Source organism: Streptomyces sp. NPDC091682, assembly GCF_044756625.1.
GTDB lineage: Bacteria > Actinomycetota > Actinomycetes > Streptomycetales > Streptomycetaceae > Streptomyces.
In genome coordinates this window covers 113,881-227,717 of record NZ_JBIVTH010000003.1, presented here as the reverse complement: position 1 = coordinate 227,717, position 113,837 = coordinate 113,881, and the positions used below count along the sequence as shown (strand labels likewise).

General features: G+C 71.7%; 103 protein-coding genes and 2 pseudogenes (2 of these 105 only partly in view). 66 read left to right on the top strand and 39 right to left on the bottom strand.

The window, feature by feature from the left end; all coding sequences use genetic code 11:
* The 3 genes from cbiE to ACIQK6_RS09065 all read right to left on the bottom strand — a co-directional run.
* On the bottom strand, positions 1-293 hold the 5' end (the start) of the coding sequence (gene cbiE, locus ACIQK6_RS09075) for a precorrin-6y C5,15-methyltransferase (decarboxylating) subunit CbiE (RefSeq protein ID WP_402694672.1). Its footprint begins 961 nt before the window's first position; only the first 293 of its 1,254 coding nucleotides appear in the window; the start codon lies at positions 291-293; its stop codon lies off the left edge, out of view.
* A 518-nt stretch (positions 294-811) separates the two neighbouring features.
* Entirely contained in the window at positions 812-1,414 is a 603-nt protein-coding gene (locus ACIQK6_RS09070; RefSeq protein ID WP_329097984.1) for a TetR/AcrR family transcriptional regulator, read from the bottom strand.
* 94 nt (positions 1,415-1,508) lie between these two features.
* Complete coding sequence (locus ACIQK6_RS09065; protein ID WP_329097982.1) at positions 1,509-2,477, bottom strand: trypsin-like peptidase domain-containing protein; 969 nt, start codon at positions 2,475-2,477, stop codon at positions 1,509-1,511.
* Positions 2,478-2,704: 227 nt separating this feature from the next.
* Between ACIQK6_RS09065 and ACIQK6_RS09060 the strand changes: the two genes are divergently transcribed.
* Genes ACIQK6_RS09060 through ACIQK6_RS09045 form a run of 4 tightly spaced genes read left to right on the top strand, consistent with a single transcriptional unit; the run spans position 2,705 to position 10,806 of the window.
* Positions 2,705-3,994, top strand: a complete 1,290-nt coding sequence (locus ACIQK6_RS09060) for a hypothetical protein (RefSeq protein ID WP_329097980.1) — start codon at positions 2,705-2,707, stop codon at positions 3,992-3,994.
* A complete protein-coding gene (locus tag ACIQK6_RS09055) occupies positions 3,991-6,102 on the top strand; it encodes a hypothetical protein (RefSeq protein WP_402694594.1) in 2,112 nt (703 codons plus the stop codon). Before ACIQK6_RS09060 ends, ACIQK6_RS09055 begins: the two co-directional genes overlap by 4 nt.
* 31 nt (positions 6,103-6,133) lie before the next feature.
* Positions 6,134-7,231, top strand: a complete 1,098-nt coding sequence (locus ACIQK6_RS09050; RefSeq protein ID WP_402694593.1) for an AAA family ATPase — start codon at positions 6,134-6,136, stop codon at positions 7,229-7,231.
* Entirely contained in the window at positions 7,228-10,806 is a 3,579-nt protein-coding gene (locus tag ACIQK6_RS09045; RefSeq protein ID WP_402694592.1) for an SAV_2336 N-terminal domain-related protein, read from the top strand. Before ACIQK6_RS09050 ends, ACIQK6_RS09045 begins: the two co-directional genes overlap by 4 nt.
* 23 nt (positions 10,807-10,829) lie before the next feature.
* Here the strand turns inward: ACIQK6_RS09045 and ACIQK6_RS09040 are convergent, their stop codons facing one another.
* Complete coding sequence (locus ACIQK6_RS09040) at positions 10,830-11,717, bottom strand: ion transporter (RefSeq protein WP_329097973.1); 888 nt, start codon at positions 11,715-11,717, stop codon at positions 10,830-10,832.
* A 317-nt stretch (positions 11,718-12,034) separates the two neighbouring features.
* Here ACIQK6_RS09040 and ACIQK6_RS09035 point away from each other — a divergent pair, with 317 nt between their 5' ends.
* From ACIQK6_RS09035 to ACIQK6_RS08995, 9 genes are all read left to right on the top strand, one after another.
* The gene (locus ACIQK6_RS09035) at positions 12,035-12,634 is read left to right on the top strand and encodes an acyltransferase (protein WP_329097971.1); all 600 of its coding nucleotides are present in this window, start codon (positions 12,035-12,037) and stop codon (positions 12,632-12,634) included.
* 431 nt (positions 12,635-13,065) lie between these two features.
* Positions 13,066-14,235 (top strand): hypothetical protein, encoded by a 1,170-nt coding sequence (locus ACIQK6_RS09030; protein ID WP_329097969.1) that lies wholly within the window; start codon positions 13,066-13,068, stop codon positions 14,233-14,235.
* Positions 14,232-15,026: a WecB/TagA/CpsF family glycosyltransferase gene (locus ACIQK6_RS09025; protein ID WP_402694591.1), complete on the top strand. Its 795-nt coding sequence runs from the start codon at positions 14,232-14,234 to the stop codon at positions 15,024-15,026. The genes ACIQK6_RS09030 and ACIQK6_RS09025 overlap by 4 nt, the downstream gene beginning before the upstream one ends.
* Complete coding sequence (locus tag ACIQK6_RS09020) at positions 15,026-16,282, top strand: nucleotide sugar dehydrogenase (RefSeq protein WP_329097965.1); 1,257 nt, start codon at positions 15,026-15,028, stop codon at positions 16,280-16,282. The genes ACIQK6_RS09025 and ACIQK6_RS09020 overlap by 1 nt, the downstream gene beginning before the upstream one ends.
* Before the next feature lie 4 nt (positions 16,283-16,286).
* The gene (gene wecB, locus ACIQK6_RS09015; protein ID WP_329097963.1) at positions 16,287-17,429 is read left to right on the top strand and encodes a non-hydrolyzing UDP-N-acetylglucosamine 2-epimerase; all 1,143 of its coding nucleotides are present in this window, start codon (positions 16,287-16,289) and stop codon (positions 17,427-17,429) included.
* Between the two features lie 22 nt (positions 17,430-17,451).
* The gene (locus tag ACIQK6_RS09010) at positions 17,452-18,198 is read left to right on the top strand and encodes a chain length determinant protein (protein WP_329097961.1); all 747 of its coding nucleotides are present in this window, start codon (positions 17,452-17,454) and stop codon (positions 18,196-18,198) included.
* On the top strand, positions 18,195-19,649 hold the full coding sequence (locus ACIQK6_RS09005) for an oligosaccharide flippase family protein (protein ID WP_402694590.1): 1,455 nt from the start codon (positions 18,195-18,197) through the stop codon (positions 19,647-19,649). The genes ACIQK6_RS09010 and ACIQK6_RS09005 overlap by 4 nt, the downstream gene beginning before the upstream one ends.
* 6 nt (positions 19,650-19,655) lie before the next feature.
* Positions 19,656-20,729 (top strand): hypothetical protein, encoded by a 1,074-nt coding sequence (locus ACIQK6_RS09000; RefSeq protein ID WP_329097957.1) that lies wholly within the window; start codon positions 19,656-19,658, stop codon positions 20,727-20,729.
* 22 nt (positions 20,730-20,751) lie between these two features.
* Complete coding sequence (locus tag ACIQK6_RS08995; RefSeq protein WP_402694589.1) at positions 20,752-21,561, top strand: glycosyltransferase family 2 protein; 810 nt, start codon at positions 20,752-20,754, stop codon at positions 21,559-21,561.
* Here ACIQK6_RS08995 and ACIQK6_RS08990 read toward each other — a convergent pair.
* Positions 21,558-22,025 (bottom strand): cupin domain-containing protein, encoded by a 468-nt coding sequence (locus ACIQK6_RS08990; RefSeq protein ID WP_402694588.1) that lies wholly within the window; start codon positions 22,023-22,025, stop codon positions 21,558-21,560. The two genes, ACIQK6_RS08995 and ACIQK6_RS08990, sit on opposite strands and share 4 nt — an antisense overlap.
* A 55-nt stretch (positions 22,026-22,080) precedes the next feature.
* A complete protein-coding gene (locus ACIQK6_RS08985; protein WP_402694587.1) occupies positions 22,081-23,232 on the bottom strand; it encodes an amidohydrolase family protein in 1,152 nt (383 codons plus the stop codon).
* Between the two features lie 181 nt (positions 23,233-23,413).
* Here ACIQK6_RS08985 and ACIQK6_RS08980 point away from each other — a divergent pair, with 181 nt between their 5' ends.
* Entirely contained in the window at positions 23,414-24,337 is a 924-nt protein-coding gene (locus tag ACIQK6_RS08980) for a sigma-70 family RNA polymerase sigma factor (RefSeq protein ID WP_329097948.1), read from the top strand.
* A 15-nt stretch (positions 24,338-24,352) separates the two neighbouring features.
* Here ACIQK6_RS08980 and ACIQK6_RS08975 read toward each other — a convergent pair whose 3' ends face one another.
* Positions 24,353-25,324, bottom strand: coding sequence for a glycosyltransferase family 2 protein (locus ACIQK6_RS08975; protein ID WP_329097946.1), 972 nt, complete (start codon positions 25,322-25,324; stop codon positions 24,353-24,355).
* On the bottom strand, positions 25,270-27,285 hold the full coding sequence (locus tag ACIQK6_RS08970; protein WP_402694586.1) for an O-antigen ligase family protein: 2,016 nt from the start codon (positions 27,283-27,285) through the stop codon (positions 25,270-25,272). Before ACIQK6_RS08970 ends, ACIQK6_RS08975 begins: the two co-directional genes overlap by 55 nt.
* An 80-nt stretch (positions 27,286-27,365) precedes the next feature.
* On the opposite strand from ACIQK6_RS08970, the gene ACIQK6_RS08965 reads away from it, so the two are divergent.
* On the top strand, positions 27,366-28,070 hold the full coding sequence (locus ACIQK6_RS08965; RefSeq protein WP_329097942.1) for a Wzz/FepE/Etk N-terminal domain-containing protein: 705 nt from the start codon (positions 27,366-27,368) through the stop codon (positions 28,068-28,070).
* A gap of 17 nt (positions 28,071-28,087) precedes the next feature.
* Here the strand turns inward: ACIQK6_RS08965 and ACIQK6_RS08960 are convergent, their stop codons facing one another.
* From ACIQK6_RS08960 to ACIQK6_RS08930, 7 genes are read right to left on the bottom strand one after another with little or no spacing between them, the layout of a single operon-like run.
* Positions 28,088-29,137 (bottom strand): glycosyltransferase, encoded by a 1,050-nt coding sequence (locus tag ACIQK6_RS08960; RefSeq protein WP_329097940.1) that lies wholly within the window; start codon positions 29,135-29,137, stop codon positions 28,088-28,090.
* A complete protein-coding gene (locus tag ACIQK6_RS08955) occupies positions 29,134-32,433 on the bottom strand; it encodes a DUF4082 domain-containing protein (protein ID WP_402694585.1) in 3,300 nt (1,099 codons plus the stop codon). The genes ACIQK6_RS08960 and ACIQK6_RS08955 overlap by 4 nt, the downstream gene beginning before the upstream one ends.
* Before the next feature lie 30 nt (positions 32,434-32,463).
* On the bottom strand, positions 32,464-33,579 hold the full coding sequence (locus ACIQK6_RS08950; RefSeq protein ID WP_329097936.1) for a DegT/DnrJ/EryC1/StrS family aminotransferase: 1,116 nt from the start codon (positions 33,577-33,579) through the stop codon (positions 32,464-32,466).
* Complete coding sequence (locus ACIQK6_RS08945) at positions 33,576-34,349, bottom strand: NeuD/PglB/VioB family sugar acetyltransferase (RefSeq protein WP_329097934.1); 774 nt, start codon at positions 34,347-34,349, stop codon at positions 33,576-33,578. The genes ACIQK6_RS08950 and ACIQK6_RS08945 overlap by 4 nt, the downstream gene beginning before the upstream one ends.
* Positions 34,346-35,500, bottom strand: coding sequence for a DegT/DnrJ/EryC1/StrS family aminotransferase (locus tag ACIQK6_RS08940; protein ID WP_329097932.1), 1,155 nt, complete (start codon positions 35,498-35,500; stop codon positions 34,346-34,348). Before ACIQK6_RS08940 ends, ACIQK6_RS08945 begins: the two co-directional genes overlap by 4 nt.
* Positions 35,497-36,492 (bottom strand): NAD-dependent epimerase/dehydratase family protein, encoded by a 996-nt coding sequence (locus ACIQK6_RS08935; RefSeq protein WP_329097931.1) that lies wholly within the window; start codon positions 36,490-36,492, stop codon positions 35,497-35,499. The genes ACIQK6_RS08940 and ACIQK6_RS08935 overlap by 4 nt, the downstream gene beginning before the upstream one ends.
* 58 nt (positions 36,493-36,550) lie before the next feature.
* Positions 36,551-37,660, bottom strand: a complete 1,110-nt coding sequence (locus ACIQK6_RS08930) for a Gfo/Idh/MocA family oxidoreductase (protein WP_329097929.1) — start codon at positions 37,658-37,660, stop codon at positions 36,551-36,553.
* Positions 37,661-38,033: 373 nt separating this feature from the next.
* On the opposite strand from ACIQK6_RS08930, the gene ACIQK6_RS08925 reads away from it, so the two are divergent.
* The 3 genes from ACIQK6_RS08925 to ACIQK6_RS08915 all read left to right on the top strand — a co-directional run bounded on the left by ACIQK6_RS08925 (position 38,034) and on the right by ACIQK6_RS08915 (position 41,520).
* Complete coding sequence (locus ACIQK6_RS08925) at positions 38,034-38,918, top strand: glycosyltransferase family A protein (RefSeq protein ID WP_329097927.1); 885 nt, start codon at positions 38,034-38,036, stop codon at positions 38,916-38,918.
* 128 nt (positions 38,919-39,046) lie between these two features.
* A complete protein-coding gene (locus ACIQK6_RS08920) occupies positions 39,047-40,504 on the top strand; it encodes an MFS transporter (protein ID WP_329097926.1) in 1,458 nt (485 codons plus the stop codon).
* A gap of 2 nt (positions 40,505-40,506) precedes the next feature.
* Entirely contained in the window at positions 40,507-41,520 is a 1,014-nt protein-coding gene (locus ACIQK6_RS08915) for a TolB family protein (RefSeq protein ID WP_402694671.1), read from the top strand.
* Between the two features lie 16 nt (positions 41,521-41,536).
* Here the strand turns inward: ACIQK6_RS08915 and ACIQK6_RS08910 are convergent, their stop codons facing one another.
* Positions 41,537-42,397, bottom strand: a complete 861-nt coding sequence (locus tag ACIQK6_RS08910) for an alpha/beta fold hydrolase (protein ID WP_329097922.1) — start codon at positions 42,395-42,397, stop codon at positions 41,537-41,539.
* 133 nt (positions 42,398-42,530) lie between these two features.
* On the opposite strand from ACIQK6_RS08910, the gene ACIQK6_RS08905 reads away from it, so the two are divergent.
* Positions 42,531-42,959 carry a hypothetical protein gene (locus ACIQK6_RS08905; protein ID WP_329097920.1) on the top strand — a complete coding sequence of 143 codons (429 nt, stop codon included), beginning with the start codon at positions 42,531-42,533 and terminating at the stop codon, positions 42,957-42,959.
* Between the two features lie 161 nt (positions 42,960-43,120).
* Here ACIQK6_RS08905 and ACIQK6_RS08900 read toward each other — a convergent pair whose 3' ends face one another.
* The 4 genes and pseudogenes from ACIQK6_RS08900 to ACIQK6_RS08885 form a co-directional block, all read right to left on the bottom strand.
* On the bottom strand, positions 43,121-43,417 hold the full coding sequence (locus tag ACIQK6_RS08900) for a DUF6087 family protein (protein WP_329097917.1): 297 nt from the start codon (positions 43,415-43,417) through the stop codon (positions 43,121-43,123).
* Between the two features lie 26 nt (positions 43,418-43,443).
* Positions 43,444-44,090: pseudogene (locus tag ACIQK6_RS08895) on the bottom strand (methyltransferase); the annotation flags it as partial.
* A gap of 109 nt (positions 44,091-44,199) precedes the next feature.
* A complete protein-coding gene (locus tag ACIQK6_RS08890; RefSeq protein WP_402694682.1) occupies positions 44,200-44,352 on the bottom strand; it encodes a hypothetical protein in 153 nt (50 codons plus the stop codon).
* Positions 44,353-45,092: 740 nt separating this feature from the next.
* The gene (locus ACIQK6_RS08885) at positions 45,093-45,509 is read right to left on the bottom strand and encodes an ATP-binding protein (RefSeq protein ID WP_329107529.1); all 417 of its coding nucleotides are present in this window, start codon (positions 45,507-45,509) and stop codon (positions 45,093-45,095) included.
* Between the two features lie 247 nt (positions 45,510-45,756).
* Between ACIQK6_RS08885 and ACIQK6_RS08880 the strand changes: the two genes are divergently transcribed.
* Together ACIQK6_RS08880 and ACIQK6_RS08875 are read left to right on the top strand one after the other, a co-directional pair.
* Positions 45,757-47,007 (top strand): XRE family transcriptional regulator, encoded by a 1,251-nt coding sequence (locus tag ACIQK6_RS08880; protein ID WP_402694584.1) that lies wholly within the window; start codon positions 45,757-45,759, stop codon positions 47,005-47,007.
* On the top strand, positions 46,998-47,519 hold the full coding sequence (locus ACIQK6_RS08875) for a GNAT family N-acetyltransferase (protein ID WP_329097913.1): 522 nt from the start codon (positions 46,998-47,000) through the stop codon (positions 47,517-47,519). Before ACIQK6_RS08880 ends, ACIQK6_RS08875 begins: the two co-directional genes overlap by 10 nt.
* Before the next feature lie 205 nt (positions 47,520-47,724).
* Here the strand turns inward: ACIQK6_RS08875 and ACIQK6_RS08870 are convergent, their stop codons facing one another.
* Positions 47,725-48,024, bottom strand: a complete 300-nt coding sequence (locus tag ACIQK6_RS08870; RefSeq protein WP_402694583.1) for a hypothetical protein — start codon at positions 48,022-48,024, stop codon at positions 47,725-47,727.
* A gap of 201 nt (positions 48,025-48,225) precedes the next feature.
* Here ACIQK6_RS08870 and ACIQK6_RS08865 point away from each other — a divergent pair, with 201 nt between their 5' ends.
* The 17 genes from ACIQK6_RS08865 (at position 48,226) to ACIQK6_RS08785 (ending at position 64,569) form a co-directional block, all read left to right on the top strand.
* Positions 48,226-48,597, top strand: coding sequence for a hypothetical protein (locus tag ACIQK6_RS08865; RefSeq protein ID WP_329097909.1), 372 nt, complete (start codon positions 48,226-48,228; stop codon positions 48,595-48,597).
* A gap of 187 nt (positions 48,598-48,784) precedes the next feature.
* A complete protein-coding gene (locus ACIQK6_RS08860) occupies positions 48,785-50,527 on the top strand; it encodes a hydrogenase maturation protein (RefSeq protein WP_329097907.1) in 1,743 nt (580 codons plus the stop codon).
* Positions 50,528-50,598: 71 nt separating this feature from the next.
* Complete coding sequence (locus ACIQK6_RS08855) at positions 50,599-51,663, top strand: hydrogenase expression protein HypE (RefSeq protein ID WP_329097905.1); 1,065 nt, start codon at positions 50,599-50,601, stop codon at positions 51,661-51,663.
* A 73-nt stretch (positions 51,664-51,736) separates the two neighbouring features.
* The gene (locus ACIQK6_RS08850; protein WP_329097903.1) at positions 51,737-53,521 is read left to right on the top strand and encodes a nickel-dependent hydrogenase large subunit; all 1,785 of its coding nucleotides are present in this window, start codon (positions 51,737-51,739) and stop codon (positions 53,519-53,521) included.
* A complete protein-coding gene (locus ACIQK6_RS08845) occupies positions 53,518-54,051 on the top strand; it encodes a hypothetical protein (RefSeq protein WP_329097901.1) in 534 nt (177 codons plus the stop codon). The genes ACIQK6_RS08850 and ACIQK6_RS08845 overlap by 4 nt, the downstream gene beginning before the upstream one ends.
* A complete protein-coding gene (locus tag ACIQK6_RS08840) occupies positions 54,048-54,770 on the top strand; it encodes a DUF5947 family protein (protein WP_402694582.1) in 723 nt (240 codons plus the stop codon). Before ACIQK6_RS08845 ends, ACIQK6_RS08840 begins: the two co-directional genes overlap by 4 nt.
* Positions 54,767-55,462: a DUF6084 family protein gene (locus ACIQK6_RS08835; protein WP_402694581.1), complete on the top strand. Its 696-nt coding sequence runs from the start codon at positions 54,767-54,769 to the stop codon at positions 55,460-55,462. Before ACIQK6_RS08840 ends, ACIQK6_RS08835 begins: the two co-directional genes overlap by 4 nt.
* A complete protein-coding gene (locus tag ACIQK6_RS08830; RefSeq protein ID WP_402694580.1) occupies positions 55,459-56,901 on the top strand; it encodes a hypothetical protein in 1,443 nt (480 codons plus the stop codon). The genes ACIQK6_RS08835 and ACIQK6_RS08830 overlap by 4 nt, the downstream gene beginning before the upstream one ends.
* Positions 56,898-57,443: a hydrogenase maturation protease gene (locus tag ACIQK6_RS08825; RefSeq protein ID WP_329097894.1), complete on the top strand. Its 546-nt coding sequence runs from the start codon at positions 56,898-56,900 to the stop codon at positions 57,441-57,443. The genes ACIQK6_RS08830 and ACIQK6_RS08825 overlap by 4 nt, the downstream gene beginning before the upstream one ends.
* Positions 57,440-57,544, top strand: coding sequence for a DUF6893 family small protein (locus ACIQK6_RS08820; protein ID WP_402694579.1), 105 nt, complete (start codon positions 57,440-57,442; stop codon positions 57,542-57,544). The genes ACIQK6_RS08825 and ACIQK6_RS08820 overlap by 4 nt, the downstream gene beginning before the upstream one ends.
* Before the next feature lie 182 nt (positions 57,545-57,726).
* Positions 57,727-58,122 carry a hydrogenase maturation nickel metallochaperone HypA gene (locus tag ACIQK6_RS08815; RefSeq protein WP_329097891.1) on the top strand — a complete coding sequence of 132 codons (396 nt, stop codon included), beginning with the start codon at positions 57,727-57,729 and terminating at the stop codon, positions 58,120-58,122.
* Positions 58,123-58,125: 3 nt separating this feature from the next.
* Positions 58,126-59,043 (top strand): hydrogenase nickel incorporation protein HypB, encoded by a 918-nt coding sequence (gene hypB, locus ACIQK6_RS08810; protein ID WP_402694578.1) that lies wholly within the window; start codon positions 58,126-58,128, stop codon positions 59,041-59,043.
* Positions 59,043-61,367, top strand: coding sequence for a carbamoyltransferase HypF (gene hypF, locus ACIQK6_RS08805; protein ID WP_402694577.1), 2,325 nt, complete (start codon positions 59,043-59,045; stop codon positions 61,365-61,367). Before hypB ends, hypF begins: the two co-directional genes overlap by 1 nt.
* A 34-nt stretch (positions 61,368-61,401) precedes the next feature.
* Positions 61,402-61,761 carry a HypC/HybG/HupF family hydrogenase formation chaperone gene (locus ACIQK6_RS08800; RefSeq protein ID WP_329097884.1) on the top strand — a complete coding sequence of 120 codons (360 nt, stop codon included), beginning with the start codon at positions 61,402-61,404 and terminating at the stop codon, positions 61,759-61,761.
* Positions 61,758-62,927, top strand: a complete 1,170-nt coding sequence (gene hypD, locus ACIQK6_RS08795) for a hydrogenase formation protein HypD (RefSeq protein WP_329097882.1) — start codon at positions 61,758-61,760, stop codon at positions 62,925-62,927. The genes ACIQK6_RS08800 and hypD overlap by 4 nt, the downstream gene beginning before the upstream one ends.
* A complete protein-coding gene (hypE, locus tag ACIQK6_RS08790) occupies positions 62,920-63,981 on the top strand; it encodes a hydrogenase expression/formation protein HypE (RefSeq protein ID WP_329097880.1) in 1,062 nt (353 codons plus the stop codon). Before hypD ends, hypE begins: the two co-directional genes overlap by 8 nt.
* 297 nt (positions 63,982-64,278) lie before the next feature.
* Positions 64,279-64,569 carry a hypothetical protein gene (locus ACIQK6_RS08785; protein ID WP_329097878.1) on the top strand — a complete coding sequence of 97 codons (291 nt, stop codon included), beginning with the start codon at positions 64,279-64,281 and terminating at the stop codon, positions 64,567-64,569.
* Positions 64,570-64,581: 12 nt separating this feature from the next.
* On the opposite strand, the gene ACIQK6_RS08780 is transcribed toward ACIQK6_RS08785, so the two are convergent.
* Both ACIQK6_RS08780 and ACIQK6_RS08775 read right to left on the bottom strand, forming a co-directional pair.
* Positions 64,582-65,838 (bottom strand): cation:proton antiporter, encoded by a 1,257-nt coding sequence (locus tag ACIQK6_RS08780; protein WP_329097876.1) that lies wholly within the window; start codon positions 65,836-65,838, stop codon positions 64,582-64,584.
* A gap of 6 nt (positions 65,839-65,844) precedes the next feature.
* Positions 65,845-66,315 (bottom strand): TrkA C-terminal domain-containing protein, encoded by a 471-nt coding sequence (locus ACIQK6_RS08775; protein WP_329097875.1) that lies wholly within the window; start codon positions 66,313-66,315, stop codon positions 65,845-65,847.
* Between the two features lie 290 nt (positions 66,316-66,605).
* Here ACIQK6_RS08775 and ACIQK6_RS08770 point away from each other — a divergent pair, with 290 nt between their 5' ends.
* The 5 genes from ACIQK6_RS08770 (at position 66,606) to ACIQK6_RS08750 (ending at position 71,582) form a co-directional block, all read left to right on the top strand.
* Positions 66,606-67,580: a histidine kinase gene (locus tag ACIQK6_RS08770; RefSeq protein ID WP_402694576.1), complete on the top strand. Its 975-nt coding sequence runs from the start codon at positions 66,606-66,608 to the stop codon at positions 67,578-67,580.
* Entirely contained in the window at positions 67,577-68,242 is a 666-nt protein-coding gene (locus ACIQK6_RS08765) for a response regulator transcription factor (protein ID WP_329097871.1), read from the top strand. The genes ACIQK6_RS08770 and ACIQK6_RS08765 overlap by 4 nt, the downstream gene beginning before the upstream one ends.
* Positions 68,243-68,375: 133 nt before the next feature.
* Complete coding sequence (locus tag ACIQK6_RS08760) at positions 68,376-69,272, top strand: peptidoglycan DD-metalloendopeptidase family protein (RefSeq protein ID WP_402694575.1); 897 nt, start codon at positions 68,376-68,378, stop codon at positions 69,270-69,272.
* A gap of 82 nt (positions 69,273-69,354) precedes the next feature.
* Positions 69,355-70,221: an FHA domain-containing protein gene (locus ACIQK6_RS08755; protein WP_402694574.1), complete on the top strand. Its 867-nt coding sequence runs from the start codon at positions 69,355-69,357 to the stop codon at positions 70,219-70,221.
* A complete protein-coding gene (locus tag ACIQK6_RS08750; protein ID WP_329107528.1) occupies positions 70,218-71,582 on the top strand; it encodes a serine/threonine-protein kinase in 1,365 nt (454 codons plus the stop codon). Before ACIQK6_RS08755 ends, ACIQK6_RS08750 begins: the two co-directional genes overlap by 4 nt.
* A gap of 118 nt (positions 71,583-71,700) precedes the next feature.
* Here the strand turns inward: ACIQK6_RS08750 and ACIQK6_RS08745 are convergent, their stop codons facing one another.
* Positions 71,701-72,522: a DUF2399 domain-containing protein gene (locus tag ACIQK6_RS08745; protein WP_402694573.1), complete on the bottom strand. Its 822-nt coding sequence runs from the start codon at positions 72,520-72,522 to the stop codon at positions 71,701-71,703.
* A gap of 655 nt (positions 72,523-73,177) precedes the next feature.
* On the opposite strand from ACIQK6_RS08745, the gene ACIQK6_RS08740 reads away from it, so the two are divergent.
* The 5 genes from ACIQK6_RS08740 to ACIQK6_RS08720 all read left to right on the top strand — a co-directional run bounded on the left by ACIQK6_RS08740 (position 73,178) and on the right by ACIQK6_RS08720 (position 79,199).
* On the top strand, positions 73,178-74,422 hold the full coding sequence (locus ACIQK6_RS08740) for a multiprotein-bridging factor 1 family protein (protein ID WP_402694572.1): 1,245 nt from the start codon (positions 73,178-73,180) through the stop codon (positions 74,420-74,422).
* A 287-nt stretch (positions 74,423-74,709) separates the two neighbouring features.
* A complete protein-coding gene (locus ACIQK6_RS08735) occupies positions 74,710-75,504 on the top strand; it encodes a toll/interleukin-1 receptor domain-containing protein (RefSeq protein WP_402694571.1) in 795 nt (264 codons plus the stop codon).
* The gene (locus ACIQK6_RS08730; RefSeq protein ID WP_402694570.1) at positions 75,501-77,495 is read left to right on the top strand and encodes a hypothetical protein; all 1,995 of its coding nucleotides are present in this window, start codon (positions 75,501-75,503) and stop codon (positions 77,493-77,495) included. Before ACIQK6_RS08735 ends, ACIQK6_RS08730 begins: the two co-directional genes overlap by 4 nt.
* On the top strand, positions 77,492-78,832 hold the full coding sequence (locus tag ACIQK6_RS08725; protein WP_402694569.1) for a hypothetical protein: 1,341 nt from the start codon (positions 77,492-77,494) through the stop codon (positions 78,830-78,832). The genes ACIQK6_RS08730 and ACIQK6_RS08725 overlap by 4 nt, the downstream gene beginning before the upstream one ends.
* On the top strand, positions 78,795-79,199 hold the full coding sequence (locus ACIQK6_RS08720; protein ID WP_402694568.1) for an amidohydrolase family protein: 405 nt from the start codon (positions 78,795-78,797) through the stop codon (positions 79,197-79,199). Before ACIQK6_RS08725 ends, ACIQK6_RS08720 begins: the two co-directional genes overlap by 38 nt.
* Before the next feature lie 122 nt (positions 79,200-79,321).
* Here ACIQK6_RS08720 and ACIQK6_RS08715 read toward each other — a convergent pair whose 3' ends face one another.
* Together ACIQK6_RS08715 and ACIQK6_RS08710 are read right to left on the bottom strand one after the other, a co-directional pair.
* Positions 79,322-79,918: an NADPH-dependent F420 reductase gene (locus ACIQK6_RS08715; RefSeq protein WP_402694567.1), complete on the bottom strand. Its 597-nt coding sequence runs from the start codon at positions 79,916-79,918 to the stop codon at positions 79,322-79,324.
* Between the two features lie 44 nt (positions 79,919-79,962).
* Positions 79,963-80,766, bottom strand: a complete 804-nt coding sequence (locus ACIQK6_RS08710; RefSeq protein ID WP_402694566.1) for a 3'(2'),5'-bisphosphate nucleotidase CysQ — start codon at positions 80,764-80,766, stop codon at positions 79,963-79,965.
* 140 nt (positions 80,767-80,906) lie between these two features.
* On the opposite strand from ACIQK6_RS08710, the gene ACIQK6_RS08705 reads away from it, so the two are divergent.
* Complete coding sequence (locus tag ACIQK6_RS08705) at positions 80,907-81,812, top strand: LysR family transcriptional regulator (protein ID WP_329097847.1); 906 nt, start codon at positions 80,907-80,909, stop codon at positions 81,810-81,812.
* 101 nt (positions 81,813-81,913) lie between these two features.
* Here the strand turns inward: ACIQK6_RS08705 and ACIQK6_RS08700 are convergent, their stop codons facing one another.
* A complete protein-coding gene (locus ACIQK6_RS08700; RefSeq protein WP_329097845.1) occupies positions 81,914-83,155 on the bottom strand; it encodes an erythromycin esterase family protein in 1,242 nt (413 codons plus the stop codon).
* Between the two features lie 339 nt (positions 83,156-83,494).
* Between ACIQK6_RS08700 and ACIQK6_RS08695 the strand changes: the two genes are divergently transcribed.
* The 5 genes and pseudogenes from ACIQK6_RS08695 (at position 83,495) to ACIQK6_RS08675 (ending at position 89,223) form a co-directional block, all read left to right on the top strand.
* Complete coding sequence (locus tag ACIQK6_RS08695) at positions 83,495-84,610, top strand: winged helix DNA-binding domain-containing protein (RefSeq protein WP_402694565.1); 1,116 nt, start codon at positions 83,495-83,497, stop codon at positions 84,608-84,610.
* 188 nt (positions 84,611-84,798) lie between these two features.
* Positions 84,799-86,490, top strand: coding sequence for an AMP-binding protein (locus tag ACIQK6_RS08690; RefSeq protein WP_402694564.1), 1,692 nt, complete (start codon positions 84,799-84,801; stop codon positions 86,488-86,490).
* A gap of 215 nt (positions 86,491-86,705) precedes the next feature.
* Positions 86,706-87,485: pseudogene (locus ACIQK6_RS08685) on the top strand (ISL3 family transposase); the annotation flags it as partial.
* Positions 87,486-88,158: 673 nt separating this feature from the next.
* The gene (locus tag ACIQK6_RS08680; RefSeq protein ID WP_329107525.1) at positions 88,159-88,368 is read left to right on the top strand and encodes a hypothetical protein; all 210 of its coding nucleotides are present in this window, start codon (positions 88,159-88,161) and stop codon (positions 88,366-88,368) included.
* Positions 88,369-88,584: 216 nt separating this feature from the next.
* Entirely contained in the window at positions 88,585-89,223 is a 639-nt protein-coding gene (locus tag ACIQK6_RS08675; protein ID WP_329097841.1) for an HAD-IA family hydrolase, read from the top strand.
* A gap of 329 nt (positions 89,224-89,552) precedes the next feature.
* Here ACIQK6_RS08675 and ACIQK6_RS08670 read toward each other — a convergent pair whose 3' ends face one another.
* Together ACIQK6_RS08670 and ACIQK6_RS08665 are read right to left on the bottom strand one after the other, a co-directional pair.
* Positions 89,553-90,041 (bottom strand): glutathione peroxidase, encoded by a 489-nt coding sequence (locus ACIQK6_RS08670; RefSeq protein ID WP_327382458.1) that lies wholly within the window; start codon positions 90,039-90,041, stop codon positions 89,553-89,555.
* A gap of 88 nt (positions 90,042-90,129) precedes the next feature.
* On the bottom strand, positions 90,130-90,939 hold the full coding sequence (locus ACIQK6_RS08665; protein ID WP_329097839.1) for a hypothetical protein: 810 nt from the start codon (positions 90,937-90,939) through the stop codon (positions 90,130-90,132).
* A gap of 267 nt (positions 90,940-91,206) precedes the next feature.
* Between ACIQK6_RS08665 and gcl the strand changes: the two genes are divergently transcribed.
* A complete protein-coding gene (gene gcl, locus ACIQK6_RS08660; protein ID WP_329097837.1) occupies positions 91,207-92,994 on the top strand; it encodes a glyoxylate carboligase in 1,788 nt (595 codons plus the stop codon).
* Between the two features lie 94 nt (positions 92,995-93,088).
* Here gcl and ACIQK6_RS08655 read toward each other — a convergent pair whose 3' ends face one another.
* The gene (locus tag ACIQK6_RS08655; RefSeq protein ID WP_329097835.1) at positions 93,089-94,204 is read right to left on the bottom strand and encodes an SAM-dependent methyltransferase; all 1,116 of its coding nucleotides are present in this window, start codon (positions 94,202-94,204) and stop codon (positions 93,089-93,091) included.
* A 160-nt stretch (positions 94,205-94,364) separates the two neighbouring features.
* On the opposite strand from ACIQK6_RS08655, the gene ACIQK6_RS08650 reads away from it, so the two are divergent.
* Positions 94,365-95,870 carry an amino acid permease gene (locus ACIQK6_RS08650; RefSeq protein ID WP_329097833.1) on the top strand — a complete coding sequence of 502 codons (1,506 nt, stop codon included), beginning with the start codon at positions 94,365-94,367 and terminating at the stop codon, positions 95,868-95,870.
* A 52-nt stretch (positions 95,871-95,922) separates the two neighbouring features.
* The gene (locus tag ACIQK6_RS08645; RefSeq protein ID WP_329097831.1) at positions 95,923-96,402 is read left to right on the top strand and encodes a hypothetical protein; all 480 of its coding nucleotides are present in this window, start codon (positions 95,923-95,925) and stop codon (positions 96,400-96,402) included.
* Between the two features lie 440 nt (positions 96,403-96,842).
* On the opposite strand, the gene ACIQK6_RS08640 is transcribed toward ACIQK6_RS08645, so the two are convergent.
* The 3 genes from ACIQK6_RS08640 to ACIQK6_RS08630 all read right to left on the bottom strand — a co-directional run bounded on the left by ACIQK6_RS08640 (position 96,843) and on the right by ACIQK6_RS08630 (position 100,310).
* Positions 96,843-98,300, bottom strand: coding sequence for a catalase (locus ACIQK6_RS08640; protein WP_402694563.1), 1,458 nt, complete (start codon positions 98,298-98,300; stop codon positions 96,843-96,845).
* A gap of 210 nt (positions 98,301-98,510) precedes the next feature.
* Positions 98,511-99,401, bottom strand: a complete 891-nt coding sequence (locus ACIQK6_RS08635) for a 2-hydroxy-3-oxopropionate reductase (RefSeq protein ID WP_329097827.1) — start codon at positions 99,399-99,401, stop codon at positions 98,511-98,513.
* Positions 99,402-99,476: 75 nt separating this feature from the next.
* On the bottom strand, positions 99,477-100,310 hold the full coding sequence (locus ACIQK6_RS08630) for a TIM barrel protein (RefSeq protein ID WP_030008880.1): 834 nt from the start codon (positions 100,308-100,310) through the stop codon (positions 99,477-99,479).
* Positions 100,311-100,490: 180 nt separating this feature from the next.
* On the opposite strand from ACIQK6_RS08630, the gene ACIQK6_RS08625 reads away from it, so the two are divergent.
* From ACIQK6_RS08625 to ACIQK6_RS08595, 7 genes are all read left to right on the top strand, one after another.
* Positions 100,491-100,742 (top strand): thiamine-binding protein, encoded by a 252-nt coding sequence (locus ACIQK6_RS08625; protein ID WP_329097824.1) that lies wholly within the window; start codon positions 100,491-100,493, stop codon positions 100,740-100,742.
* On the top strand, positions 100,739-101,137 hold the full coding sequence (locus ACIQK6_RS08620) for a helix-turn-helix domain-containing protein (protein WP_329097822.1): 399 nt from the start codon (positions 100,739-100,741) through the stop codon (positions 101,135-101,137). Before ACIQK6_RS08625 ends, ACIQK6_RS08620 begins: the two co-directional genes overlap by 4 nt.
* A gap of 154 nt (positions 101,138-101,291) precedes the next feature.
* Positions 101,292-101,813 carry a 2-oxo-4-hydroxy-4-carboxy-5-ureidoimidazoline decarboxylase gene (gene uraD / locus ACIQK6_RS08615; RefSeq protein ID WP_329097821.1) on the top strand — a complete coding sequence of 174 codons (522 nt, stop codon included), beginning with the start codon at positions 101,292-101,294 and terminating at the stop codon, positions 101,811-101,813.
* Between the two features lie 2 nt (positions 101,814-101,815).
* A complete protein-coding gene (gene uraH, locus ACIQK6_RS08610; protein WP_327382449.1) occupies positions 101,816-102,205 on the top strand; it encodes a hydroxyisourate hydrolase in 390 nt (129 codons plus the stop codon).
* A gap of 1 nt (position 102,206) precedes the next feature.
* A complete protein-coding gene (gene pucL, locus ACIQK6_RS08605) occupies positions 102,207-103,130 on the top strand; it encodes a factor-independent urate hydroxylase (RefSeq protein WP_266606280.1) in 924 nt (307 codons plus the stop codon).
* Positions 103,131-103,318: 188 nt separating this feature from the next.
* Complete coding sequence (locus tag ACIQK6_RS08600) at positions 103,319-104,722, top strand: 8-oxoguanine deaminase (protein WP_329097818.1); 1,404 nt, start codon at positions 103,319-103,321, stop codon at positions 104,720-104,722.
* Positions 104,723-105,087: 365 nt separating this feature from the next.
* Complete coding sequence (locus ACIQK6_RS08595; protein WP_329097816.1) at positions 105,088-106,485, top strand: nucleobase:cation symporter-2 family protein; 1,398 nt, start codon at positions 105,088-105,090, stop codon at positions 106,483-106,485.
* Positions 106,486-106,704: 219 nt separating this feature from the next.
* Here the strand turns inward: ACIQK6_RS08595 and ACIQK6_RS08590 are convergent, their stop codons facing one another.
* Positions 106,705-107,676 (bottom strand): MTH938/NDUFAF3 family protein, encoded by a 972-nt coding sequence (locus tag ACIQK6_RS08590; RefSeq protein WP_329097814.1) that lies wholly within the window; start codon positions 107,674-107,676, stop codon positions 106,705-106,707.
* Positions 107,677-107,805: 129 nt separating this feature from the next.
* Here ACIQK6_RS08590 and ACIQK6_RS08585 point away from each other — a divergent pair, with 129 nt between their 5' ends.
* A complete protein-coding gene (locus ACIQK6_RS08585) occupies positions 107,806-108,198 on the top strand; it encodes a VOC family protein (protein WP_329097812.1) in 393 nt (130 codons plus the stop codon).
* On the opposite strand, the gene ACIQK6_RS08580 is transcribed toward ACIQK6_RS08585, so the two are convergent.
* The 5 genes from ACIQK6_RS08580 to ACIQK6_RS08560 form a co-directional block, all read right to left on the bottom strand.
* On the bottom strand, positions 108,176-108,652 hold the full coding sequence (locus tag ACIQK6_RS08580) for an SRPBCC family protein (RefSeq protein WP_329097810.1): 477 nt from the start codon (positions 108,650-108,652) through the stop codon (positions 108,176-108,178). The two genes, ACIQK6_RS08585 and ACIQK6_RS08580, sit on opposite strands and share 23 nt — an antisense overlap.
* A gap of 216 nt (positions 108,653-108,868) precedes the next feature.
* Positions 108,869-110,146 carry a GDSL-type esterase/lipase family protein gene (locus ACIQK6_RS08575; protein ID WP_329107523.1) on the bottom strand — a complete coding sequence of 426 codons (1,278 nt, stop codon included), beginning with the start codon at positions 110,144-110,146 and terminating at the stop codon, positions 108,869-108,871.
* A gap of 189 nt (positions 110,147-110,335) precedes the next feature.
* Positions 110,336-111,955 carry a malate synthase A gene (aceB, locus tag ACIQK6_RS08570; RefSeq protein ID WP_329097808.1) on the bottom strand — a complete coding sequence of 540 codons (1,620 nt, stop codon included), beginning with the start codon at positions 111,953-111,955 and terminating at the stop codon, positions 110,336-110,338.
* A 252-nt stretch (positions 111,956-112,207) separates the two neighbouring features.
* The gene (locus ACIQK6_RS08565) at positions 112,208-112,837 is read right to left on the bottom strand and encodes an NTP transferase domain-containing protein (RefSeq protein WP_402694562.1); all 630 of its coding nucleotides are present in this window, start codon (positions 112,835-112,837) and stop codon (positions 112,208-112,210) included.
* On the bottom strand, positions 112,804-112,986 hold the full coding sequence (locus tag ACIQK6_RS08560; RefSeq protein ID WP_329097804.1) for a hypothetical protein: 183 nt from the start codon (positions 112,984-112,986) through the stop codon (positions 112,804-112,806). Before ACIQK6_RS08560 ends, ACIQK6_RS08565 begins: the two co-directional genes overlap by 34 nt.
* An 88-nt stretch (positions 112,987-113,074) precedes the next feature.
* Between ACIQK6_RS08560 and ACIQK6_RS08555 the strand changes: the two genes are divergently transcribed.
* Positions 113,075-113,837 carry the 5' portion of a PLP-dependent aminotransferase family protein gene (locus ACIQK6_RS08555; RefSeq protein ID WP_402694561.1) on the top strand. Its footprint extends 725 nt past the window's final position, so the window shows 763 of its 1,488 coding nt (coding positions 1-763); the start codon lies at positions 113,075-113,077; its stop codon lies off the right edge, out of view.

Below are 113,837 nucleotides of genomic sequence, written 5' to 3'. Positions count from 1 at the left end.
AGGGACTGTGGTCCGAGCTCCTCGGCGAGGGCGCGACCGATCCCGTAGAACATCGGATCACCGCTGGCCAGCACCGCGATCCGGCGGCCGGCGTGCTCGGCCATCAGCTTCGGTACGGCGGGCCGCAGCGGGCTCGGCCAGGCCACCCGGGCACCGGCGCACTCGGCGGTCGGCAGCAGGTCCAGCTGGCGCGGCCCGCCGATCAGGACCTCGGCCGAGGACAGTGCGGCGCGGCCGGCGGCACTGAGCCCGGCCCAGCCGTCCGCGCCGAGGCCGACGACCGTCACGGGCATGGGGGGCGGCGGGGAGCTCACGGCGCGGTTCCTCGGGGACGGGATGGGGAAAGAGAGCGGACCCGCAGCCTACTGGCCTGCGGATCCGCGGCCCGCGCCGCCCCGGCCTCCTCCACTCCCTCACGCCTCCACTCCGGCTCCTCCACTCCGGCGCCTCGAAGCGGGAGGGCCCCACCCGCAACCCGCGGGTGGCCGCGATCGGCCGTGCGGTCCTCGCCCGGCCCCGGAGAAGCTCACGGGGGTCTCGTACGCCGCACTGCCGCGCTGAGCGGATCGCGCGGGCTCCCGGGAGCGAGTCCGCCCGCCCCCCGGGTCGCCTCCGGGCGCCCCGGCGCGGACCTGCCCCGAGCGCCCCCCGCACAGCAGAATCTGCGGCATGAACGACGACGAGCCGGACAACCACCCACGCATCCGCGGCCGCCACGACCGCATCGGCCGCCATGACCGCATCGACCGCACCGACCGGCACGGCCGGCACGACCGGCCCGCCGGGGGACCGGGCCGGGCCGGCCGGGATCTCAGACGGGCTCGGGGCGCAGGCAGCGCCAGATGTGGTCCGGGAGGTAGCGGGCGGCTTCCGCGAGGTCGATCTCGTAGGTGCTGGACAGCCAGCGCCGGGCGGCCTCCGCGAGCGGGCCCATGACCAGCACCTCGACCACGGGTGCCGGGAGCGGGGCGATCTCACCGCGCTCCATGCGCACCCCCAGCCAGCGCATGATGGGCCCGAACTTCTCCGCCTTGGCCGCGCCGACCTCCTCGGCGTGGGCCACCAGATATCCGGAATAGGCGGAGGCGTGCAGGAACAGCGCCACGTCCCGGTGTTCCTGGGTGAACGTCAGATAGGCCGTCACCCACGCGCGCACCCCGGTGCGGGCCGTGCGGCACCGGGTGAGGGCGGCGACCATGGCGTCGCACAGCTGGTCCATGCACCGGATGTAGAGGGCGGCGGCAAGCCCGTCGAAGCTGCCGAAGTGGTGGTAGAGGCTGCCGAGGCTGACCCCGCTGGCCGAGACGACCGCGGTCACGGTGAAACCCTGCTGGCCGGACTCGGCGAACACCCGCAGGGCCGTGGTCAGGAGCAGGTCGACGGTGGCCTCGCCCCGCTGTTGCTTAGGAGACATGGTGCGGTCCCGTCGGTGTGCGGCCAGATGTCCGAAATCCGTGCCGGCGAGCGTAGCAACTCCGCTGGACCTGCGAACCGGTCGGACATCGGGGTCAGGACGTGGTGGAACGCTCGTACAGGGCACGGACGCCGTCGCCGAAGCGGACGCTGTACGAGGTCTCCTCGTCCCCGCCGCCGTCCCGGCCGCCGATCACCCCGATCAGGGTGCTGCGGCCGGTCGTCACCGGGCCGCCGCTGGTGCCGTTGGGCACGTCCGCGCAGTCCAGGCGCACCTGCGTCGGCCCGGCCAGGACGGCGGTGTTCCGGCACTCCAGCGGCTGCTCGGCGTAGTTCGGGTAGCCCATGAGCCGCGCGGGCGCCGGTAGTTCGGTCCCGAAATCCATGGTCAGGGCCCCCGTGACGTCCTCCAACCGCTGCCCCGGATAGCCGGGCCGGCGCAGCCGGACCAAGGCGACGTCGTGGTCGGGGTCCTGGTCCTGCGTCCACCGCGGGTCCACGTCGATCCGGGTCGGCACCCAGATGCCGTACGGGGCCACGCCGTCCCGGTAGCCGGGCGCGAAGGCGAGGTTGGTGCGGAAGCCGCCGCCGTACACGCAGTGCGCGGCGGTGGCGATGAGGTCGCCCCGCGGGGAGTGGACCACGACGGCCGAGCAGTGGTGGTCGGGGTCGCCGTCGCCGCCGGGGGAGAAGAGCGCGCCCACGGCGGGTTCGGCCGGGGAGGGCCGGGCCTCCAGGGGATCGGAGGGCTGCCACCCGGCGTAGCGCCAGTCCGCCCCGCCGCCGCCCTCGCCGAAGGCCTTGCCGTCCGTCGGCGCCTCCGTCGCCTCCCGCACGATCCCGTCCAACACCGAGGCCGCCGTCTTGTCGGCGCGTTCGGGGTCCTGCTGGTAGACGCCTTGCGGCGCATCGCCGTCCGCGCGGTTCGCGGTGATGCCGCGCAGCTCCCAGGCGACGTAGCCGACGCCCGCGAGGACCACGGTGCACAGGAGGCCGACGACCACGGAGCCCCGCGGGGCGGCCCGGCCCCGCTTCCGTTCCCGCTCGTCAACCTTGCCGACCATGTGGTACTCCCGCCCCAGACGCCTTCAGACTCTTCGTTCGATGGGGGAGCGGCGGCCCGGGTTCCGGTGGGCGGACGTGTCCGTGCTCACAGCCCCCCGCCCCCGATGCCCCCGCCGGCGGCCCCCGTCCGCCCGCGCACGCCGAACTCGACGTTCCATGGCCCCTGTTACCCCCGCCGAGCTATGGTGCCGGGCGGGGGACGACTGCGCGAGGGGGCCGGGCTGCGATGCGTTTTCTCTTTGTCCACGGTACGGGGGTGCGGCGCGAGCGCCACGACAGGCTGTTCGCCCAGGTACGGGAGCGGCTGACCGCCAGATTCCCCGGAGCGGCAGTCGAATCCTGCTACTGGGGAGACCGGTTCGGCGCGACCCTCGGTGCGGGCGGCGCTTCGGTGCCGGGACTGCCCCCAGGTCCGCAGGGCGCACCCGACCCCGCGGACGCGGAGACCGCCGAGTGGGCGCTGCTGCTCGCCGACCCGCTGTGCGAGCTGCGCGTCCTGGCCGAGGCGGGCTGGGCGGGCCCCGACGACCGGGGTGACATCGACGACGAGGGCGCGGGGTACGACGAGGACGCCGGGTACGGCGACGCCTTCGCGATGCCCGGCGTACGGGCTCCCGGAGCCCGGGTGCTCGCCCTGCTCGACGGCTTACCGCCCGCACCGCCCCCGACCGGGGACGAGCTCGGCGCCCTGCTGCGCGGCACCGGCCTCGCCGCGGGCTTCGCCGCCGCCCTGGACGCCACCGCCGGTTCCGCCGAAGCGGCCCGGGCCGCGGCCCGCGCCGCCGACGAGCCGCAGGCCCGCGAGCTGGCCACCGCCCTCGCCCGGGCCGTGACCGCCGCCGCCCTCGCCGCCGCCACCGACGAGGCCGACTGCACCGGCGCCGAACGCGACCGCCTCGTCGAGCTGCTCACCACCCGCCTCGGCGGCGACGGCCGGGTTCCCGGTGCCCGCGCGGCCGCCGTCCTCGGCCGGCTCGCCCTGCGACTCACCACCCAGCCCCTCCTCGACGCCCGGCGCGGCTCCCTCACCGTCGGCGCCACCCCCGTCCTCGGCGACATCCTGCGCTACCAGTCCCGCGGCCACGAGCTGCGGGACTTCCTGCACGCCCGGATCACCGCCGACCCGGGGCCGACCGTACTCATCGGCCACAGCCTCGGCGGGATCGCCCTGGTGGACCTGCTCACCCTCGCCGCCGCCCGCGGCGAGGCCGTCCCCGGGGCCGAGCTGCTGGTCACCGTCGGCTCCCAGGCCCCGTTCCTCTACGAACTGGGCGCGCTCACCGCACTCGAACCCGGCGCGAAGCTCCCCTACGGCTTCCCGCGCTGGCTCAACGTCTACGACCGGCACGACGTGCTCGCCTACCTCGCCGCACCCGTCTTCCCCGGGGACGCGCGCGTCACCGACCACGAGGTCCGCAGCCGCCAGCCGTTCCCGGCCTGCCACAGCGCCTACTGGAAACAGGACTCCCTCTACGAGCGGATCGAACAGGCGGTGACCGAGGCGGAGATCGGGTGACTCCCGCCGACTTCCTGCCCCCGGCACTCGGACCGCAGCGCACCTTCGCGCTCGTCGCCGGGGTCGAGCGCTACGACATCAGCCACCGCTGGAACCTGCGCGGTCCGGCCCGCGACGCCCTTCGCTTCGCCCGGTGGCTGACCGGACCCGCCGAAGTGCCCCCCGGCAACGTCCGGCTGCTGCTCTCCCCGATCGACGAACCGGGCGACCTCGACTGGACGGACTCCCCGGCGATGACCGCCCTGCGCACGGCCTACCGGCCGGCGACCGAGGAGAACGTGAAATCGGCGCTCCTCGACGAACTCCCGCAGTGCGACGGCGACCTGCTCTGGATCTTCTGGGCCGGACACGGCTACCTCGGGCCGCGCCAGGAGCTCATGCTGCCCTGCGCCGACGCCCGCCCCAGCCAGATCAGACACCTCAACCTCGACTCCGCACTGCGCTGGTGGCGCACCGACCTCGTCAAAGCGCGCCGCTTCCCGCTCCAGGCCGCACTCGTGGACTCCTGCCGGGTCGACGCGCCCCGCGACACCCGGTGGAACTTCGGCAACACCGACTACGGGGGCGGGAGTTCGGTACCGGGCCGGCGTCAGTTCCGGCTCTACGCCTCCCGCGAGGGCGAGGTCGCACAGAACGACCCCGAACGCGGCGCCGGCCGGTTCACCGAGGCCCTGCTCGGCGAACTCGACGGACGGTCCGTACGGGAGAGCGTCAGCGGACTGCCCGGCACCGCCGTCAGCATCCACCGCACCTTCCAGGAGCTGCGCGAGCGCGGCGAGGGCTGGCAGCTGCCGCAGTTCATCGTCGACCGGGACTGGGACGCCTGCTCCTTCCTCGACGACGACCTGGCCCGGGCCGCACCACCCCGGGCCGCCAAGCTCGACCAGGCGGCCTGGGACGGGCTCGGCGAGCTCTTCGAGGGCTGCGAGCTGCCGCGCTGCGCCCACGAGGCCTACGCCTGGGCGTTCAAGGCGGCCGGCTGCACCACCCCGGCGCACGGAGGTCTGCCGGGGGACGGCCTGCTGGAGGTGGTCCAGGACCTGGACGAGCGGCAGGGCGGGCGCGGCGGGATGCCGCTGGCGGTGCCCTTCGTACGGTTCCTCGCGGACCGGGCCGCCGCCGCGGGCGACGCGCGCTGGGCGGCCGGCCTCGGGGACTGGGTGCGGGCCACCCGCGAGCGCCTCGCCCTGCCGGTGCTGCCCCCGCCGCCGCCCCCGGCCCGCAGGACGGTCGTGCACGTCCGGCTGGAGGCGCCGCCGGGCGGGGAGCCCGGATTCCTGGCCCGGATGTGGCTGCGGGGCGAACGGGCCCGGCACATATGGGAGTCGGAGGGGGCGCCGGTCGCCCTGGACGAGGTGCGGGAGCAGCTCGTACGGCAACTCGCCCTCATCGGAAGCGCCTCGGAGGCCGGCGGCGAGGACGACGGCGAGACCGTGAGCGGGGCCGGGACCGGGGCCGGGGCCGGGGCCGGACGGCAGGCGTACGCCGCGGTGGACCGCATCGAGTTCCACGTGCCGTACGAGCTGCTCGACGCCGACTTCGACCAGTGGCCGGTGCCCCGCGGCCCGGCCGGCCGGCGCCGCGCCCTCGGCCTGCTCCACCAGGTGGTGGTGCGCTGCCCGCAGGAGCGTGCGGACACCCGGGCCGAGTGGCACGGCACCTGGCGCTGGCTGCACGCCCAGGGCGGCCGGCACCCCGACGCCGTACGGGTCGTCGTGGACGAGGAGGTCACCGACGCCCTCGGGATGGAGCTGGCTGCGCAGCCGCCGCCCGCCTGCGTCCTCGCGCACACCACGGCCGCCCCGCACGCCGGGCTGCTGGAGGCCGTGCTCGAAGGCGGGCTCCCAGTGGCCGTGTGGCGGCGCGGGGGCGGCCGGCCCGCGCCCGCACTCCTCGACCTGCTGGCCCCGGCCGGGCCGGACGGCCGCCCCGATCCCGGCGCACTGGACGTACTGGCCCTGCCCGCACGCGTGCGGGAGGTGCGCCGGGCGGCCGCCGGTGCCGCCGCGGGAGCCGCACGCGCCCACCAACCATCCGCAGGGGAAGACCAGTTGGTGCTCCTGTGGGACGATCCCGACGACATGCCGGGCCTCCGGTCCCTGGCCTGACCCCGACCACCGACCGACGGCGGAACCGAAGATGGAGGCAGAGGCAGTGGTGAAGGACTGGTGGCTGTACCACGGGACCGGCGAGGGCGCGGACCGGCGCGCCCGCCTCGAGGCCGGATTCCCACCACCCTGGCGGGACTTCACCGGCGCCCCCGACCCCGGATACGCGCCGCCCGGATGCACGGGAGCGGCCTGGGAGCGGACCTGGCGGCGCGGCGAGGGCTACGTGCCCGACGAGCCGGAGAAGGACGTCGTCAACACGGCGCTGCACCTGCGCAGGCCGCTGCTCGTCACCGGGAAACCGGGCGTCGGCAAGTCCACGCTCGCCTACAGCATCGCCTCCGACCTGAACCTGGGGCCCGTACTGCACTGGCCGATCACCAGCCGGACCGTGCTGCGGGACGGGCTGTACCTGTACGACGCCATCGGCCGCCTCCAGGAGGCCGGGCTGGAACAGATGCGCACACCGGGCGCGCGGCCCGCCGGGGCCGTACCCGCGCCCGTGCCCGCGCCGGACACCTCCCCCGCCCCGTCCGCCCCCTCGATCTCCCGCTACCTGCGCCTCGGCCCCCTCGGTACCGCCCTGCTCCCGCAGGACCGCCCCCGCGTGCTGCTCGTCGACGAGATCGACAAGAGCGACATCGACCTCCCCGGCGACCTCCTCACCGTCTTCGAGGACGGCGGCTTCCTGATCCCCGAACTCGCCCGCCTCGCCCAGGAGGACCCCACCGTCACGATCGGCACCGACGACGACCCCGACGCGGTCGTACGGATCACCCAGGGCCGCGTCCAGTGCCGCTACTTCCCCGTCGTCGTCCTCACCAGCAACGGCGAACGCGACTTCCCGCCCGCCTTCCTGCGCCGCTGCGTCCGCCTCCACCTGCAACCGCCCGGACCGGACAAGCTCGCCCGGATCGTGCGCCGCCGGCTCGGCGTCGACATCGCATCCGGCGAGGAGTACCAGGACCTCGTCCGGGCCTTCCTCGACCGCGGCGAGGACGGCGACCTGGCCACCGACCAGCTCCTCAACGCCATCCAGCTCCGCCTCGCCGGCGCCTGGTCCGCGCCCGCGGACCGCGAACGCTTCCTCGCCACCGTCATGCAGCACCTGACCGGGCCCACGGCGTGATCGAGCAGCTGCTCGCGGCCCTCGCCGACGGCGCCGACGGCAGCGCCCCGAGCACCGGCATCGGGGCGGAGGAGCTCGCCGACATCCTGTGGCTGGCGGCCCGGGTCGACGCGGGCCGCACGGCACGCCCGCCCGCAGCACCCGGCGCCGACCCGCCGGGCGAGCCGCCACCCCCGCCCGACCCGTCGCCCGAGCCCGGAGCGGCACCCGGGCCCGGCACCTCCGCCGGCGGCGAACCGGCCGTCCAGCTCTTCCCGGCCGCCCGGCGCGACCCCACCGGGAAACCGGACGACGACGGCGCCCGGCGCCGGGGCTCACCCCTGCGGCTGCCGCGGGCCGCCTCCCTCGACGACCCGCTCGCCCTGATGCGCTCGCTGCGGCCCGTCGGGAGACGCTCCATCGGCGGCCCCGGGGAGGAACTCGACGAGCAGCTCACCGTGGAACGCAGCATCGAGCGGATGGTGACGACCCCGGTCCTGCGCCCCGCCGAGAGCCGCTGGCTGGACCTGGCCCTCGTCGTCGACACCCACCGCTCCATGCTGCTCTGGGCGGACCACGTGGACGAGCTCCGCCGCGTCCTGACCCGCAGCGGGGTCTTCCGCGACGTGCGCACCTGGCAGCTGACCGGTACCGGCCCCGGCGCCACCCCGATGGTCACCCGCGGCCACGGCGGCCCGCCCCGCAACCCCCTGGAACTGGCCGACCCGGCGGGCCGCCGGCTGATCCTCGTACTCTCCGACACCGTCGCGGGCGGCTGGCGCGAGGCCCCGGTGCAGGACGTGCTCCGGCACTGGTGCGCGCACAACGCCGTCGCCGTACTGAACGTCCTGCCCGAACGGCTCTGGACGCGCGGCGCCGTCCGCCCCGTCCCCTTCGCCGTCCGCGCCGACCGGCCGGCCGCCGCCACCCGCTCCTGGCAGCGGATCCCGGCCGCCCGCCGCGCCCGCGCCCGCGCCGGAACCCGCCGCACCGCGGTCCCGGCCGTCGTCCCCGTGGTCGGTGTCGCCTCCGGCAGCCTGGCCCGGCTTGTGCGGGTGGTCTCCGGGGACGGCCGGTGGCGGCGCCTCGCCTGCCTGCGACTGGACCCGGAACCCGCCGCCACGGGCGCCCCGGACGATCCCGCCCCCGGCGGCCGCAGCGCCCTGGAGGTGGTGGAGGACTTCCGGGCGAGCGCCTCGCCGACGGCCCAGCAGCTCGCCGCCCACCTGGCCGCCGTACCGCTCACCCTGCCGGTGATGACCCTGGTCCGGCGCTCCCTGCTGCGCGACTCGGAGCACGGCCACCTCGCGGAGGTCGCCCTCGGCGGGCTCTTCGAAGCCTGGGAGGACGAACAGGACCCCGCAGAGGTGGAGTTCGAGTTCCTCCCCGGCGTACGGGAGGCGCTGCTCGGCGGGCAGCTGCGCGGGGAGGTGGCCGCCATACGGGAGCTGGTCCGGCGCCGCGTGTGGGAGTTCGTGTCCCGCAACCGGCGCACCGGCCCGGACTTCTCCGCGACCCGCGTCACCACGGGCCGGGAGGGCGTGCGCCGGGTGGCCGAAGGGGCCCTGCCGTTCGCGGCGCGGCCACCGCGGGAACCGGGCCTGGCCGACCGGGTCGTACGGGTCCGCCACGACGGGATGCCCGAGCCGCAGGAGGTCGGCACCCTGCTGACCCCGCGCCTCGTCCTCACGGTGGGGGACGCGGTGCCCCCCGCCGGCTCGGTGGCCTGGGTGCGGCCCGGCGACCGGGAGATCCCCTGCCGGGCGGTGTGGTGGGACGACGCGGCGCCCCGGATGCTGCTGCTCCAGGCCGACGAGGACCTGACGGATCCGGCGGTCGGCGCCGAGCCGCTGCCCTGGCTGCCCGCGGACCACCATCTGGCCCGGGTCCGCATCGACGGCCGCACGGACCAGGGGGACCCGGTCTCCCTGACGGGCGAGGTCCTGCCGCACGGCGGTGACCTCAACGGCGAGGTCGTCCGGCTGTCCGCGGAGCCGGAGGGCTGGACGCACTACCGCGGCGGCCCCGTCTCCCGGGGCGGCGCGCTGGTCGGCGTCGTCCACACGGTTTCGCCCAACCGACTGGTGTTCCTGCTGACCGACGCCCTGATGGAACAGGAGGGCTTCCGAGCGGCGCTGGAGGGTTCCGCACGGGCACGGGACACGGAGACCGGGGTGTGCCTGGCGGTGCTGCCCGGTGCCGACGGCGTGGTCCCGACCGGGAGTTCGGCGACGGCGGAGACGCACGCGATGCTCGCCGAGCTCATGGCGGACACCGGCGTCAGCGGGCGGCTGACCGGCGGCGAGGAGGACGCACCGCTGCTCGTCACGTTCGCCGCGCCGGGCGCCCACGCCAAGGCGGGCCGGCTCCTGCTCGAACTGCCCGGAGCCATGACCCGGTACGGATTCCGGCGCATGGACGGCATGCACCCCCCGCTCGGCGCGGCCGTGGGCGTGGGCACGGACGAGAGCACCCGACTGGTCCGGCACCCCGCGATCGCGGACCTGTTGGGACGGACGGTGCGCCCGGGGGCGCTCGTCCTCGCGCTCTCCCACCGTCTGTACGAGGAACTCGCTGACGTGCTCGGCTCGCCGGCCCGGATCGCGCTGCACCGGGTGGGCGGCGCCGACGAGGGCTGGGTCTGTTCCGACGACCACGCACCCGCCAGTGCGCTCGGGCAGGTGCTGACGGAGGCGGACGGGCTCCTGGACGAGGGCGTCGGCTGGCCGACCTGTGGGCTCCAGGCCTCACCGGCCGACCCGCGGGCCTGCATCGGCATCCGGCTGCCGGGCCACGAGCGCTGCCTCGCCCATCTGGAGATCGAGGACCAGGAGGGCTACCTCGGAACGCTGTCCCCTGGAGCGCCGGTGGACCTCCGGGGCACCACCTTCGACCACGGCCTGCTGCCGCGCCTCCTCATGGCGCTGCAGCCGGGCGTTCCGGGGCCCGCCGCACTGGGGCTGGCGGACTTCGACCGGGCACGCTTCGTGGACGGCTGGAACCGGCCGGACATCGAGTTCTGGGACCGCGCGTCCTTCGTCCGGGCCTCCTTCGAGGGCCGGGCCGGTTTCGCCGGAGTCACCTTCGCCGGCCCGGTCTCCCTCGACGGCGCGGTCTTCGAGCGCGTCGGTGACTTCGACCGGTGCCGCTTCCACCGCACCGCCACGTTCCGCCGGGCGCTCTTCCACGCTTCGGCGGGATTCAACAATGCGGCGTTCCTCGGTGACGTCTCCTTCGCCCGGGCCGTGCTGGCGGCGTCCGCGGACCTGAACGGAGTACGGGTGGCGGGGACCGCGGACTTCTCCCGCACCTTCTTCGGCGGCCTTGCCATGCTGAACGAGGCGGGCTTCGCCGGGGCGGTCTCCTTCGCGTCCGCGGAGTGGGAGGGCGGGCTGCTGTCCAACAGGGCGGTCTTCGAAGCGCCGGTGGACTTCGCGAGGGCGAGCTTCCGGGGCCGGGTCCGCCTCGACGGCGTGCTCTTCGAGGCGGACTCGCTCGTCGGCCAGTTCCCGTTCGTGGCGCCGCCGGACGGCTGGACCTCGGTCCGGCGCCCGGACGGTACGTGGGACGTCCGGCTGCTCGACGCCGAGGCGTAGCCGGTGATGCGGCCGCCGGGCCCTCACGGCCCGGTGTGCGAGGCCTCCAGCTGCCGTTTCGGCCGGTCGGTCGCCACCGGCAGGCTCGCCTCGATCTCGTCCAGGGCCCGGCGGGCGGTGGCGATCCGTGCCCGGACGTCGGGATCCGCGCCCGGCGCCGGGGCGCGGTTCGCCTCGGCCTCCATCTCGCGTGCCTCGTCCAGCGAGTTGAGGACGACGCCGATCAGCACGTTCACCAGCACGAAGGAGGCGAGCAGCGCGTAGGAGGCGTAGTAGATGATGCTCAGCCGGGAGATCTGCAGACCCGCGCGGACGGCGTCCGTGAGGCCGTCGAGGGTGGTCAGCAGGAAGAGCGTGAGCATCGCGCGGCCCACCGAGCCGTAGTGCCCGGGGTCCGACTTCGCGAAGCACACCCAGCCGACCATGGCGTACACGTACAGGACCAGCGCGCCGACGAACAGGAAGCTGGCGGTGCCCGGCAGGCTGCGGCCGACCGCGATCAGCAGGATGCGCAGGTGGGGCAGGAAGCGGGCGGTGCGCAGGACCCGGGCCAGGCGCAGCAGCCGCAGCAGGGTGGTGTTCTCCCGGACGAGCGGGACGAAGGCGGAGGCCACGACCGCGAGGTCGAAGAGGTTCCACGGGTCACGGAAGAATGCTTTCGGCCGGTCGGCGCAGGCGCCCACGCGCAGCAGCATCTCCAGGGTGAACAGGGCCAGGCAGCAGTTCTCCGCGCCCTGCAGTAGGAGCCGGTGCTCCGCGGCGAGACCGCTGTACGTCTCCACCCCCATCAGCGCGGCGTTGAAGAGGATCGCGCAGAAGACGACCATCCCGAAGGCGGGGGCCTCCGTGGCCACCCGGCATCGGGCTGCCAGCTTCATCCGACCGCGTCCGGCCGGCCTCGGGTCTGTCATCGTGCTCCTCGTGCTCTCGTCTGCGCCGCGGGCGAAACGGCGGGCCACCCCACTAACGCCGCAAGCCCGATCGGGTTTCACCCCCTTTACGCCCTCCGATGCACCCGGGCGTGAGCGGGAGCGCGGTTCCGCTCCCGTGCGCCGCCCGTGCCCCCACGCCCCGGGCCCGGGTCAAGTGCGTTGCGTGAACAGTCGGTTGATCTGCGGGTGGGGCGACCCGTCGGCGCATATGCTCGGCTCGTACACCCGCACTGCGTACACCCGTACACCGTGCACCCGTGCTTCCGCATGCCTCGCAGCCGTAAGGGGACCGCGCCGTGAGTGTCCGTATCCAACCCTCCTCCCAGGTCGACGAGAGCGCCGAGCTCGGTGAGGGGACAACGATCTGGGATCTGGCGCAGATCCGCGAGGAGGCCCGGCTCGGGCGCGGGTGCATCGTGGGGCGCGGGGCGTACGTGGGGCCGGGCGTACGGATCGGCGACCACGTGAAGCTGCAGAACTACGCACTCGTCTACGAGCCCGCGGTCCTCGGCGACGGGGTCTTCATCGGCCCCGCGGCCGTGCTCACCAACGACTTCTACCCGCGCGCGGTCGACCCCGACGGCACGATCAAGCGGGGAGGCGACTGGGAGGCCGCCGGGGTCGTGGTCGCCGAGGGGGCCTCGCTCGGGGCCCGCTCGGTGTGCGTGGCCGGGGTGCGCGTCGGGCGCTGGGCGCTCGTCGCGGCCGGCGCCGTGGTGTCCAAGGACGTCCCGGACTTCGCGCTCGTCGCGGGCGTACCGGCCCGCCGGATCGGCTGGGTGGGCCGGGCCGGGGTCCGGCTGGTGGAGCGCGAGGGGGAGCCGGGCGCCTGGGAGTGTCCGCGCACCGGAGCGCTGCACGACGAGAAGGACGGCACGCTCACCGAGCGAACCTGACGGAATGTCGGCAATTTAGGGCACCGGCATTTCGTCAAAACCACAATCAATGAACATCCGTGGGCATAACGTGTCCCTGCACACGGGATCTGAGCAGGCAACAGGCCATGTTCAGTGGGGGGTTGTGTACGACGAGGGCACCGGGGCAGGGCCAGGTCGGCGCGGGCACACCTGCGCCTGCTGACACTGCCGATCACGCGTGTCCCGGTCCGAGGCATCGCTGGGGGGATCCAGACGCCGGCCTTCGGACGGTTCGTGCCGTCGGCGTGACCGCCGACGGCACGGACGCCGTCATGCGCAGTCCCCCTCCACGGAGTGACGACCGCCAGGTCCGTCCGAGGAGAACGAACAGAGGGGGTAGGTGTGTTGGAGCCGTACAGCTCGGACATACGGGGTGCGGGGAGCACCAGGGGAATCGGGGTGGGGACCCGATGAACACCACACGATTAGGAGCACTGGCCCACGAGGATCCGTCGCTGCACGCCCTCGCCGAGCGGCTGCTCGCGCTGGCCGAAGCGGGGCTTCCGGCGATGTACCTGCCGGACGCCGAGACCTTCGTCTTCACCCGGGCAGGGGTCATCTCGCCCGAGGGGACTCCCGTCCTCGAGCAGCGGGGAACGAGCACCCGGTACGCGGCGATCACCGCGCTGGGAGCCCGCTTCCTGCCCGAGGACCGGCAGCGCGCGCTGTTCGGCGGGCGCACCGCTGAGGAGTTCACGGGCGTGCTCGTCGAGCGGCTGCCCGGGGTGGCGAACCTCGGCGACGCGGCGCTCATCGCCTGGGCCGCCGCGGAGACCGGCCATCCCAAACTGGCCGACGCGCTCGACCGGGTGGCCGAGCTGGACGTAACCGGCCGGCCGCAGTACACCGTCGAGGCGGCCTGGGTGCTCTCCGCACTCGCGGCCGCGCGCGCCGTGGTGGACGTGGAGGAGCGCCTCGCGGCGGCCCGCGTACGGCTGCTGGCGGCCAGGGTCGGCGACAGCCCGCTCTTCCCGCACGCCACCGAGCCCGGGCTGGTCCCCGGCTACCGGTCCCACGTGGCCTGTTTCGCCGACCAGACGTATCCGCTGCAGGCGCTGGCCCGGCTGCACGCGAGCGGCGACGACCCGGAGGCCCTCGCGGCCGCCGACGCCTGCGCCGCCCGCATCTGCGCACTGCAGGGCGACGGCGGACAGTGGTGGTGGCACTACGACGCCCGCGACGGCCGACTGGTGGAGGGCTACCCGGTCTACAGCGTGCACCAGCACGCGATGGCCCCGACCGCACTGTTCGACCTGGCCGAGGCGGGCGGCACCGACTTCGGCCCGGCGATTCGCCGCGGGCTGCGCTGGATGACCGACGTGCCCGAAATCGCCGATCCCACCGGGAACCCGCGGGAGTCGATGATCCGCGAGGACTTCGGCGTCACCTGGCGCAAGGTCTACCGGGGCGACCCGAAGAAGGCCGTCCGGGCCGCCCGCGGGCTCACCACCCGGGTGGCGCCGCAGGCACGGCTCGCGCCGCTCGACCGGATCTTCCGCCCCGGCGCGGTCGACCGCGAGTGCCGCCCGTACGAGTTCGGCTGGATGCTCTTCGCCTGGCTCGGAGGGCCCCAAAGATGACACGACGAGAGTCCCTCTTCGGGGTCCCGCTCGACCCGCTGACCATGGACGAGACCGTGCAGCGCTGCCTGGACGCGGTGCGGCGCGGAGAACAGATCGAGATCGGCATGGTCAACGCGGCCAAGCTGGTCAACATGCGGCGCGACCCCCTCCTCGCCGAGGCGGTCGCCGGCTGCGACCTGGTCCTGGCCGACGGCCAGGCAGTGGTCTGGGCCGGCCGGGTGCTGGGCGTCCGGCTGCCAGAACGGGTCGCGGGAATCGACCTGTTCATGCGGTTGCTGGCCGCCGCCGAGGTGGCGGACATCCCCGTCTACCTGCTCGGGGCCCAGGAGGACGTGCTGGAGATGATGCTCGGGCAGATCTCCGAGCGCTTCCCGAAGCTGCGGGTGGCCGGCAGCCGCAACGGCTACTTCGGCGACGACGACCAGGAGGCGATCGCCGACGCCATCGCCGAGAGCGAGGCGCGACTGCTGTTCCTCGGCATGACCTCGCCCAAGAAGGAGATCTTCACCGCCGGCTACGGCAAGCGCACCGGCGCGCACGTCGTCCACGGCGTCGGCGGCTCCTTCGACATCCTCGCCGGCATCACCAAGCGGGCCCCCCTGGTCTGGCAGCGGATGGGACTCGAATGGTTCTACCGCACCCTCCAGGAGCCGCGCCGTCTGGGCAAGCGCTACCTCACCACCAATGCGGCTTTCCTCCTCATGACGGTCCGGGAACTCATCCACCGCACACCGTCTGCCGGTTCCGCTTCCGCTTCCGCTTCCGCTTCCGCGAACAGGAGTTACTGATGCGCGTCGTCGTCGTGGGACAGGGATACGTCGGACTGCCCCTGGCCATCCGTGCCGCCGAGGTCGGACACCAGGTGATCGGGTACGACGTGGACACCCGGCGGGTCAAGAGCCTCGCCGCCGGTGAGTCGTACGTGGAGGACGTCTCCTCCGAACGGCTGGCCCGCGCGCTGGCGCGCGGCACCTACCGACCCAGCGAACTGGCCCGGGACTGCGGCGGCTTCGACGTCGCCGTCGTCACGGTCCCGACCCCCTTACAGGACGGAGCCCCGGACCTCCGCTACATCGAGGAGTCGGCGCACACCCTGGCCCGCTTCCTGCGCCCGGGTGCCACCGTCATCTTGGAGTCCACCACCTACCCGGGCACCACCGAAGAACTGTTCGCACCCATCCTGGAGGACGGCTCCGGGCTCACCGCGGGCGCCGACTTCCACCTGGGCTACAGCCCCGAGCGCATCGACCCCGGCAACACCGTCTGGGGCTTCCAGCAGACCCCCAAGGTGGTCTCCGGCGTCGACGCCCGCTCCCTGAAGGCCGTCGAGGCCTTCTACGGGGACCTCGTCGACACCACCGTGCCGGTGCGCTCCCCCAAGGAGGCCGAGCTGGCCAAACTGCTGGAGAACACCTTCCGCCACGTGAACATCGCCCTCGTCAACGAGATCGCGATGTTCGCCCGCCACCTGGACATCGACGTCTGGCAGGCCATCGAGGCGGCGTCCAGCAAGCCCTTCGGCTTCATGAAGTTCACCCCCGGCCCGGGCGTCGGCGGACACTGCCTGCCGATCGACCCCTCGTACCTCAACTGGCGGGTGCAGCGCGAACTCGGCCAGAACTTCCGCTTCGTCGAGCTCGCCAACGACATCAACAACCACATGCCCGAGTACGTGACGCGCCGCGTGATCGACGCGCTCAACTCCAAGCGGCGCTCCGTCAACGGCTCCAAGGTCCTGCTGCTGGGGCTCGCCTACAAGAAGAACACCGGCGACGCCCGGGAGTCGCCCTCCGTCCGCATCGCGAAGCTGCTCCTCGACATGGGCGCCAAGGTCCGCGCGGCCGACCCCCACGTGGTGGAGAGCATCAAGGTCGACGCCCGCCTCGTCCGGGTCGAGCCGACCCGCAAGGAGCTGGCGGCCGCCGACGTGGTGGTCCTGCTCACCGACCACGACGCCTTCGACTACCAGATGGTCACCGAGCACGCCTCGTACGTCCTCGACTGCCGCAACCGGGTCTCCGGACCCACCGTGGAGGTGCTCTGACCCCGTGACCAGGATCGTCTGCGTGGCCGGTGCCCGGCCCAACTACATGAAGATCAAACCGGTGATGGACGCACTGGAGCGCCGCGGCGCCGAGGTGATCCTCGTCCACACCGGGCAGCACTACGACGAGTCGATGAACGACGTGTTCTTCCGCGACCTCGGCATCCGCCCGCCCGACCGCTACCTGGGCGCCGGATCCGGCAGCCACGCCCAGCAGACCGGGCGGGTGATGGCCGCCTTCGAGCCGCTGATCGACGAACTCGCCCCGGACGCCGTCGTGGTGGTCGGGGACATCAACTCCACCCTCGCCTGCGCCCTCGTCACCGCGAAGGCCGGCCCCCTGCTGGCCCACGTGGAGGCCGGGCTGCGCAGCCGTGACTGGAGCATGCCCGAGGAGGTCAACCGGGTCGCCACCGACCGGCTCAGCGACTACCTGCTGGCTCCCTCGCCCGACGCCGCCGTGAACCTGCGGGCGGAGGGCTACCGGGAGGACCAGATCCACGTCGTCGGCAACGTCATGATCGACACCCTCCTCGCCAACCTGGAGCGGGCCCGCCAGTCGGACGTCCTGGACCGGTACGGACTCACCCGCGGCGGATACGGCCTGGTCACCCTGCACCGGCCGGCCAACGTGGACGACCCCGGGGCGCTGCGCGGCCTGCTGAAGGCCCTGGGAGAGATCGCCGACCGCTGTCCGCTGCTGCTGCCCGTGCACCCGCGGGCCGCCGAGCGGTTGGCCGAACTGGGCGTGCCCGGCGGCATCCGACTGGTCCCGCCCGCCGGATACCTCGACTTCATCGCCCTGCAGGACTCCGCCCGCCTGGTGCTCACCGACTCCGGGGGCATCCAGGAGGAGACCACCGCCCTGGGGGTGCCCTGCGTGACCCTGCGGGAGAACACCGAACGCCCCATCACCGTCGAGGAGGGCACCAACGTACTGGCGGGCACGGACCCGGAGCGCATCACGGCCACCGTGGGCCGGGTCCTCGACGATCCGCCCGCACCGCGCTGCCCCGAACTCTGGGACGGCCGGGCGAGCGAGCGCATCGCCGCGGTCCTGCTTGACGGACCGCCCGCGCACACCCGGCCGCGCCCCACCGACCTCGTGTCGGGCGGGGCGGCCACCGATCCGCAGCACGTGCTGTAAACGCAATTCGAAGGGGAAGACCATGGATCTCGCGGAGATCTGGCGGGTCATGCGCAGACGCTGGTACGTGCTGCTGCCCGGACTGCTGATCACGGCGGCGCTCACCGCCGCCGTGTACCTGCTGGTCCCGGTGGAGTACCGGTCGCAGAGCACGGTGACCCTGCTGAACTCGAAGAAGGCCACGGTGGCCTTCGACGGCAACCCCTTCCTGAGCACCCAGGCCTCGCTCACCGGCATGGCCGACGGCCTGGCCCGCAACCTCAACTCCGACGACGCCAAGGCCGACCTCAAGTCCCTCGGCGTCACCGGAGTGCACGAGGCGAAGATCGCCGACAACGCGCTCGGCCCCTACATGTGGCTGAGCGTCGTCGGAACCGACCGGGCCGCCGTGCTGAAGTCGGACGAGATCCTCACCAAGTACGCCGAGAAGCGGCTGCTGGAGTTCCAGACCCAGCAGTCGGTGACCCCCGACGCCATGATCCGGATGGCCACGATCGTGCCCCCCCAGAAGCCGGAGGCACAGACCAAGGCCAGGCTCCAGTTCCTGGTCATGGCGGGCGCGCTGGGCTTCGTACTCAGTCTGGTGGCCACCTTCTTCGTGGAGGCGCGAAAGCGCCGGGCGGCGACGTCCGGCAAGCACCGCCCCGCCCCGGGCGAGGGCGGGTCACCGGCCGAATCCGACGCCGCTGACCCTACGGCCACCCTGCGCATGACCGTCGCCCACCCGGCCGGCTCCGCCGCCGGCTCCCGTACGGCCGGATCGCCGTGACCGGCCCCGCGACGGACACCGAGAGCACCACCCCGGCGGCGGCGCCCTCGCTGGGGCGCAAGGTCGGCTCCGCCGCCAAGTGGAGCCTGATCAACACCGTGGTCATGCGCCTCGGCAACTTCGCCACCGGCATCGTCCTGGCCCGCTTCTTCCTCGGACCCGAGGCCTGGGGCGTGTACGGGATCGCCCAAACGGTCCTGCTGGTCCTCCTCTCCGCCAACGAACTCGGCGTCTCGCTGGCGATCGTGCGCTGGGAGGGCGACCCCCGCCGCTTCGCCCCGACCGTCCTCACCCTCAGCGCCGCCTCCAGCTGCCTGCTGTACGCCGTGCTGTTCGCGGTCGCCCCCGCGGTGGCCAGGGTGCTCGGCTCGCCCGAGGCCTCCGGCGTCCTACGGGTCATGTGCCTGTGCGTGGTCCTCGACGGACTCTCCCAGGTCCCCGCCGGCTTCCTCACCAGGGAGTTCGCGCAGGGCCGGCGCATGGCCGTCGACGGTCTCAACTTCGTCCTCAGCACCGCGGTGACCCTGTTGCTCGCCGTCGACGGCTGGGGCGCCATGAGCTTCGCCTGGGGATCCGTGGTGGGCAACGTGGCCGCACTCATCGGCTGCTGCCTCGCCGCGCCCGGCACCCTGAAGTTCGGCTGGGACCGGGAACAGGCCCGGGCCCTGCTCCGGTTCGGACTGCCGCTCGCCGGGGCCAGCATGCTCGCCCTCGGCGTGGTCAACGTCGACACCATGGTCGTGGGCTCGGCGCTGGACCCGCTCGCCCTGGGCTTCTACGTGCTCGCCTTCAACATCTCCGGCTGGCCCGTGCGCATCATCTCGGAAGCGGCCCGCCGCGTCTCCTTCGCGGGCTTCTCCCGGCTGGCCGACTCGCCGCAGGCACTGGCCGCCGGATTCGCCCGCGCCCTCGGCGTCGTGATGGCCGGCACCGTCCCGATCTGCGTCCTGCTCGCCGCGCTCGCCGCCCCCGTCGTGGAGCTCGTCTACGGCGAACGCTGGCTGCCGGCAGCCAGCGCCCTGCCCTGGCTGATGGCGCTCGGCATGGTTCGCATCGGCTGCGAACTCGCCTACGACTGCCTGGTCGCCATCGGCCGGCGCAGCTCGCTCATCGGCGTCCAGGCACTCTGGCTGGTCATCCTGATCCCGGCCCTCGTGATCGGCGCCCGCACCGGCGGGATCGTCGGAGTGGCCCAGGGCCACGTTCTGGTCGCCGGGGTCGTCGTGGTCCCGGTGTTCCTCCTCGCCCTGCACCGCGGGGGCATCCGCGTGGGCACCGTCGCCCGGGCCTGCGCCTGGCCGCTGCTCGGCGGCGCGGTGATGGCCGCCGTGCTCCTCCTCCTGGAGCGGTACCTGGGCGACGGCGTGCTCGCGCTCCTGGCGACCGGAGCCGCCGGCGCCCTGTGCTACGTCCTGTGCGTCCTGCCGGGCCGCGCCTTACTCAAAGGGTAGACAGCTGTGACACAGCACCGAAGGCGCCTGACGGCGTGGCTGCTCGCCTCAGTGGTGCTCGCCGTCGTCCTCACTCTCTACAAGGCCGACAGCACCGCGGTGACCGAGCACGCGGCGGCGCCCGGCGCCACCGAGCCCGTCACCCCCTCCACCACGGACCCACCGGCCGCCTCCGCCTCGCCGCCCACCTCCTCGGCCCCGCCCTCCCCGACCGTCCCGCAGGAAACGGGCGAACCGTCGCCCACCGCCCCCACGCCCGCCTGCACCTCGCCCGGCACCTGCGGGTTCCCCGACGCGCGCAGCACCGGACCGCGGATCGAGCTGGAGCGGCACGACACCGGGAACATGTCCGTCAAGGAGCACGGCACGGTCATCAAGGGCTGGGACATCCGCGGCTCCCTCGACATCTACGCCAACGACGTCACCGTCATCGACAGCAAGATCACCTCGACCAACTGGTGGGGCATCAACCTGCGCCCCGGCTTCAGCGGACTGAAGGTCCTGCACACCACGATCACCGCCGTACCCGGCAAGGGCCCCGACAACGGAGGCGTCAACTACGCGGTCTCCAACATGGGCGGCAGCTCGATCGAGGTCGGCTGGTGCGACATCTCGGTGTTCGGCAACGCCCTGTCCATGGGCCAGGGCGACCTGCACGACAACTACGTCCACGACATCGTCGCGTTCCGCAACCAGGGCGGCGAATGGCAGCACACCGACGCCGTCATCAGCGGCGGCGGCAACAAGGGTCGGCTGACCATCCGCCGGAACACCCTACTCAACCCCACCGCGGTGGACCGCGGCGCCACCGCGGCGGTCGGCCTGTTCGCCGACACCGGAGTGGTCTCCTCCGTCGTCGTCGACGGCAACTGGCTGGCCGGGGGAGCGTACGCCCTCTACGGCGGCGGCCCGGGTGCCACCGGCATCCAGGTCACGAACAACGTCTTCTCCACCCAGTACCACCCGGCCGCCGGGGCCTACGGCGCCGCCACCGCCTGGAACGCGGGCGGCGCGGGCAACGTGTGGAAGGGCAACCGCATGTCCGACGGAAGACCCGTCGAACCCCCACCCGCTTCCTGACCACCGAGAGGACCGACCGGACATGATGCGCCGGATCGCACGCGCCCCCTGGGAACTGCTCAAAGGGACCTTCGGCTGGCTGGTGCTCTTCGAAGCCAGGAACAAGGTCCTGCTGGCTCCTTCCGCCCTGCGGCTGCGCCGTTTCGAGGACGCCGAGACCCACCGCCTGGCCGCCGACCTGGGCGAGCCCCCGGCCGCCCTGGTCGCCACCGTCATCCCCACCCACCGGCGCCCCGAGGCGCTGCACGCGGCGGTCCGTTCCGCGCTCGGCCAGACGGTCACCGACCAGGTGGTCATCGTCGTCGACGACGGCGCGGGCCTACCCGAACTACCCTCCGACCCAAGGCTGTTCGCGGTCTCCCTGGCCCGCAACACGGCCACCGCCGGAGTCGTGCGCAACGTGGGGATCCGGCTGACCAGGTCGCGCTACGTGGCCTTCCTCGACGACGACAACCTCTGGGAGCCCGACCACCTGGAGCAGGCACTGGCCACGCTGGAGGCGCCCGACGGACCCGACGGCGTCTACACCGCACTGCGCAGGGTGCTGCCCGACGGCACCGACCGGGACGTCCTCTCGGTGCCCTTCGACCGCCGCCGCGCCGCCCACGAGGCCTTCCTGGACACCAACGCCTTCGTGGCGCGGCGCACCCGGTCCCTGCACTTCAGCCGGCTGCGCCGCACCCCCGAGGTACTGCCCCGCGAGGACTGGGAGCTGATCCGCCGCTACGCCCGCCGCCACGAGGTGCGCCACCTGCCCCGGGCGACGGTCCGCTACCTGGTCAACCCGGACAGCTTCTGGACCAGTTGGGACGGAGCCGCCCCGGCCCCCTAGCCGGTCGGCTCCTCGTACGTGATGCCGTGCCGCCGGGCGATCCGGTTCAGCCGGGCCGGATCCATCCGGCCGTCGACCGTGAGCTGCGGACCGGCTTCGATCATGTCCTCGACGAAGCACTCCCAGCCGCCCGGCGAGGAGATCTGCAGCACCCGCGGCGGCCCGCCCGGACCGGGACGCAGCGCGTGCGGCACACCGCGGGGGAGCAGGACGAACTGTCCGGCGGTCAGGGTGTGGCAGCGGCCCCCGGTGTCGACGAGGAGCTCGCCTTCGAGCACGTACACGCTCTCGTCCGCCACGTGGTGGGTGTGGGGCGGGATCTCCCGCGCCAGCACCACTTCGAGCAGGGAGAAGCGTCCTTCGGTGTCCCCCGTGGTCGCCTTCACCGAGAAGGCGGGCGGCAGCGGGATCCGGCCCGTACGGGCCTCTCCCGCAGAGAGGAGGACGAAGCGTTCACGGGACACGGGTGTGGTCCTTTCCTGGAAGGGCGGGGGACGACGGGGGCGCGCGGGTTCGGGCTCAGCGGGCCTGCCGCCGTCCGCGGCGCCAGACGTCGACGATCGCGCCGAGGGCCGAGACCTCCCGGGTCGGGTCGCCCTCCACGAGCAGCAGGTCCGCGCGCAGGCCCGGGGCGATCCGGCCCCGGTCGGTCAGGCCGGAGTGCCGGGCCGGCAGGGTGGTCGCCGCGGTCAGCGCCTCCGCCGGGCGCAGGCCGCCGTCCCGCGTGAGCAACTCCAGTTCGCGGTGGAGCCCCGAGCCGTGGGCGGGCGTGAAGGGGGTGGCGTCGGTGCCGGCGAGGAGCGGGACGCCCGCCCCGCGCAGCGCGCGGAGCGCGCCGACGGCGGCCGGGTAGCGGCCGGGTGGCACGCAGGCCGGCGCGCCGGAGCCCTGGGCATCGACCGCCTCGAAGTACGCGAGCGTGGACACGACGAACACACCCTGGTCGCGGACGCGCCGGGCAAGGCGTCCGGAAGCCGGGTCCTGCGGGTCGAGGTCGGCCCACACGTGGGCGAGCCCGTCCACCCCCGCGTCGAGCGCGGTGACCACGTCGGCGGCGGTGACCGCGTGCGCGACGACCGGGAGCCCGGCCGCGTGGGCGGCCGCGGTCAGGGCCCCCGCGACCGCCGGGGTCATGACGGGGAGGCCGGTACCGTGCATCGTCCCGTCGTCGATGACGAGCTTGAGGAAGTCGCTGCCCTCGGCGAGCCGCGCCTTCACGAAGTCCGGGGCCCGCTCCGGATCGGTCACGAAGTCGAGCCCCGTCACGTCCTCCGGGTCGAGCAGGGTGCCGGTCAGCGCGGCGAGCAGCTGGGTCGGGTGTCCGCCGGGTGCGGTCGCCAGCAAGCCCGCGCTGCGCAGATCGGCCACGTCGTCCCGCTCGGCCGCGAGTCGCCGGTGCCGGGCGAGCGGGCGCGGCAGGCAGAACATGTCGATTTCGGTCGTGACCCCGTGGCGCAGGGCCTCGGCGAGACTGCCGTCGAAGACGTGGGTGTGCGCGTCGATCAGCCCCGGCAGCAGGGTCCGCCCCCGGCCGTCGACCTCGACGTCGGCGGCCCCGGCCGTCCCGGGGGCGCAGACCGCCGCGACGAGGTCGTCCTCCAGGAACACGTCCTGGACACCGGTACCGCGTTCACCGTCGAAGACGCGGACGCCGTGGATCCGTGTACGCATGAAAGGTCCTCCTCCTGCGTGCCGGGGAGGCCCTTCCTCCCCGGACGCCACCACAGAGGGCGCACCCGGCTCCGGCTGTGACATCGCGGCAGGCCGTCGTGACGCGGCTCACATGCGGACCGCCCCGTGTCACTCTTCCGGCGCGGCGGACCTCTTCGGTCACGGCAGACAAGGAGGACGCATGACCGCCGTGCCACCGCACCACCCGACCGACTCCGTCACCGACCGCTTCCTCGGCCACCGCGAACTGCTCTTCTCGGTGGTCTACAACATGCTGGGCAGCGTTACCGACACCGAGGACGCGCTCCAGGACGTCTGGCTGGCCTGGTCCGCCCGGCACCGCAAGCCCGACGCGGAGCCCGTCGAGAACGCCCGTGCGTACCTCGTACGGATCGCCGTGAACCAGGCGCTCGCCCGGCGGGCCGAAATGAGCCGCCGTCAAGAGACGTACGTGGGCACGTGGCTGCCGGAGCCGCTGACGGCCGCCGACGACCACGGCGCGGAAGGGGTCGAGCGGGCGGAGGCGCTGTCGATGGCGCTGCTCGTCGTCCTGGAGACGCTGTCCCCGCTGGAGCGCGCCGTGTTCGTCCTGCACGAGGCCTTCGGCTTCGCGCACCCGGAGATCGCGCGGATCCTGGACCGCTCGCCGACGGCCGTCCGCCAACTCGCCACCCGGGCCCGCCGTCACGTCCACGCCCGCCGGCCCCGGCACCGGCCCGAAGCGGACCTGCACGCCCGGGTCACCGAGCGCTTCGCCGTGGCCGCGCTCGGCGGGGACCTGCGCACGCTCCTCGAACTCCTCGCACCCGAGGTGACGCTCTGGACCGACGGCGGGGGCAAGGGCCCCGCGGTCAGTCTCCACCCCGTCCACGGCCGCGCCGCCGTCGCCGCCGTGTTCATGGCCGTGGCCCGCGCCCTACCGGCGGCGGGCGTCGACCTCCGCTACCGCCGGGTGGCCGGCGACCCCGGCGCGCTCGTCTTCGCGGACGGCAGTCCGCTCGCCGTCGTCGTGGTGGAGCTGACCCCCGAAGGGGACCGGATCTCCGATGTCTTCTCGGTTACGAACCCCGACAAGCTCACCGGAATCCGGCCACCAGCCCCCTGAAGCGCCCCGGAGGCGTCACGGCCCTGGCGTGGCCCGTAGCGCGGACGGGCTGGCCAGGGCCTTCGCGGCCGCCAGGCTCGCGGGCCGGCCGAGCACCGCGCGGGAGGTCTCCCGCAGCAGCACGGCCGCCCGGAACGCGGCGGTCGCCACCGCCCCGTTCCGGCGCCCGTAGAGCCGGACCCGGTTGAGCGTCAGCAGGGTCCACAGCCGGGGCGACACCTGCGAGTCCCCGCCCAGATGGGTGGCCGTGGCCGCGGGCTCCAACCGGGTGACGAAGCCGAGGTCGCCGGCCCGCAGGCAGTACTCGGTCTCCTCCGAGTACAGGAAGAAGGACTCGTCCCAGTCCCCGCACGCCCGAAGGCACTCCCCGGACAGGGCCATCAGCGCGCCCGTCGCCCAGTCCGCGACCGTCGCCCGCTCGTACGCGGCCGGATCGGTGACCATCTCGCTCCAGCGCGGGAACCGCCCGGCCCGCCGGTTGCCCAGCACCGCCTCGCCGAGAGCCCGGGTCACCCGCGACTCCCGGCGCAGCGAGAGCAGCAACGTACGGCCGTCCTCCTCGTACAGCAGCGGGACGCTGATCCCGACCCGGCCGCCACCGGGGGCCCCGGTGCCCAGCGCGTCCACCAGGACCTTGGCGCAGCCCCGCCTCATCCGGACGTCCGGATTGCAGACCAGGGCCGCCCGGAAGCCGCCCTCCCAGGCGGCCGCGGCCGCCAGGGCGGCGTTCACCCCGGCCGCGTAGCCGGCGTTGCGACCGGTCTGGACGACCGTTGCGTCCGGCGCGAGGGAACGGATCAGCTCCACCGTGCCGTCGGCCGAGTCGTTGTCGGCGACGACCAGGCGCCAGTCGAGCCCGGCCATGCCCTCGGGCAGCGAGGCGAGGAACTCCGGGAGCACCCCGGCGCTGTTCCAGGTGACGACGAGGACCGCTACCGGGCCGGCACCCGGCTCCGGTCGGCGGGAGGCTGGCTGGCTGAACTGCATGGGGACTCCACGGTTGCGGGCTCCGGCGCAGCGCGCCGGATGAACCCGAGGTAGCTGCCTCCGGCGGCGATCGTCAGGAAGAACACCCCGGCGAACATCGGGAAGCTGAGGGCGTCGAAGGTGGCGGCGATCACGAGGGAGACCAGGGCGGAAGCGAAGAACGCCTGCCCCAGCTCCCGGTCGGACTCGGTGCGGGCCAGCCGGCGGATGGCACCGCCCTGGTGGATGCCGGTGAACAGCAGGACCAGGAGCGCGATCAGCCCCACGAGGCCCATCTCCGCCAGGGTGAGCATGTACTGGTTGTCGGTGAAGAAGAACAGTTCGGGCAGGAAGGTGCCGAAACCCCGTCCGAACAGCGGCCGTTCCGTCAGGTAGGGGACGATCGCGCTGTACTTGACGGTACGGGCCTGGGTGCTGCTGTCGGAGTTCGACACGAACGAGGCGAAGAGCGCCGTGATGGTGCCGATCAGCCCAGGGATGATCACCTTGAAGCAGGCGACCGAGCCCATCAGCAGACCGATCGCGGCCCACCGCCGCTCCGGCTTCCAGCGCAGCACCATCACGAGGATCACGATGAGCGCCCCGATGATGGAGGTCCGCGACACCGTCAGCGGCAGGGCGCCGCCCATCAGCACCACCGGCGCCCAGCGCCGCCAGGCGCGCAGGTGCCGGCGTACCGGGTCGAAGGCCTGCTGCACCGCGAAGGGCAGCATGATGGCGAGCATCCCGCCGAACTCCAGGGGCTGCGCCGTCGTGGACCGCGGCCGTGTGAAGGAACCCCGGTCCAGGGTGGTGATCTGGGCGACGCTGGACTGCAGTCCCGGGATGCTGATGCTGTCGGCGACGTTCGTCGCGGTGAAGAAGTCGTAGAAGCCGATGGCGGCCACCACCGCTCCCATCACCACGGCCCGGCGCAGCAGCACGTCCAGGCGCTCCCGGTCCTGGATCCCCGCGGAGACCAGCACCACCAGGGACACCCAGACCAGCAGCCCGATCAGCCCGCGGTCCGCCGCCAGGACCTCCTTGTGCGAGCTGCCGCGCATCGCGTTCGCGAGGTACGAGCCCAGCACCGAGAAGGCCAGCAGGCACATCACCACCCGCGGCAGCCGGGTGCCCGGGGCGGGCCGGATCCGGCCGGTGATCCAGGCCGCCAGGTACCAGAACAGGCACAGCAGTGCGAACACGTTGGCCGGGGTGCCCACTCCGCCCATGCCCGGCAGGGTCAGGTTCGAGGGGATGAAGAAGGCCAGCGCCAGGTAGCAGCTCAGCAGGGCCGTCGCGTCCAGCTGCCGGCCCCACGGCTTGCGGCGCCCGCGGCCCCGGGCCGGAGCGGCCCCGGCCGCGCGCCTGCGCCGCAGCGCCGCCAGCAGGCTGTCGGTCAGGAAGGAGAAGGTGAAGGCGGACGTGGTGCCCAGGATGACGACGCCCAGCACCTGCTGGTAGCGGCTCTTCATCTGCGGCACCGGGGTCTGCGGGAGCACCACGGGCGCCGTCTGCACCATGTACGCGGGCTTCACCTTGGCCGCCGCCTGGAGCGCGTTGAGCGTCTCCCCGGCGAAGGCCGTCAGCTTGTTGGTCTCCTCCAGCACGTTCGCCCGGTCGGTACCCGTGACGGTCAGCGTGAGCATCGGCCCCGAGGTGTTCGCGGCGAACCCGACCGTGTAGGGATCGGTCACCCCGATGCCCTGCAGGTCCCGCGCCGCGTCCGTCCCCGACAGCGTCCTGATCAGCACGTCCGCGGTGACCACCAGCGAACCACCGGCGTTCGCGATCGGATTGCCGAACGCGGGGGCCAGTTCGGCCACCGCCGTCGAATCGAGCAGCGCCACCGAGCTCTGCGACTGGTAGGCCACCGGCACCGAACGGTACAGGTGGGCCCCCGCGAGGAGGCTGATGAGCGTGAGGGGCACCATCACGTACCAGCGGCGCCGGAGCACCGCGAGGATCTCACCAATGCTCATGAACGCCCCCCGAGGAAGCGGCAATTGATGGCGGGCCTACCCATGTCCTGGAAAGATCGGTCACAACGGAAGGAATCCCTGTGTCGCCTGGTGAGTTGGTCCGTGCGCTGCGTCGGCGCTGGTACGTCCTGATCGTGGCGGCGGTGCTCGCAGCCGCCGGGGCCGTCCACGTGCTGCGCCCCACCCAGACGTACCTGAGCACGGCGATCGTCGTGCTCAAGCCCCCGGTGACGGACACCCAGCCCAACCAACTGGCCAATCTGCAACCGCCGCTCGCCGCCGTCTCCTACGCCGCGGTACAGCAGCTGGACTCGCCCGAAGGGGCCGAGGAGCTGCGCGCCGCGGGGGTGCGCGGCACGTACCGGTTGATCCCGCGGAACAGCGGGACCAGCGTCACCCCGCGCTATCTGATCCCCTCGCTCCAGATCCAGGCCGAGCAGGCCGAGGCGGCCGCCGCCGACGCTGCGGTCCGGAAGATCATCGAGATCTACACGAAACACCTGACCGACCTGCAGACGCAGCAGGGGGTCCCGGACTCCGCGCGGATGAGCGTGACGCTGCTGGTGCCGCCCACCGCGGCGGTGCAGACCGGCAACAAGAGCCGGGGCCTCGCCGGGGCGGCCCTGCTGGGCGGGGTCGGCGGTGTGGTCGGGGCCCTGTGGACCGACCGGCTCCTGACGCGCCGGAGCCGGCGCCGGCAGCGGCACGAGGCCGCCGCCGACGCCGGTCCGGTGGTCCGGGCCGAGGAGCCCGAGCGGGCCGCCCTCGCCGGGGCGACCCGCTGAACCGAGCGTTCGAGTCATCAAATCCCTCGACGCTTCCAGGACCGCCACCACAGCCACTCGCGCCCCCGGTCGGCCACGGCCGAGAGCACGAGCGGCTGGAGGTACGGCATGGCGCGCGCCCCGATGCGCCGGCGCCTGAGCAGCGCCCGGTACTCGCCCAGCTTCGTGTAGTCGCCGGGCAGGCACTCGGCCGCGAACTCCACGAGCTCGTCGACCGGCACCACCGCGGTGCGTCCCCGGTCGTACGCCCGGTAGGCGCGCCGCAGCGCGTACCGGGCGAGCCGGGTGCGCGCCGACAGCGCCAGCCGGTCGGCCCCCGGAAGCAGCCCGGAGCACTTGTCGAGCACCGAGTCGAAGGCGACGAGGCGCTGGCGCAGGTCGTCGAGCTGGCCGCCGAAGTCCGTGGTGGACATGTTGTTGCCGTGGACCCGGTAGAAGGCCTGGTCGGCCCCCTGGACGTAGCCCACGTCGGCGTGCGCCGCGAGCCGCATCCACATCTCGATGTCGCCGGCGTGCGGCAGCTCCGGATCGTAGCCCCCGACCTTGCGCTGGAGACTGGTGCGGACCACCACCTCGGGTGAGGTGATGCACCCGGTGCCCTCCCGGAACCGCCGGTCCAGCCACCACCGTCCGGGATAGACGACCGATCCGGTGCTGCGGGTGCGGGCCGCGGGCAGCGGTCCGCCGTGCTGGAAGCGCAGCGGCCTGCCGTAGGCGAAACCCGCCTCCGGATGGGCGTCGAGCAGGGCCGCCGCACGCACCAGGGCCCCGGGGACCAGCCGGTCGTCCGCCGACAGCAGGGCGACGTAGTCCCCGTCGGCCCACTCCAGCAGACCCTCGTTGTAGGTGGCGATGTGGCCCTTGTTGGTCTCGTGGACCCGTACCTCGATCCGCGGGTCGGCGGCCGCCAGCGCACGGGCGACCTCCGCGGAGTCGTCGGGCGAGGCGTCGTCGATGATCAGCACCCGCACGTCGACGCCCTCCTGCTCGTCCAGCACGCTCTTGACGCAGTCCGCCAGGAAGTGGCCGTACTTGTAGCAGGGGATCACCACGCTGACCGTGCTCACTGCCCGCTCACCTCCGTGGACAGCCCGGACTGCGCGGCGGGCGGTGCGGTGGTGGTGAAGATCGGGCCGACCCAGTAGTTCACCGAGCCGAAGGTGTTCGTCGGGAAGGCGGTGGCCGCCCCGTACTTGTAGAGCCCGTTGGCGCTGCCGGGCGCATCGGCCGGGGCCACCAGCGGATAGGAGCGGTGGGCGCCGGTGAAGTAGCCGCCGTCCACCGAGTAGTTGCCGTTCGGTGCGTGGTAGGAGGCCACGTACGTGGTGCCCGCCGTGATCGGGACCGGCGTGGCGAAATGCAGTTGCTGCCAGCCGGACACGGTCTCGCTGCCGAAGGTGCCGGTGGCCAGCTGGGTGCCGGAGGCGGACCACAGGCTCCCGGTGTGCGTACCGGTGTTGCCGGGGCCCTTGTAGAAGGTGACACCGGTGATGTAGCCGTTCACCGCGGACTGGAAACGGGTGCCCAGTTCCACGGAGTTGGCGTCGTCACCCACGTTGGCGGTGCTCGGCGTGGTGGCGCCGTTCCACAGGGTGCAGGGGCAGTTCACGGTCGGCGGACTCGCACTGGTGGTGAAGTTCCACGTGACCGGGGCCGCCATGGTGTTGCCCCACAGGTCGGAGGCCTGGACGGATGCCGTGTAGGTCGAGTTCAGGGCCAGTTCGGAGGACGGGGTGAAGGTCGCGCTGTTCGACGCGCCCAGCACCTTGGTGCCCGGGACGGCGGTGCCGCCGGAGTCCTTCACGGAGAACGCCAGGCTGTCCGCGTCGATGGCGTTGCTGAAGGTGGCCGATACGGCCGCCGTGATCTGGGTGCCGGTCGCCGCGGACTGCGGCGAGGTGGCGGTGACGGTGGGCGGGGTCGTGCTCGCGGTGGAGGTGTCCAGGACCGCGTCCACCCAGTAGTTGCTGCCGGACGAGGCGGTGGACGGGAACCCGCCCGTGCCGCTGTAGCGGTAGACGCCGTTGCCGCCGTCGGTGCCGCTCTTCAGCGCGGTGAGCGGGGCCAGGCCCGCGTCGCCGGCGGCGAAGGTGGTGTCGAAGGAGTAGCCGCCGTGCGGGGCGAAGTAGGAGGCGACGTAGGTGGTGTTCGCCTTGACCGGGACCGGCGTGGCGAAGTTCAGCTGCTGCCAGCCGGAGGCCGTCTCGTTGGTGAAGGTACCGGTCGCCAGGCGCTGGCCGGTGCTGCTCCAGAGGCTTCCGGTGTGGGTGCCGGTGTTGGCGGGGGACTTGTAGAAGCGGACACCGGTGATCGAACCGGCCACGGAGGAGCGGATCTTCACGCCGAGCTCGACGGCGCTGCCGTCACCGGCGTTGACCGTGCCCGGGACGGCCGCGGCGGGCCACACGGTGCAGGGGCACTGCTGGGGTCCCACCGTCAGCGGCACCGTGGTGGTGGCGCCGATGTTGACGCTGTCGTCCACCGCGCGCACCTTGATCTGCGCGGTGCCCGGAACGGTCGGGGTCCACTTGTAGCTCCACGAGCCGAGGCCCGTGGTCGCCTTCCAGGTCGTGCCGCCGTCGGTGGACACCTCCACCCGGGCGACCACGCCGCCGCCGGTGTCGGTGGCCGTGCCCGTGATGGTCACGGGCCGCAGCGCCGGTACGGTGGCGTTCGCCGCCGGGCTGGTCACCGTCACGGCCGGTCCCACGGCGTCCGTGGAAGCGGTCGAGGCGACCAGGTCGCTCTGCAGGGACTTGGGCTGGACGCCCATGTCGGCGAAGACGTTCACCGTGGCCTGCTGCATCCGCTTGTCCGCGGTGATCACGGCGTCGTCCGGATTGCCCGTGGGCATGTTGGTCAGGCCCCAGGACCACTGCACCGTGCCCGCGCCGAACACCAGTGCGTGCGAGGTCTGGTCGCGGAAGGCCACCAGGCTGTGCGTCGCGGTGCCGTTCCCGTAGGTGTTGCCGTAGTCCTTGAGGAGCTTGCCGTCCTCGATGTCGACCGTGGTGGAGGACATCGTGATCTGCCCGGCCGGCCGGCTGGCGTTCTCCACGTCGCTGTCCCACTCGTAGCCGAGCGTGCCGGTGGGGAAGGTGGCGGTCTGCGAGGGAGTGAGGTTCGCGACCGTGGTGTTGCGCCACAGCCGCTGCTTGGCGAAGGTGCCGGGCACCGTGATCGCGTCACTGCGGTAGCCGTTGACGCTGAACATCGAGCCGGTCAGCTGGTTCTGCGGCTGGAAGGGCCGGCCGTTCGTGGCACTGGCCGGGTCCATGAAGGTGCCCGTCCAGATCCCGCTCGGGTCGGGGATTCCGTTCGGCTGGGGGAAGGACAGCTTGGTCTCCTTGTACGAGACCAGGGTCCGGTTGGCGGTGTTGGCCCCGTCGATGCTCGGCGCCAGGCGGGTCTTCCAGAAGACCTCGTTGCCGCTGAAGTACGTCTGGTGGACCCCGGCCCGGCGCGCGTTCAGCGCGTTGGTGAACTGCTCCTGGGTCCAGTACTCGTCGTGCCCGGAGGACATGAAGACCTTGTGGTTCTGCAGCAGCGTCCCGCCGCGGACCGACATGTCGATGCCGGACATGTAGCTCACGTCGTAGCCGTTGCGCTCCAGCCAGGCGACCATCTGGAACTCGGACCCGTAGATCCCGTTGTCCCCGCCGATGTCCATGGGCCGGTTGTAGCTGACCTCGTACGCCCGCCCGTCCGGGGCGGGGCCGCCGCCGTCGTACAGGTCCTGGCCGCCGTAGTTGTTGTACGCCTGCCAGGTCTGGTCGCTGGTCTGCACGACGATGTCGGAGTGACTGGAGTCGTTGCGGACGACGAACGGGTACGGCATCACGCCGTTGCCGTCCGCCTGGTCGAAGTTGACGACGTAGAGCCCGGACACGGCGTCCGCCGGCACCGTCCACGTCGCGGTGACCGGCCAGTTGCCGCAGTCGACCAGGCCGGTGGCGGCCTTCTTGGCGCAGGTCGCCGGGTTGCCGCCCGGCAGGAAGTTCGCCGGGTACGTCTGGGCCGCCTGGGCCGCGGTCGACATCAGGCGCGCGCCGGTGCCCCCGTAGTGGCCGAGGCGGTAGACCGAGACCTTGTACGCGGTCGGCGACTGGATCTTGAACTGCACGGTCTCGCCGGCCTGGACGCTCGTCTGGGCCGGGAAACCCTTGATGTCGCCGTACGCGCTGGGTGCGAACCAGTCCTCCATCGGCGTGCCGGGCTTGGAGTTCTCGCACACGATCGCGTTCGAGGTGGGACCGCAGGGTTCGACCGCACCGGCCACCACCGCCGGCGGCAGGACCGTGGCCATCAAGGCCGCGATCACGGTGAAGAGACCGTAACGGAGCAACCTTGTCCGTCTGTTCATCTGGACCTCATTGTTTGCGTGAGCGCGGGGTCAGCGCAGGGCGTTGCGGAGCGTTTCCACGACCCGCTGCTGCTGGTCAGCGGTGATCTGCGGGAAGAGGGGGAGCGAAAGCATCCGGTCCGCCGCCTGTTCGGCGTGCGGGAAGTCGCCCCGGCCGTGGCCGAGATGACCGAAGGCCGGGGTCAGGTGGACCGGCGCCGGGTAGTGCACGCCCGCGCCGATGCCCTCAGCGTTGAGCTTGCCGACGACGGCGTCGCGGTCCGCCCCGGTGACCCGTACGACGTACAGGTGCCACACGTGGACGTTGCCCCCGGCGGTGACCGGCAGGGTGAGCCGCCCGGCGGCCGCGAGGTCGCCCAGCAGCTCGTCGTAGCGGGCGGCGGCGGCCCGGCGGGCCGCGTTCCCCTCGGCCAGCCGGGCCAGCTTCGCCCGCAGGACCACGGCCTGCAGGCCGTCGAGCCGGCTGTTGAAGCCGGCCACGTCGTGGCGGTACTTGGCGATGCCGCCGTGGTTGGCCAGGGCCCGGATCAGGTCCGCGCTCTCTTCGTCGTCGGTCACCACCGCGCCCGCGTCGCCGTACGCGCCCAGGTTCTTGCCCGGGTAGAAGCTGGTCGCGGCGATTCCCCCGCTGCCGGGGGAGCGGCCGCCCTGGGTCGCGCCCTGGCTCTGCGCGGCGTCCTCGACGACCTTCACGTGCGCCGGCAGCCCGGCCGCCAGGGCCGCGGTGTCCGCGCACTGCCCGTAGAGGTGGACGGGGACCACCGCGCGGGTGGCCGCGCCCACGGCTTCCAGGGCGGCCCGGGGATCCATCAGCAGGGTGTCGGGGAGGCAGTCGACCAGCACCGGCCGGGCACCGATCCGGGCGACGGCGCCCGCGGTGGCGATGAAGGTGTTCGCGGGCAGCACCACCTCGTCGCCGACGCCCACCCCGCTGGCACGCAGGGCGAGTTCGAGGGCGTCGGTGCCGTTGGCGACACCCACGCAGTGCCCCACCCCCGCGAAATGGGCGTACTCGCGCTCGAAGGCGCGGACCTCCGCACCGCCGATGAAGGCGGTGTCGGCGAGCACACGGTCGAAGCCCGCCCGTAATTCCTCGGCGACCTCGGCGTGCGCCGCCTTCAGGTCGACCAGCGGTATCTGGTTCATGCGACTGTGCTCCCCATCCGTGTCTCCGGCCAACGGCCGGCCGTCTCCTCGCCATCGGCCCGCAGCTCGTCGAGCGCCGGGCCCCCCGCCGCGCGCAGCCGGCGGGCGGGGCTTCCGGCCCACACCTCGCCGGGCGGCACGTCGGCCAGGACCGTGCTTCCCATACCGGTCAGCGACCAGGCGCCGACCGACGTGCCCTCGCGCACCAGCGCTCCCGCGCCCACGTACGCACCGCGCCCCAGCCGCACCCCGCCGCCGAGGCGGACGCCCGAGGCGAGCGTGGCGAAGTCCCCGACCCGGTCGTCGTGGGTGAGCACCACGTGCGGCATCACCGCCACGTGGGACCCGAGCCGGACGGCGGCCGTCAGCACGCAGTGCGCGAGCAGGACCGAGCCCGCGCCGAGCAGCGAGGACCGCGAGACCATCGCCGTCGGATGGACCACCGTGGCGTAGCGGCTCCCGGGCAGCCCCAGGCGCCGCACCAGCCGGGCCCGTACGGCGTAGTCGCGCGGACTGCCCGCGCAGACCACCACCCGGGCCGCCGGCAGCTCGTGCACGAGGTGGCTGCCGCCCAGCACCGGCACCCCGTCGACCTCCCGGCCGTGCAGGCCCGGATCGTCGTCGAGGTGCCCGGCGAGGCGCCACCGCGGAGCACGGCCGTACGCGGCCGCCGCGGCGGCCGCGTCCAGGACCGCCTGGGCGGTCTCGCGGGCGAACCCGCCCGCGCCGACGATCAGCAGGTCCTCGGTCCGCTGCGGCGGGCCGCTCATCCGCCCGCCCGTTCGCGCAGCACCGCCACCACCCGGTCCTGCTGTTCCCGCGTCATCGTGTGGAACAGCGGCAGGATCAGGGAGTCGCGGCTGATCCGCTCGGTCACCGGCAGCGGCGCCGCGCCGTGGTCCGCGTACGCGGGCTCCAGGTGCGAGGCCATGATCCCGCGCCGGGCCGAGATCCCGGCCTCGGAGAGCGCCGCGAGCAGGTCGTCCCGGCCGACGGGGAAGTCCTCGGCCGGCAGCACCCAGTACGACTGGAAGTTGCCCTGGCCGTGACCGGGGTCCCGGAGCGGTCGTAGGCCCGGGATCCCGCTCAGCAGCTCCGTGTACCGGGCCGCGAGCGAGCGCCGCCGGGCCACGATCTCGTCCAGCTTGCCGAGCTGCACCAGACCGACCGCGGCCTGGATGTCGGTCATCCGGTAGTTGTAGCCGACCTCCAGGTAGCTCTCCACGACCGGTTTGCTGCTCGCGTGGCGCTGCGCGGCGGACACGTTCATGCCGTGCTCGCGCAGCCGGCGCAGCCGCTCCGCCCACTGCGCGTCGTCCGTGGTCAGCATGCCGCCCTCGCCGGTGGTGATCACCTTGCGGGGGTGGAAGGACCAGGCGGCGAGCAGGGCGCCGTGGCCCACCGATTTGCCGCCGACCGTCGCGCCGATGCCACAGGCCGCGTCCTCGACGAGGGCCACGTCCCAGTCGGCGCACACGGCGCGCAGCGCGTGCACGTCCGCGGGCACCCCGCCCTGGTGGACGGCGATCACCGCCTTGGTCCTCGGGGTGCGGACCGCGTCCACGGTGGCCGGGGTGAGGTTGCCGGTGGCCTCCTCGACGTCCGCGAACACCGGCCGGGCGCCCACGTAGCGCACCGCGTTGGCGGTGGCGATGAACGACAGCGAGGGGACGATCACCTCGTCGCCGGGACCGAGGTCCAGGGCGATCAGGGACAGGTGCAGGGCGGTGGTGCACGAGCTCACCGCGATCCCGTGCTCGGCGCCCACCCGCTCGGCGAAGGCCCGTTCGAACTCGGCGACCCGGGGGCCCTGGGCCACCCAGCCGGAGAGCACGGCGTCGGCGGCGGCCTTCGCCTCCTCCTCGCCCAGCCAGGGCACCATCACCGGGATCCGGGCGGGGGCGGTGTCCGGGGCGCTCATCGGCCCGCCTCCGAGGCCGCCGCGTCGGCGGCGCGCTCGGCCCGCCACCACTGCACCAGGTCCCGCAGGCCGGTGCGCAGGTCGATCTCGGCGGTGAAGCCGAGCCGCTCCGCGGCCTGCGAGGTGTCCGCGAGCCGGCGGGTGACGCCGTTCACGGCGCGGGCCGGACCGTGCTCGGGCACCAGGCCCTCGGCGCCCATCGCCTCCAGCAGGCCGTGCGCGAGCTGGAGCAGGCTGGTCTCGGTGCCGCTCGCGACGTTGAACACCTCGTCGGTCAGGTCCGATTCGGCGGCCAGCAGGTTGGCGCGCGCGATGTCCCGGACGTCGACGAAGTCCATGGTCTGCAGGCCGTCGCCGAGGATCAGCGGCGGCTCGCCCGAGGCGATCCGCTCCATCCAGCGGATCAGCACCTCGGTGTAGAGGCCGTGGATGTCCATCCGGGGCCCGTACACGTTGAAGTAGCGCAGGGCCACGTAGTCCAGCCCGTACATGGAGTGGAAGCTGCGCAGCACCCCCTCGTTGAAGGCCTTCGCCGCACCGTAGAAGGTGTCGTTGTTGTACGGGTGGTGGCGCTCGGTGGTCGGGAACTGCTCGGCCAGGCCGTAGACCGAGGCCGAGGACGAGGCGATCACCTTGCCCACCCCGGCGGCCGCGGCCGCCTCCAGCACGTTGAAGGTGCCGTCCACCATGACCTCGTTCGCCAGCCGCGGCTCCTCGGCGCACTGGGTGATCCGGATGGCGGCGAGATGGAACACCAGCTCGGCGCCCTCGGTCGCCTTGCGCACCGCGGCCACGTCGCGGATGTCGCCCTCGACGACCTCCACCACCCCGCTCGGCAGGGCGCGGGCCAGGTTGGCCGTCCGCCCCCGCACGAAGTTGTCGAGCACCACGACTTCGCGTGCTCCGTTGTCCACCAGCAGGTCCACCAGGTGCGAGCCGATCGTGCCCGCCCCTCCCGTGACCAGAATCCTCTTGCCTCGTACGCTGCTCAACGCCCTGCCCCCACTGAATGTTCGGTCGTGGTCTTGCACGTGATCGGACTGCGGGCGGTCAACGCCCGGTGCGCAGTCCGACGACCGCTCCGCGGAACTCCAGGCTCCGGGAGGCGGCTTCCAGGATGTCCAGCACCTTCAGTCCCGCCCGGCCGTCCGTCAGCGGCGGCCGTCCCGTCCTGATGGACGTGGCGAACTCCTCGACCATGCTGCGCAGGGCCTCCTTCTCGCCGATCGCGGGCGCCACCATGTCGCCGCTCCGGTAGGAGACGAGCATGTCCCGGCGCTCGTCCGCGCCTATCTCCTGCGGGGCGCTCAGGTCCACTCCGCGGTCGAACACCGCGACGCGCTGGGTGGGGTTGAGGTCGTCCCACACCAGCGTGCGCTTGGACCCGCCGACCATGGTGGTGCGCACCTTGGTCGGGGAGAGCCAGTTGACGTGCACGTGCGCGATGGCGCCGGTGCTCAGCTGGAGCGTCAGATAGGCCACGCAGGACTGGCCGGCCCCGATGGGATCGGCTCCGTGCGCGGCGACGGCGACCGGCTGCACGTGGTCCGGGAGGATGAAGTCCAGGACGGAGAGGTCGTGGGGGGCCAGGTCCCACAGGACGTCGATGTCCTTCTGGACGAGCCCCAGGTTGATCCGTACCGAGTCCACGTAGTGGATCTCGCCGAGTTCGCCGGAGCGGACCATCTCGCGGATCCGGCCCACCGCCGGCGTGTAGCAGTAGGTGTGGTCGCACATCAGCGTGAGGCCGCGTTCCTCGGCCTCGTTCACCAGCCGCAGCCCGTCCTCGTACGTGGCGGCGAGGGGCTTCTCCACGAGGACGTGCTTGCCGGCGCGCAGCGCGGCCAGTGCGACGTCGAGGTGCGTTCCCGCCGGGGTGGCCACGGCGACCGCGTGGACCTCCGGGTCGGCGAGGACCGCCTCGTAGTCACCGGTCGCCTGGACCGTGGAGTACGCGCCGAGCACCTGCCGGGCCCGGTCCACGTTCAGGTCGCAGAGCCAGCGCAGCCGGAACTGATCGCTGGACTGGAAGTTGCGGACGAGATTGGGGCCCCAGTAGCCCGCGCCGACCACGGCGACACCTAAGGGGGCGGACCCCTTGCCGGCGGCGCCCGTCTTCCGTCCCGTGTCCTGCCCCGCGTCCTTCGCGGTGTCCTTCACGGCGTTTCCCTTCCTTCCGCGCACGCCGGGCGGCGTGTCGCCAACTCATGGCCGGGACGCGTGTGTTGGAGGGAGATGCCGTCGACGGCAGCACGGACGCCCGTGCGTCCCGTGCGTGACCTGCTCAACGGTGATGGCCCCCCACAACCGATGCCCTACGTGAACCGTGTGCTTCGCCCCCCGGCCCGGCCGCCTGTTCCCCACAAGCAGGCCGAACCCGTACCGCTTACCGCCTATGCCCGCCGCCGGACACCGGTTCCGCCGAAGCGTGCCGATTCCGGTCGGCGCCGCTCAATCTAGTCCACCGGGCGTACCCCCGGGCAGAGTTGACGTAATCGCCTGGAGCGGGTGTTCGACCGTGCATACTGCCCGGGTGACCAGCATCGTGATACCGGCCCACAACGAAGGCCGGGTCATCGGCCGCCTCCTCGACGCGCTCCTGGCCGACACCTCGGTGTCCGGGCCCGACATCGTCGTGGTGTGCAACGGCTGTACGGACGACACCGCCCGCGTGGCGGGCGAGCGCGGCGACCGCGTACGGGTGGTCGAGATCCCGACCCCTTCCAAACACCGGGCACTTAGGGTCGGCGACGAGCACGCGCGGGGCTTCCCCCGGCTGTACGTGGACGCCGACGTCGTCGTCGGGGCCGCCGACGTGGGGGCCCTGGTGGGCGCCCTGGACCGGAGCCCGGAGCTGCTCGCCGCCGCCCCCGGCCGGGACGTCCCGTTGGGCGGCTGCGCCTGGCCGGTGCGGGCGTACTACCGGGTGTGGCAGCGGCTGCCCGCCGTCCGCGAGGGGCTCTTCGGCCGGGGGGTCATCGCCGTGACCGAGGCGGGGCACGCGCGGATCGCCGCGCTGCCCCCGCTGATGGCCGACGACCTGGCCGCGTCCCTCGCCTTCGGGCCCGGGGAGCGGCGCGTGGTCGAGGAGGCCCGGGTGGTCGTCCGGCCGCCGCGCACCTGGTCCGACCTGATCAGGCGGCGGGTCCGCGCGGCGACCTCCTCCGCCGAGTTCGAGCGCTTCCAGGCGGCGCGGCGGGCCGGGGCGCCGGGGGCGCCACCGGAGCAGGTGTCGGAGCAGACCGCGCGCACCGGCACGGCCGATCTGCGCGCCCTGCTGCGGGCCCAACCGGCGCTGTTGCCGGGGGTGGTGGTGTTCGTGGTGGCCGCGCTCGCCGCCCGCCGGGGATCCCGGAAGGCCATCCGCGACCAGGACTTCTCCACCTGGCTGCGGGACGAGAGCAGCCGGGAGGGCTGAACCCCCGGCCGATCCGGGGGCGTACGGCCGAATCTGTTCGTACGCCGCACCGTTGGCCCGTACAACCATTAGGGTTCCACTCGCACGTTCGAGTGAACTCAGTCCGTCGGCATCGGGAGCTCCAGAGCATGTACCTCGCGGACCGCTCCGCGCCCGCGCCCGAGGGTGCGAAGACCGCTGCGGACCGGGGACCCGTCCGGGCCCCCGCGGTCGCCTCGACCGTCCTCGCCCTGGGCACGGTCAGCATGATCACCGACATCTCCTCCGAGATGGTCACCGCCGTCCTGCCCCTGTACCTGATCGCCGGCCTGGGCCTGAGCCCCCTCGGCTTCGGCGCGCTGGACGGCGTCTACAACGGGGTCAGCGCCCTCGTGCAGCTGACCGGCGGCCACCTCGCCGACCGGGTCCGCAACCACAAGTTGATCGCCGGCATCGGCTACGGCCTGTCGGCCCTGTGCAAACCGCTGCTCCTGTTCGCCCACAGCCTGGGCCCGATCAGCGTGATCCTCACGCTGGAACGCACCGGCAAGGGACTGCGCACCGCCCCGCGCGACGCGCTGATCTCGCTGTCCACACCGCCCGAGTTACAAGGGCGCGCCTTCGGCGTGCACCGGGCGATGGACACCACCGGGGCGCTGCTCGGCCCGCTCGCCGCCTTCTTCATCCTGAGCCTGACGGTCGACGGCTACGACGCGGTCTTCGGCGTCAGCGCCTGCATCGCCGTACTCGGTGTCGTGGTGCTCATGCTGTTCGTCCCCTCCGGCGGCGACGCCCGGCCCGGGCCGTCCCGCGGAGCCACGGCCACCGCCGCCACCACTGCCACCACCACTGCCACGGCCACCGCTTCGGCCACCGCTTCGGCCACGGTCACCACCACTGCCACGGCCACCACAGGCGCCGCCGCCGCCGTCCCCGGTGCGGACCGGCCGGCCCCGGTACGACTGCGCGACGCGCTCGGCCTGTTGCGCCTGCCCCGCCTGCGCAACCTGGCCGTCTGCGCCGTCCTGTTGGGCCTGACCACCGTCAGCGACGCCTTCGTCTACCTGCTCCTGCAACGCCGCACCGGCATCGGCGACCAGTGGTTCTCGCTCCTGCCGCTGGGCACCGCCGCCATGTTCCTGCTGCTCGCCGTGCCCGCCGGAGCCCTCGCCGACCGGATCGGCCGGCGCACCGTCTTCCTCATCGGCCACGCCCTCCTGCTGGCCGGCTACGGGCTGCTGCTGTGGGCCCCCGCCTGGCCCGCCCTGCCCTACCTCGTCCTCGCCCTGCACGGCATGTTCTACGCCGCCACGGACGGCGTGTTGCCCGCCGCCGTCGCCGCCACCGTCCCCGCCGAGCTGCGCGCCACCGGCATGGCCCTGGTCGGTACCGGCCAGGCGCTGGCCCGCTTCGGTTGCTCGCTGGCCTTCGGCGCGGCCTGGACGCTCTGGGGCACCGGCCCGGCACTGGCCGCCGCCGCGGTCGGCCTGCTGTGCTGCGCCGCCGTCGCCGGCTTCGTCCTGCGCCCGGCAGGGCCCCAGGACACCCGACCCCAACCGAACCCCGAGCCCAAGCCCGATCCGAAGTCCGTGAGGCCCCCCAGATGACGCTGTCGAAGTCACGCCGCCTGCTCGTCCTCGCGGTGGCGGTGCTGCTGCTCGGGGGTCTTGGCGCCGCGCTGGTGCTGCGCTCCGCCACCCGCGACGACGAGCCGTCGACGGGCGGCCCGACGGTTACCGCCGGGACCGTCACGCTCGACCGGCCCGGCTCCCTGACCTTCCTCAACGGCGGGCAGGGACCGCACCGCGGAACCCTCGCCTCGGTCCCGGCCGACGCACCCGAGTCCGCGCGGACCGCCTCCGAACTGGGCTGCCAACGCTTCTACGCCGCCGCGGGCACCGGCGTGTGCCTGCGCTCCACGCCCGGCGCGCTCGCCCAGGACAACAAGGCCCTGATCGTCGACTCCGAACTGCGCACGCTGCGCAGCTTCCCCCTCGCGGGCACCCCGAGCCGGGCCCGCGTCTCGCCCAGCGGCCGGTTCGCCGCCTGGACCGTCTTCGTCTCCGGCGAGTCCTACGGCGCCGCGTTCTTCTCCACCCGTACCGCGATCGTGGACACCCGCACCTGGAAGCTGGAGGCGAACCTGGAGGAGTTCGCCATCGACATGGACGGTCGGGAGCACCGCGCCCAGGACGTCAACTTCTGGGGGGTCACCTTCTCCAAGGACGACGACACCTTCTACGCCACCGTCTCCACCGGCGGCGAAACCCACCTGGTCAAGGGATCGATCTCGGGGCGCAGCGTCAAGACCCTGGCCAAGAACGTCGAATGCCCCTCCCTGTCCCCGGACGAGACGCGCATCGCCTACAAGAAGCGGGTCCGGGCCGGCGCCTCGCTGTGGCGCGAGCACGTGATGGACCTCGGGACGCTGCGCGACCACGCGCTCGCGGAGAAGCGCAGCGTGGACGACCAGGCCGCCTGGCTCGACGACCGCACGCTCGCCTACGGCCTGCCGACCGACGGCGCCGCCGACAGCACGGACCTGTGGACCGTGCCCGCCGACGGCAGCGGCGCCCCGCGCCTGCTGGCCCCCGGAGCCTCCTCCCCGGCCCGGCTCGGCTGACACCGCCGAGGGGGTGTCAGGACCGGTCCACGAAGTCCCGTACCCGGTCGACGAGTACGGCGTTGTCGCGGATCCAGCCGTAGTGCCGGCCGCCCGGAGCGCCTTCGCCGAGCGCGAGTTCCTCGTACGTCACCCGCGCGCTCGTGAGCTTGTCGCAGAGCCCCCGCACCCCGCCTGGCGGTGCCATGGGGTCGCCCTCGATGGCCACCGCCAGCACCGGCAGGTCCATCGCGGCCAGCCGGGGCTCGAAGTCCACCGGTGAGGACGGTACGTCGTAGCGGCCCGTCCGGACCTGCGCAGCCATGTCCCGCAGGACCTGCGCGGAGTCGTTCCCCAGCACCCCCAGGCGGCGGCCGGGGAAGTACCCGTACGCGGTGGCGAAGACGGCGGCCAGTTGGAACCCCGCGAGCATGCCCAGGCTCTGCGGGAAGGGCCAGCCGCGGTAGTGGCAGGACGGGGCGCCGACCAGGATCGCGCCCGCGGCCATGTGCGGCTCCTGGCTGAGGTAGAGCACGCCGAGCTGCCCGCCGAGGCTGTGCCCGAGCAGGTGGCGCGGCGCCCCGGGGAAGGCGGCCGAGACGGCCCGGAACAGTGCGGGGTAGTCGTACGCGACCATCTCGTGGTAGCCGTAGCGCACTCCGCGCCGCACCTGGACCGAGCTCGTGCCCTGCCCCCGTAACTCCCCGAGGGCCACCTGGAACCCCGCCTCGACGAGGGCCTCCGCCAGGGGCGTGTAGGAGACGGCCCTGGTGCCCATGGCGGGCATGCACACCAGTACCGGTGCCGACGGATCGTCGGGCCTTCGGTGGAGCCGGACCCGGACCGTGGCCCCGTCCTCGGAGCGCACCGTCTCCGTGGTCACTTCGGCGGTTGACATGACCGACCTCCCTCGCTCGTGGCCATCCTGCGCACCTCGCGGACCACGTCCAACGGTGCTCGGCCTCGGCCCCGTTGGCCGCCGGCCCGTGGCAGTATGGCCCGGACGTACCTCCGGAAGTGCTGGTGCTGAAGTGACCCGAACGTTCAAGTACCGGTTCAGGAGCCCGCTCGGCGGGCTGGCGGCGGACCTCTCGGCACGGGCCGTGTCGCCGGGCGGAGCGGCGGTTCCGTCCGTGGGGATCTACCGGGGAGTCCGCGTGCTGCTTCCCGCGACGGGCATGTACTGGGAGGACCTGGCCTGGCTCTCCTTCGTTGTCGCGCTCCGTGGCGAGGAGCTGTGCGCCAGGCATCCGGAGGGCGTGTACCTCGACATCGTCTCCCTCGACTTCCCGCTGACCGACTACCGGCCGGAGGTCGCCGCCCTCGCCATGGACGGATGGCTGCGCGAGGAGTTCGACCTGCCCGACACCGGAATCGCCTGCTCGTACTCGGGCGGCGCGGACCCGTACGCCTTCGCATGGGGCGGTGCGGAGCCGCCGCTACGGAGCCCGTGGCCGTAATGAACGGCATCGTGTTCCTCGCCTCGTTCCTGCGGACCGGCCGTCTGCACGGAATCGGCATCGGCTCCACCCTCGGCGAGGTCGACCGGGCCGTCCACCACCGCTTCGCCAGAGCTCCGGCTCGTTCACCTCGGGTGAGGGACGAGCCGGGGCTGTGGCGCCTACGGCTTTCGGTGTCGGCCCTTGCCCGGGGCGAGTGGCTGGCCCATGCGGTTGGGCGAGGGGTCAGTAGTAGGGGTGTTGGCCTCGGGAAACAGGATGCGCTTGGTCTCGGTGAGACTGGCGGCGAACGCGTAGGGCTCCCAGTCGTGCCCGTTCCACCGTTCGATCGCGCGCGGCGCATCAGGCTGCACATGGGAACCCTTCGGGCTGTCGCCCGAGACGATCGGGATGGCTCGTAGTCGCCCGATCTTTGCGTTCCGACGCTCCGCCCACTCCGAAAGGGGTTCCTCGTCCATGCGCCAACCCTAGCGTCGCTGCCTGATCAGTAGGCGGCGTCGAGGCGGTGCTCCCAGCGCAGCTCGGGTTGATCATCGATCCAGTACGTGTGGGACCTTTTTGTGATCCGGAGCCGTACAGCGGTGATATCGGGACTGCCGGCGCTCTGCCACGCGCCCAGGGTCCGCTCGATCTTGTCCCACAGGGCGACGGGGCCACCCTGGCGGACGATCCAACCATCGCTGTCCGCCTTGAATTCGGCGAAGGACTCGCGCTCAGGATCGAAGAGGTACAGGAGTCGCGCGCCGTCGCTCGTGGCCGCGCGTACGAAGTGTGCGCCGGGGACGAGAGCTGTGCAAGAAATGCGGGCACCCACTCCTCCAGCAAGAGCGGTGCCACCCTGGCCGCTCGCTCACTGTCGGCGTAGGCAGTGCGGGCCGACAGATCACCGGCCACGGGGGTCACTGCCTGGGCGCGAGCCTGCATGAACGAGGACCGTCCGACAATCGCCCCCTCGGCGGTGCCGTCGTCGCCGACCGTCACCTTGGCGAGACCGGTTCCCCAAGGCCATGAGCCCACAGTGCTGAGGACGATGCCGCCTGGCTTCGTCTGCCTGACCCAGGTGTACGGGATGCGGCGGACCGCACAGGTGGCGATGATCCGATCGTACGGCGCCCGGCGTGGCTGGCCGAGGGATGGGCTGTTGGATGGCGCGGCCGACCTCGGGGAAGCCGACCGCGCCGGGCCGCCCGGCTCGACCTGTCCAGGGTTGTTCCGGGCGGAGCATGTGGGTGCGGCCGTGCTAGGCGATAAGCAGGGCGTACGCGCCGAGCAGCTCGGCGGTCTCGCTTTCGACGCCCGTATAGCCGTTCGCGCAGGGCTGCTCGGCGATGTCGGTGCCGCTCTCGACGACCTCGGGGGCGTCCGTCTCGGTCGTCTGGATGGTCGCGGGCATTGCGCGACCCCCTTTCTCTGGTAGGTCCCGACCCCGTTCGGTTCGGGACGCCCGTACGCCTGCCGCGCGGTCGGGCGTCCGCCGTCAATTGGGCTCTCGGCCGGTCGCTTGATCGCCGGCATCCCGCCGATGGCGGAAGCGTGAAGGGCGTGAGTCCGGCTTCGTCTGTACGGTGCGACAGCATCCCTGATGCGTTGGAGGCCGCGACGCGCCTCCTCAAGCGCCTGCCGATCCGGCGGGAGCGCGGCCTGCACAACGCCCCGCAGCTCGTCGAGCCGTCGGTAAAGCCTTCGCTGTACGACGTGGCGGTACCAGAACTCCTCGACCACCCAAGCGATCCGACTGATCCTGTCGGGAAGCGAGGGGCGGGGCGGGTTGACGATGCGCTGCACGTTCCGCTCGTAGTTCGAGATCGGTTGCTTGTGGCGCTGCAAGTGCAGCCGTAGCCAGGCGATCGGTTGACTACGCACTGACGGCCTCCCTGGCGTCAGCCCCATGCCAGCCTTCCCGTTCGAGCAATGAGAGAAGGTCCCGCTCCGACACGAGCTGGCGGCGCATCACCTCCAGGGACCGCCGCCGGGTTGCGGTGTCCGTTGCCTCCAAGGCGTACTCGACGAGGTGGCCCTGCTCCGGTAACTCGTGCCCCAGGCTTCCCCCGGCTACCCCCAGGTCGTTCGATCCGCCAGACGGATGGGCACGGCGAACGAGTACGAACCTCCGAGGCTTCGCGTGCCTGCCCATCAGGCGCTCGCCTCGACGAATAGCTCTGCCCACACGACCTTGCCCCAGCGTCGACGGTCAACAGCCCAAACGTCAGCAAGGGACTCCACGATGACCAGCCCGCGGCCCGTCTCGTCCCCTGCCTCCGGACCGCCGACCAACGGCACTGCACGAGACTTGTCGGATACCGTCACACGCACCCGGTCTTCGGCCCGCCGCTGAATACTTACTCGCACCAGCGTGCATCCTCTGTGCTGTACGGAGTTGGCCACAAGCTCGGAGACGACCAGGAGTCCGCTGTCGATCAGGCTCTCGAGCCCCCAGGTGTTCAGGGCGGACCGGATCAAATGGCGGGCCCGACTGGCCGACTCGGCCTCGCAGGGCAACGTCTCGCTATAGCCGGGGACGTCAACGGCGCTGTATCTGGTCGCGATCATGATCAAGGGGTCTTCCCTTCGAGGGCGGTGGAGCACCTCATCGCCAAAGGGGGTGGGCGGGCGCTCTCCTCCATGCAGCCAGGCGCCATGGGCGGCGCCTGCCTCCTTACTGCGGCTTGCGACTAGGAAAGTTCACCGTCGGGCGGCCAGTGGGAACAGGTGAATTCCCAAGACGCACAAGGCGTGACCCCGGTGATTTTTACCTTCGCGGTATCGCCGTCACGGGTGACCCCGCTACCGTGCGGCTGTGGGAGAAAACCCCGAACTGGCCGCAGCAATGACCGACTGCCAGATGGGGCAGGCGGAATTAGCCAGACGCGTCAATGCCGAGATCGAGACCTTGACCGGTCAGCCCGGACACATGACGGACCGCGACGTCCGACGCTTGTTGGCTGGCCATACCCGGTGGCCGCACGCCAAGCAGCGGCTGAGTATCGAGCGCGTCCTTGGCCGTTCGGCGACCGACTTGGGTTTCGTCCCCCGGTCCAAGAAGGCAGCACAGGCACCTCCGGAGGACCCCATGCACCGCCGCTCCCTCTTCACCTTCGCCGTCGGAACAGCCGTTGCGGCTACGGTCGGCGCCACCCGACGCCTGGGCCAGAGCGACGTGCACCGTTTCGAGGCCGAGCACGCCAAGATCATCGCTCAGGACCAGGAATTCGGCGGCGCTCAGAAGGTCGAAAACGATGCGGTGGAGCTTGCCATGCGGATCAAGTCGGCCTTGGCCGGCGGCGGAGCTGCTTCAGCGCGGGTGCGGACCAAACTGTACTGCCTAGCCTCCGATGTGACGTGTTCCGCAGCATTCGCGGCGATTGATGCTCAAACCCGAAGCCGTGCCAGAGGCCACCTGGACACGGCCGTCACGTTCGCTGGTCTGTCCGGAGACAGCGAGACGCAGTACCACGTCTGGAACCACCTCTCGATGGTTGCCGGGCAGCGCAAGGACCACGCGGAGGTATCCGCAGCGGCTGACGCAGCGAAGAGCCTGTCCATCGCCAAGAAGGACCCGCTCTACGCCTCGCTCGCTCACATGAGAAACGCTCACGCCCATGCCGGCCGCAACGATCGCTCGGCAGCGGTGAAGGGCCTCGGGGCAGCGGAGCGGTCATTCGGTCGGCACACTCCCATCCAGCGACCGCCCTGGATCGAGTTCTTCGACGGGGCGGAGCTTGACGGGCTGACCTCGATCGTCTGGCTGCGGCTGAACGAACCGGACCGCGCTGAGTATCACCTGCATCGCGCGCTGGCTGCCATCCATCCCGACCGCGTGCGCAACCGGACGTACTACATCGCGCACCTGTCGCTGGCACAGGCTAGACAGGGGGACTTCGAATCGGCCTGCGCAACTGGCGATCGAGCGGCGGAGATCCTGGGGCGCGTCCGCGGCTCGAAGCGGACTACTGACACCCTGGCGAACGTCCGCAAGCTCATGGTGTCGTCGGGAACAAGGGAGCCCAGCGTCCTGGACTGGGCAGAGAGGTCACAGGCATGGATCTGAAGACGTATACCCGCGAGGACGCTGCCGACATCCGGGAGATGCTTCTCGATATGCACGATGCCGTCTACGACGGTGAGGAGGACCGCTTCCACGAGCGGGAACGCTTCGCCTGGTTCGTGGATCACTGGAGTGGCAATGAGACCTGGGCCTGCGTAGTCGGCTTCGACAAGGGTGCGCCCACGGGCTTCGCGTACGGTGCGGCCTTCAAGCCTGGCGGATGGTGGAAGACCTCGGACCGTCCCGACTCCGTTGCGCCGGAAGCCACCGTGTTCGCTCTGTCTGAGCTCATGATCATGGGGGAGTGGCGGAAGACCGGCGTGTCCACTCAGCTCCATGCGGCCCTCGTCGACAGTCGCGACGAGGATGTGGCCACCCTCCTGGTCGACGTGACCCACCTCAAGGTGCAGGCGCTCTACGAGTCATGGGGGTACGAGAAGGCTGGCGAGCAGAAGCCCTTCGACGATTCGCCCGTCTTCGCGATCATGGTCAAGAGGCTGACGGTGCCAGCCTGACGCACTGAGTAGCGATGCGGATGTCGACGGGACGACTTCGTACGAGTGTGGAGCGTCGGCCTATGGGCGCCCGTCCGGTCGGGCTGACCGTCCGGTGCCGGTAGCGGCCCGCGCCGTTGCGGATCGTGTCCGGGAGACGGTTCGGTTTCCATGGCTCGGCAGGCGCAGAGTTCCACGGGGCCCGGCCGCCCGGCGTCGGCGCTGATCAGTGTGCGAGGAGCCCGTTCACACAACCAGCGATGTAGGCGTCCGCCTCTGCGCCTTCGAGCCCGTCGGCCCGAGCAGGGTAGCCGCACAGATCCTTTGTCCTGGACAGGTCGGCGTCCGGCCAGCCACCTCCTTCATGCAGCGTGATGCCCATGACCCGGCCGTCCCGGTACGCGGGCGTCTCCTCCACGGGAGCGTCGGCGGAACAAGCCACCGTGGCCGCGGCCGCTGCGGCGAGCGTCCCGATACGCACCAGGAAGCCCCCGCCTCTTGTGCCCTGCTTCATCTGCCGCACCATTCGCCCACCCCTTGGCTCCCCGATTGTGCAGGTCAATCTAACGGTTGCGCATCCTGCACCTGCGACGGGCCGGCCCCTTCCTCTCGGGGACCCGCCCGGGGTCGGTGGCGGCCCCGGACGGCCCCGCTCCGATCTGGGCCGGTCGGGTGCTGGAGCGGCCCGGAGGGGATGGGGTGCGGCCCGAGCGGGCACGTGCAGACCATGGCCTTCGAACATCCCGCGAAGAAGGGCGGCCAGGGGCGGCTCGGACGGTTCGAGAAGCTGGCGGAGCTGGCCTCGAACTTCACCAGCTCGCCCGCCTTCTCCGTGTTCTGCGTCCTGCTGGTGGCCGGCTTCGTCGCGGCCCACCTCGCCCACCTGGACATGAGTTGGCAGCACCTGTTCGGCGACGCGATGGGCGCGGTCGCCCTGCTGCTCCTGGCCCTGCTGAAGAACTCCGAACGCCGGGCCGAGCACGCGATCCAGCGCAAACTCGACGCCATCGCCGCCGCCCTCCTGGAGCAGTACGAGGGCGAGCCGGGCCGCGCGCAGCGGGAGCTGGCCGAGGCCATCGGCATCGAGGACGGCGAGTAGCCGGCGTTCCCCTTGGGCCGAGCGGACCCCGGAACGGGCGCTTTCGAGTGACCCGCTGCGCGGGGCTCGGACGTGGGCGCCCCGAACTCCCCGACCATCTCAGGCGGCCGGTCATGTTCCGGCCACGGGCCGCCGACCAGGCCGGGCACCGCGCACGCGCGGCTCCGGGCCACCGCTGGGAGATCACGTGTACGTCCTGCTCGTGGCGAGCGCGTTCAACAGCCTCACGCAGCGAGTCCACGCCGAGCTGCGCGACCACGGCCACCACGTGGCGGTCGAACTCGCCCTGCCCGGAGCAGCCCTGGCCGACGCCGTACGCAGCCACCGCCCCGACCTCGTGATCGCCCCGATGCTGCGCACCGCCATCCCCGAGGAGGTCTGGGCCGCCCACACCTGCCTGGTCGTCCACCCGGGTCCGGTCGGCGACCGCGGCCCGTCCTCCCTCGACCGGGCCGTCCGGGGCGGTGAACCCCGATGGGGGGTGACCGTCCTGCAGGCCAATGCGGAGATGGACGCCGGCGACGTCTGGGCGAGCGTTGAGTGCCCCCTGCCGCCGGTCGGCAAGAGCGACCTCTACCGCGGCGAGATCGCCGATGCCGCGCTGGAGGCCGTCCTGCTCGCGGTGGAACGGTTCGCCTCCGGTACGTACGTCCCGCAACCCCAGACGAGCGGCCACGCCCGGCCACTGCTGCGCCAGGAAGACCGCCGGATCGACTGGGAGCACGACACCACCGAGGACGTCCTCGCCGCGCTGCGCGCCGCCGACTCGCAGCCCGGCGTACGCGACGACCTGCTCGGCGGTGAGTGGTACCTGCACGGCGGGCACCGCGAGGAGCACCTGCGCGGCCGCCCCGGCGCGCTGCTGGCCACCCGGGCCGGGGCGCTCTGCCGGGCCACGGCCGACGGGGCCGTTTGGATCCCGGAACTGCGCCCCCGCCGCCTGCCGGGCCGCCCGGCCGCCCCCAAATTGCCCGCCACGCTCGCGCTCGCGGACCGGCTGCCCCGGCTCCCCGAGGTCCCCCCGTCGCCGCCCTGCGGACCCCAGCGGGGCAACTGGTCCGACATCGGCTACCACGAGGAGGGCCAGACCGGATTCCTGACGTTCGCCTTCCCCGGCGGCGCCATGAGCACCACGCACTGCCGCCGCCTGCTGGACGCGTACGGGGCGGCCCTCACCCGCCCCACCACCGTCCTGGTCCTCGGCGGCGGCCGCGACTTCTTCTCCAACGGCATCCACCTCGGCGTCATCGATGCCGCGACCGATCCGGCCGAGGAGTCCTGGGCCAACATCAACGCCATGAACGACCTGGTCGAGGCGGTGCTGACCACCACCGACCGGCTCGTGGTCAGTGCGCTGGGCGGCAACGCCGCCGCCGGCGGTGCCATGCTCGCCCTCGCCGCCGACGAGGTCTGGTGCCGCTCGGGCGTCGTCCTGAACCCGCACTACCGCCTGATGGGCCTGCACGGCTCCGAGTACTGGACGTACACCCTGCCCCGCCGCGTGGGCCCCGCACTCGCGGACCGCCTCACCACCGAGGCCCTGCCGCTGAGCGCCGCCGCCGCCCAGGGGCTCGGACTGGTCGACCGTACGGTCCCCTGCCCGCCCGGGGACTTCGCCCGCGAGACCGAGGGCCTCGCGCTCCGCCTCGCCGCCCTGCCCGCCACCGCCTCCCGGATCGCCGGCAAGAAGGCCGCGCGCGAGCGCGACGAGGCCCGGCGGCCGCTGGCCGACCACCGCCGGGCAGAGCTGGCCCTGATGCGGCGGACCTTCTTCGACCCCGACGCCCCCTACCACGCCCTGCGCCGCGCCTTCGTCCGCAAGGAGCGCCCGGCCGCCACCCCGCTCCACCTGAGCGGGTCGGCCGTCAGGCCGCGCGCCGTCACTGGACTGGCCGCACCTGACGCGGCGCCCGGACCGGACTGCTGTTAGCAAGAAAGGTGTGGGCGAGGCAGGCCGCCTCCCCGCGCCCCTTCCCGATCACCTCCCCGAGGAGCCGTCCCATGGCCACTGCGACTAAGGATGCGAAGGACGCGGTCGAGGACCCGCTGATCCACATCCTCTGGATCAATGCGGGTTTGAGCTGCGACGGCGACTCCGTGTCCCTGACGGCGGCGATGCAGCCGAGCATCGAGGAGATCGTCACCGGCGTGCTGCCCGGTCTGCCGAAGATCGCCGTGCACTGGCCGCTGATCGACTTCGAGTGCGGCCCGGTCGGCGGCGCCGACACGTTCATCGAGTGGTTCTTCAAGGGCGAGCGGGGCGAGATCGATCCCTTCGTCCTGGTGGTCGAGGGGTCGATCCCGAACGAGAAGATCAAGCCCGAGGGCTACTGGTGCGGCTTCGGCGACGACCCCGAGACCGGTCAGCCCATCACCACCAGTGAGTGGATCGACAGGCTCGCCCCCAAGGCCCTCGCCGTCGTGGCCATCGGCACCTGCGCCACGTACGGCGGCATCCACGCCATGGAGGGCAATCCGACGGGTGCCATGGGCGTGCCCGACTACCTGGGTTGGGACTGGACCTCGAAGGCCGGCATCCCGATCGTGTGCGTGCCGGGCTGCCCGATCCAGCCCGACAACTTCTCGGAGACCCTGACCTACCTGCTCTACCAGGCGGCCGGCTCCGCCCCGATGATCCCCCTCGACGACAAGCTGCGCCCGACCTGGCTCTTCGGGGCCACCGTCCACGAGGGCTGCGACCGTGCCGGCTACTACGAGCAGGGCGAGTTCGCCGAGACCTACGACTCCCCGCGCTGCCTGGTCAAACTCGGCTGCTGGGGCCCCGTCGTCAAGTGCAACGTCCCCAAGCGCGGCTGGATGAACGGCATCGGCGGCTGCCCCAACGTCGGCGGCATCTGCATCGCCTGCACGATGCCCGGCTTCCCCGACAAGTTCATGCCGTTCATGGACGAACCCCCCGGCGCCAAGGTCTCCACGAAGGCGAGCAGCGCGTACGGCGCGCTGATCCGCCGGCTCCGGTCGGTGACCGCCCACACCGTGGACGAGGAACCGAAGTGGAGGCAGACCGGCCGCAGCCTGACCACGGGCTACCGCCCGCCCTGGTGACGGCTCCCGGGATCCCGCGGAAACACCCCCCAACTCCAGCTCTCCGCACCGAAGAAGGGTCACGGCAGAAACGATGACACCGCAGACGAAGGCGGCCGCAGACGGCAGCGGCTTGGTGGAGATGGCCTGGGATCCGATCACCCGGATCGTGGGCAGTCTCGGCATCCACACGAAGATCGACTTTAAGCAGAAGCGGGTCGCGGAGTGCTACAGCACCTCGTCGGTCTTCCGCGGCTACAGCGTCTTCATGCGCGGCAAGGACCCCCGCGACGCGCACTTCATCACCAGCCGCATCTGCGGCATCTGCGGTGACAACCACGCCACCTGCTCGGTGTACGCGCAGAACATGGCCTACGGGGTGAAGCCGCCCCACCTCGCCGAGTGGATCATCAACCTGGGCGAGTCCGCGGAGTACATGTTCGACCACAACATCTTCCAGGAGAACCTGGTCGGGGTCGACTACTGCGAGAAGATGGTCCGCGAGACCAACCCGGGCGTCCTGGAGCTCGCCGAGCGCACCCCGGCCCCGCACGCCGGCGAGCACGGCTACAAGACCATCGCCGACATCATGCGCTCCCTCAACCCCATCGAGGGCGAGTTCTACCGCGAGGCGCTCCAGGTCTCCCGCTACACGCGCGAGATGTTCTGCCTGATGGAGGGCCGCCACGTGCACCCCTCCACCCTCTACCCGGGCGGCGTCGGCACCATCGCCTCCGTCCAGCTCTTCACGGACTACATGAGCCGCCTCATGCGGTACTGCGAGTTCATGAAGAAGGTCGTCCCCCTCCACGACGACCTGTTCGACTTCTTCTACGAGGCCCTGCCCGGCTACGAGGAGGTCGGTCGCCGCCGCGTCCTGCTCGGCTGCTGGGGCGCCCTCAACGACCCCGAGTACTGCGACTTCACGTACGCCAACATGACCGACTGGGGACGGAAGATGTTCGTCACCCCGGGCGTGGTGGTGGACGGCAAGCTGGTCACCAACGACCTCACCGAGATCAACCTCGGCATCCGCATCCTGCTCGGCAGCTCGTACTACGACGACTGGCAGGGACAGGAGCAGTTCGTCACCCACGACCCGCTCGGCAATCCGGTCGACCCGCGCCACCCGTGGAACCAGCACACCATCCCGGCCCCGCAGAAGCGCAACTTCGACGACAAGTACAGCTGGGTCATGTCCCCCCGCTGGTTCGACGGCAAGGACCACCTGGCCCTGGACACCGGCGGCGGCCCCATCGCCCGCCTGTGGTCCACCGCCCTGTCGGGCCTGGTCCACACCGACTACGTGCAGGCCACCGGCAACAGCGTCGTGATCACCCTGCCGCGCACGATGACCAAGCCCGAGACCCGCTTCGAGTGGAAGATCCCGAAGTGGAGCAACGCGCTGGAACGCAACCGCGCGCGCACCTACTTCCAGGCCTACGCGGCCGCCATCGCCCTGCACTGCGCCGAGAAGGGCCTCGCCGAGGTCCGTGCCGGGCGCACCCAGACCTGGGAGAAGTTCGAGGTCCCGGACGAAGGGTTGGGCGTCGGCTTCACCGAGGCCGTGCGGGGCGTGCTCTCGCACCACATGGTGATCCGCGACGGGAAGATCGCCAACTACCACCCCTACCCGCCGACCCCGTGGAACGCCAGCACCCGCGACACCTTCGGCACGCCCGGCCCCTACGAGGACGCCGTGCAGAACACCCCGATCTTCGAGGAGAACGCCCCGGAGAACTTCAAGGGCATCGACATCATGCGCGCGGTCCGCAGCTTCGACCCCTGTCTGCCCTGCGGAGTCCACATGTACGTGGGCGGCGGCAAAACGGTCAAGACGATGCACGTGCCCACCGGCCTGAGCGGACTGGGCGGATGAGCGCCACGATCGACGGCGTCCAGGCCGGGCGCCGGGTCGAGGAGGTCCTCGACCGGCTCGCCGCCACCGGCGACCGGGCGGCGTGCGCGGCGGCGGAAGAACTGGTGCGCGTCCTCATGGACTTCTACGGCGCCGGGCTCGCCCGGATCGTCGAGAAGGTCGGGGAGGGCCCGCTCGAGGCCGCCTACGACGACGAACTCGTGGCGAGCCTGCTCTCCCTGCACGGCCTGCACCCCGAGGACGTGCACACCCGCATCGCCCGCGCCCTGGCCGCCCACGGCGAACCGGTGGAACTCCTCGGCTTCGACGCGGACACCGGTGTCCTACGGCTGCGCCCCGCCGCGGCCCCCACCGGCTGCGGCTGCGGCTCGGGCTCCGGCAGCCACGGCGACGCCGGGCGGACCCTCGAGGACACCCTGGCCTGCTTCGCCCCCGAGGTGACGAGCGTGGAGCGGGAGCCGGCCGCGGCCCCCGCCCCCGCCCTCCTGCAGATCGGCACCCGGCCCCCGAGCCCGGCGCGGGTGCCGTGAGCGGGCCCGGTCTCCTCCACGACGGCCCGCGCGCCCCGCGCGGGCTGCGCGGGCTGCGCCGGTTCGCGGGCCCGCGCCCGCCCCGGCCCGAGACCTGCGAACTGTGCGGGGTGGCCGTGGACCCGGAGGGCCACCGCCACCTGGTGCAGACCGAACAGCGGGCGCTGCTCTGCGCGTGCACCGCCTGCGCCCTGCTGTTCGACCGGCCCGGAGCCGGCACCGGACGCCTGCGGGCCGTACCGGACCGCTACCTCACCGACCCCGCCCACCGGCTCGACGACGGCGCGTGGGAACTCCTGCAGATCCCGGTCGGCGTCGCGTTCTTCTTCCGCAACGCCGCCCTCGACCGGCTGGTCGCCCTGTACCCGAGCCCGGCCGGAGCCACCGAGAGCGAACTCGACCCCGAGACCTGGCGGACCGTACTCGGCGGCGGCCGCCTGGCCGCGCTCCTCGAACCCGACGTCGAGGCGCTACTGCTGCGCCGCTCGGAGGGCCGCACCGACTGCTACCTGGTGCCGATCGACATCTGCTACGAGCTGGTGGGGCGGATGCGGATGCTGTGGCAGGGCTTCGACGGCGGGGCGGAGGCCCGGGCCGCGCTGAAGACCTTCTTCGAGCAGGTGGAACGGCGGGCCAGGGCCCTGCCCCGGACGGCGGACGAAGCCGGGGACGACGCCGGGGGCGACGACGGGGACGACGACGGGGACGGGATCCGATGACGGAATTCGCCTTCACCTGCACCGGCGTGCGCGCCGACGCGTACGCCGCCGGCCCCACCCTCGTCTTCCGGCTGCGGATCACCGCGGCCGGGGGCGCCCGGGTGCACGCCATCGCCCTGCGCTGCCAGATCCGCATCGAACCGGCCCGGCGCGGCTACGGCCCCGCCGAAGCGGAAGGGCTCGCGGACCTTTTCGGCGAGCGCTCCCGCTGGGGCAACACCCTCCAGCCCGTGCAGTTCGCCCAGGTCTCCGTCATGGTCCCGAGCTTCACCGGGGAGACCGAGACCGACCTGGTCGTGCCCTGCACCTACGACATGGACATCGCCGCCACCCGGTACTTCGAAGCCCTGGCGGAGGGCGAGGTACCGCTGCTGATGCTGTTCTCCGGCACCGCCTTCACCGGTGACGCCGGCTTCCGCGTCGAGCCGGTGCCGTGGGACCGCGAAGCCGCGTACCGGATGCCGGTCGCCGTGTGGCGCGAGATGGTCGAACAGCACTTCCCCGGCTGCGGGTGGCTGCGGCTGCCCCGCGACACCATGGACGAGCTGCTCGCCTTCCGCTCCCGCCACGCCCTCGCCTCGTGGGAGGCGACCGTACGGGCCCTGCTGGACGCGGCCGCGTCGCCCCAGCCGCCCGGGCCCGTCCGGCTGGGCGCCCTCCTGCCGCGCCTCACCGAGAGGGCGGCTCCGTGACCACGACGACCACCCCCCACTCCCGCTTCGCGGTCGCCCGGCAGGTGGCCGACGCGGTCCTGCTGGAGGGGTACGTGCTCTACCCGTACCGGGCCTCGGCCGCGAAGAACCGGCTGCGCTGGCAGTTCGGCGTCCTCGTGCCCCCGGCCTGGGGCCGCGCGCACGAGGAGCACGTCCTCCAGCAGACCGAGATCCTGATGGAACCGCGCGGCGCGGCCACGCTCGCCCTGGAGCTGCGCTTCCTGCACGCGCAGCGGCGTACGGTCCAACGGGCCACGGACGGCGGCGGCTTCACGGAGGTCGCCGAACTGCACATGGCCGACCGGGTCCTCGTGCCTTGGGACGAGGGCGCCGAGGAACGGGTCGAGGTGAGCGTCCCCGTTGCCGAACTGTTGGGCGATGACGGCGTCACCTTCCCCTTCCGCCGCCCCGCCCGCGTCGACCCCGAGCCCGTCCTCGATGCCGACGGGCGCACGGTGGGCCGCCTGGTGCGCCGCACCGAGGAGATCGAGGGGGTACTGCGGGTGCACGCCACCGAACTCCCCGGCGCCTACCGCGTGCTCCGGCTCCGGGCCGTGGTGGAGAACACCAGCCCGTGGACCCCGCCCGGTGGGTCGGGACCCGCGGACCGCGAGGCCGCCCTGCCCCGCTCGCTGGTCGCCGCCCACCTGCTGCTGGGCCTGGACCGCGGATCGTTCCTGTCCATGACCGACCCGCCCGAATGGGCCAGGCAGGCGGTGGCCGCCTGCGAGAACCGCCACACCTGGCCGGTGCTCGCGGGCGAACCGGGCCGCGCCGACGTGGTCCTGTCCTCCCCGATCATCCTGGAGGACCACCCGGCCATCGCCCCCGAGAGCGCGGGCGCCATGTACGACGCCCTCGAGATCGACGAGATCCTCGCCCTGCGCACGGCCGCCCTGACCGAGCAGGAGAAGCGCGAGGCCCGCGGCACCGATCCGCGGGCGGCCGCCGTGATCGACCTCGCCGACTCGATGCCCCCCGAGGTGCTGGAGCGGCTGCACGGCGCGGTGCGCGCCCTGCGGGAGGTCATTGGCCCGGAGCAGCCGCCACTGCTCACCGAACTCCCCGAACTCCCCGAACTCACTTCCGAAGAGGCGGTGTTCCGGCCCGACACCCCCTGGTGGGACCCGGCCCGGGCGGACCCCGCGGACCCGGCCCGTGACCGGATCGCCGTCGACGGCGCCCCGGTGGGCCCCGGCAGCCGCGTCCTGCTCCGCCCCGGACTGCGCCGCACCGACGCCCAGGACCTGTTCCTGCAGGGTCGTACCGCGCTGGTCGAGGCCGTCCTGCACGACGTCGACGGGGGAGTGCACCTCGCTGTCACCGTGGAGGACGACCCGGGCGCGGACATCCGGCGGGAACAGGGCAGGTTCCTCTACTTCCAGCCCGACGAGGTCACCCCCCTGGAGGACGCGTGAACGAGCGGGTCCTGATCGCGGGCATCGGCAACGTCTTCCTCGGCGACGACGGCTTCGGAGTCGAGACCGTCCGGGCGCTGGCCGAGCACCCCCTGCCCGACGGGGTCGAGGTGGTGGACTTCGGTGTGCGCGGCGTCCACCTCGCCTACCAGCTCCTCGACGGCTACGACACGCTCCTGCTGGTCGACGCCACCGCACGCGGTGGCGAGCCGGGCACCCTCTACCTGATCGAGGCCGACGACGGAGCGGGCGCCGGCCCGGCCGGCGCCCCGGCACCGCCGCCCGTCCTCGACGGCCACCACATGTCCCCCGACGCCGTCCTCGCGCTGCTGGACACCCTGTGCGCCGGGACCGGAGCCACCCCACCGCGGCGCACGCTGGTGCTCGGCTGCGAACCGGCCGGCACCGAGGAGGGCATCGGACTGAGCGCACCCGTGGCCGCCGCCGTACCGGAGGCCGTACGCACGGCCCTGGACCTGATCCACGGCCGGACCCACGACGAAACCGACCGGCCCGGCCGCGAACTGAGGAGAACACCGTGAAGAAGGTCTTCGTCGTCGGGGCCGCGGCCGCCGCCGCCACCGCCGTCCTGCTGCAGATCCTCCCCGACCTCCGGCGCTACCTGCGCATGCGCCGGATGTGACACCACCCCGGGAGGCCCCGAGGCAGCCATGGGAGCGGCCATGGGAGCGCCCCGGGGCCGGCCCCGGGCACGGGTCGATACCCGCGCGCCCGAATGGCGTACGGGGCGCACCGCGCACCGGCGTGCCCGACCGCACGGACTCCGTCCCGCCGGTTCAATGAGCCCCGGCAGGACGGAGTCCGATGCACGAGATGTCGATCGCCATGGCCGTCGTGGGCCAGGTGGAAGAGGCGGCCCGGTCGGGCGGCGCACAGGCCGTCACCTCCGTACGGCTGCGGGTCGGTGAGCTGGCGGGGGTGGTCCCCGACGCCCTGGCCTTCTGTTTCGAACTGGCCTGCGCCGGAACGGTCCTCGAAGGCGCCGAACTCGTCACGGAGCCGGTGACGGCCCGCGCCCGCTGCGGCTCCTGCCCCGGCACCTGGGCGGTGGGCATGCCCCCCGAACTGTGCTGCCCCGGATGCGGCAGGGCCACCGAAGTGGAACTGCTCTCGGGCCGTGAGCTGGAGATCCTCAGCGTGCACTGGGAAGACGGCTCCGCCGGTGCACCCACCCGCGAACCGATTTCCGAGGAGGCCTGAACCATGTGTCGAATGGTCGATCTGCGGCAGGCGGTGCTCGCCAAGAACGACGCCACCGCCCAGGTCCTGCGCACCGAACTCACCGCCCGCGGCACGACGGTGGTCAACCTGCTCTCCAGCCCCGGCAGCGGCAAGACGGCGCTGCTGGAGCGCGAACTGCTCCTCGCGCGGGAGCGGGGCGTACCCGTGGCCGCGTTGACGGCCGACCTGGCCACCGAGAACGACGCGCTGCGGCTGGCCCGTTCGGGCGTACCGGTCAAGCAGGTCCTCACCGACGGGCTCTGCCACCTGGAGGCCGCGATGCTCGGCCGGCACCTGGACGGCTGGCTCCCCGAGGACACCCGGCTGCTCTTCGTGGAGAACGTGGGCAACCTGGTCTGCCCGGCCGGCTACGACCTGGGGGAATCGCTGCGGGTGGTGCTCGCCTCGGTGACCGAGGGTGAGGACAAGCCGCTGAAGTATCCGACCGCCTTCGGACTGGCCCAACTGGTGGTGGTCACCAAGACCGACATCGCGCGGGCCGTCGAGTTCGACGAGGCCGCCTTCCGCGCCAACGTCGAGCAGGTCAATCCCGGTGTGGAGGTGGTGCTCACCTCGGCGCGCGCGGGTGCGGGCCTGGGCGTCCTGCTCGACCGGGCGCTGGCCGCCGGGGCGGGCACCGGGACGCACACACCGGTGATGGCCCGTCAGCAGCAGGCGCACGAACACGGCCACGGCAACGAACACGGCCACGGCCACGAGCACGGCTACGTCCAGGGCCATGCTCACGAGCCCGGTCACGACCACGACCACGAGCACGACGCGGACCTTGACCACGAGCACGAGCACGACCACGACGCGGACCACGACCACGACCACGACCACGGTCACGGTCATGACCACGATCACCCGCACGTCCACACGGTCGCGCAGACCCGCTGATGGAGGCGGTGCAGCGGCGCCGGGTCACGGTCCGGGGCGTGGTCCAGGGCGTCGGCTTCCGGCCCTACGTCTACACCCGTGCGACCGGACTGGGCCTGGCCGGGCACGTCACCAACACCCCCGAGGGCGTCGTCGCGGAGGTCGAGGGCGCCCCGGCGGCGGTGTCGCGGTTCTGCGAACGGCTCGCGGCGGACGCACCCCCGCTGGCCGTCGTCGACGCCGTCGAGCACCGGGAGGTCCCCGTCGCGGGCGGCACCGGATTCACCATCATCGCCTCCCGGACCGGCGGCCCCGCCCGCACGCTGGTCTCCCCGGACGTGGCCACCTGCACCGACTGCCTCGCCGAACTGGCCGACCCGGCCGACCGGCGCCACCGGCACCCCTTCATCACCTGCACCCATTGCGGGCCGCGGTTCACCATCGTCACCGGGCTGCCGTACGACCGCACCCACACCACGATGGCCCCGTTCCCCATGTGTCCCGACTGCGCCCGCGAGTACGGGGACCCGGCCGACCGCCGCTTCCACGCCCAGCCGGTCGCCTGCCCGTCCTGCGGTCCCCGCCTCAGGCTGCTCACGGGGCGGCCGCCCCGCGAGCGCGCCGGCGCCGACCCGGTGGCCGGGGCCCGGCGGCTCCTGGTGGCCGGGGCGATCCTCGCTGTCAAGGGCCTGGGCGGCTACCACCTGGCCTGCGACGCCACCGACGCGGGCGCGGTGGCCGAGCTGCGCCGGCGCAAGGCGCGCGGGGACAAGCCCTTCGCCCTGATGGCCCGCGACCTCGCAGACGTCGAACGGTTCGCACACATCGGCCCGGAGGAACGCGCCCTCCTCACCGGCGGCGTACGGCCCATCGTGCTGCTCCGCCGGCGTGCCGGTGCGGGCGGCCCGGACGGGGTCGCCCCCGGCGCTCCCGACCTCGGCGTGATGCTCCCGTACACCCCCGTCCACCACCTGCTGCTCGGCCTGCCCGGGGATCCCCCGGGCCCCCGGCTGCTCGTCATGACCAGCGGGAACCTCGCGGGGGAGCCCATCGTCACCGACGACGACGAGGCCCTGGAACGGCTCGCCGACCTCGCCGACGGATGGCTCACGCACGACCGCCCCATCCACGTGCCGTGCGATGACTCCGTGGTGCGGGTGTGCGACGGGGAGACGCTGACCGTACGCCGCTCGCGCGGATACGCCCCGCTCCCGTTGACCCTGCCGGTGCCCGTCCCCGCGAGCCTCGCCGCGGGCGGGGACCTGAAGAACACCTTCTGCCTCGGCGAAGGGCGCCGGGTCTGGCTGTCCGCCCACATCGGCGACATGGACGACCTCGCCACCCAGTACGCCCTCGAAGGCGCCGAGCGGCAACTGGAGTCCATCACCGGCGTCGCCCCCGTGCTCCTCGCCGCCGACCGGCACCCCGGCTACCGCACCACCCGGTGGGCGGAGCGCGCCGCGGGCGCCCGGCCGCTCGTCCGCGTCCAGCACCACCACGCGCACATCGCCTCCGCCATGGCGGAACACGGCCGGGGCCCCGGCCGCCCGGTGATCGGGGTCGCCTTCGACGGCACCGGCTACGGCGACGACGGCGCCGTGTGGGGCGGCGAGGTCCTCCTCGCCGACTACGCCGAGTTCACCCGGTTCGCCCACCTCGCGTACGTCCCGCTGCCGGGCGGCGACGCGGCCGTGCACCGCCCGTACCGGATGGCGCTGTCCCACCTGCGGGCCGCGGGCATCGAACGGACCCCGGACCTACCCTGCACGACCGCCTGTCCGCCGGGTGAACTCACAGTGCTGGAACGTCAGTTGGAACGGGGGCTGAACTGCGTCCCGACCTCCAGCATGGGCCGCCTCTTCGACGCCGTCTCCTCCCTCGCCGGCATCTGCCACCTGGCCGGCTACGAGGCGCAGGCCGCCATCGAGCTGGAGGGCGCGGCCCTGAGGGCGAGCGGAGCCGATCCCGGGCCCGGCTACGCCTTCGACCTGCACGGGGCACCCGGCCCCGACGGCGGGCCGGTCACCGCCGATCCGGCGCCCGTACTGGCCGCCGTGGTGGCCGACGTCCGCGCCGGCACGGACCCGGCGCTGATCGCCGCCCGCTTCCACACCGGTGTCGCCGCCCTCGTCGCCACGCTCTGCGCGCTCGCGCGCGAGCGGCACGGCCTGGACACCGTCGCCCTGACCGGTGGGGTCTTCGCCAACACCCTGCTCTCGACGGAGTGCGCCCGACGCCTGGGCGCGGCCGGATTCACCGTTCTGCGGCACGGTCGGGTTCCCCCGAACGACGGCGGCCTGTCCCTCGGCCAGCTCATGGTGGCCGCCGCGCACCACACCCCCTGACACGCCCCGACACACCCACAGCAAGGAGAAGCCCATGTGCTTGGCGGTGCCCGGCAGAGTGCTCGACATCGGGGAGAAGGACGGCACCCGCATGGCCACCGTCGACTTCGGCGGTGTGCAGAAGGAGGTGTGCCTGGAGTACTTGCCGGACCTCCAGGTGGGCGAGTACGCCATCGTCCACGTGGGCTTCGCCCTCCAGCGCCTCGACGAGGAGTCGGCCAAGCAGACCCTCGAACTCTTCGCGCAACTCGGGATGCTGCAGGAGGAGTTCGGCGACCCGTGGGAGCAGGCCGCCGCGGCCGGCGGCGACCCCTGGCCCTTCGCCCACGATCCCGACCTCGAACCCGGACCCGCGCCCGCCCTCGCCGCACCGCAGGAGGAAGTCCAGCCGTGAAGTACATCGAGGAGTTCCAGGACCCGGCCCTCGCCCGCCGGCTGCTGGACGACATCCACGCCACCGTGACCCGCCCCTGGGCCCTGATGGAGGTGTGCGGCGGTCAGACCCACACCATCATCCGGCACGGGATCGATCAACTGCTGCCGGAACAAGTGGAGTTGATTCACGGACCGGGCTGTCCGGTGTGCGTCACCCCGTTGGAGGTCATCGACAAGGCGTTGGAGATCGCCTCCCGCCCCGATGTGATCTTCTGTTCCTTCGGGGACATGCTCCGGGTGCCCGGGACCGGCCGCGACCTGTTCCAGGTGCGCAGCGAGGGAGGCGACGTACGCGTCGTCTACTCCCCGCTCGACGCCCTGCGGATCGCCCAGGAGAACCCGAAGCACCAGGTGGTCTTCTTCGGCATCGGCTTCGAGACCACGGCGCCGCCCAACGCCATGACCGTCCACCAGGCGAAGAAGCTGGACATCCCCAACTTCAGCCTGCTGGTCTCCCACGTCCGGGTGCCCCCGGCGATCGAGGCGATCATGCAGTCGCCGAGCTGCCGGGTCCAGGGCTTCCTCGCCGCCGGACACGTGTGCAGCGTGATGGGCGTGCGCGAGTACCCCGAATTGGCCGCGCGCCACCGGGTGCCGATCGTGGTGACGGGCTTCGAACCGCTGGACATCCTGGAGGGCGTACGACGGGCCGTACGGCAGCTGGAGCGCGGCGAGCACACCGTCGACAACGCCTACGCGCGCGCCGTGCGCCCCGAGGGCAACCCGGCCGCCCTCGCCATGCTGGAGGACGTCTTCGAGGTCACCGACCGGGCCTGGCGGGGCATCGGAGTGATCCCCGACAGCGGCTGGCGGCTGTCGGAGCGCTACCGGGACTTCGATGCCGAACACCGCTTCTCGGTCACCGGCATCAACACCCGTGAACCGGCCGAGTGCCGCAGCGGCGAGGTGCTCCAGGGGCTGCTGAAACCGCACGAGTGCGAGGCCTTCGGCACGCTGTGCACCCCGCGCAGCCCGCTCGGCGCCACCATGGTCTCCAGCGAGGGCGCCTGCGCCGCGTACTACCTCTACCGGCGGCTGGAGCTGGGAACCGTGCCCGCTGCCAAGACGGCCGCGACCGCCCCGACCGCTGCGAGCGCCCCGCTGGAGGCGAGCCCCGTTGTCTGACACCGCACTCGACATCACCGGCTGGACCTGCCCGGCCCCGCTGCGCGACCGCCCCCGCGTGGTGATGGGCCACGGCGGCGGGGGCGCACTCTCCGCCGAGCTGGTCCAGCACCTCTTCGCCCCGGCCTTCGGCGGTGACGTGCTCGCCCAGCTCGGGGACTCCGCGGCGCTCTCCCTGGGCGGGGTCCGGCTGGCCTTCTCCACCGACTCCTACGTGGTGCGGCCGCTGTTCTTCCCCGGCGGCTCCATCGGCGACCTCGCGGTCAACGGCACGGTCAACGACCTGGCCATGAGCGGAGCCGAAGCGGCGTACCTGTCCTGCGGGTTCATCCTGGAGGAGGGCGTCGAGATGCCGGTGGTGGCGCGCGTGGCCGAGGCCATGGGCGCGGCCGCGCGCGCCGCGGGCGTGGAGGTCGCGACCGGCGACACCAAGGTCGTGGAAGCGGGCCACGGGGACGGCATCTACATCAACACCGCGGGCATCGGCGTCATCCCCGACGGGGTGGACCTGCGCCCGCAGCGCGTCGTCCCCGGAGACGTCGTCATCGTCAGCGGTGAGATCGGGCTCCACGGCGTGGCGATCATGAGCGTCCGGGAGGGACTCGAGTTCGGCGTGGACGTCCAGAGCGACTGCGCGGCCCTGGGCGGACTCGTCCGGAGCATGCTCGAGGTCGCCCCGGACCTCCACGTCCTGCGCGACCCCACCCGGGGCGGCCTGGCGGCCTCCCTGAACGAGATCGCGGCCGCTTCGGGCACCGGTGTCGTGATCCACGAGGGCCGCGTCCCGGTCCCCGCGGCTGTCGCGAACGCCTGCGCGATCCTCGGGCTCGACCCGCTCTACGTGGCCAACGAGGGCAAGTTGGTCGCCTTCGTGCCCCGCGAGCACGCCGACGCCGTCCTCGACGCCATGCGCGCCCATCCGCTGGGCCGCCGCGCGACGGTGATCGGTGAGGCCGTCGACGCCCACCCGGGCCTGGTCGTGGCCCGCACCGCCCTCGGCGGCACCCGCGTGGTCGACCTGCCCATCGGGGAGCAGCTGCCGCGCATCTGCTGACCGGTGCGGAAGATGGGTGCCGGCCCCGATGTGCGGTGGCGGTGGGCCGGGCGATGCTGGGGGTGTCCGCATGGTCCCTGCCCGGCCACCGCCGGGAGGCGCCGCGGGCCGCGGAGCCCCGTACGCCCGCCGGCCTGCCGGCCGCGGGGTCCGGGGCGCGTGACCGCCCGCGACGGACGCCGCGCGGCACGCCCGCACGGCGGCGCCGCAGCTTCGCGGCACGCCCGCCTCCCGGACCGGTGAACATCCCTGCGTCCCAGGTGCGTCGACGAGGAGCGGACCGAAAGGAGCGGGGCCATGCCGCGATCCGACGGAGCGAGGACCACCCGTCCCGGATCCCCGGCCGGGTACCGGTGTCCGCCACCCGCCCGGGGCCGCGGCGCGCGACGCCCGCGCCGACCCCGTGCACACCGCAGGGCCGGCGCCTGGCTGGCCGTCGTCCTGGGGGTCTGGTGCACCGTGGCCGGGGCCACCCTGCCCAACGGCCTGGTGTTCGCGGCCGGGCTGGTCGTGGCCGCGCTGGCGGTGAACCGCTTCGGCGCGGAGCCCCGTACGGCCCGCAGGGCGAAGCCGATGGCCCCGCCCTGACCGCCGGGTCGTTTACGGCCGCCCGGCGGGATCCTGGTCGGGAGCCGGCTCCGCGACGGCCTCCGGGGACCGTGCGGGAGAGGGTACGGCCGCGAGCAGCGGGGTCTTCACGGTGCGCCGCCCCCGGAACCGGGCGGCCAGCGGCTCGGTGTAGCGGGCGGTGAGCGGACCGATCACCACGAGGATCAGCACGTAGGCGGTGGCCAGCGGCCCGAGGGCCGGTTCGATGCCGGCGGTGACGGCGAGACCGGCGATGACGATCGAGAACTCCCCGCGGGCAACGAGGGTTCCGCCGGCCCGCCAGCGGCCCTTGACCCCGACCCCGGCGCGCTTCGCGGCCCAGTACCCGGTGGCGATCTTCGTGCCGGCGGTGACCAGGGCGAGCGCGAGCGCCGGCAGCAGTACGGGCGGGATGCTGGCCGGGTCGGTGTGCAGGCCGAAGAAGACGAAGAACACCGCCGCGAACAGGTCCCGGAGCGGGCTGAGCAGGGTGTGCGTACCCTCGGCCACCTCACCGGACAGGGCGATGCCGACCAGGAACGCTCCGACCGCGGCCGACACCTGTAGCTGCTGGGCGATGCCCGCGACCAGCAGGGTCAGGCCCAGAACGACGAGGAGCAGCTTCTCCGGGTCGTCGCTGGAGACGAACCGGGAGATGAGCCGGCCGTAGCGGACGGCGACGAACAGCACCGCGCCCGCCACGCCGAGCGCGATCGCCAGGGTCAGGCTGCCCGCCGCGAGACCGACCCCGGCCAGCAGCGCGGTGATGATCGGCAGGTAGACGGCCATGGCCAGGTCTTCCAGCACCAGGACGCTGAGGATGACCGGGGTCTCGCGGTTGCCGAGCCGCCCGAGGTCCCCCATCACCTTGGCGATGACGCCCGAGGACGAGATCCAGGTGACCCCCGCCAGGACCACGGCGGCCACCGGACCCCAGCCCATGAGCAGCGCGGCGACCGCGCCGGGTACGGCGTTGAGGGTGAAGTCGACCAGCCCGGCCGGGTACTGGGTCTTGAGGTTGGAGACGAGGTCGGTGGCCGTGTACTCCAGCCCCAGCATCAGCAGCAGCAAGATGACGCCGATCTCGGCGCCGATCGCCACGAACTCCTCGCTCGCGCCCATGGGCAGCAGCCCGCCCGTGCCGAAGGCGAGACCGGCCAGCAGGTACAGGGGTATCGGGGAGAAGCGGAAGCGCCCGGCGAGCCTGCCCAGCAGACCCAGGCCCAGGATGATCGCACCGAACTCGATCAGGAAGAGAGCAGAGTGCACAGGCGATCACTCCCGTCCGAGTATGGAGGCGGCCGCGTCGACGCCCTCGCGGGTGCCGATCACGATGAGCGTGTCCCCGCCGGCGAGGCGGAAGTCGGGAGCGGGGGAGGGGCGGGCCTCGGCCCGCCGCAGGACCGCCACGATCGAGACGCCGGTCTCCGTCCGCATCCGGGTCTCGCCCAGCAGCCGGCCGTTCCAGTACGAGTGCGCGGACAGCTCGATGCGCTCGGCGACCAGCCCGAGGTCGGTCGTGTGCAGGAGGTTGGGGCTGTGGTGCGCGGGCATCAGGGCGTCGATCAGCGAGGTGGCCTCGGCCCCGGACAGGTGCAGCGACTGGGCGCACGCGTCAGGATCGTCCGCGCGGTAGAGGTTCACCGTACGGGTGCCGTCGCGGTGCGCGATCACCGACAGGTGGCGCCGCTCGCGGGTGGTGAGGTCGTACTGGACCCCGATGCCGGGCAGTGGCGTGGCGCTCATCCGTGGAGCAGGCACAGCTCTGTCCCCCCTTGCTTCGTGTTCGACGGTGGTGCGGCGCAGCTCGGGCGGACGGCAGGATCCGGCTGCTGCGCGGGCTCATGGTGCCACCTCGCACAGGGGGCGGCATATGGGTGTCAGCACGGATGGACAAGAGCCCCGGCGGACGACAGGGTGAAGCGGGGACACCGGTCCCACCGCAGGTCACCGCAGGTGCGGGAGCGTATCGGCGGGGATAGTGGAAGCAAACGATCCGCCGGAGCGGCGGATCCCGGAACGAGCGAGGGACGCCCGTGTCGCTGTACTGGCGGATCTTCCTGCTCAACGCGGCCGTCCTCGTCACCGCCGTCCTGCTGCTGTTCGGCCCGGTCACCGTCTCCACCCCGGTCCTCTTCGGCGAGGCCGTGGTGTTGCTCGCCGGCCTGGCCGCCATGCTGATCGCCAACGCCGCCCTGCTCCGGATCGGTCTGGCACCGCTCGGCCGGCTGACCCGCGCCATGAGCGCGGTCGACCTGCTGCGCCCAGGCGGCCGGGTCCGGGTGGAGGGCCCTGCCGAAGTGGCCGAGCTGACCACCTCCTTCAACGCCATGCTGGGCCGGCTGGAGGCCGAACGGGCCGGCAGCAGCGCCCGCGCCCTCTCCGCGCAGGAAGCCGAACGGCGGCGCATCGCCCAGGAACTCCACGACGAGGTCGGCCAGACCCTCACCGCGGTCCTGCTCCAGCTCAAGCACGCTGCCGACCGCGCCCCGGCCCCCTTGCGGGAGGAGCTGCGCCAGGTGCAGGAGACGACCCGCACCAGCCTGGACGAGATCCGCCGCATCGCCCGCAGGCTGCGGCCGGGGGTCCTGGAGGAACTCGGGCTGCACAGTGCCGTGCGCGCGCTGACGGCCGAGTTCACCAGCGGGTCGCTGACCGTGCGGCACGTCATCGGCCCCCAGGTGCCCCCGCTGGACGAAGCGGCCGAACTCGTCGTCTACCGGGTAGCCCAGGAGGCCCTGACCAACGCCGCCCGGCACGCGGGCGCGAGGGAGGTCGAGGTGCACCTGTCGGCCCGGCCCGGCGGAGCGGTCCGCCTGCTGGTGCGGGACGACGGCCGGGGCATCGGCCCCGCCGGTGAGGGCGCGGGGATCCAGGGCATGCGGGAACGGGCCCTGCTGATCGGTGCGGACCTCGCCATCGGGAGCGGCCCGCAGGGCGGCACCGACGTACGGCTGGACGTACCCGCCGTCACCACCGCCGCCGCCGCGACCACGGAGGGAAACCCTTGACCACCCCGGAACGTACGCCGACCCGCGTCCTGCTCGCCGACGACCACGCCCTCGTACGGCGCGGGGTCCGGCTCATCCTCGACGCCGAGCCGGATCTGACGGTGGTCGCCGAGGCCGGGGACGGCGCGGAGGCCGTCGCCCTGGCCCGTACCGGGGAGGTGGACCTCGCCGTCCTCGACGTGGCCATGCCCCGGATGACCGGACTGCAGGCCGCACGGGAACTCTCCCGGCTGCGGCCGGAGCTGCGCATCCTCATCCTGACCATGTACGACAACGAGCAGTACTTCTTCGAGGCGCTCAAGGCCGGGGCGGCCGGATACGTCCCCAAGTCGGTCGCCGACCGCGATCTGGTCGAGGCCTGCCGGGCGGCGATCCGGGACGAGCCCTTCATCTATCCCGGGGCCGAGACCACCCTCATCCGCAACTACCTGGACCGGGCCCGCCAGGGCGATCCGCTGCCCGCCCGGGCGATCACCGAGCGCGAGGAGGAGATCCTCAAGCTCGTCGCGGAAGGCCACTCCTCGAAGGAGATCGGCGACCTCCTCGTCATCAGCGCCAAGACCGTGGAGCGCCACCGGGCCAACCTGCTGCAGAAGCTGGGGATGCGCGACCGGCTGGAGCTGACCCGGTACGCGATCCGGGTCGGGCTCATCGAGCCGTAGGGAAGGTCGCCCGCCCCCCACCCTCGTAGCTACGAGGTGGTGCCGTCCGGGCACCGTCCCCCAGCATGGCGCGGGAGACCGCCCGTCCGGGCGCCGTCCACGGGGGCCGGGAGGGGAAGACGTGCTGCGCCATATGAGCAGGCTGCGAGCGGCGGTGTTGATGTGCCTGGCGGGGCTGGTGCTGGCGGGTGCGCCCGCGCCCGCCTCCGCGTCCATTGCCCCCGCCCCCGCCCCCGCCCGTGTCCCTTCCCCTGCCCCTGCCGCTGCTGCGGGGAAGCCGCTGTTCCAGCTGCCCTTCCCGTGCGGGACCAACTGGCAGCTGAACACCTGGGGTCACAACCCGGCGCTGGACATCGTGGTGGAGGGCAACACCGGCTCCGACGGGCTGCCCGTCCTGCCGTCCGCTGCCGGCACGGTGGCCGCCACGTACTGGACCAACGGTTCGGGCAACACCATCCAGATCAACCACGGCAACGGCTGGTTCACGGCGTACTACCACCTCAAGGACGACCCGGCGACCTACGTCAAGAAGGGCGACGCCGTCCAGCCGTCCACCCGGATCGGCCGGATCGGTACCTCGGGCGCCTCCACCTGGTCCCACCTGCACTACGAGCAGCGCTACCTGGCTTCGGGCGACTTCACCGACGAGAGCCACCGCGTCCCGGTCCACTTCGACGGGGTCGAGTACACGGGCGACGCGAAGGAATGGCCCACCGTCACCAGCCGCAACTGCGCCGGCACGCCGCCCCCCGCCTGGCAGGACTGCCCGCTCGGCTACGTCTGCTTCTACTCGGGGGTGGAGGGCACGGGCACCGTCTGCCGCTCCGCCGTCGACGAGCCCCGGAGCACGTGCGGGATGCGCAGGTCCTTCTTCAACAACGGCACGCCGCAGCCGGGTTACGACCACGTGCAGGTGTACTTCCGGGAGGGAGGCAGCGCCTGTCTGCACCGCGGCTGGGACGAGGGGCGCGGAAACCTCCCCGCCGGGGGCCGGACCATCGAGCGCTTCCAGTGGCGAGGAGAGTGCTGAAGGGCCGAAGACGAGCCATCGTTGTAGGAACGATTGATTCCGCTGGCTAACCTTCCCCTGCACCTTCGGGGAAGGATCCAGCGTGAACAGCATCATCGTCGTTCCGGGGCCCACCATGTCCCCGGCCGCACAGATCCGCCTGGCACCGGGGCAGACCCTCCGGTTCGGCCGTGAACCCCTTCGCCGCACCGGCACCGGCACCCGCACCGGCACCGGCACCCGCACCGGCACCGGCACCCGCACCGGAATCGGCATTGGCACCGGCACCGGAATCGGCGGCAGCAGCTTCGGACCGCACGCCCTGTACGTCCCGCACGCCGGCGTCTCCCGTTCGGCGGGGGAGATCACCGCCACGGCCACGTACTGGTCGCTCAGCAACTTCTCCCGCTCCGCGACGTACGTGGTCGAGAACCCCGAGGGCGCCGGCGAACACATCAAGATCGCCCCCGGCCGCCTCGACGCACCGGTCCCGTTCGAATTCGCCCGGCTCGTCCTGCCCGCCGGCTCCCAACTGCTCACCCTGGACGTCTGGGCACCGCGCCACGACTACGCCGACCGCGACGACCCCGGCGGGGCCGACGGGGAGCCCGAAGGGGAGCCGACCGCACTCCCCTTCCCGCTCGACCGCTCCAGCCGGTACTTCCTGGTCCTCACCGCGCTCTGCGAGCCGAGGCTGCGCGGCGCACCGCACGCGCCCCTGCCCACCGTCGAGCAGGTGGTCGACCGGCTGAACCCGTCCTGGCCCGCGGCCAACCGCGCCGCCGTGCAGTGGAACATCGACTACCTCGCGGTCAAACTGCGCCTCAAGCCCGGCCCCGAGACGGTGGATCCCGGGCCGCGACTGGTCGGCAAGAAGGAGACCCTGGTCTCGCTGGCCCTGCGCTTCGACCTCGTCCGCGAGAGCGACCTGGCGGCCCTGCCGGCCGCCCCGACCGGTACCGCCCGCTGACCGGGAGGGCCGGGCCCCTCGGCGCCCTCCGGGTCCCGGCCGGCTACCGCATCGGCCCCTGGGTCGTCGGGCAACTGCTGGGAGCCGGTGCCTTCGGCAGCGTCTACGCGGCCCTGCGCGCCGTACCCGAGCCCGGCCTGCCCGGCCGGGCCGCGCTCAAGGTCCTGGCGACCGGAACCCGCACCCCGCGCCAGCTCCGGCACCTGGTCGAGCTCGCCGAGCGCGAGACCGAGGTACTGCGCCGGGTGCGCACGCCCCGGCTGATCCGGCTGTACGAGGTGCTCACGGTCGACGACCCCGGCCGGCCCGAACTCGACGGCGCCACCGTCCTCGTCCTGGAGCAGGCACAGGGCTCCCTGGACACCCTGCTGGTCGACGGAGTTCCACGGTCCGGGCCCGCCCTGCTCGCCCAGGTCTGCGAAGGACTCGACCAACTGCACCGGGCGGGCTGGGTGCACGGCGACCTCAAGCCGGGCAACGTCCTGCTGATGGCCGACGGCACGGCACGGCTGGGCGACTTCAACATGGCCGCGGAGCTGGAGGGCACCCACGCCTACTCACCGGCCTTCGCGACGCCCGACTACACCCCACCTGACCTGCTCTGGTCGGAGGTCGGCGAACGCGGTACGAAGATCCGCCCGACGGCCGACATCTGGGCCTTCGGCGTACTGGCCCACGTCGTCCTGACCGGCGCCCTACCGCTGCCAGGCGGCACCCCCGCCGCCCGCCGGGACTCCGCACTGCGCTACGCAAGGGGCGAGGAGGAGCTGCGACTGTCGCCGGAACTCCCGGAGCACTGGCGGGACATCGTCCACGACTGCCTGGCCCGAAGGCACGAGGACCGGGCCCCGCACACCGCCGCGTCGCTACTGGGCCGGGTGGCGGCGGCGGTCGCCGCCCCGCCCGCCCCGCCGGCCCCGCCCCTTCCGGTACCGCGTCGGCGGCGCCGCGCGCTGATCGCGGTCGGCGCGGCGGTGCTCGCCGCCGGCCTGGGCGCCGTCTGGGGCTCCGGGCTCTTCCACCTCGGCGACTCCGCCGGGGTGTTGGGGTACGACCGGTGCTGGCGCGGGGCGGTCTGCTTCTTCTCGGAGGAGGACGGTCGGGGCGAGATGTGCTCCTGGGTCGACGGCAGCGCCGACTGGATCGACGGCCCGGCCCCCTGTCCCTGGACGGCCCGCAGCGCACCCCGCTCGGTCTTCAACAACGGGTTCGACCTCACGGAGGGCGCGACCAAGGTCGACGTCGTCTACTACGGCCAGCCGGCCCAACAGGAGCCGCTGGGCTGCGTGAAGGTGCGCACGAGAGCCAACGTGAGCAGCACGACCCCGCCGCGCTCGCACGCCTGGGTGCCGAACTGCTGAGGGCCACCAGGCCACGGCGGACCCACCTCCCCGCCGCCCGACCGAGCAATTCGAGCCATTCGCGCCATGTTCGACCGCCGCAGCGACCGACCCTACCGCCTCCCGGCGAGCTGCAGGCTCAGGCCACGTCCGCCACCAGCAGGTCCAGTGTGGCTTCCTCGTGCAGGGCCATGCCGAGCGCGGCCATGGCCGGGGCGCGGCCCGGATCCCAGTCCGCGGTGGTCGGCTGGCCGGTGAGCGGGTGCTGCGGGACGTTCCGGGCCCGGGTGCGCGCGGCGAGCTGCTCGTAGTCCTCGGCGCCCATCCGCCACCGCTGCGCGCCGTAGCGGTGCACCACGCGGTTGGCCAGGGTGATGCCCGGCCAGTCGAAGTCGCCGTGATAGGCGAAGCGGCAGCCGGTGGCGGCGAGGGATTCGAGGAGGGTGAGGACCACGGTCGCGGCACTTCCCGAGGTGCACACGATGGGGTGTGCGCAGGCGGCGTCGGCCGCGGCCTCCACCACGTGCGGGTTCTTACAGATGCGGACGAGGGTGCCGGCCGGCAGCGAGAGCCGCAGGGCGTGCACGTCGCGCAGGGTGAGGTGGGTTTCCACGTGGTGGACCGCTCGTTCGTAGAGGGAGCGTTCCCGCCAGCTTCCGCCGTCGGGACGCAAGCCGTAGGCGAGCACCGTGCTGGAGACCTCGTCCGGTGTGAGGGACGCGAGCCGCCACATGGCACGGCGTCCGGCCGCGTCGTCGGGGAGCTCGGTGTCGTGGGCGAGGACGATGCCCCGTTGGACGACGCGCGCCAGCCAGGTCCCGTCGTCCAGGCCGTGGGCCGACCCGGTTGCTTCGGCAGCGAGGTCGCCCCGCCCCCAGGTACCGGCCCGCTCGGGACCGAAGAGCAGGACGAGGACCTGGACCGCCTGCTGGAGGGTACGGACCGCTGTCGCGGGTGGCACACCGCTGGGTACGCCCGTGCGGCGCAGCCCGTCGTACTACCGCCAGGCCCACTCCTCGTCGGCGAGTCGGCACCCCTCCAGGGACGAGGCGAGCGAGGACGTGCGCTCGTACTACCGCTCACGCAGTTGGTCGCAGAAGTCTGTCTCACCGTACTTGCACAGATCAACACTGCGCAGGAGGTGATCTCGCCCTGCAGTCAGAACTCCCGCAACAGCTTTGGATTGCTGGTGACGCCCCTTTCCCACCAGTGAGCCGGAGGCCATCGACCCGGCCACGCCCGCTCCACTCGTCGATCAGTTGGCTGTCCACTGCCTTTGCCTGCTGCGGCTTGACCACCTTGACAGTCTCGGCTCTTGGTGGAGTGATCGGGCGAAGTCACATACTCCGTCAATCTCGATCGATTTGTCCCGACTGCGATCGATTCCGGTCACGGCAAGGAACAGGCAGAGCGCAACGGAGGGTGTAAGAGGCAACGGGCAACACCGTCGAACCTCGATCCTCAAGGTCGGCCTCGTGTCAAACTCGTTCTCGGATGCGAAGCGATGGGGCTTCGATGCGGCGGGTGTTCGCCATCGGTCTTTGTGTCGACTGGTGAGCGAGAGTTCCACGTAAGGGCTACGACCCTCACGTTCGCTATTCAAAGAGAGGCCAATAATGAGTGCAACTTCACGTTTCGGCCCAGAACTTCGTCGCTTACGACAGGATGCGGGACTGACTCTGACTGAGTTCTCCGTGGCACTCAACTACGACAAGGGGTACCTCAGCAAAGTCGAACGTGGGGAGCGTTCTGCGTCCCCCGAGCTGGCCCGGCGATGCGACGCTTTTCTTGGCGCGAACGGTGAGTTGCAGCGTCTGGCAGCCCGCTCCGAGACCGAATCGGACACCACCGAAAACCCCGACACCCCGAGCCCGTGGCTCGTCGGGCGCCGGGAGGTTCTCGCGGCGGGTACGGGAGCACTGATCGACCTCGGACTGAAACTCGGCGGTCAGGCGTTCTCTGCCAAAGACCCCCTCCTTCCCTCCTTCCGCACGCAGTTCGACCAGCTGCGAATGCTTGGCCAGTCCACCGCGCCAAAGGTCTTGCTTCCCCTGCTGGAGGCTCAGACGCGCACGATCGCCGCGCTGGCTGCCGACACGCCGTCCGTCACTCGGGCCCCCGCGCTCCTGCTTGCCTCGCGGTTTGCGGAGTTCACCGGCTGGATGGCCCAGGAGGCCGGAGACAACGCCGCGGCACTCGGCTGGACCGGTGAGGCCGACGGACTGGCACGCGCAGGGGGTGATCCGTACCTCGGTTCCTACGCGCTTGTGCGCCGCGCCCTGGTCACGCTCTACGGTGGGGACGCCGCGAGCACCGTCGCCCTGGCCCGACGGGCGCAGAGCGACAAACTGCCGCCGCGCATCCGGGGGCTCGCGGCCCAGCGGGAGGCGCAGGGGCACGCGCTGGTCGGCGACGAACTCGACTGCCTTCGCAGCCTCGACAGGGCACGGGAGCTGCTCGACAGTGATGACGCCCGCAGCGGCGCCGGCCCCGTTATCGGCACCACCAACGTGAGCGATCCGGCGGCGATGACGACCGGCTGGTGCCTGTACGACCTCGGTCGGCCCAAGGCCGCTGCCGAGGTCCTTGACCGGGAGTGCCGTCGCCTCCCGCCGCAAGCGCTGCGAACCCGCGCCCGATACGGCTTTCGCAGGTCCTTGGCCCACGCGGCCTCCGGAGAGGTCGAACGTGCGTGCGCGATCGCCGGGGAGCTCTTGGCGGTGATGCCGGCCGTACCCTCGGTGACGGTGAACAGCGATGTCAGGCGTCTCGCGCGGGAACTCTCCAGGTTCCGGAGCAGCCGGGCCGTACACGATCTCCAACCGGCGCTGGCGCGGGTGCTCGCCCCCGCGCACGACTGACAACGACTCCGCGACCGATACGGGCTCGAGCGGCGTGTCTCGCCGGACTGCCCGGTCCCTCCAGATCCGATGCGCCCCGGCGAGACCCTCCAGTCCCCGCCTGATGCGTCGCGCTGCGCCCCGGCTTTTCGGGGTTGTCCGCAGTCAGTGACCCGCAGGGTCGTGAGCATCCTTAGGCCCTCCCGTGGACGCCATGCCGTCGCACGGTCGGGGCCTCACCACCACAGCCCCCGAACTCGAACGCATTCGGCACTGTCTTCCGTCTGCCACCCACGAAGGGAACCTTCATGCCCAACGTCTTCGTCAACTACCGCACGGGCGACGAGGAATCAGTGGCGACCATGATCGCTCGTGAGTTAGCCCGACGGTTCGGCAGCGAGCGGATCTTTTTCGCCAGTACTTCGATCGCGCTCGGACAGCGTTTCCCGGCGGAACTGGTCAGGGCGGTGGAGGAGTGCGAGGCGCTCCTAGCCGTGATTGGCCCGCGCTGGGCGGAAGTACAGGGGGAAGACGGCCGCTCCGCCCTCGAAAGCGACCAGGACTGGACCCGTCGTGAGATCCAGACCGCGCTCGACCGAGGGATTCTCGTCATCCCAGTGCTCGTCGGAAAGGCCACACGGATTGACCACGCCGTCCTCCCAGACGATCTGCGGGAGCTGGCGGACTGCCAGTACCGGCGGTTCGACCACCGCAACGCAGAGTCGGACCTGACGGCGATCGGCGACGCCCTCGGCCGACTGCTGCCCGAGCTGGGCGCAGAGGACCACGACCTTCGCGCTGCGCGGGAGCGGGCAGAGGCGAAGCCCCGCAAGAAGTCGGCCCAGGACGCCGGGAACACCAGGATGCGGACGCGCAATGTCGAGCAACGCGTGCGAGGGGGTATCGGAAACCTCAATGGAGACCTGTCCGGCACTTTTGTCAACGAGCCGCAGGGGCCGGTGAACACCGGTCGGGGACACCAGTACAACGCGCCCCACTTCCAGGGTGACAACACCGGGGTCCAGTTCACAGCGGGTGACAACAGCGGTACGGTCCACCAGCGCTTCGAGCGCGAGCGTCGGCGCTCGGACGACGGACGATGACCGAGCAGGACCGCGTCACCGTCAATGATCCGCGCGGCCCGGTGAACAACGGTGAAGGGCACCAGTACGTTTTCTACGGCGCCGGCCCGGACTGGATGATCCGTAGAGGGGTCGAGTCCCTCAGGGTCACTCGTGAAGATCGGAAGCGCCTGGCCGACCGGTTCGTTCGACCGGGGGGCTACCGCGGTGCTGCCGAACGCCTGGAGAAGCCGGGGTCGGTGGTGCTGCTGGAGGCGCCGCCCGGCAGTGGCCGGCGCGCAGCGGCGATCATGCTGCTGCACGGGCTTGGTGAGGACGAGGACGCCGACGAGGATGGCGTCCGGTTCGAGGAGCTTCCCGCCACGGACAAGGACACGGACGCGGGTACGGAGGGGAGCCCTCTCACGCCCGACGAGGGGGACCGGTTCCTCCTCGACCTCTCTGGGATCGCCGACGAGGAGGCGTACACCAAGGCCCAGCGCCTCATGGTCCTGCGTCGTTCACAGGTCCAGGAAGCGCGGGCCCATATGGTCGTCGTCTTGCCGGCGGGGATGGATCACGCGCATTCGCCGGACCTCGAACCGGACAGGGTGACACTGCGGCGTCCCCGGGGAATTGCCGTCATCACCCGGTACCTTCGCATGGGTCGCACGCCCTTCCGCTCTGCCGACCTGCGGAGCGACGACCTCCAGCGCTTGTGTGACCGCTCACCCATGCGAGAACTGGCGCGGCTTGCAGGGCTTGTCAGGTCCGCTCGTGAAGACGGTCGGTTCGGCGCCGATTTTGCGGGTTGGCTTGACCAGGCGATGCACGCGGTCACTGATCGTGCCGGTGACGTGGGCAAGCAGGTGACGACGGTCCGCACCGCCTCCGAGCGGGCGCTGCTACTTGCGACGGCGGTGTTCGAGGAGGCCCATGCCGACACCGTCTACGAGGCGTGGCACGGCTTGATGAAGACGGTGAGGCACGAGGAAGAGGCGACTACTGAGCTCGCGGGGAGCGACTTTGGGGAGCGGTTGGAGGCGCTCGGGATCGAGCGGGATGCTGACGGAGGGCTACGCTTCGGGCGGCTGGCATACGCCGACGCCGTACGGACGTACTTCTGGGCGAACTTCCCTGGGGTACGCGATGAGCTCAAGGACTGGATCGGCCATGCCACTGGTCTACACGGTCTGACCACCGACGACAGAGTGAACGCTGTCGTCCGCTTCGGCGAGCGGTCTCTTGCCGTCGGTCGGCCCGACCACCTTTTCGACCTGGTGGTGCGCTGGACGGATCGTGCAACCGGAGCATCGCGCGACCCGCGAGCTGTGGCCGCCCTCGAACTCGGTCTTAGTCACGAGAGGTTCGGGGGATGGTTCCGCAGGCGTATATACGAATGCGCGACGTCCGGCTCCATATCGGATGGTCTCGCCCGCATCCTGACCAACGCCTGCCTGCAGAACCTCAGCGCGACACACCCTGATCAGGCGATGGTGCGGCTTCACCATCTCGCTGTACGGAAAGGGGCGGCGGCGGGTGAGGCGCGGGAGGCACTCCTCGACCTCGCCAGGCGCGACCGTCGGCTCTACCGACTGCTCATTGACCGCCTGCGGGAGCGGACGGGCCGGGTGCCGCGCGAGACGGATCCCCATCTCCACCTGCTCAGTGAGCTGTTGAGCAGCGCTCGGGCACCGGATCCGCCACCATGGCCGGACCTGTACCTGGGCTGGGAGGCGGTCTTCTCTCAGCGGCCGACGGACCTCTGGAACCTGCTGGCGAGTAGCTGGCTGAACGCAGTGGCGGGCGACAGTACGCGGGAGATGGCGCTGGGCTTGATGGTCAGGGCGACGCACAGCCGCGCGGTCGCTCTCCACCGCCTCTACACCATTGCTTACGACTGGGTGGGACCCACGCGCCACCCGTCGAGGGAAGCTGTCGCCGCCCTCTTCTGGCGGCACATCGACCACGCGCAGTACGCCCGCGCAGAGAGTACGGGTGGCGGACCACGGACCACGGAAGAGGCACGATGAAACACCGCTTTCCCAGCCTGCTGTTCGTCGCTCTCTGCGGCCTGGCACCGGCTGCGTTCGGGAACCTCCTGCACTGGTCGGCGTGGCTGTGGGGCTTCATGTGCATGGTCACGACCTCGGGTTCCCTACTGCTCGTGATGATGGCCCCCGGCCGTGGCAGCGTGCCGGTCGATCCGCACGAGCCCAGGGAACCCGAGCCGCCCGCGGCGCCGTCGGAGCAGCCTTACGAAGAGACGCGGGTGGTCGACGCGGCGCTGCCGAGCTCGGCGGACGGCTACGACTTCCTCTTCTCCGCAACCGTGTGGTGGAGGCCGGCTCCCGGTCGCGACGGCTACTCTGACGGCGCCTCCCCGGCCCTTGCCGTGGCCTCGGTCGTCAGCCGGGCCTTGGCGGTTGTCCAGCACGAGGAGCCCGGTCGGGCGAGCTTCGCGCAGTATCTCTTGGAGGGGGAGCTGGGCGTCCCGCTCCCCGACCGGAGCGGACGGGTCAAGGCCCTGGCGGCGGAGGTGACGCTGACCCTCGCCCCCGCTGATCGCGAGCGCCTACGGAAGTTGAACGACCTTCGCAAGGACGAGGAGGTCTGGGAGTACGAGCGTCATCACGAGCGCAACAAGCGGCGCTACCTCGGTGACGACGTGCTCAAGAGTGCGGGCAGCGCGGTGGTGTGGTGGCTGGCCCGACATGAGAACGAGATCGAGAAGGCGGTCGACATGATCGGTCCGCTCGCCCAGATCGCCGCGGCGGCCAACGACGAGGAGGTGCCCGAGCTCTTCCGTCACCTGCTCGTCCCGCCCGTGGGTGCGCGAAGCGAGGCGACCGTTGGGGGCCCGCTTTGGGATGGGCGCAGTCACGAAGGAGGATCCTTCAACCACGAGGAAGAAGTGAGGGTTTCGGACCGGCTGCTTCTGTTGCTGGCGGCGGTGGGCCTGAAGCCGGACATGGATGAGTGCACGGTGTTCGTGCACCGTGTGGTGCGGAGCCTGGAGGCAGCCGGGCTGGACGAGGCCGCCGAGGAGGTCAGGCGGACTCTCCTCTCTACGTCCGAAGAGTACTGGGGTGGAGGGTCGGAGGAGGGTAGGGCTCCAAGCGAGTTTGACGGCACCGAGACTTGGTCGCCGGGCTACCCAGGACCTGAGGACTCGCAGCCCACCGATGCGGGTGCTGCCACGTTCACGCCGGGCGCGCAGGCGGGCGACGAAGTGGAACGTAACCAAGGTTGGCGGGAGGCAGCTGAGGACGATACGCATCCTCCGCACTTCTGGGACACCCTGCAAGACCCGCACCGACCCGCAGGTCCTCATGTACGGGATGCGGACGACAAGGACGGAAAGAGCTGATCTGGTAGCCAGACGGCCCCCAGAGGGCGGCGTTTACAACGGTGACCATGCGGGGCAGCGGGCGGCTCGACTCGGCGGCGCCCTGGCCGACCCGCTGTGTGCCGCACTGCGCCGCAGTAAATGCTTCTTCGAGCACATCGACGTCCCCCAAGACCGGATCATCGCCATGGCCACCACCAACGCCGCCCGGGCGCTGGGGCTGGACGGCCGGACCGGTCGTCTCGCACCGGGCTGTCGTGCGGACGTCCTCGTCGTCGACGGCAACCCCCTTGATGCTGTCGATGTCCTGCGCGCCGTACGCTTCGTCCTCGCCGCTGGCCGCCCCCACGTTCCCCAGCAAACGGCCCTGCGCGCAGCAGCTCACTGAACGACGCCCGGGTGCCCTGGTACATGTCATGACCGGTGTGTGGGCGCTGTTGTGACCGCGTCCCATCTGCCTGCGGTGATCCGAATTTCCGCGACACTCCTGCGGCTTGCGGGGCTGGATGGTCAGTGGGTGATCGAGATGGCGAAGGGGGTGAATCCGGTGGAGCGGATGACGTGGGGGACGAACAGGATGGCGGCTTCCGTGGCGCGGGCGGTCTGGATTCCGCCGAGGTCGGTGATCCATTCTTTGTGCCAGCCGAGGTCGGTGAGGAGTTCGCGGACGGTTTGCTTGGCGAGGGGGTCCTCGCCGGAGAGGAAGGCGGTGGGGGTTTGGGTGAGGGTGGCGGGGGCGGTCATCACGGGGAAGAGCATGGTGTTGAGGGTCTTGACGACGTGTGTTTCGGGGAGTGCTGCCTGGAGTTGTTCGGCGAGGCTGGAGCCGGGGTAGATGAGGTCGGCGGGCAGGCCGTCGGGTCCGTCGGTGGTGGCGTTGGAGACGTCGATGAGGATCTTGTCGTGTAGCTCTTCGCGCAGGGCGGTGAGGTGTTTCAGGGAGCTGGCGCCCGGGGTGGCGTTGATGACGATCCGGGCGGTTCGGGTGGCGTGGGCGGCGGCGCCTGGTGTGCGGTCCGCCACGGTGACTTCGTGTCCTGCGCGGGTGAGGGCGGTGGCCAGGTTGCCGCCGACGCGGCCGTTTCCGAGAACTGCGATCGTGGTCATGAGGTGTGGTCCCTGTTCGTGTGTGCGGGTGGGGTGGTGTTCGGTCAGCGGGAGAGGGTGGCGACGGCCTGGGCGTGGATGTCGGGTGCGGTGGCCAGGAAGCTGTGGCTCTGTGGGGTCCAGGGGCGGCCCTGGGCGTCGGAGATGCGTCCGCCGGCTTCGGTGACGAGGAGCGCGCCGGGCAGTAGGTCCGCGCGGGCGCCGGCGAACTGCCAGAAGGCGTCGATCCGGCCGGCGGCCACGTTCGTCAGGTGCAGGGTGGCGGGCACGGCGGTGCGGACGACGAGTGCGTCGAAGAGCATCGCGGTGATCGAGGAGCCGACGCGCCGGACGACGTTGTCGTCCTCGTCGGGTCGGGCCTGGCTGGTGGCCACGATGCCCAGGCCGAGGTCGGCGGTCTGGGAGACGTGCAGGGGCCGGCCGTCGAGGTGGGCTCCCGCGCCGGTGAGCGCGGTGTAGGTCTGGTCGGTCAGCGGCAGGTGGACCACGGTGAGTACCGGCTGGTTGTCGCGCACGAGGGTGGCGGTCACCGCCCACTCGGGCAGGGCGTGCAGGTGGTTGACGTTGCCCTCGGCCGGGTCCACGACCCACCACTCGCCGGGCGGCAGCGCCCCGCCGTCCAGCTCGTCCTCCACCCAACTGGCGGCCGGGCGCAGGCTCGTGAGGCGGGGGCGCAGGATGTTGAGGGCCGTGTCGTCGTTGACGGTGAGCGCCCGCATCAACTCTTCGCGGGTCTGATAGCGGACCACCTCACCGAACCGCTCCCGCAGCGCCGAACCGGCGGCGCGCACGGCGGCCACGGTCTGATCGAGCAAGCCGGCGTCAGGGGTCTGAAGGGTTTCGGACATGGTGGTACTCCCGTCTGAGCAAGGGGTGTTGAAGAAGATCTCGGGCCGGGCCGTGCGTTCCGTCCTGCGCCGTGATGACGAAGCTATCCACCCCCTCCGTTAACATCAAATGCATGTCAAACACGGCTGGGATTACTCCCATGCAATTGGATTTGAATCTGCTCACCGCGCTCGACGCGCTGCTGGAGGAGGGCAGCGTGGCCGGGGCGGCCGCACGCCTGCACGTGACCGCCCCCGCGATGAGCCGGAGTCTGGGCCGGATCCGGCGCACGACCGGGGACCAGATCCTGGTGCGCACCGGCCGCACCATGACCCCGACGCCCTACGCCATCGCCGTCCGGGAACAGGTGCACGAACTGCTGGAGCAGGTCCGGGGCGTGCTGGCACCGAGCCGTGAACTCGATCCGGCAACGCTGGAACGCACCTTCACACTTCGCTGGCACGATTCCCTGGTCGCCCTCAGCGGCCCCGCGCTGCTCGCGGCCGTACGCGGACAGGCACCGGGCGTGCGGCTGCGCTTCGTCGCGGAATCGAGCACCGACACCCCTGAACTGCGACGCGGCGAGGTCGATCTGGAGGCGAACGCCAATCGCCCGAGCGCACCGGACATCCGCGCCGAGCACGTGGGTGAGACCCGCCTCGTTGCCGTCGTGAGGCAGGGACACCCCCTCACTCGCGCCGGAACCGTCACCGCACAGCAGTACGCCGCCGCCGAACACGTCACCGTCTCGCGACGCGGAAACCTCAGCAATGCCCTCGACGACGCCCTCACCCGGCTCGGCCTCGCCCGCCGGGTGGTGGCGGCCGCCCCCACGGAAGCAGCCGCGCTGGAGTTCGCGCGCGGCACCGACCTCGTGATCAGCATCCCCGAAATCACCACGCGCACCGCGGTTGCCGAGCTCGGCCTGGTCGTGCTCCCCCTGCCTCTCGAACTCCCCTCGGCACCGGTGTACCTGTCATGGCACCAGCGTTACGACAGCGACCACGCCCACACCTGGCTGCGCGCACTGGCGCGAACCGCACTGGCCGCGTGCGGAGCGTCGTAGCCGACTCCGCCCGGCCGGCCACTACGTACGGCGCCGGCCGGCGCGCAGGTCTGCACGACGTAGCGGCGCGAGCGTGCTCGACCTGTGGCCGTGAAGGAGCTTCAGTCCTCCGCCGCGGGCAGCACGTGGGAGCAGGTCGAGCGTGCTACGAACGCGATGCCGTCGTAGTCCTCGGCCGGAACGAGCGGGGCCGTGTTCAAGCGGTAGAGGAACCGCGGGACGTTGGCGCCGAAGCTGCGCTGTGCGTGCGGGGCGTGCAGCCAGGGCGCGGCGCCGGCAGGGGAATCCGCGGCGCGAAGGTCCGCGTAGTAGTCGCCGGGCAAGGCGTGCGCGAGCCGGGCCTCCAGGGAGCGGAAGCCGGTGCCGATGCGGTGGCGTACCGGCCGGCCCTGGTAATCGTTGCCGCGGCGGGCCAGGAAGGAGCCCTTGCCGAAGAGGAGGGCCAGCGCGTAGTAGGCGTCGCCGTACCGTTCGCGGAGTCTGCTACCGAGGGCCGGCACCTGTTCTCCGTACGTGCCCTTAGCGATGTGCCCGTTGTGTGCCCAGACCATGATGCGCGCCTCGGGGTCGTCGTCCACGAGCCGTGCGACGGCCTCGGCCATATAGCGGTCACGCACGGCGTACACGCCGTCCTCGCCGACCGAGGCTTCGAGGGGGCGGGTCACCAGGTCGGCGGCGCGGACCAGGATCCGCGCGTGCTCCAGGGCCTCGTCGGCGTCGTGGCCGGGACCCGACTGCTCGGCGTGGTCCGCGACGAGGCGGGCGATCTCCTCGGCGCGCCGCATCAGGGCCTGGTCCGGGTCCGGAAGCGAGGCCGGGCGGGCCCGGGCCAGTACGTCCAAGGCGCGGACGTGCCCGGCTCGATCGGGCGCCGTCCGGGACAGGAAGGCGGCGACGCCCTCGACCGAGTCGGCGCAGAGCTGGGGGTCCGTTCCCACGAAGCGGGTCCGGCGCTCTTCGGGCAGGTCGCGGTTGTGGGCGCGCAGCCACTCGACGAGGTCGACCATCTCGCGGGTGCGCCAGGTCCAGAAGCCCAGCCGGGCGACCAGCCGTTCGGGGTCGCCCGTGCCGTACCGCACGTACGCGTCGAGCGCGCGGGCGGCGGACTGGCTGGCCTCCATGGCGAGGGTGGTGAACCCCTCCTCACGGACCAGGAACTCCACGATGCGGTGCTTCAGCCGGAAGAACTCACTCGTGCCGTGGGTGGATTCGCCCAAACCGACGATCCGTGTCCCCCGCAGGGCCTCGCCCAGCGGTTTGAGGTCCGCCACCGGCGCACCGGGAGCCAGGGTGTTCAAGCGGTCGGCGTGCTCGTTCAGCCATCGGGCCATGTCGTCGGGCACCGTGTTGCCTCTTCTCCCCGCGTGCGGCAGGGCGGCACGGCACGTGTGCGCGCTCCGGCCTGTCGTAGCCGTTCATGGGTCAGTTCATCGCCTTCCGGCAGGCCGCGACGATCTCCTGGAGGTCCCGGACGGCGTCCGGTCGACCCTGCTCGGAATACACTCCCGCGACGTTGACGACAACTTCGTTTGCCCGCGCCCGACCGTATTCGGTCAGCTGTGCGGCGATGTTTCCGGGCGGCCGGAACCGACCCGACCCGGCCGTGCCCTGCGCCACCGCGGGTCGGCTTTCGAGCGGGGTTGCGGACGGAAGCTGTCCGCAAGGGGGGCTACTTTGCTGCCATGGCTTCCAGGACGACACACCCCGTACTCAGCACCCGCGCTCTGAACCGTGCCACGCTCGCACGCCAACTGCTGCTGAGCCGTGCCGAGATGTCCGCGGGGGACGCAGTCGCGCACCTGCTCGGGCTGCAGGCGCAGAACGTGAAGCCGCCCTACTTCCAGTTGCACGCCCGGCTCGCCGGCTTCCGGCCCGCCGAGCTGGCCGGGCTCATGGAGTCCCGCGAGGTCGTCCGGATGGTCACCATGCGGTCGACGATCCACACGCACACCGCCCACGACGCCCTGGCCCTGAGGCCCCTCGTCCAGCCCGCCCGCGACCGCGAGGTCACCTACTTCCGCAAGGGGCTCGCGGGGGTGGATCTGGACCGGCTCGCGCAGCGCGCCCGCGCCTTCGTCGAGAGCGAGCCGCGCACCATGGGCGAGATCCGCGAGGAACTGCTCAAGGAATGGCCCGACGCCGACCCGCAGTCCCTGTCCGTCGCCGCCCGCTGCCGGCTGCCGCTGGTCCAGGTCACCCCCCGTGGGGTGTGGGGGCGCAGCGGCCGGGTCCGGCTCACCACCGTCGAGACCTGGCTCGGGAAGCCCGCCGGTGCGGCGCAGCCCGTGGACGAGGTCGTGCTGCGCTACCTCGCAGCCTTCGGGCCCGCCTCCGTCAAGGACATGCAGACCTGGGCCGGACTGACCCGGCTGCGCGAAGCCTTCGAGCGACTGCGCCCGAGCCTCCTCGTCTTCCAGGACGAGAACGGCGCGGAGCTCTTCGACCTCCCGGACGGCCCCCGCCCCGACGCGGACGCCCCGGCCCCGCCCCGCTTCCTCCCGGAGTTCGACAACCTGCTGCTCTCGCACGCCGACCGCGCCCGCGTGGTCGCCCCCGAGATCAAGGGACGCACGTGGACCGGGAACCAGGCCCACTGCACCCTGCTCGTGGACGGATTCCTCGCCGGCTTGTGGAAGCTGGAAGGGCAGGCGCTCACCGTCGAGCTGTTCCACCCGGTCCCGAAGGCGGCGAAGGAGGAGATCGTCGCCGAAGGGGAGTTGATGGCGGAAGGGATGGCGGAAGGGATGGCGGACGGGGGTGGTGGTGCGGCCGTACGCTTCGGGGCGATCAACCCCTGACGGGCGCCCCCCGAAGGGTCCGGGCCGATCCGGGCCGATCCGGGCCGGTTCCGCGCGATCCCGGGCGGTTCGGGCCGGTCCGGGCCGGTCCCGCGAGGTCCCGGGCGCTCCCGCGCGCTCCCGGGCGGTCAACTCACGGCTGACGCCGCACTGGTGGTCCGTACACCGAAGGCGGCACGATGCCGGTCATGACGACCGAGAGCACACAGGACGACGCCACCGCCCGTTTTCTGGCCGCCCGGGACTTCCTGCTGGAACGCCGCGGCGACTACGAGGCCGCCCGCGCCGGATTCACCTGGCCCCGCCCCCACCGCTTCAACTGGGCCCTGGACTGGTTCGACCACATCGCCGCCGGGAACGACGCCGACGCCCTGCGCATCGTCGAGGAGGACGGCACCAGCCGGGGCCTCACCTTCGCGGAGCTCGCCGTACGGTCGGGCGCCGCCGCCAACTGGCTCCGCGAGCAGGGAGTAGCGCCCGGCGACCGGATCCTGGTCATGCTCGGCAACCAGCGCGAGCTGTGGGAGGTGATGCTCGGCGCGATGAAGCTGCGCGCCGTCGTCATCCCGGCCACCCCGCTGCTCGGCCCGGCCGACCTGCGCGACCGGGTCGAACGCGGCCGGGTGCGCCACGTCATCGCGCGCGCCGAGGACACGGCCAAGTTCGACGAGGTGCCGGGCGGTTACACCCGGATCGCCGTCGGGGACCAGGTCCCCGACGGCTGGCTGGAGCTGGCGGACACGGCAGCCGCCGACGGCGATTTCACGCCGGACGGCGAGACCCTCGCCACCGACCCGCTCATGCTCTACTTCACCTCCGGCACCACCGACCGCCCCAAGCTCGTCGAGCACACGCACGCCTCGTACCCCATCGGGCACCTCTCCACCATGTACTGGCTCGGGCTGCGCCCCGGCGACGTGCACCTCAACATCGCCTCGCCCGGCTGGGCCAAGCACGCCTGGTCCAACCTCTTCGCGCCGTGGAACGCCGGAGCGACCGTCTTCGTCCACAACTACACCCGCTTCGACGCCGAGCGACTGATGGCCGAGATGGACCGGCACGGCGTGACCACGTTCTGTGCCCCGCCCACCGTGTGGCGGATGCTGATCCAGTCCGACCTCACCAAGCTGGCCAGGCCCCCGCGCGAGGCCGTCGCCGCCGGGGAACCGCTGAACCCGGAGGTCATCGAGCGGGTCCGCGCCGCCTGGGGCGTCACCATCCGCGACGGCTTCGGCCAGACCGAGACCACCCTCCAGGTCGGGAACTTCCCCGGGGTGCCCGTCAAGCCCGGCTCCATGGGCCGGCCCGCCCCCGGCTACGAGATCGTCCTGCTGGACCCGGTCACCGGCAAGGAGTCCCCCGACGAGGGGGAGCTCTGCGTGGACCTGCGCACCCGGCCGGCCGGGGTGACGACCGGCTACCGCGACGATCCGCAGCGCACGGCCGAGGCCGTGGCGGACGGTCTCTACCGCACCGGTGACATCGCCGCGCGCGACGCCGACGGGTACCTCACCTACGTCGGGCGCTCCGACGACGTGTTCAAGGCCTCTGACTACAAGATCAGCCCGTTCGAGCTGGAGAGCGCCCTGCTGGAACACGAGGCGGTGGCCGAGGCCGCCGTCGTTCCGGCCCCGGACGCGCTGCGGCTCGCGGTCCCGAAGGCGTACGTCACCCTCGCGGGCGGCTGGGAGCCCGGGCCGGAGACCGCCCGGGTGCTGTTCGAGCACTCCCGCGCGGTGCTGTCCCCGTACAAGCGGATCCGCCGCATCGAGTTCGCCGAGCTCCCGAAGACCGTGTCCGGCAAGATCCGCCGGGTGGAGCTGCGGGAGCTCACCGCGGCCGGGTCGGCGGGGGAGTACGACGAGGCCGACCTGGCCTGAGCGCAGGGCGTCCGGGGCGTACGGGCTGCTGCGCGCGCCGCAGCGCAGCGCGCCGGGGAGCCGCGCAGCAGCCCCTACGGAGTGTCCGGGGGCCCCTGTGCGCTCAAAACGCGGTTCTGGCACAGATCTTGGGGAGTCGTCGCGGAGCGTTACCCCGTTGTTCGATTGCGAGGAGACGGGTTCGCGTGAGACCGCGTACGCCTTGTCTTCCGACGATGAGAGATGACGCTCCATCAGGTGTCTGCCTGTCGCTGCTGCGGTCGGTTGTGGGCGTGATGGTGCTGGTCATGCTGACCGATGCACCGTTCTGGGACTCGATGGTGTTCGAGGGGATCGACGATGTGGATGTCGAGGCGGTTACGACCGCGTTCGGCACGGTCGAGGTGGTGGCGAGAGGCCGCGCCGCCGGGGCTGCATGTCCGGACTGCGGCCGCTTCTCGGACCGAGTCCACGACCGTTACCAGCGCAGGCTGAAGGACCTTCCGCTCGCTGAACAGGGCTTCGTGATCCGGCTGACGGTTCGGCGCTTCATCTGCGGAGCGGCGGACTGCCCGCGCCGGACGTTCGCCGAGCCGTTCTCCGGGCTGGCCGCCCCACATGCACGGTCCACCAAAAGGCTCAACCGCGCCCTGGAGCGAGTAGGGCTCGCGCTGGCCGGGCAGGCCGGCGCACGGCTGGCTGCCCAGTTGGGCTTCGGCGCGGGAAGAATGACCTTGTTACGCAGGGTCAGGGCATTGCCCGATCCACGGTTCAGCACGCCACGTGTGCTGGGCGTGGACGACTTCGCGATCCGTCGCGGCCAGACCTACTCCACCGTCTTGACCAGCGTCGAAGACCATCGTGTGGTCGACGTGCTCCCGACGCGCGAGGCCGGGCCGCTGGCCGCGTGGCTGATCCGTCACCCAGGCGTTGAGATCATCTGCCGGGACCGGGCGGGCGCCTACGCTGAGGGTGCCCGCCGCGGTGCCCCCGACGCTCTGCAGGTTGCAGACCGGTTCCATCTGTGGCAGGGCCTCGGCCGAGCCGTGGAGACCTGTGTCGCTGCCCATCGCGACTGCCTGCGCGACCCGTTGCCCAGCGGCATGTTGCCGGAGGCCACCGGACTGACTTCCGGCCGACCGCAGGACGACCAGGCGCCCGTCGGCCGGCGGGCTGAGCGCAAGAAGGCCGCGCACGCCCTGGTCCACGAGCTCCTTGCCCAAGGTCACTCACGCCGGGCGATCGCCCGGCACCTGGGCTGGGGCCTCAACACCGTGCTCCGGTACGCGAATGCCGCACGTTGGCAGGACACCATTCGCGAGAACCGGGCCCGGCCCAGCAGACTGGACCCCTACAAGCCCTACCTGGAGCGGCGATTCGCCGAGGGATGCACCAGCGTCACCCGACTGCACGGCGAGCTGGTGGCCGAGCAAGCTCCCGTCACCTACGGCATGGTCCGCGCGCACATCGCCACATTGCGCGGGGCTCCGTCCGCCGCACCGCCGCGGACACCGACGGTGCGACAGGTGACCGGCTGGCTCACCCGTCACCCCACGACCCTGACCGACGAAGACCACGCCGGTCTGAAGGATGTCCTGGCCCGCTGCCCCGAACTGGACAAGGCCGCCGGACATGTCCGCGACTTCGGCGAGATGAACCCGCCGCCTCGGCTCCACGCTCCCTGCCTGGATCGACGCAGTCGACGCCAGCCAGCTGCCCGGCCTCACTGGCTTCGCGCTTCACCTGCTCCGGGATCTCGACGCTGTGATAGCCGGGCTCACCCTGGACTGGAGCTCGGGCAGCATCGAGGGCGCCGTGAACCGCATCAAGAAGATCAAAAGGCAGCTCTATGGCCGAGCCGGCTTCGAACTACTCCGCAAGATGATCCTGCTCCAGTGACGCTCAGGGACGGCTCTCCAAGCCCTGTGACAGACCAAGCTTTTGAAGGCACCTGCTCATTCAGGCGAGTCGGGTCGGCGGCTTGCGACAGGACTGTCACAGCTCCGAAGATCGCTTGACCTCGCCCCAGAGGGAGAGACGACAGTGTCTGAGTCGATCACATGAGCGGGCGGTCTGCGCTCGCTGGTCAGACCAGGACGAAGAGGGGGAGTTTGCGTGACCGCGACCTGCGTCATTCTCGACATCGGCGGCGTGCTGGAGATCACGCCGGAAACGGGATGGGTGCAACGGTGGGAAGAGCAGCTGAAGCTGCCTCTGGGCACTGTCCATGAACGGATGCACGACGTGTGGCGGGCTGGGAGCGTTGGGAGCATCAGCGAGCGAGAGGTGCACGAGCAGGTGGCGGCCCGTTTGGGTCTCGACGCCCCTCAGGTTGAAGCCTTCATGGCTGATCTGTGGGCGGAGTATCTAGGGACGCCGAACGAGGAGCTGATCGACTATGTGCGAGGGCTGCGCGGAAGGTGCAGGCTGGGCATCCTGAGCAACAGCTTCGTCGGCGCCCGGGAGCGGGAGACGACGCTGTACCACTTCGACGAACTGGTGGAGCAGATCGTCTACTCGCACGAGATCGGTGTTGAGAAGCCCGACCTGCGGGCCTTCGAGGCAGCATGCGCCAGCTTGGACGTGCGGCCGGAAAACTGCCTGTTCATCGATGATGTCGCAATCAACGTTGCGGCCGCCCAGGCGGCGGGCATGCAGGCGCATCTGTTCGAGGACAACGCCCGGACCGTCACGCGCATCGCAGCTCATCTGAATGCCGGGCCCTTGACCCCAGAACGGGTCCCGCTCGGATGACGTCGGCCTGGCCGGTCTTCAGCGGTGCCGGCCAGGCGTTGAAGCAGTTGATCAGCGCCCCTGCGTGTTCGGCTCGGGCGCGGGTGCTGTCGAGGCGGCAGGCGTCGGTGCCCGCTTCGATGACGGTTCCGTTGAAGGCGAGGCGGCCGATGATGGCCGCGCAGAGACGGGGACCGGTGAAGGTGTCCAACCAATCGGGCTGGCGGGGTTCGTGATCATCCCTAATAAATCGAACGCCACCGTCACCCTCCGCGACCGCTCCCCAAGGTCTGTGCCAGAACCCAAAACCCGGGTACTACGTGGGTACTACCCGGGTACCCACGCGCGTACTACGCCGGCAGGTGCGCCTCGATCGCGGCGATGACCTCGGGGGCCTCCGGCTCGGTGCGCGGGCGGAAACGCGCCACGACCTCGCCGGCGGGGGAGATCAGGAACTTCTCGAAGTTCCACTGGATGTCCCCGGCCTCGCCGTCCGCGTCCGGGGTCTTCACCAGCTCCGCGTAGAGGGGGTGCCGGTTCTCGCCGTTGACCTCGGACTTCTCCAGGATCGGGAAGGTGACGCCGAAGCCGGCCGAGCAGAAGGTCTGGATGTCCTCGGCGTTGCCGGGCTCCTGCTCGCCGAACTGGTTGCAGGGCACGCCGATGACCGTGAAGCCCTTCTCCTCGTACGCGAACTGCAGGCGGGCCAGTCCCGAGTACTGGGGGGTGAGCCCGCACTGGGAGGCGGTGTTCACCAGGAGGATCGCCTTGCCCTTGTGGGCGGCGAGGCTGGTGGGCTCGTCGGACAGCGTGGTCAGCGGGATGTCGTACAGGCTCATCGGGCTCTCCTGGGCAGGAAGTAGGCAATGCCCACGAGCTTAGGGGGTAGCTCCTCGATCCTGCCGGGGACACCCGTTCCCGGAGGGCCTACGCGTCCGGGCCGACCAGCGCGTCCGCCGGGTCGTTGACCGGTTGTGGCATGCCGGTCAGGTCCATGACGAAAAGTGGTATGCCGAGATCGTCCGCGCGGGCCCGGGCCTCCGCCGTGTATCCCGCGAGTGCGAAGTAGACGCTGGTCGCGGAGGCCGTGAGTCCGTTCAGCCAGACGCACTCCACCGCCCGCAGCCCGGCCGGCGCCGTGGTCGGGTCCACCTGGGCGACCAGGCCCGGAGCCCGCAGGTCCACGGTCGCCGCCGGGATCGGGCGCCCGTCGGGCTGCCGTACGTCCCGGAATCCGAGCCAGCGCAGGTACAGCGCGGCCGTGGCCACCGCGTCGCGGGCCGTACGGATGGTCACCGGCCGGAACGCGGGCCGCGGCACCGGCGCGCTCGGCGGCGACGGGATGTGCGCCGGGCGCCGGCCCGTGCCTCCGCCCGTGCCTCCGCCCGCGGGCCCGCCCGCTGGTCCGCCGGGATCCGGTCGGGCGGCCTCCGGAGGCGACCCCGCCGGATCCGCCGGGGTCCCCGCCGCCTCCAGCGGGTGGACCGCGATGAGCACCACCGTCCCGCACGAGCCGCAGCCCAGTTCGGGATGCGGCCACTCGCTCTCCCGTCCGCACGTCGTGCAGCGCACCGTCACCCAGGTGTCCGACCAGGTCCGATGGGTCAGCGGGACCGGCGGCGCCGCCAGGTCCAGCGGGGGATGGACCGGACTTCCGCAGGCACAGGGGAAGACCGGGGCGGTGTAGCCGTTCTCGCGCAGGCACGCCGGGCAGCGCACCGGTACCGCTTCCGCCATGAGACCTGGACCCCCTCCGTCGCTGTGCGTAGGTCCATGCTCCACCACCGGCGACCGCCGGGGGGAGGCCGCACGCCTTTTCCGGGGGATTCCCGCCGGCGCATCGGTGATTTGTACAAGTCGCCGACCGAGATGCGGCTTTTGGTGGTTTCCGAGGTCCCCCACCGCCTTGACGTCGCTGGAGTCGCCACTTAGTTTGTTCCGTATAGCAGAACAAAACTTCCGGATTACGGAAAAGCCTGACCGTCAGACCCGCAGGAGAACCCGATGCCCCGTATGACAGCCGCCGCCGCTGCAGTGGAGATCCTCAAGCTCGAGGGTGTCGAACAAGCGTTCGGTGTTCCCGGTGCCGCGATCAACCCGTTCTACCGAGAGCTCAAGAACGTGGGCGGCATCGCGCACACCCTGGCCCGCCACGTCGAGGGCGCGTCGCACATGGCCGAGGGCTACACCCGCGCCAAGGCGGGCAACATCGGTGTCTGCATCGGTACGTCGGGCCCGGCCGGCACCGACATGATCACCGGCCTGTACTCGGCGATCGCGGACTCGATCCCGATCCTGTGCATCACCGGTCAGGCCCCGGTCTCCAAGCTCCACAAGGAGGACTTCCAGGCCGTCGACATCGCCTCGATCGCGAAGCCGGTCACCAAGAAGGCCACGACCGTCCTGGAGGCCGCGCAGGTCCCCGGCGTGTTCCAGGAGGCCTTCCACCTGATGCGCTCCGGCCGTCCGGGCCCGGTCCTCATCGACCTCCCGATCGACGTCCAGCTCACCGAGATCGAGTTCGACCCGGCCACCTACGCGCCGCTGCCGGTCTACAAGCCGCAGGCCACCCGCGCCCAGGCCGCCAAGGCCCTGCAGTTCCTGCTGGAGTCCGAGCGCCCGCTGATCGTCGCCGGTGGCGGCATCATCAACGCCGACGCCTCCGACCTGCTGGTCGAGTTCGCCGAGCTGGTGAACGTCCCCGTCATCTCCACCCTGATGGGCTGGGGCACCATCCCGGACGACCACGAGCTGGCCGCCGGCATGGTCGGTGTCCAGACCGCGCACCGCTACGGCAACGCGACGTTCCTGGACTCGGACTTCGTCCTCGGCATCGGCAACCGCTGGGCCAACCGTCACACCGGTTACAACCTGGACGCCTACACCAAGGGCCGCACGTTCGTCCACGTCGACATCGAGCCCACCCAGCTCGGCAGGATCTTCGCCCCGGACTTCGGCATCGCCTCCGACGCCAAGGCCGCGCTGGAGCTCTTCATCGAGATCGCCAAGGAGCTCAAGGCCGAGGGGAAGCTGCCGGACTTCTCCGCCTGGGCCGCCTCGGCGCAGGACCGCAAGGCGACCCTGCAGCGCCGTACGCACTTCGACGACATCCCGCTGAAGCCGCAGCGCGTCTACGAGGAGATGAACAAGGCGTTCGGTCCCGAGACCCGCTACGTCACGACCATCGGCCTGTCCCAGATCGCGGCGGCGCAGTTCCTGCACGTCTACCGCCCGCGCAACTGGATCAACTGCGGCCAGGCCGGCCCGCTCGGCTGGACCATCCCGGCCGCCATCGGCGCCGCCACCGCGGAGCCGGAGACCCCGATCGTCGCGCTGTCCGGCGACTACGACTTCCAGTTCATGATCGAGGAGCTGGCGGTCGCCGCCCAGCACAAGGTCCCGTACGTCCACGTCCTCGTGAACAACGCCTACCTGGGTCTGATCCGTCAGGCGCAGGGCAACCTCGGCATCAACTTCGAGGTCAACCTCGAGTTCGAGAACATCAACACCCCCGAGCTGGGCGTCTACGGCGTCGACCACGTCAAGGTCGCCGAGGGCCTCGGCGTCAAGGCCATCCGCGTCACCGACCCGGACAAGCTGGGCGAGGCCTTCGAGGAGGCCAAGAAGCTGGCCCAGGAGTTCCAGGTCCCGGTCGTCGTCGAGGCCATCCTGGAGCGCATCACCAACATCGCGATGAGCAAGACGGTCGACATGAGCGACGTCACCGAGTTCGAAGAGCTCGCGACCGAGCCGGGCCACGCTCCGACCGCGATCAAGGCGCTGCAGGTCTGATCCGAGCCAGCAGCACGACGACGGCCCCCGTCCCTCCTTCCGGAGGGGCGGGGGCCGTTCGCTTCACCCCTACGGGGAACGGGGCGCGGGTCCCTCAGGGCGCCTCCCGAGACCGGGCGGGTACGGGCGCGGGGACGGGAACGGCCCTCAGCGTCACGGGGCCGTCCGCCCCGGCGACGACGAACTTCACCGACCCCGCCGGTTCCCGCGCGTGCTCCGGCACCTCGACGACCTCGTACGCCGTGGCGAACGGCGTGTGCCGCAGCTCGTCGGAAGTGAGGAGGGCGCCGCCGCCGTCGAGGGGCCCGCCGGTGACGTCCTCGGCGACCTCGGCCACCAGGCCCGCGCCGATCACCGCAGGGTCCGGCACGTACACGTAGCGGCCCGGGGGCCGCACGGACGGCTCGGGCAGACCGCGCGCGGTGAGCGAGGCACCGGCGGGCAGCACGGTGGCCTTGCGCACGGTGACTGGTGCGGGCTCGTGGTGCAGGCCGAACCACAGGACCAGCTCCTGGACGGCCCCGGCGTAGGAGATCCACTCGGCCTCGGCGGCCCGGCCGAGGCCCGGCAGGGCCCCGCGCGGGAGGTCGGGCACGAGCCGGATCCAACCGAGGCCGGTCTCGCGTACCCGCTCCAGCGCCCAGGAGAGCGGCAGATCGTACGACTCGGGGTCATGGCGCCCGTCCGGCCCGGGACGCCGCACCAGGTCGATGAAGACGGCCTCGCCCTGGCTGCCGAACCGGGTGGCGTCCTCGCACTGGGGGAAGAACATCCCGTCGTTCACCACCGGCGCGTTGGCCGCGGCGATCTCCACGGTCAGCGGATCGGCGTCGAAGGCCGTCGTGTGGTGCGACCAGCTGAGCACGAGGGCGTCGGCGCTGCTGCCCAGGCATATCGCCTCGATCAGCACCACGCCCACCTCGTCCAGGACGCGGTGCAGCTTGTAGTCGGACACGGTCAGGTGGGAGGAGAGCTCGACGAGGTCGGGGGTGAAGTACATCTGCGGGGCGAACTCCCCGAACTTCGCGGCGGCCAGCCCGCGCAACCGCACCTGCTCCTCGGCCGCCGCCACCAACGCGGCGGGCCGGCCCTGTCGCACGGCGGCCGTCGCCGCGGACTCCGGCCCACCCTCCGGGCCGGCCTCTTGCAGGGCCGCCAACAGGCTCTGGCCCTCGTCCGTCAGCAGCGTCCGGAAGGTTTGAAGATCCATCTGGCCATTCAACCAGCGCCCACCGGCCCCGTGAGGCGCGTCCGTTCGGGGCTCCGCCGCGAGCGTCGCCCGCCAGTCGCCGGGGTGGAGCGGCCCGGCGCAGGACACTGAGCGGGCCCCGCAGCCTCTGCGAAGGGCCGGTGGAGAGTGAGGTGGCCGGGTGGCGCGGGTTTCGGCGGGCGGGCAGGGTGAGCAGGGCGGCAGCCGTGACGGCGCCCGCAGCGGTGGGGGCGGTGACGGTGCGGGCGTCGAGCTCGGGGGCTACCGGCAGGAGCTGAAGCGCACGCTGGGCTCCTTCCAGGTGTTCGCGATCTCGTTCGCCTTCATCTCGGTGGCGGTCGGCGTCTTCGGGACCTACGACGAAGTGCTCCGAACCGCGGGGCCGGTGGGGATCTGGCTCTGGCTGATCGCCGCGGTGGGGCAGACCTTGGTGGCGCTGGTGGTCGCCCAGTTCGCGGCTCGCATTCCGCTCAGCGGCTCCTCCTACCAGTGGGCCTCCCGGTTGGCCAACACGAGAATCGGCTGGTGGTTCGGCTGGCTGACCTTCTGCTACCTGGCGATCGCCGTGCTGGCGATCGACAACGCGCTGGCGAGCCAGGCGTTCATGCCCCTCGTCGGCATCGCCGAGAACGAGGACACCGCGCGCATGATCACGTTGGCGGTGCTGATCGTCCAGGCCGTCGTCGCCATCGCCTCGACGCGTCTGGTCAGCTGGATCAACTCGGCTGCGGTGGGGCTGGAAGTGGCGCTCGTCGTGGTGGTGGCGATCGCCCTCTTCGTCGCCGTGGCCGTCACGGGTGACGGTTCGACGGGCAACCTCACCTCGCGCGGGGTCGCCGCGCACGCGCCCGACTACTTCGCGGTCGGCGGCGGGCTGATGCTGGCGATGATCATGGGCCTCGCCACCCTCGTGGGCTTCGACTCCGCCGCGAACCTGGCCGAGGAGGCCAAGGACCCCCACCGCAGCGTCCCGCGCGCGATCGTGGGGTCGGTCGTCGCCGCTGGAATCCTGGGCATGCTCTTCCTGATCGCGCTCACCGTCTCGATCGAGGACGTCCCGCGGATCAGCGCCGACGGGTCGCCGGTCGCGGCGATCATGCGCGAGAACCTGGGCCCGGCCGCCGAGAAGGTGCTGCTGGTCGCGATCTCGTTCGCGTTCTTCGGCGCCGGGATCGTGGTGATGGTCTCCTGCTCGCGGCTCGTCTACGCGATGTCGCGCGACGCACGCTTCCCCGGGCACCGGTTGCTGCGGCGGGTGAACCCCCGTACGCAGACACCGGTCCCGGCGACCCTGCTGATCCTCGCGCTCGGGTTCGTCCTGATGGTGGCGCTGCCCGGTGCGGCGCTGCTGGAGCTGATCACGGCGTCGACGATCCTGCCTGCCCTCATCTACGGGGCCACGATCGTGCTCTACCTGGCCGTACGCCGCCGCCTGGGCCGCCGGGAGGGCGCCTTCGACCTCGGACGCCTCGAACTGCCGGTCGCGGTCTGCGCGCTGGTCTGGACGCTGCTCGCGCTGTTCGTGCTCGTGACCCCGCGGGAGGCGCTGGTCCCCGTCGTGGTGGTGGGCGGCCTGCTGGTCCTGGGAGGGCTGTTCTTTCTTGGGACGCTGCTGTTCGACCGCGAGGCGCTGGACACCGAACGCGGTGCCGACACCGACTGGTAGGGGAGCGGCCCGTCACCCGTGCGAAGCTGACCGCGCCTGATGAGGGGGAGACATGACCGAATTCGGATATCCGCGCGCCAGCGACCAGGTCCTCGCCGTCCGGAGCGAGCTGGCCGACCAGGTCGTCCTGGCACTGCGCACCGCGGGCCTGCCCGCCTTCCGCGAGGACGGCCCCGACGGCCCCGACGGCCCGGACGGGTCGGACGGGGCGGGTGCGGTGGTCATGGTCGATGCCGACGCCGAGACGGGCTCGGCGGCCGTCTCCGTGGGATGGAGGTGCGGCCCCGGCGTGGCCCAGGCCGCCCTGGACGCCCTCGTCGCGGGAAGCCCCGGTGACGCACCGGCCGTCCGCCGGCCCGGAACGATCGCACTCCACATGCAGGGTGCGCTGATCGGGCTCCTGCTGTCGGCGGGGTTCCTCGCGACGCCGGAACACGACCTCATGAATCCGGACCTCGTCCTGGTGTTCGGCCGGACGTCCGACCTGCCGCCCGCACTGCGGCCTGCGTTCGTGCCGCCGGGAAGCCCGTAGCGGGCCGGCACGACCGGGCCGGCACGACCGGGCCGGCACGACCGGGCCGGCACGACAAAGCGCCGAGTCACGGGACCGTCCGTGACTCGGCGCTCTGGTTGGTTACCGCCCGACGGTGCGAGGCTGGCGCGACAGGACGTTCGCACCGCCGGGCGGAGTGTGTGGGGAGGTGGGTACCTCCGCGTGCAGGGGGCTCTGTGCGCGGCCCCCGTACGAAGAGGTGTGGCTGGGACCGTGGCGGGCGGGCGACGAGAACTCCGGCACCGTCTCCCTCAGGTCAAGAGACGGGCCTCGGAACCCATTACCACCGCACTGGCTCGCACGCCCGCCACGGTCCTCGTCCTGCCCTCACCGCGCACCACCCCTCATCCGGGTCCACGGGTCGGGCTCAGCACCCGGGGCCTGACCTCCCGTCAGGCCCCCGGTACATCCATATCCGCTCAGGCGTCGCGCAGGGCGCGGACGGCCTCCTCGACGCGCTTGCCGTAGTCGGCGTCGGCGGCGTGGAAGTGAGCCAGGTTCTTCTCGATGACGTCCTCCAGGGTGACCTGGGACAGACCGCCGGCGATGTTCGCCACCAGACGCTGCTTCTCGGCCTCCGACATCAGGCGGTAGAGCTCACCGGCCTGGAAGAAGTCGTCGTCCTTGGTGTGGGCCGGGGCCTCGTGGGTGCCCGTGTAGCCGGAGACGGCCTTCGGAGCGCCCAACGCCAGACCGGTCTCGGCCGGACCCCGGTACGAGTTGGGCTCGTAGTTCTTGTCGTGGCGCGAGCCGTTGCGCAGCGCCATGACGCCGTCGCGGCCGTAGTTGTCGGCCTTCGTCGCCTTCGGGGCGTTGACCGGCAGCACGGTGTGGTTCACGCCGAGGCGGTAGCGCTGGGCGTCGGCGTACGCGAAGAGGCGGCCCTGGAGCATCTTGTCCGGCGAGGCGGTGATGCCCGGGACGAAGTTGTTCGGGGAGAAGGCGGACTGCTCGACCTCGGCGAAGACGTTGTCCGGGTTGCGGTCGAGGACCAGACGGCCCACGCGCTGCAGCGGGTAGTCGGCGTGCGGCCACACCTTGGTGAGGTCGAACGGGTTGAATCGGTAGTCCGCGGCCTCGGCGGCCGGCATGATCTGCACGTACAGGGTCCACGAGGGGTTCACACCGCGCTCGATGGCCTGCAGCAGGTCGGTCTGGTGCGAGTTCGCGTCCTTGCCGACGAGCTCGGCGGCCTGCTCGCCCGAGAGGCTGCGGATGCCCTGGTTCGTCTTGAAGTGGTACTTGACGAAGAAGGCCTCGCCCTGCTCGTTCGTCCACTGGTACGTGTGGGAGCCGTAGCCGTTCATGTGACGGTACGACGCCGGGATGCCGCGGTCGCCCATGAGCCAGGTGATCTGGTGCGTCGCCTCGGGGGCGTGCGCCCAGAAGTCCCAGACGTTGTCCGGCTCCTGCTTGCCCGTGAAGGGGTCGCGCTTCTGGGAGTGGATGAAGTCGGGGAACTTGATCGGGTCCTTGATGAAGAACACCGGGGTGTTGTTGCCGACGAGGTCGTAGTTGCCCTCTTCGGTGTAGAACTTGAGCGCGAAGCCGCGCGGGTCGCGGACCGCGTCCGCGCCGCCGAGGGAGTCGGCGACGGTGGAGAACCGCAGGAAGGTCTCGGTCTTCTTGCCGACCGTGTTCAGGAACGCGGCGCTGGTGTACGCGGTGACGTCGTCGGTCACCTCGAAGTAGCCGTACGCGGCCGAGCCGCGGGCGTGCACCACGCGCTCCGGGATGCGCTCGCGGTTGAAGCGGGCGAGCTTCTCCAGGAGCTGCTGGTCCTGGACCAGCAGCGGGCCACCGACGCCGGCGGTGGCGGAGTTCTGATTGTCGGCGACCGGGGCGCCGGACTCGGTCGTCAGCGTGCGCTTCGACATGGTGACCTTCCGTACGGGGTAACTGCTGACGGAAAGCGTCTTCCGTCATGCGGAACAGCCTAATTTCGGCGAGAACTAAACGTCAACAGTTTGTTGAACGAAGTTGAAGGGTGAGTGGTGATCCGGACGGCGCCGGCGCTTGGGCGCGACAGGACAGGTGTCAGCACCGGCGCCATCCGGAGACTCGGGCCCCCGCGAGAGGGGGAGTGCTCAGATCTGAGCGCCGGAGAGGCGCTCGACGGCACGGAGCAGGGCCGAGTGGTCGAGGCCGCCGTCACCCTGGGCGCGCAGGGAGGCGACCAGCTGGGCGACGACCGCACCGACGGGCAGGGCCGCACCGACGTTGCGGGCGGCGTCGGTGACGATGCCCATGTCCTTGTGGTGCAGGTCGATCCGGAAGCCGGGCTTGAAGTCGCGGTTCAGGAAGTTGTCCTTCTTGCGGGTCAGGACCGTGGAGCCGGCCAGACCGCCGTTGAGGACGTCCAGGGCGGCCTGGAGGTTCACGCCGGACTTCTCGAGGAAGACGACGGCCTCGGCGCACGCCTGGATGTTCACCGCGACGATGAGCTGGTTGGCGGCCTTCACGGTCTGGCCGGAGCCGTGCGGACCGCACAGGACGATGACCTTGCCGAGGGCTTCGAGGATCGGCAGGGCCTCGTCGAAGTCGGCCTGCTCGCCACCCACCATGATCGACAGGACGGCCTCGATGGCGCCGGCCTCGCCGCCGGACACCGGCGCGTCGATGACGCGGATGCCCTTGGCGGCTGCGTTCTTCGCGAGGTCGATCGAGGTCTGCGGGGTGATCGACGACATGTCGATGATCAGCGCGCCGGACTTCGCGTTCTCCAGGATGCCGTTCTCGCCGTAGGAGATGGCCTCGACCTGCGGGGAGGCGGGCACCATGGTGATGATGACGTCGGCGTCCGCCACGGCCGCGGCGATCGAGCCGGCCGCGGTGCCGCCGGCGGCGGCCAGGCGGTCCAGCTTGTCCTGCTCCAGGGTGAAGCCGGTGACCGAGTAGCCGGCCTTCAGGAGGTTCTCGGCCATGGGGGAGCCCATGATTCCGAGGCCGATCCAGGCAATCTTGGGGAGGTTGCTCATGATGAGGGTCCTTCTCTTAATGCTTCGTACGAAAAGTGCGTGAGGTGCCTGGCTGATCGCCCGGACTTGGTCCGCCTACTTCGCGGCGCGGGCCTCGGCCGGCAGCCATGCGAAGGAAGCGGCAGCGTCGGCGGCCTTGTACTCCAGGCCTACGTAGCCCTCGTATCCGGCCTTCTTTAGCTGGTCGAGCAGCTCCTCGAGGGGCAGCTCGCCGGTGCCGGGGGCACCGCGGCCGGGCTTGTCCGCGATCTGGACGTGCCCGGTCTTGGCGGCGTACTTTTCGATGACCTCGGAGAGGTCCTCATCGTTCATCGCCAGGTGGTACAGGTCGAGCAGGAACTTGGCGTTGCCGAGGCCGGTGGCCTCGTTCACCTTGTCCACGACCTCGATGCCGGCCGGCGCGCTCACCAGGGGGTAGAGCGGCGACTCGGGCTTGTTGAGGGTCTCGATCAGGAGGATCGCGCCGACGCGGTCCGCGGCCCGGGCCGCCACGACCAGGTTCTCCAGGGCGAGCTCGTCCTGGACGGCCGGCTCCACGCCTTCGACGCGGTTGCCGTAGAGGGCGTTCAGCGCCTTGCAGCCGACCGAGGCCGCGAAGTCCGCGGCCACGTTGATGTTGGCGTTGAAGCGCTCCGACTCCGCACCGGGCACCGACACCGCGCCGCGGTCCGGGCCCGGCAGCTGGCCGGCGTAGAAGTTCAGTCCCACCAGCTGGGTGCCGGCGTCCTCAAGAGCCTTCTTGAGGGCGTCGAGCTCCTCCTGTGCGGGGGTGGGGGTTTCGATCCAGGGCCACCACAGCTCGACCGCCGTGAAGCCCGCCGCGGCGGCGGCCGCGGGGCGCTCCAGGAGCGGGAGTTCCGTGAAGAGGATCGACAGGTTCACATCGAAGCGCTGGTCCGTGTATCCCATGAGGGGTGTGCGCTCCTTCCGTATTGCGGAAGTTATTTTCTGCTTGATGGAAGACTGCATGGGGTTCTGCGTCGATGTCAAGTGCGGACTCCCGAAGGATCGCCCCCGCCCGTCGGCCGACCACCACCCCTCGAGGAGGCGCTGTCGCGCAGCCCCTTGCTGCCCGGGTAGCTTGACGACGTGCGATTGAGAGTGGAGTTCACGACCGAGCCCTTCGATCTGGAAGAGGCTCCTGCCCATGCCGTGGCGGCCCGCGAGGTCATCCAGAAGGCCCAGCTGGACGCGGTGGACGTCGGCCCGTTCGGCAACACCGCCGAGGGTGGGGCCGACCGGGTGCTGGCCGCGGTGGGAGCGCTGCTGCGCGAGTCCCTGGAAGCCGGCGCCACGCGCGTCTCGCTCCAGGTCAACGTGATCGGGGAGGACGTGTCGTGACCGAGCCCCGCGACCATCCCTTCGTCACCGCGGTCAAGCCGCTGGTGGACGCCATGGGCGGCGAGCTGATGGACCCCGCCCTGGCGCAGCCCGACGACGTCGTGCTCACCTGGGAGGGTCAGGACCTGCTGGCCGTGCGCCTGCCGCAGCTCTCGGACTCGCTGGACCGCATCCTGGCCGCCCTGGAGCGCCGGTACGGCGTGCCGTTGGCGCAGCTCGACCGGAAGTCCAAGCAGGACGTCGTGCGGATACTGGAGGCGCGGGGCGCCTTCTCCGTGCGGCACGGCGTGGAAACGGTCGCGGGCGCCCTGGGCGTCAGTCGCTTCACCGTCTACAACTACTTGAACAGGGACTCCAGCACCCCGAAGGGCGGCGGCAAGACCAGCCAGGAGTGAACGTCATCTGACTCGCGGTGACCGGCCGCCGCCCAATTCACCCGGGCGGCGGCTTTTGTGTACGGGAAGTTTCAACAAAGTGTTGACGCCGTGTTGTCGAGGGCGTTAGCTATGCGCAGCCCGTCAAAGCAACAACAGGCCACGGAGGCCTACCGTGACTTCGAGTCCGACCCCGGGTCTCACCCGGTTCAACACCTTGGACGACGGCGCGGCCACGGCCGAGCTGCACGAGGTGTGCGCCAGTTCGGCGTGGGGGAGCAAGATGCTCGCCCAGCGCCCCTTCGCCACCGCAGAGTCCCTGTTCGCCGCGAACGAAGCCGCCATGGCGGAGCTCACCGCGGACGACCTGGGCGAAGCGATGGGAGGCCACGCGCCGATCGGCCGGCCGAAGCCGGGGGACCCGACCTCCGCCCGCGAGCAGCGCGGCATGGCCGGTGCCTCGGAGGAGCTCAAGAACGAGCTCCTCGAACTGAACCTGGCCTACCAGGACAAGTTCGGCCACGTCTTCCTCATCTGCGCCACCGGTGCGACCGGTGAGTTCATGCGCGACGCGGTCAAGGTCCGGATCGACAACTCGCCGGAGCAGGAGCGGGAGATCGCCCGCGGCGAGCTCGTCAAGATCAACAAGATCCGCCTCACCCGCCTCGTCGAACGCGCAGAAGCAGAAGGAGCGTGACCATGAGCACCGAGACCACTGCGTCGGTGTCCACGCACATCCTGGACACCAGCATCGGCAAGCCCGCCGAGGGCGTCGCCATCTCCCTGTCGGCCCGTACGGGTCTGCACGGCGAGTGGGCGGCCCTGGGCGGCTCCGCCACGGATGCGGACGGGCGCTGCAAGGACCTGCCGGCGCTGCCGGAGGGCACCACACACGTGCGTCTCGATTTCGAGACCGAGACGTACTTCGAGAAGAAGCAAGCCGAGGCGCAGCAGGACGCCCCCCGCGTAAGGGACAGCGGTGCGTTCTTCCCCGAGGTCACCATCACCTTTGCGGTGAACCCGGGCGAGCACTACCACGTACCGCTGCTGCTCAACCCGTTCGGCTACTCCGTTTACCGAGGGAGCTAGCATGGCCACGATTCTGGGCCAGAACCAGTACGGCAAAGCAGAGAACCGCGTCGTCAAGATCACGCGGGACGGCGACACGCACCACATCAAGGACCTGAACGTCTCGGTCGCCCTCTCCGGCGACATGGACGACGTCCACTACTCCGGCTCGAACGCCAACTGCCTTCCGACCGACACCACCAAGAACACGGTGTACGCGTTCGCCAAGGAGTACGGCATCGAGTCCGCCGAGCAGTTCGGCATCCACCTGGCGCGCTGGTTCGTCACCAGCCAGGAGCCGATCAAGCGCGCGCGCATCCGGATCGAGGAGTACGCCTGGGACCGGATCGCCACCTCGGACGCCAACTCCAAGTTCATCGGCTCCGACGAGGTGAACCACTCCTTCGTCCGCCAGGGCGTGGAGACCCGCGTCACCCAGATCACGTACGACGGTACGAACTGGGAGGTCATCTCCGGCCTCAAGGACCTCGTCGTCATGAACTCCACGAACTCCGAGTTCTGGGGGTACGTGAAGGACAAGTACACGACGCTGAAGGAGGCCTACGACCGCATCCTGGCCACCCAGGTGTCGGCCCGCTGGCGCTTCAACTGGTCGGACGACGAGCAGCGGATGCCCAACTGGGAGAAGTCCTACGCCGAGGTCCGCAAGCACATGCTGCAGGCCTTCGCGGAGACCTACTCCCTGTCGCTGCAGCAGACCCTGTACCAGATGGGTTCGCGCATCATCAACCACCGTTCGGAGATCGACGAGGTCCGCTTCTCGCTCCCGAACAAGCACCACTTCCTCGTCGACCTCGAGCCCTTCGGCCTCAAGAACGACAACGAGGTGTACTTCGCCGCGGACCGTCCGTACGGTCTGATCGAGGCCACTGTTCTCCGGGACGGCGTCGACGCCCGCATCCCCGTGGACATGACTAACCTCTGACGCGGCACGCGCGTCCCGGGGCTCCGCAGTGGCCCCGGGACCGCGCGACACTCCGAGCCTCCTGAATCGGCACCCGGTGCATCACACGGGGCGGCAGTACTGTCAGCTGTCAAGGCCCCCGGCTCCGGCACTCAAATCTCCTGGGCCTTGCCGTGCCCGCACCGCCACTGAAAGCACGAGGAAGTCCCATGGCAGCATCGGCAGCCCATGACAGCGCGGTCGAGCGCATCGTCATCGAGAACTGTGCGATCGCGACCGTCGACGCGAACGACACCGAGTACGCCTCGGGTCACATCGTCATCGCCGGCAACCGGATCGAGTCCATCGGCGCGGGCAAGGCCCCCGAGAACCTCGACAACGTGGTCCGCCGCATCGACGGCACCGGGCACCTCGTGACCCCCGGTCTGGTCAACACCCACCACCACTTCTACCAGTGGATCACGCGTGGTCTGGCCACCGACCACAACCTCTTCAACTGGCTGGTCGCGCTGTACCCCACGTGGGCGCGCATCGACGAGCAGATGACGTACACGGCCGCGCAGGGCTCCCTCGCCGCGATGGCCAAGGGCGGCGTCACCACCGCGATGGACCACCACTACGTCTTCCCCAAGGGCTCCGGCGACCTGTCCGGCTCGATCATCCGCGCCGCGTCCGAGATGGGCGTCCGCTTCACCCTCGCCCGCGGCTCGATGGACCGCAGCGAGAAGGACGGCGGCCTGCCGCCGGACCACGCCGTCGAGACCCTCGAGGGCGCGCTCGCCGACACCGAGGCGACCGTCAAGAAGTTCCACGACGCCTCCTTCGACTCGATGACCCAGGTCGCCGTCGCCCCCTGCTCCCCCTTCTCGGTCTCCACCGAGCTGCTGAAGCAGGGCGCCGAGCTGGCCCGTCGCCTGGGCGTGCGCATGCACACGCACGGCTCCGAGACCGTCGAGGAAGAGAAGTTCTGCCACGAGCTCTTCGGCATGGGCCCGACCGACTACTTCGAGTCGACCGGCTGGCTCGGCGAGGACGTGTGGATGGCGCACAGCGTCCACATGAACGACTCCGACATCGCCGCGTTCGCCCGCACCAAGACCGGTGTCGCGCACTGCCCGTCCTCCAACGCCCGGCTGGCCGCCGGCATCGCCCGCGTCCCGGACATGCTGGCCGCCGGTGTCCCGGTCGGCCTCGGCGTGGACGGCACCGCCTCCAACGAGTCCGGTGAGCTGCACACCGAGCTGCGCAACGCGCTACTGATCAACCGACTGAACCCGGTCCACCGCGAGCGCGCCCTGAACGCGCGCCAGGCCCTGCGCCTCGGTACGTACGGGGGCGCCCAGGTCCTCGGCCGTGCCGACAACATCGGTTCGCTGGAAGTCGGCAAGTGCGCCGACCTGGTCCTGTGGAACCTGAACACCTTCCTGCACTCCTCGATCGCCGACCCGGTCACCGCGCTGGTCTTCGGCGCGGCGGCCCCGGTCACCGCGTCGTTCGTAAACGGCAAGCAGATCGTTGAGAACAACCGGCTGCTCTTCGCCGACGAGGACGCCATCGCGGTGTCCACGCGGGAAGAGGCCCAGCGCCTCGCGCGGATCTCCGCGCAGGCCTGATCCCACGGAGTCCGGCCGGGGGGGACGGCCCCCGGCCGGCGGCCGCGGACCCGAGCGGGGTCCGTGGGCAGCCGTTCCCGGGTAGCGCCTGAGGAGATCCGCAGGCGCCCCGGGGGCGGTGACTCGTGCAACCAGCGCGCACCGCGCCGCTGCCGCGGCACCTCCGGCTCACGTTCGGATCCGGCTCCTGCCGGCTCCCGAGCTGGGCCGCAGCGCGGAACCGATGATCGGGCGAATCGTTTCCGCACCCCTTGGGGCAAGTAGTCGCACCACCACAACCGAACAAAGGCTCGACTCGCACCGCTTTCGCACCACCTCCAAGACACCACGCCCCCGCCGGCGTGTTCAACCGAACGGAGGAAGCCGTGGCCCAGGCGCCCAGGTTTCGCAAAGATGCAGATGCAGTCGCAGTACCGGAGGAGAAGCATCCGGTCGATGAGACCCTGCCTCCGCTGAAGATGTTCACGAGCGGTCTCCAGCACGTGGCCGCCATGTACGCGGGTGTCGTGGCCCCGCCCATGATCGTGGGCCCGGCCGTCGGGCTTTCCGCCACCGAGACGGCCTTCCTGATGGGCGCCTCGCTCTTCACCGCAGGCCTCGCCACCCTCCTCCAGACTCTCGGGTTCTGGAAGATCGGCGCCAAACTCCCCTTCGTCAACGGCGTTTCCTTCGCCGGCGTGACCCCGATGATCGCGATCGGCAAGGGGGAGGGGGACAACGCCGTCCCCGTCATCTTCGGCGCCATCATCGTCGCCGGGGCCATCGGCTTCTTCGCCGCCCCCTACTTCGGCAAACTCGTCCGCTTCTTCCCGCCGGTCGTGACCGGTACGGTCATCACCCTCATCGGCGTCTCGCTCCTGCCCGTCGCCTTCAACTGGTCACAGGGCGGGAACCGCACCGCCACCGACTACGGCTCCGTGCAGAACATCGGCATGGCCGCCGCCACCCTGGTCATCGTCCTGCTGATGCGCAAGTTCCTGCGCGGCTTCCTCCAGCAGATATCCATCCTCCTCGGCCTGGTCGCCGGCACCCTCATCGCCCTCCCGCTCGGCATGACCAGCTTCGACGCCGTCAAGAACGCCTCGGTGGTCGGCTTCCCGACCCCCTTCCACTTCGGCGCCCCGCAGTTCCAGGTCGCCGCCATCGTCTCGATGTGCATCGTCATGCTGGTCTGCATGACCGAGTCCACCGCCGACATCCTGGCCCTGGGCAAGATCGTGGGCCGTCCGGCGGACGCGAAGACCATCGAGGGCGGGCTGCGCGCCGACACCCTCGGCAGTGCGATCAGCCCGCTGTTCAACGGGTTCATGTGCAGCGCCTTCGCCCAGAACATCGGGCTGGTCGCCATGACCAAGGTGCGCAGCCGCTTCGTCGTCGCCGCGGGCGGCGGGATCCTCATCCTGCTCGGCCTGTGCCCGATGGCGGCCTCCGTCATCGGCGTGGTCCCGCTGCCGGTCCTCGGCGGCGCCGGCATCGTCCTCTTCGGCTCGGTCGCGGCCAGCGGCATCCAGACCCTGGCCGGGGCGGCCATGGAGAAGGGCGAGAACGCCCTGATCGTCGCCGCCTCCGTGGGCATCGGCCTGATCCCGATCGCCGCGCCGGACTTCTACCACGCCTTCCCGAAGGACCTGCTGGTCGTCCTCGACTCCGGCATCAGCACCGGGTGCGTGGTGGCCATCCTGCTCAACCTGGCCTTCAACCACCTCGGCGCCAGGAAGGGCGCGGCCTCGGGGGCCGCGGCCGACCCGGTACCCGTGCACTGACACCCGGCCCCCGCCGGACGCACACGGCGGCGGGGGGGGGGCCCCCCCCCCCGCCCGCGCGGCGCCCGGGCGCCCCCCCCCCCCCCCCCCCCCCCCGGGGGGGGGGGGCCCCCGGCCCCCGCGCGCCCCCCCCCCGCCCCGCGCCCCCGCCCCCCCCCCCCCCCCCCCCCCCCCCCCCCCCCCCCCCCCCCCCCCCCCCCCCCCCGCCGCGCGCCCCGCTCAGCAGGTCGAGTGGAAGAGGCCGCCGACCCGGCCGTCCCGGGCCAGCCGGTTGTAGATCTCCACGGCTCCGGTCGTCTCCGCCACGTGCACCTCGACCCCGGCCGCCCGGAGCACCTCCAGCGTCTGCGGTACGACCCCGAGGCGCTCCTCCATGCCCCGGCTGAGCACGACCGCCGTCACCCCGAGGTCGAGGAACTCGCGGACCTCGCCCGGCTGGATGCCGGGATCGTGCCGCGTACCGTGCTCGGACCAGTCCCAGGGGCGGCCACCGCCCGGATACAGCTTGAAGTCCTTGGCGGGGGCGAGCCTTTCGGCCTCGATGCGGCCCCACGAGAGGTGGGTGATGAGGGGGGACCGGTCGGCGGCCGGGGCGGGCACCGGGGGAGGAGCCCACAGCATCAAGTTGCTCATCAGCTCGGCCTGTTCGATCGCGTCGTCCAGGGCGTGGTGCGTGTGGCGGCGGCGCGACAGCAGTTCGCGCGGCATCCGGCCCTTCACCGCGGCCCGCAGCGGCACCCGCGCCTTCGTGGCGTAGAGGGTCTTCATGTCCAAGCAACCGGAGTGGCCGAAGGGGCTGTCCCCGCCGAACCGGATCAGGTACCAGTACAGGAAGGTCCAGTCGAAGGACGCCGGATAGCCGCACATCACCGGCTGGGCCCCCGCGGACACCTCCCGCACCCAGGCGCGGAACTCGGCCATGGCCGCTGCCGGATCGGCGCCCTCCCGCACCAGGCGGTCGCGGTCCAGCCCGCTCACGGCCAGCGCCTCGGGCACGAACTCCTCGCTGATGGGCCGCAACTCCCGGTAGAAGGTGAGGCGTTCCGGATCGGCGGCCGTATACGAGGCACCGTCCTGGCGGCCCGCGACCGAAGCTCCGAAGCTGATCATCGAATACGGTCCGGGGATGGGTCCGTCGGCCTCGATGTCGACGGAGATGTACAGACTGGGACGTGCGCTACGGGCTGCCATGCGCCCGAGCATGCCAGCCCCCCCTCGCGTCGATCACCCCGATTTCCGGGGCGCCGGCCTGCGGAATCGACGCCCGGCCGGACCGGGAGGACCATGGGAAGCGGGGAGCCCCGGACCGAAGGAACCGGCATGTTCGAAAACAGCAGGGCATTCAGCGGATTCGCGGTCGACGACCTGGAGCGGGCCGAGGAGTTCTACGGGACGACCCTCGGCCTGAGCGTCTCCCGGGACGAGGACATGGGCCTGCTCCGCCTCGACCTCGCGGGCGGCACCACGATCATGGTCTACCCGAAGGAGGACCACCGGCCCGCGACCTACACGATCCTGAACTTCCCCGTGGACGACGTCGAACGGGCCGTGGACAAGCTCACCGCGCGCGGCGTCGCGTTCGAGCGCTACGAGGGCTTCGAGGCGGACGCCAAGGGCATCGTGCACGGCGAGGACGGCACGCCCACCATCGCCTGGTTCAAGGACCCGGCGGGCAACATCCTGTCGGTGCTCACGGCCGCCCCCGACCGGTGATCGGCGTGACCTGCGCGTCGGCGTGCTCGCGGACCGCGATCCTGGCGAGCTTCGTCAGCATCATGCCGTTGCGGATGGCGACGATGTAGTCCACGGGGAGCCCGTGCATCCGGGTGCCGGGTCCCCGCAGGGGGTGCCAGTCGAGGGTGAAGAGGGTGTTCTCGCCCCAGGGCGCCAGGTGCATGGCGATGCGCGCCGCCCCGAAGGGTTCCGCCCGCGCTTCCAGCTCCAGGCGGCGCTGCGGTTCGCACCGGCGCACGACGCAGGTGTCGTCGAGGGTGAGGGGGCCGGAGCCGACCCGGACCTTCAGCCGGGCCCCCACGTCCGGCCAGTGCGGATCCGCGGCGAGGACCTGCTGGGTTCCCGTGACCCATTCGCCGTAGCGGTGGCCGTCGGACAGCAGCCGCCAGACCTCGGACGGCGTGCTCAGGATCAGGCGGCGGTTGCGGGCCACGCCGATCACGCTCCTTCCGGATGCGGCGCGCCGCGTCGGACCCGCGGTCCGTCGCCCCGTCCGTCACCCCCCAGACTCGGGCCGACGGGCCGTTCGCGCAGTCCGACTGACCCGAACGGGGCCCGCCGGGGCCCGCCGGGGCCCGCCGGGCCCCGCCGGGCTCCCCAGGGCTCCACCGGGCCGCCGCCCGGTGGAGCCCCGACCACGGGGCCTCCCTCAGGAGGTCGGGGTCAGGAACATGCCCGTCTGGTCCCCGCCCGCGGTGTTCTTGCAGCTGAAGCCGGAGCTCGCGGGCTGGGCGACGACCAGGGCCAGGCAGCGCCCCGCGGCGAGCTGGCCGAAGTAGTTCGGGTGCATGGACTCCTGGATCGGCCCCTGCGTCTCGTTCTGGTCGATCCAGCGCGCCCACTCGCTCGTCTTCGCCGAGGCGGGCACGCTCGAGCTCACCAGCTTGCTCGCCTTCGCGCACACCTCACGGCCCTGCATCATGTCCCGCAGGTCCAGGAACTGTGCGCCCTTGGCCGCCGCGACGCCCTTGATCCGGTTCGCTATCTGCGGCACGAGGGAATCCCGCGCCCAGTCCGAGTCCCGGTTCCAGAAGGGGCATCCGCCGGTGTTGAGCCGGCTCCAGTCGCTCTGCGTGTACCGGTTCTCCGCGCCGCGCGGGATCGGCGACGGGTAGGACTGCAGCACGATCCGGTACGAGGAGTCGGCGTACCCGGCCGCACGCATCACGGCCCGGATCTCGTCCACGGACTTGCCGACCTTGCCCATGACCGCGTCGATCTTCTGGTCGACGCCAGCCTGCTGGTCGTCGTAGCAGTACGAGTTCCAGAGGACGAAGTCGAGCGCGCAGTCCGTGATGATGTCGGCGAAGCCGAGGTCGTTGCCGCCGATGGACAGGGCGATGACCTTGACGTTGTGGCTCGCGGCCACGGCGGCGAGCTGATCGGCCTGCGGGGCCTCGCCCTTGTAGGCGACGCCGCCGTTGGAGGCGCGGAACACGTTGTCCGAAACCGCCCCGGAACAGGCGAGGTTCACGGCGACGTCGGCGATCGCCCCGGCGCTGCGCACCTCGGCGGAGTCGGAGCGGTGGCATCCGCCGACGGTGGTCCCGTAGACCTTGGCGGGGTCGTAGGTGCTGCCGCTGACCCAGCCCCGGTCGGTACCGTTCCGACTGCCGCTGTTGGTCAGGCTGTTGCCCTTCCAACGCCCGGCCTCGCCGGAGATGTAGCTGTCGCCCATGGACACCACGGCGGTGGGTCCGGTTACCGGGCTGGCGGCGGAGGTACCCGCCCCGCCGGCCAACAGTGCGCCGGCGGCGAGCGGCACGGCCATTGCGGCCCCGGCCAGCCGTCGCACCCGACTGCGGTCACGGTCCTTGCTGACGTTGCGGAATCCGATCACGGCGGAACTCCTGCGTTCGGCCACGCCGAAGTCGGCGACGACTGTGTCGCGTGGCTGGGAAGTGGGGGTACCGCCGGCCGGTGGCATCGGAAAGGTGACACGGGCCCGCTTGTTACCGCTAGGTACAGTCACGTTACGAACAAGTAACGACCGACCGGTCGTTCGGGACTCGGATCGTCCTGTTGTGGAACGCAAACGGCTCCGCCCGCGCGCCGTGCGGCGCGCGGGCGGAGCCGTCGGGCTTCGGCCGCTGTGCGTTTCGGTCGAAGCCGGGTATCAGCCGACCAGCTGGTCGTAGGCGGGGAGGGTCAGGAAGTCCGCGTAGTCCGCGTCCAGGGAGACCTGGAGGAGGAGGTCGTGGGCCTGGTTCCACTTGCCGGACGTGAAGGCCTCCTCGCCGACCTCGGCGCGGATGGCGGCCAGTTCCTCGGCCGCGATCGTGCGGGTCAGTTCGGCCGTGGCCGTCTCGCCGTTCTCGAACACGACGCCCGCGTTGATCCACTGCCAGATCTGCGAGCGCGAGATCTCGGCGGTGGCCGCGTCCTCCATCAGACCGAAGATGCCGACGGCGCCGAGGCCGCGCAGCCACGCCTCGATGTAACGGATGCCGACCTGGACCGCGTTGCGCAGGCCCTCGTACGTCGGCCGCGCGTCGAGGGAGTCGATCGCGATGAGCTCGCCCGGGGCCACCGAGACGTCCTCGCGCAGCCGGTCCTTCTGGTTCGGCTTCTCGCCGAGCACGGCGTCGAAGGAGGCCATCGCGATCGGGACCAGGTCGGGGTGGGCGACCCAGGAGCCGTCGAAGCCGTCGCCCGCCTCGCGGTCCTTGTCGGCCTTGACCTTCTCGAAGGCGACCTTGTTGACCTCGGCGTCCTTGCGGGACGGGATGAAGGCCGCCATGCCGCCGATGGCGTGCGCGCCGCGCTTGTGGCAGGTGCGGACCAGCAGTTCGGTGTACGCCCGCATGAACGGGGCGGTCATCGTGACCGCGTTGCGGTCCGGCAGGACGAACTTCTCGCCGCCGTCACGGAAGTTCTTGACGATGGAGAACAGGTAGTCCCAGCGGCCCGCGTTCAGGCCGGCCGCGTGGTCGCGCAGCTCGTAGAGGATCTCCTCCATCTCGTACGCGGCGGTGATCGTCTCGATGAGGACGGTCGCGCGGACGGTGCCCTGCGGGATGCCGACGTAGTCCTGGGCGAAGACGAAGATCTCGTTCCAGAGGCGGGCCTCCAGGTGCGACTCGGTCTTCGGCAGGTAGAAGTACGGCCCCTTGCCGAGGTCGATCAGGCGCTTGGCGTTGTGGAAGAAGTACAGGCCGAAGTCGACGAGCGAGCCGGAGGCCGGGCCGCCCTCGAACTGCAGGTGGCGCTCCTGCAGGTGCCAGCCGCGCGGCCGCATGACGACGGTGGCGAGCTGGTCGGCGGGCTTCAGCGCGTACGCCTTGCCGGTGCGCGGGTCGGTGAAGTCGATGCGACGCTCGTAGGCGTCGATGAGGTTGAGCTGGCCGAGGACGACGTTCTCCCAGGTGGGAGCGGAGGCGTCCTCGAAGTCGGCGAGCCAGACCTTGGCGCCCGAGTTCAGGGCGTTGATGGTCATCTTGCGGTCCGTCGGACCGGTGATCTCCACACGACGGTCGTTCAGCGCGGCCGGGGCCGGCGCCACCTTCCAGTCGCCCTCGCGGACCTGTGCGGTGTCCGGGAGGAAGTCGAGGGTGGAGGTCCGGGCGATCTCGGCACGGCGCTCGGTGCGGCGGACGAGGAGCTCGGCGCGGCGGGGGGCGAACCGCCGGTGGAGCTCGGCCACGAAGGCGAGGGCCGCTTCGGTGAGGACTTCGTCCTGCCGGGGCAGGGGCTCGGCGTCGACGATGGCCAGCGGGGACGGCGCTGGTGCGGACATATCTGTCACTCCTTCAGCGGCGGTGCCTGGCGGCCGCGGGGGAATGCTCGCGCGAGACGGCACGCAGTGCCGTCGGGTGTGGAGAGCTCCGGAATACGGTCGCGGGCGCCGTCTGGGGGTTCAGGGCGCTTCTGACCAGTGGATAGTAATTTCCTCATGGTGGAAGTTCAATGGTTTGTTGATGTCGAGATTCTCTGAGTCGACAGATTCCGCTTCCCGGTGGCCCTCAGTGCCAAGGCGGTCACGCCGTGCTCAGAGGAGTCGTGCCAGGTCGGGCGGCGTGTCGATGTCGAAGGCCTCCGCGATGTCCGCACACTCCACCAGCATGAGCTCCTCGGCATGTCGCGCAAGATGCACCCGAGCGCCTTTGTCGCCGGTCGCCGTTGCGGCGACGTCGGCCCAGCGGTCCGCCCCGAACAGCACGGGGTGGCCGCGCTCCCCGCCGTACGCCGCCGCCACCAGGCTCGTGGGGGAGCGGTACGCCGCCCGTACCCGGGCCACCGCCGCCGGGCCGATGCCCGGCTGGTCCACCAGGGAGACCAGGGCCGCGCGGGCGCCCGTACCGGCGAGGGAGGCGAGGCCGACCCGCAGCGAGGAACCCATCCCCTCGGCCCACTCCGGGTTGTCCACGATTACGCAGCCGGTCAGGTCCGCGCGCTCGCGCACCTCGGCCGCCGAGGCACCGAGCACCACGTGCACCGGGTCGCAGCCCGCCTCGCGCAGGACCCGTACGGCGTTCTCGACCAGCGGGCGGCCGCGGTAGGGGAGCAGGGCCTTGGGTCGTCCGCCGAGCCGGCGGCCGCCGCCGGCGGCCAGCAGCAGGCCCGCGATCGGCGGGGACCCCGGGGTCAGGGGCGGATCGGGGTGCGTGTGGGATGACATGGCACCGATTCTCGCTGCTGCGTGCGATCCGGTGACCGTCGTGCCAGGGCGCGCCGTACGGAGGCCAGCGCGGCCCCGATCCGCAGCGGACGGGCGATCCGGTTCTCGGCGGCGGCCAACAGGAAGCGCTCGTCACGGTCGGTCAGCATCTCGGGATCTCCTTGCCAATCGAGGGCCAATACGGCGAGTCTGGTCCTCGATTGGCCTGGCCGTCAGAGCCAATCGGGGGAGGTTGGCATGGCAATCGGGCGAGTGGTCCAGACAGCGGACAGGACCATCGGCAGCCGTCAGCTCGCGGCCCTGCTGCCCGCCGACGTCCTGGCCCGCCCCGGCTACCGGGCGCTCGCCGACGCGGTCCGCACGCTGATCCTCGACGGACGCATCGCCCTGCACGTCCGGCTGCCCGCCGAACGCGAACTCGCCGAGGCGGTCGGCGCCAGCCGGGCCACCGTCACCGGCGCCTACGACCTGCTGCGCGAGAGCGGCTACGTCCGCAGCCGGCGCGGCGCCGGCACCTGGACCGAGCTCCCCGACGGCCACCGCCCGGTCGGAGCCCACGCCCTCCTCGGCGCCGGCGGCTACGGCGCCGACGGCGATCCCGGTGTCGACCTCGCCATCGCCGCCATGGGCGCGCCGGAATCCGGCCTCGCCGACGCCCTGGCCTGGGCCGCGCCCCGGCTGCCCCAGCTGGCCCGGACCCCCGGCTACCACCCCTTCGGCCTGCCCGACCTCCGCAGCGCCGTCGCCGACCGGTTCACCCGGCGCGGGCTCCCCACGCGCCCCGAGCAGATCCTGGTGACCGCCGGGGCCCAGCAGGCCTTCTCGCTGGTCGTCAGCCTGCTCTGCCGGGCCGGGGACCGGGTCGTGACGGAGAACCCGACCTACGCCAACGCCCTCGACGCCCTGCGCCACGCGCGCCTGCGCACCGGATCCATCGCCGTCTCCGACGCGGGCTGGGACATGGAGATAGCCGAGTCCACGCTGCGCCAGACCGTGCCCC

Excerpts from the sequence above, each read along its gene's own strand:
- ACIQK6_RS09070 (WP_329097984.1), bottom strand. The coding sequence starts at position 1,414 with ATGTCTCCTAAGCAACAGCGGGGCGAGGCCACCGTCGACCTGCTCCTG.
- ACIQK6_RS09065 (WP_329097982.1), bottom strand. The coding sequence starts at position 2,477 with ATGGTCGGCAAGGTTGACGAGCGGGAACGGAAGCGGGGCCGGGCCGCC.
- ACIQK6_RS09060 (WP_329097980.1), top strand. The coding sequence starts at position 2,705 with ATGCGTTTTCTCTTTGTCCACGGTACGGGGGTGCGGCGCGAGCGCCAC.
- ACIQK6_RS09050 (WP_402694593.1), top strand. The coding sequence starts at position 6,134 with ATGGAGGCAGAGGCAGTGGTGAAGGACTGGTGGCTGTACCACGGGACC.
- ACIQK6_RS09040 (WP_329097973.1), bottom strand. The coding sequence starts at position 11,717 with ATGACAGACCCGAGGCCGGCCGGACGCGGTCGGATGAAGCTGGCAGCC.
- ACIQK6_RS09030 (WP_329097969.1), top strand. The coding sequence starts at position 13,066 with ATGAACACCACACGATTAGGAGCACTGGCCCACGAGGATCCGTCGCTG.
- ACIQK6_RS09025 (WP_402694591.1), top strand. The coding sequence starts at position 14,232 with ATGACACGACGAGAGTCCCTCTTCGGGGTCCCGCTCGACCCGCTGACC.
- ACIQK6_RS09020 (WP_329097965.1), top strand. The coding sequence starts at position 15,026 with ATGCGCGTCGTCGTCGTGGGACAGGGATACGTCGGACTGCCCCTGGCC.
- ACIQK6_RS09010 (WP_329097961.1), top strand. The coding sequence starts at position 17,452 with ATGGATCTCGCGGAGATCTGGCGGGTCATGCGCAGACGCTGGTACGTG.
- ACIQK6_RS08995 (WP_402694589.1), top strand. The coding sequence starts at position 20,752 with ATGATGCGCCGGATCGCACGCGCCCCCTGGGAACTGCTCAAAGGGACC.
- ACIQK6_RS08985 (WP_402694587.1), bottom strand. The coding sequence starts at position 23,232 with ATGCGTACACGGATCCACGGCGTCCGCGTCTTCGACGGTGAACGCGGT.
- ACIQK6_RS08980 (WP_329097948.1), top strand. The coding sequence starts at position 23,414 with ATGACCGCCGTGCCACCGCACCACCCGACCGACTCCGTCACCGACCGC.
- ACIQK6_RS08975 (WP_329097946.1), bottom strand. The coding sequence starts at position 25,324 with ATGCAGTTCAGCCAGCCAGCCTCCCGCCGACCGGAGCCGGGTGCCGGC.
- ACIQK6_RS08970 (WP_402694586.1), bottom strand. The coding sequence starts at position 27,285 with ATGAGCATTGGTGAGATCCTCGCGGTGCTCCGGCGCCGCTGGTACGTG.
- ACIQK6_RS08955 (WP_402694585.1), bottom strand. The coding sequence starts at position 32,433 with ATGAACAGACGGACAAGGTTGCTCCGTTACGGTCTCTTCACCGTGATC.
- ACIQK6_RS08950 (WP_329097936.1), bottom strand. The coding sequence starts at position 33,579 with ATGAACCAGATACCGCTGGTCGACCTGAAGGCGGCGCACGCCGAGGTC.
- ACIQK6_RS08945 (WP_329097934.1), bottom strand. The coding sequence starts at position 34,349 with ATGAGCGGCCCGCCGCAGCGGACCGAGGACCTGCTGATCGTCGGCGCG.
- ACIQK6_RS08940 (WP_329097932.1), bottom strand. The coding sequence starts at position 35,500 with ATGAGCGCCCCGGACACCGCCCCCGCCCGGATCCCGGTGATGGTGCCC.
- ACIQK6_RS08920 (WP_329097926.1), top strand. The coding sequence starts at position 39,047 with ATGTACCTCGCGGACCGCTCCGCGCCCGCGCCCGAGGGTGCGAAGACC.
- ACIQK6_RS08910 (WP_329097922.1), bottom strand. The coding sequence starts at position 42,397 with ATGTCAACCGCCGAAGTGACCACGGAGACGGTGCGCTCCGAGGACGGG.
- ACIQK6_RS08900 (WP_329097917.1), bottom strand. The coding sequence starts at position 43,417 with ATGGACGAGGAACCCCTTTCGGAGTGGGCGGAGCGTCGGAACGCAAAG.
- ACIQK6_RS08890 (WP_402694682.1), bottom strand. The coding sequence starts at position 44,352 with ATGCCCGCGACCATCCAGACGACCGAGACGGACGCCCCCGAGGTCGTC.
- ACIQK6_RS08885 (WP_329107529.1), bottom strand. The coding sequence starts at position 45,509 with ATGATCGCGACCAGATACAGCGCCGTTGACGTCCCCGGCTATAGCGAG.
- ACIQK6_RS08875 (WP_329097913.1), top strand. The coding sequence starts at position 46,998 with ATGGATCTGAAGACGTATACCCGCGAGGACGCTGCCGACATCCGGGAG.
- ACIQK6_RS08870 (WP_402694583.1), bottom strand. The coding sequence starts at position 48,024 with ATGGTGCGGCAGATGAAGCAGGGCACAAGAGGCGGGGGCTTCCTGGTG.
- ACIQK6_RS08865 (WP_329097909.1), top strand. The coding sequence starts at position 48,226 with ATGGCCTTCGAACATCCCGCGAAGAAGGGCGGCCAGGGGCGGCTCGGA.
- ACIQK6_RS08855 (WP_329097905.1), top strand. The coding sequence starts at position 50,599 with ATGGCCACTGCGACTAAGGATGCGAAGGACGCGGTCGAGGACCCGCTG.
- ACIQK6_RS08850 (WP_329097903.1), top strand. The coding sequence starts at position 51,737 with ATGACACCGCAGACGAAGGCGGCCGCAGACGGCAGCGGCTTGGTGGAG.
- ACIQK6_RS08845 (WP_329097901.1), top strand. The coding sequence starts at position 53,518 with ATGAGCGCCACGATCGACGGCGTCCAGGCCGGGCGCCGGGTCGAGGAG.
- ACIQK6_RS08835 (WP_402694581.1), top strand. The coding sequence starts at position 54,767 with ATGACGGAATTCGCCTTCACCTGCACCGGCGTGCGCGCCGACGCGTAC.
- ACIQK6_RS08815 (WP_329097891.1), top strand. The coding sequence starts at position 57,727 with ATGCACGAGATGTCGATCGCCATGGCCGTCGTGGGCCAGGTGGAAGAG.
- hypB (WP_402694578.1), top strand. The coding sequence starts at position 58,126 with ATGTGTCGAATGGTCGATCTGCGGCAGGCGGTGCTCGCCAAGAACGAC.
- hypF (WP_402694577.1), top strand. The coding sequence starts at position 59,043 with ATGGAGGCGGTGCAGCGGCGCCGGGTCACGGTCCGGGGCGTGGTCCAG.
- ACIQK6_RS08800 (WP_329097884.1), top strand. The coding sequence starts at position 61,402 with ATGTGCTTGGCGGTGCCCGGCAGAGTGCTCGACATCGGGGAGAAGGAC.
- ACIQK6_RS08785 (WP_329097878.1), top strand. The coding sequence starts at position 64,279 with ATGCCGCGATCCGACGGAGCGAGGACCACCCGTCCCGGATCCCCGGCC.
- ACIQK6_RS08775 (WP_329097875.1), bottom strand. The coding sequence starts at position 66,315 with ATGAGCGCCACGCCACTGCCCGGCATCGGGGTCCAGTACGACCTCACC.
- ACIQK6_RS08760 (WP_402694575.1), top strand. The coding sequence starts at position 68,376 with ATGAGCAGGCTGCGAGCGGCGGTGTTGATGTGCCTGGCGGGGCTGGTG.
- ACIQK6_RS08740 (WP_402694572.1), top strand. The coding sequence starts at position 73,178 with ATGAGTGCAACTTCACGTTTCGGCCCAGAACTTCGTCGCTTACGACAG.
- ACIQK6_RS08735 (WP_402694571.1), top strand. The coding sequence starts at position 74,710 with ATGCCCAACGTCTTCGTCAACTACCGCACGGGCGACGAGGAATCAGTG.
- ACIQK6_RS08730 (WP_402694570.1), top strand. The coding sequence starts at position 75,501 with ATGACCGAGCAGGACCGCGTCACCGTCAATGATCCGCGCGGCCCGGTG.
- ACIQK6_RS08725 (WP_402694569.1), top strand. The coding sequence starts at position 77,492 with ATGAAACACCGCTTTCCCAGCCTGCTGTTCGTCGCTCTCTGCGGCCTG.
- ACIQK6_RS08720 (WP_402694568.1), top strand. The coding sequence starts at position 78,795 with ATGTACGGGATGCGGACGACAAGGACGGAAAGAGCTGATCTGGTAGCC.
- ACIQK6_RS08715 (WP_402694567.1), bottom strand. The coding sequence starts at position 79,918 with ATGACCACGATCGCAGTTCTCGGAAACGGCCGCGTCGGCGGCAACCTG.
- ACIQK6_RS08710 (WP_402694566.1), bottom strand. The coding sequence starts at position 80,766 with ATGTCCGAAACCCTTCAGACCCCTGACGCCGGCTTGCTCGATCAGACC.
- ACIQK6_RS08705 (WP_329097847.1), top strand. The coding sequence starts at position 80,907 with ATGCAATTGGATTTGAATCTGCTCACCGCGCTCGACGCGCTGCTGGAG.
- ACIQK6_RS08695 (WP_402694565.1), top strand. The coding sequence starts at position 83,495 with ATGGCTTCCAGGACGACACACCCCGTACTCAGCACCCGCGCTCTGAAC.
- ACIQK6_RS08690 (WP_402694564.1), top strand. The coding sequence starts at position 84,799 with ATGACGACCGAGAGCACACAGGACGACGCCACCGCCCGTTTTCTGGCC.
- ACIQK6_RS08670 (WP_327382458.1), bottom strand. The coding sequence starts at position 90,041 with ATGAGCCTGTACGACATCCCGCTGACCACGCTGTCCGACGAGCCCACC.
- ACIQK6_RS08665 (WP_329097839.1), bottom strand. The coding sequence starts at position 90,939 with ATGGCGGAAGCGGTACCGGTGCGCTGCCCGGCGTGCCTGCGCGAGAAC.
- gcl (WP_329097837.1), top strand. The coding sequence starts at position 91,207 with ATGCCCCGTATGACAGCCGCCGCCGCTGCAGTGGAGATCCTCAAGCTC.
- ACIQK6_RS08655 (WP_329097835.1), bottom strand. The coding sequence starts at position 94,204 with ATGGATCTTCAAACCTTCCGGACGCTGCTGACGGACGAGGGCCAGAGC.
- ACIQK6_RS08645 (WP_329097831.1), top strand. The coding sequence starts at position 95,923 with ATGACCGAATTCGGATATCCGCGCGCCAGCGACCAGGTCCTCGCCGTC.
- ACIQK6_RS08640 (WP_402694563.1), bottom strand. The coding sequence starts at position 98,300 with ATGTCGAAGCGCACGCTGACGACCGAGTCCGGCGCCCCGGTCGCCGAC.
- ACIQK6_RS08635 (WP_329097827.1), bottom strand. The coding sequence starts at position 99,401 with ATGAGCAACCTCCCCAAGATTGCCTGGATCGGCCTCGGAATCATGGGC.
- ACIQK6_RS08630 (WP_030008880.1), bottom strand. The coding sequence starts at position 100,310 with ATGGGATACACGGACCAGCGCTTCGATGTGAACCTGTCGATCCTCTTC.
- uraH (WP_327382449.1), top strand. The coding sequence starts at position 101,816 with ATGAGCACCGAGACCACTGCGTCGGTGTCCACGCACATCCTGGACACC.
- pucL (WP_266606280.1), top strand. The coding sequence starts at position 102,207 with ATGGCCACGATTCTGGGCCAGAACCAGTACGGCAAAGCAGAGAACCGC.
- ACIQK6_RS08600 (WP_329097818.1), top strand. The coding sequence starts at position 103,319 with ATGGCAGCATCGGCAGCCCATGACAGCGCGGTCGAGCGCATCGTCATC.
- ACIQK6_RS08590 (WP_329097814.1), bottom strand. The coding sequence starts at position 107,676 with ATGGCAGCCCGTAGCGCACGTCCCAGTCTGTACATCTCCGTCGACATC.
- ACIQK6_RS08585 (WP_329097812.1), top strand. The coding sequence starts at position 107,806 with ATGTTCGAAAACAGCAGGGCATTCAGCGGATTCGCGGTCGACGACCTG.
- ACIQK6_RS08575 (WP_329107523.1), bottom strand. The coding sequence starts at position 110,146 with ATGCCACCGGCCGGCGGTACCCCCACTTCCCAGCCACGCGACACAGTC.
- aceB (WP_329097808.1), bottom strand. The coding sequence starts at position 111,955 with ATGTCCGCACCAGCGCCGTCCCCGCTGGCCATCGTCGACGCCGAGCCC.
- ACIQK6_RS08565 (WP_402694562.1), bottom strand. The coding sequence starts at position 112,837 with ATGTCATCCCACACGCACCCCGATCCGCCCCTGACCCCGGGGTCCCCG.
- ACIQK6_RS08560 (WP_329097804.1), bottom strand. The coding sequence starts at position 112,986 with ATGCTGACCGACCGTGACGAGCGCTTCCTGTTGGCCGCCGCCGAGAAC.